Source organism: Rosistilla carotiformis (genome assembly GCF_007753095.1).
Lineage (GTDB): Bacteria > Planctomycetota > Planctomycetia > Pirellulales > Pirellulaceae > Rosistilla > Rosistilla carotiformis.
This window is the reverse complement of the sequence record NZ_CP036348.1, coordinates 6,818,923-6,934,265: the sequence shown is the minus strand read 5'-3', so window position 1 is coordinate 6,934,265 and position 115,343 is coordinate 6,818,923. Positions and strand designations below refer to the sequence as shown.

Below are 115,343 nucleotides of genomic sequence, written 5' to 3'. Positions count from 1 at the left end.
CGTTGGCGACCCACTTGGCTCGCGGAAGCGAACAATCCTCGAAACCCTCGCGGCCGAAATCGATCATCGTCCTGTGGCTCCGTGGCGCCCCAAGCCAATACGAAACCTTCGACCCTCACGCCGGCACAAAATACGGCGGCGAAGTGGCGGCGATCGACACGACCGCTCGCGACGTGCAGATCTCCGAGTTTCTGCCGCAGACGGCCGAACAAATGCACCGCGTCGCGTTGGTCCGCTCGGTGACCAGCAAAGAAGGGGACCATCAACGCGCGTTTTACAACATCCAAACCGGCTGGCGACCCGACCCAACCGTAGTCCATCCATCGATCGGATCGATCGTTTGCCATGAGCTTACCGGCGGCGCGGACATTCCTCGGCACATCTCGATCCTGCCCGATAACGTCGCCGGTCGCGGCGGCTATCTCGGCGCGAAGTACGATGCCTTCAAGGTCTACGATCCGGCCAACAAAGTTCCCGACATTCGGCCTTATGTCGATGAGAAGCGTTTCCAACGCCGCGTCGACGGCTTGATGGATGTGGTCGAATCGAATTTCCGCAAAGGCCGGTTGCGCGATCTCGATCGCGATCGCACGCTGCACGGGATCGCCACCAAGAGTGCGCTGACGATGATGGACAGCGATCAATTGGCGGCGTTTGAAGTCGACAAAGAATCCAAAGCGTTGCGAGCTCAGTTCGGCGAGACCGCCTTTGGCCGCGGCTGCCTTGCCGCAGCCCGGTTGATCGAAGTGGGAGTGCGATGTGTTGAAGTTGGCCTGTCGGGCTGGGACACCCACGCCGACAATCACAACGGCCAGCGGACGCAGTGCGAAATCCTCGACCCCGCCTACGCGACGCTGTTGCAGGTGCTGGCCGATCGCGATCTACTCGATTCGACCTTGGTCGTCTGCGGTGGCGAGTTTGGGCGGACGCCGAGGATCAATCCCGTCGGCGGCCGCGATCACTGGCCGCACGGATTCTCGATCGCATTGGCCGGTTGCGGCCTGCGGCAGGGAATCGTCCACGGCGCGACCTCCCCCGATCCCAAGCTCGATAAAGAAGATTTGCTGACCAACGTCGCCGATCCGGTGACGGTCCAAGATATCCACGCCACGATTTTGAAGGCGTTAGATGTCCGCTTCGAGCGCGAGCTGATCACGCCAATCGGTCGACCGCTGAAGCTCAGCGAAGGAACACCGATCGAATCGATCCTCTCCTAGCGCATCGCCCAAGTTCAATCTTTACGTGTCTGAGCGAAGCCGTCTGCCCGAACAGGTATCCCGACGGGATTACAGACGGTAGCCGTAGGTAAGCGCAGCGCCACCTACGGTTTCTGATTCCCAATCTTGGTCGCCTCGGAAGGTGGTCGCAGAACTTCGCGCGGAACACGGAGAGACGACGTCACGAGGAAAGGATTTACTCGACTCGCTTCAACAGGTTCGCTTCGGTATCGCGCCACCGCCGAATATAAACCACTCCCGCGATCGTGATCACCGCCAGCGACGCCCCTTCGTACCAGGCGAGGTTCCGCTGCGAATCGCTTTCGGCGGTTGGTTCGACCGGCGATGGAATCCGTGGTGGCGTCGCGACGGTGGGCAACAGCGCCGCCGACAGCGAATGCTGCGGCGCGGCCGGCAGCACGCTTTCGAACGCCTTAAAAACGCCAATGCCTACATTCCAGCCTGCATCGGCGTCGGCGATCGCTTCGCCCGACCGAGTCGGCTGCGGATCGGCGACCGTTCGCGAGCTGGAATCGTTCTCCAACAGCAGTCCGCTGGTCTCCAACAACCACTGCTGGCTATTGCTCTCCGATGGGACAGCTTCCGCTGCAGTATCGGGATGCAACTCGGTCCCTTCGGGCAATTCGAAAGCCTCGGGCTCCGCCGCCGGATCCTCTTCGGCCAGGTCTTCGATCGCCTGGTCCAATTGCTCGATTTGATCTCGGAACGCGTCGGATTGATTCAACCATTGATCGACCGCCTCGATCGCTTCGGCTGTGGACGGATTTGCGAACGTATCGCTCTCGGCTTCCAAGACTTGATCGAAGCTCTCCGGACTCAGCTCCCACAACTCTCCCCGCGGCGTGACCGATACCAACACGGTTTCGCCGGCGCCGTCGGCCGGAATGGAGCCAAGAACGTTTGGTTCGACCGAAATGCTTGGAACCGTAGGGTTCGAGTCGACGCTAGGCCCCGATGAAGAAACGACAGGCGTGCGAATTGGCGATGTCGAATCGCCAATCGACGTCGACGATGTTTCGTTGCGGATCGTCACGTTGACAGCGTCGGGGAGCGTCGTTGACGATTGATCGTTGTCCGTGATGGTTGGCGTGCCGTCGTTGCTGCCGCGATCGCGACGTGGTGGACGTTCTCCGTTGCGATCCTCGCCGCGGCGCTCTCCCCCGGGACGCTGGTCATCCAAACGGCCTAACCGTGATTCTTCGCGATCCCCCGAATCGCGTGACTCAGGGCCGCGGAGATCGTTGCCTTCTTGAGCGGCTGCGTCGCGTGGGCTTGCATCGCGCGATCCACCATCCACGATCTGCGTGTCGGAAAATCGATCGCCTTGATCCCCGCGATATCCCAGGTCATCGCTGGCCAATGTCAACGGATTGGCGCTCAGCATCCAGCGTCCCTCCAATTGCTCGAGCCTCAGTCGACGCGATGACGATCGTTTCAGTGGTGCTTTCATTGCGTCACCGCCAGTTCGTTGACGGCAGCCAAATCGCGATCGGCTTGTTTTTCGGCGGCTCCGTTTCCGGCAGCCGACGCGCGATAACGGACAGCCACCGCATCGATCGCTTGCCAGCGTTTGCCACGAGCAAAGCATCGCAGCAAGCTGGAATAATGCTTCGGCAAAAAACGTTTCGCTTCGGCGTGCTGCGGGTCGATAGCCAGTGCCTGCTGTTGTTGCTCGATCGCTCGCATCCACTGCGTTTCCGCGGCGGCCAAGTCACCGATCGCCAGCATCGAACTGCCGCGGTTGTGCAGCATCGCGCCGATGCGGCTGTGCCCCGCGGCGTCGTCGTCGCTGAGCTCCAGGCTCGCCTGTTGCAGCGAGATCGCTTCGTCCAACGCCTCGATCGCTTCAGCATGTTTGGCTTGTTTCTGAAACGCCATCGCGACGTTGTTCAAACTGGTCGCCAAATCGCGACGATGCTGATCGATCGCCGGAGCGATGCTCAACAGTTGACGCTGCAGTCCAGCCGCTCTCGTAAACGCTTGCTCCGCCGACGCCCATCGCCCCGCGTGCATGTTCGCGGAACCAAGGTTATTCAAAAGCGTCGCCAGTTCACCCGAAGCGCTCAACCGATTTGATGACTCGCCAACCGAAGCGGCTCGGATTTGAATCGCTCGCTGCAACAGTTCGATCTCGCTGCGTGGATCGTCGACCGTGACGGCGCTCCGGTTGGCCAGGGCGGAGGCGAGTCCGCGAGCCGCCAGTTCGTCATCCGGTTTCCGTTCGACAATTGTCGACAGCCGCGCAATCGCATCGTCCAACAGGGGCCTCGCCTGAGCGACATCGCCATTCTGAATGAACAACAACGCCAGATTGTTTGTCGTTAACGCAAACTCCGCCGCATAACGCTCGTTTTCCGGATCGCTCTGCACCAAGGCGCGCTGGATCGCCAAAGCCTGCCGATAGATTTGCAATGCCTCGTCGGGCTCGCCGATGTCGGCCAGCGCAAGCCCCAGATGATTCAGGTTTTGCGCGGCATGATACCGCGTTTCCTCAGCCGATGGTTCGACAGGAATCGACTCGGGACTTTCGATGATCGCCGCATAACCTTCGGCGGCGCGGCGAAAATGCCCGATCGCATCGCGCGGCGATTTCAACTCTTTGACAATCGTTCCGATCCGCGAATGCGTCCGCGCCACTTCCGCAGAGAGTTCGGGATCGCCCGTCGCTTGCGCGGCGAACTGTTCGTGATACCGCAGCGTCTGCAACAACAGCGCGTGTCGCACCTGTTCAGCTCCCGGCACGGAGGCCAATTGCTCAGCGACTTCGGTTCCCAGATGATCGACCGCCGATTGGGCGTGGCGGAAATATTGATCGCGTTGGACGGCGCTCCATTTGGCGTCGTTGCTCTTTTGCAAGATGATCAAACTGCTGGCGACCAGCCACAACATCGCCACCGCGCAGACCGAAGCGGCGACAGCGACCGAGCGACGATGCCGCGCCGTCCAGCGTCCCACGCGGGCGACGACCGTCGGCGGCTTGGCTAATGTTGGTCGACCATCGAGGACCGCTCGCAGATCAGCGGCCAATTGGTCGGCCGATTCGTAGCGATCATCCTTGCGGCGAGCCATCGCTTTTTGCAACACCACGCTCAAGTCGGCTGGCGCGTGGGGCAACAGACTGCGCAGCCGCGGCGGTTCGTCCTGCTGGATCGCTCGCAGCAAGGTCGGTCCGTCGTCACCGACAACGGCGGTTCGCAAGGTCAGCATCTCGAACAGCGTCGCGGCCAGCGAATAGATATCGGTCCGATGGTCGACCGCTTCGGCTTTGCCCGTCGCCTGTTCGGGGCTCATATAACGCATCGTTCCCAACAGATCGCCACTGACGGTCAGCGAGCGATCGTCTTGGCAGCGAGCCAAACCGAAGTCGGCGATCCAGATTTTGCCCGCGGAATCGAGCAGCAGGTTCGACGGTTTGACGTCGCGATGGACGACGCCCGACGTGTGGGCATAATGCAGAGCGTCGGCGATATCGATCGCCCAAGCGACGATCGATCGCCAATCGCGCGACGTCGACGCGGTCTCTCGCTGCTGCAAGATCCAAGCGTCGACGGGCAGCCCATCGATCAACTGCATCGCAAAATAGTGGATCCCGCGCTCCGAACCGACACTGTAGACCGGGACGATATGCGGATGTTGCAGCAGTCCCGCGGCACGGGCTTCGTTTTTGAAGCGGGCGATTTGGCGAGCGTCCAACAGCGACGCCATCGGCAACAGCTTTAAAGCGACCTGGCGGTTCAACGACTTCTGATTCGCTTCGTAAACGACGCCCATCCCACCGCGGCCGATCTCACGCTGGACCGTGAAATCGCCCAACGTCATCGGGCTGCCTGAGGTCGGCTGCAAGTCGCTGAATTGATCGCTCGGGTCTTGGAAGCCGACCGCGACGCCATACAGTGCGTCCAACTTACTTAGATAGCTGGCGAAGACCTCCGACAAATCAGGGTTCTCGCGATCGAGCGTCTCCAGATCCAACGGCTCGCCCGATTCGAGTGACTGGAGATAACGATCCAGTTGCTCGGTCAGGCGTTGCTTCTGATCGTCGTCCAACGCCCGCAGCAATTCCGGTTCGTCGCAGGAATCGAGCACCGAATCATTCACAGACATCGCGAGCTTCTCCCTGCGTCTTGAAGGCTTCCAGGGCTCTCAGCCAAAGCATCCGCACCGCACCGCCGGAGCGATCCATCCGCTTGGCGATCTCGTCGAACGACATTCCTTGCAACACGCGAAAGACGATCACATCGCGATAGGGCGGATGCAGCTCGCTCAATTGATCGGCCAACCAGACGGTCCGCTCACGCGCTTGCATCGGGGCGCTCGGCGATTCACCTCGGTTGGGCAGGATCGAAGCAAGGTTGATGGCGGAGTTTTCGAGTCCGTTGGCCACGGCGTCCAACGACACCTCGCGGCGGACGTCCCGCTTGGCAACTTTGACATTCGCGGCAAAAGCGCGATGCAGCGTGTGGATCAGAATCTGTCGCAGCCAGCACAACAGCTCTCCTTGGCTCTGGCCGCGAAAATCGCCGAAGTCGCGATGGGCGGCCAACATCGCTTCCTGAACGATGTCCGACGGATTCAACCGGCGTTGCAAGCGGCGATCCAATTGCGTGCTGGCCAACAACGTTAAGTAGTTGGCGTACCATTGCAGCAAACGGCCCAAGGCTTCCGAATCGCCACCGCGAGCCGCTTCGAGCAGCGATTGAAATTCCTGAGTTTGGCCCGACTGGCTGCTGGAATCGGAACGGTGGGTCGAATCGGTTGCGATCACGGTGCTTGCCTGCGCTGAAGGGTTTACCGGCTTCCAAAATTAGGGAACGGAAACGTCGCGGTTTGTTTCAACCGCGCGGCTGAGAAAATCAAATTTCCACAGCCGACCGATCCGCGTGCCAGTTCGCCCCAAGTTAAACGATTCATCGAAAGAATCCGCGTTGGCTCGCTGCACGCCCTAACAATGCGAAGGCGGCATCGACGCGGTGGTGGAAACCGCGATGGGCGTGATGCCCGCCGCGGCTACGAATCGAATTGCCGTCGTCCAGCCAAGTAGACAGTTCATCCAACGAAACCGCTTCGTCTGCATCGCTATCGGCATCGGAGACCTTTTCCCAAAACCGATCGCTCACTTCGTCGGCGGTCAACAAACCATCCTCGTTGGCGTCCAGGGCACTGAAAAAGTCTTCGCGAGCTGTCGCCAACGCCGCTTCGACTTCCGCCAACGTGATCACCGCGTCTCCATCGGCATCGATCTCCGCATCGACCAAACGATCCCACAACCGACTGGAAACATCCTCCTCGGTCAGCTCGCCATCTTCGTTGGTGTCCAACCGCGTCAGCAGATCTTCCGCCGTCGCACCGGTTAAACCAAGCCCTATGCCAAACCGAAATTGCGATCCGTCGAGGCAATGCTCGTCGGTCGCGTCAGTCTCGTCGGTCGCGTCAGTCTCGTCGGTCGCGTCAGTCTCGTCGGTTTCACCACCATCCAACACGCCCCCGTCATCAACCGGTTCTAGCGAGTCGTCATCTTCTGCGGTCGGATCGTCCACGCTTTCGGTGCCGTCGTCGACAGGATCAAGCGTCTCTTCATCCTCCGCATCGCCAGAATCGAGTGTATCGTCGACATCATCGACCGGATCGAGTTCAACATCGACCTCGTCGCTGATCTCTTCGTCTTCGGTCTCGCTGTCCAAGCTGTCATCCAGTTCGGCCTCTTCTTCACCTTCGATCGTCGCGACCTGGTTGGTGTCGACGGTTCCAAGATTCAGCGCGTTGATCACCGTCAACGCGTCGATCGCGGTGACGCTGCCATCGCCGTTGGTGTCGCACATCGCGTCGGAATCGCTTTCGCCCGTCGCGGCGCCACGATTGATTTGGTTCAAGATCATCAAAGCGTCGATCGCCGTGGTCGCGGAATCGCCGTTGACGTCGGTTGGGTTATAAAGATTGTGGTTCTCGGGCACATCCGCCTCGATCCGACCGCTATAGCGATGCCAGTTGCCGCCGCGACGCCAGCGGTTGCGATTAACCCGATTGTTGTCGGTATCGCCCGAGTCCGTCGGATCGGAATCGTCCGTCGTATCGTCGTCGGATGTGTCGACCGGATCGGAGGTGTCATCCGAATCGTCGGTTGGCAAGACGTTGTCGTCGGCCGCAGCGTAAAGGCTGGTGATCTCGGCAATATCTTCGCTCGATAATCCCGAAAAACTTTGGCTCGGCGAGACAAACGGTGCTAGCACCGCACTGGCGTCATCCAGGTGGTCCAGTCCCAGCGCGTGACCGATCTCATGGACCGCGACCCAGACGAGATCGAAGGCTTGATTGCCTAGCGAATTGCCAACCTCCCAAACCTCGGAGGAATCAAATTGGATGTCGCCGGCAATCCTCGCGGGATTCACATCGTCGGGGAAATAGGCTTGCGCCAACGTGCCGCCGTCACCATCGATGTTGGTAAACGAAATGTCGATCGAATCGCGCAACCCCGTTTGGTCGGTGGGTGTAAAGCTGACATCGACGACACTCGACCAAGCGTTCAACGCCGTTTCGATCGCCGCGGTGGTCTCGGCTTGCGACAGCGAACTCGGACTGCCGGAGATGTTGTAGGTCAGTTCGGCGCTTCCCAAGCCGGGGCCATCCCAGCCGACACTGGCAGCCAGCACGCGGCGCGATTCAAGTGTCTCGGTGACAAGGATTCGCGACTTGCGGCGCTGCAGTGGCTTGCGTTTTTGCGACATGATTGAACGACGAAACATGGGGACCTTCTTCCTGTCAAAGGGGATGACTGACGGTTTTCCAAAACCAAGCGACGCCACAGAGTGCGGCGCCGCACCGATCGACCTTTCGCTAACGCATGGCGACGACGGTCTCGGCCGACGCGTAAGATTCGCTCGCCGAGGCCTCCGCTTCGCGTTCAGCTTGGCGAGCTGCTTTGAGTTGAGCGATCCGTGCGTCGCGGGCTTCTCGCTTCAACATCGCTCGTTCCTTGCGTGCGGCCAATAAATCCTGTCGCTGCTGGTACTTCTGCGCCACCTGTTGTTGATATGTCTGCTGCCGCATCGCATACAACTGTTGGTTTTGCAGGTACCTCTGTTGCTGCAAGGCGTAGTCGCGTTGATAGGCCAGCGGATCGTAGCGTTGCCCCAAGGCATAACCGGGGCCCGCCGATCCTCCGCTCGCACCTCCGCGTCCTCCAGAACATTGGGCTTGGGCATCGTTGGCTGCCAACAAGATCGTTGCGGTCACCAACCCAGCCAACGTCAAGGCTCGTTTAAACGTCATCGAACACCCTCCTGCGAAAAGCGAGAAAAGAGAAGCAGTCGCCTCGCGCAGTCGACATCAACCGACAAGGCTCAGGCAATAGGGGCGTTTTCCCTTCAAGAAAGTCACACCCGCAGTCGAGCTTTTTCGGAAAACTTTGCACTAAGGCCGATCAGTGAACGTTAGCCCCGGCAACGTGGTCGTTAAGGGCTTGTTGTGAACCCGGAGATTTGTGTTTGAATCCCATCCAGGCCGGAGGCCGACACAATGTGAGTGCGAGTCTGTCGCCCTCCGGGCTTGGGGCGGTTGCCGCTCGGGGACCGGAAGCTGACGCTTCCGGCAGATCGTATGTCGCCCTTCGGGCTATCCAGTCCCCCCGGTTCTCAGGCCGGAGGCCGACACACGATCTGCCGGCGGTGTAAGCCGCCGGGTCGAGAATGGCGATCGATGCACAGCACGGACGGATACCGTCACGTCGTGCGAGTCCAGAAGCCGCCGGCAGGCCTGTTTCAATTCCGGGTGGCGGACGATTTCGTTTACCGGCCCCCAACGTCCGGCTTGCCTGCGATCGCTCGCTCGATCTCGACTGGAGTTGGTTCGGGGCCGCTCTGCGTTGTAGACATGAACTTCATGACTCGAGCACGCAACCGATCTCGATCGACACCATCGAACTTGTCCCCCATCATCGCCAGCGTTTCCGCTTGCGCGACGGTCGCCGCAAGCGTCGCATTGATGTAGCTGTTCAAAGAAACCCCCTGTTCGCTCGCCAACTGTTGAGCCTTTGCTTTCAGATCGTCTCGCATTCGCACGGAGAGGGTCGCCATGGTCAATTTCCTAAATCGTAAAGTGTCCAACATTCGATTGGTGTCATCACATCCCATCCATGCTTGACGAGATCGGCACAATCAAAATCGCGAACGTTATAGGTGATGATGATCGCCGTTGCGGCGATCGCAGCTTCGATGAACTTATTATCCGCTTCATCGCTCAGATTCGGACGCCAACTAAAACGCAGTTGCGTTTGGTGTGACAGCGAAATCAGCTCCAAGACCAAATCGGAATTCTGCTTAGCCGTCAGGCCAGTCAATTTCCGTACCGTCGGCCGCGACAAAACGTCTGTGTACTCCGCAATGATCCCTTCGGTAAGCATCAACGGAACACGACGGTTAAGCACCGCCATCAGCACACGATAGGCCATGCTTTGTTCCTGTCGACACGCTCCAGCGACCAATACATTCGTATCGAGAACGACAGGAGGGCAGACGATTTTCAATGGATGCCTCACATACAACCGGAAAAATCCTGATACCGTATTGTGCTACATCAAATTCATCGCGTCAACAAATATTGCCGAGCCACTCTCGCGATGACAATCGAGAGAGTGGTGGTAAAGAGCAATTCCCTGGCGTAGATCGGCAAGCACCTCTGAATAAATGAGAGTATGCCGCCCTCCGGGCTATCCAGTCCGCTAGGTTCTCAGGCCGGAGGCCGACACAAGAACTGCCGGCGGTGTAAGCCGCCGGATCGAGAATGACGCCCAAGCCAACTCCAGGCCGGAGGCCGGCACACGAACTGCCGGCGGTGTCAGCCGCCGGATCGAGAGTGACGCCCAAACCAACTCCAGGCCGGAGGCCGACACAATGTGAGTGCGAGTCTGTCGCCCTCCGGGCTTGGTATCGCTTGTCGCTTTGGGACCGGAGGCTGACGCCGAGCCCTTTCAAGCTAGCATGGGCATGCCGTGGCATCTGTTTTGCACTGATATCTAAGTAGCTTATTTATCGAAAGTTACGCGAAACGAGGTGGAATGATGACTGTTGATGAACTGCTTGATCGCTTCAAAAATGAGTGCCCTGTGGCGATGGGTACTCGACTGATGCTCAATCATCTGCTCAGCGACGAGCGAATGGACACTCTATTTGCCACTCACGCAGGCTCTCAAAGATGCGGTGAACTCCTGTTCTCATCGGTCGCTGACATCATGGCCTGTGTTGCCTTGAACATCAAACCTTCGGTCAACGCTGCTTACAAAAAGCACAAAGAAAAACTAAAAGTCTCTGTCACATCCGTTTATAACAAGCTGCAAGGTATCGAGACCCAAGTGAGCCGCGCCTTGGTAAGTGAAACGGCGGCCGAGCTTTCGCAGCTGTGGGACCATCTCGAAGGTCCCAAACCACCGCCTGTGTTGAGCGGTTACAAGACACGGATCATCGACGGCAACCATCTCGCTGGGACCGAGCATCGAATCAAAGAGCTTCGGAACCTCGGCGCAGCGGCCTTGCCTGGCACCACTATCCCCATCTTAGATCCCGACAAGAAGTTACTCGTCGATGTGATTCTTAGTCGCGATGGGCATGCCAACGAAGCCACGTTACATCCGGAGATTCTTGAGCTTGTTGAAAAGGGGGAGGTCTGGATCGGTGACCGTCATTTTGCTTCACAGAAGATGATGACCACGATTGCCTTGGACAAGAAAGCCTTCTTTGTTTTTCGTCATTCAAAGGCCTTGTTGCCAAATTGGGAACCGCAAGGAGAACGCCGGGAAATCGGGCGTTGTGACGGCGGAACACTGTACGAACAGAAGATCGCCTTTACCTATCAAGGCCTTGCGATTTGCCCGCGGCGGATCACGATCGAACTTGACACACCAACTCGCAAGGGCGACACCGCCGTTCATGTTTTGACCAATCTTCCCCAGCGGGTTAGTGCGAAACACGTGGCGAATGCTTATCGCAAGCGATGGAATATCGAAACCGCATTCCAGCATCTTGCCACGACACTGAACAGCGAGATAAACACGCTTGGATATCCTCAAGCGGCCCTGTTCAGTTTTTGCATGTCGATGATGATGTACAACCTAATAAGCGTGATGAAAACATCGATTGGCTGTGCAGCAGGTGACGCGGATTTTTTCCAGTTACTATGCAGCCAACGACGTCTCTGAATCGTGGAAGGGCTTCATGACGGCTGTGACTGAAAAGGAGTTTGATTCAGTTTATGGAAAACTAACCCTCAAGCAGCTCGCCAAGGAGTTGGTCGACGTCGCTCGGAAACTCGATTTCAGTCAATACCGAAAGAGTCACCGAGGCCCCAAGAGGCCACCACCGAAAAGGAAAAGCGGAAATCGTGGTAACCATGAATCGACAGCTAGAATCCTCGACCAAAGAGCCCCGGGATGCTAGCTTGAAAGGGCTCGGCTGACGCCTCCGGCAGTTCGTATGCCGCCCTCCGGGCTACCAAGCCGTTAGACGACAATCTCGAAATCGAGGCCTCGCAAGCGGGTGGCGCCGTTGGAGACGAGGAGGTCGAGTGTCTCGCCGGTCTCGGCGAGACGGATCTGATATTCGCCCGTGTGGACGAAGTTGCTGAAGCGGTAGCTCCCTTTGCGATCGGTGGTCGTGCTATCGATCACGTTCCCTTCGTCATCCAGCAACTCCAGTTCGACTCCTTCGACAGCGACATCGCGACTCGAATTGTTGTTCCGATTCGACGACGAGCTTCGCGACCGATTCGACGCGGAATTGTCGACAGCTTGTGTGACCGTTCCACTGACCGTGGCGTTCATGAAGAAGACGTTCTCCTGCAACCCTTCGACGTTGGTGTTTCGTTCGATGATGTCGGCCAACGTCGTCTGCTGCAACTCTTTCAGCTCGCGACCTTCAAAAACGTTCTCATACCAGAACCGATCTCCGTCGCGGATCCTTTCGAATTGATCGGAGATGATCGCTTGATGAGTTTCGCCAACCGACGCTCCGCGAACATGATCCTCCGCCAACAGACCGACCCACAGATCGATGTTGTTGACGTCGCCATACAGCGACTCCAGCTTGCCTTGCAGTTCGACATCGCTGGTGATGTCGGCGAAGCTCTCGACCGGATCGAGCCCATAGGCGACGCGGGTGCTGTTGTAATCAGCCAATCCGTGATCGCGGCCGCGTTGGATGTTCAGCGATACCAGATCAAAACCGCCGGCACCGGGAGGCCCGAACAGGAAGTTCCGCAGGCTATCGACGACCTCCAGATCGATCTGCATCGATTGCGACGACGCATCGTATTTCAGGATCGAATCGATTCCCGTCTCTTCCAACAGCGAGGGGTTGAAAAACGCTTCGGTCAACGAAATTTCGTCGCGGACCTCAAGCCCGTCGTTATCGAAGAATTCGATGTCGTCGTTGAGCGTACTGTGGCCAAACCGGAACGCGGCAGTCGAGAACTCGTTGGCGATCGAAGGATTGACCGAGGCGTCGTAGCCATCGTAGGAGTCGATCGCATTGTTACCCAACAGTGCCGGCAGGAACTCGTTGTAGGTGATCGATTGGATTTCAGCGATCACGATCGCGCGGGCTTGTTGGTAGATCTCCTCGTCGGTCAGATCGGGATCCGCCGCGGAGATCTCGTCGGCCAGGCGATTATGTTCGCGTGCGAACAGCGTTTGAATCGCGGTCAACGAAATGTTTTCGCTGGCACGAATATCGCCCGCGATCACCATTCCCGATTCATCCAACGGCAGCAGGCCGTCGTCGGTGATCACCAAGCGGCCTCCTTCGAACGAACGCAATCCGTCGGCGGTCTCTTGATCCGATCCATAGACCTGCGAACCATCGATGTAGGCGGTGATCGCGTTGACCTGTTCCCGCGGATTGTCGACCGAAGTGCCGGTGGTCAAATCGTACACCGAACGACTCAGCCCAATCGTCACGTCGCCCGTACCGCTGGGGTCGAAGTACGGATCGCCAGCGGGTACTGCGATGTCGAACGTTTCGCCATCCTCTTGAGACAGCGAGAGATCGATGTCGTGGTCGATGAACTGTCCCCAAACGTAGATGAACGCCGACAGGCCACGATCGTTCCCCTCGCTATCGACGCTGGCATCGCTCAACACATTGCTGATCTCCCGAGCGCTCGGCCGATCCTCGCCACCGGGCTCCGAGATCCCATCGGCATAGTCAGCATCGGCGACCCGCAATAGCGTCGTTCCGGCGGCTCCAAGGTTCTCATCTTCCAAATTGTTCCCTGTGCCGTCGATCGAACGGACCTCATCGGGCAGGTCAGGGACCGTGGTTTCCGTATCGGTAGGCGAGTCGTTGCGGTCCTTGTCGCCGCCGCGATTGATTCGGTTGAGCACGCGCAGGGCATCGATGGGGCTACGGCGGCCGTCGTTGTTGACGTCGGTGAACATCCCCCCTTCGTCGCTTTGGTTCCGCTGGATCGCGTTCAAGATCGCCAATGCGTCGACGGGCGAAACGATTCCGTCGTCGTTCACATCTTCGGAATCGAAAAAGTTGTGTTGGAATAGATTCAAATCCGCAGCCAACAGTTGACGCGATTCGAGTGTTTCGCTGCGCAGTCGGCGATGACGCCGCCGCGGACGCTTAGCGGCGCGATTCGATTTGGACCACAAAGAATTAAACAGCGTCCGGAATGTATCCGCAGGTTTCATCGCCGCACCTTTTACCCAATGCCTAGAGAAGAGAAGAGTCATGCTTCTCGTAAAAGGCACTTTCTGCACCGAGATTGTCACGCGCAGGGTGAAATTTTTACGGACTTACCGCGGGACGTTCACTATTTTGTGCTGGGTTTGTCCTTCGAATCGCAGTTTTGTAGACGGCATTCGAGCGTCGTGGTGAGCATCAGCATATGGAACAGCTGACCTAGCGAGTGCGTGTCGATTTCGTGCATTCGCAGCTGAGTCGTCGGGCATCCAGCTGTGTGCAGTGCCGCATCGGAGTCGGCGATCGCTTGGGTCATCAAGTCGGGCAGTTTGCGGTCGGATAACGCGTTCAGTCCGTCGTGGTCGCCATCGCTCTGCCCGACCTGCCACGGGTCGGCCCGATGCTGTTGGACGATTACGTGGTTGACGACTTTGCCCTGCAGGTTCGTTGGATCGAGGTGGTGCCCGTCGCGAGGGCTGACCGTCGTTAGCGGCAGCACCGGGGATCCCGAACCGGCGAGCAGTTGGTCGTGCCAGAGGCCAAACGTTTCGAGTGCCGATCCCCAGACATTCATCACGCGTCGATCGATCCCGCGATGCGTTTGCAGCAGATGATGGATGGCGACGTATTGCAGCACGAGGTTGGATTCGGGAGGAGCGGCCCTAAAGTGTTCATCCATCGCCGCGGCCCCTTCGAGCAGCTGGACGCAGTCCAACCCGAGCATCGCGGCGGGCAAGACGCCGGCGGCGGAGAGGACGTTGAACCGTTCGTCGAGTTCGTTGGAGACCGGGAAGATCTCCTTGCACCCGATCGCCTGGGCGAGGTCGCGCAGCTTGCTCGGTTGGTCGGTCACGGGAAGGAGCAATTCGGGCAGCCACTGTGCCGCGTCGTCGGCGAGCGATTCCTCCATCGCCGGCAGGAACTGACGCAGCGCCAACGCTCGCTCTCGCGTTTCCCCCGCCGGATCGATCACGACCATCGCCCAACGCCGAACCACCGGATCGATCGCTGTCAGATCGCGTCCCAGCCGATGCAACAGGGCACTCGACGCATCGTTGTCGAGATCGTTGCCGGTGAAATACATCCGCGGCTTGCTGCCACGGCCACCGCGAGACAATTCGTTGTGGTAGGGATCGCAGCAGGCATCGCGGAGCGCTTGGACACCGCGATAAGCTCCGCCGCCGGCGAGGACCACGACCGCATCGACTTCGTCGTGCAAGCGGTTGGCGACGCGAAAGATCTGCCCCAGCGGGCTGTCGTCGCGAAGCTCGTTGTAGCCGTCCAACAACTCGCGTGGAAGCGAAGCGAACGGCGGAGCAACAGCGACGAACTCCTGTTGCAACTCGAGCAACTTGGGGGCCAGTTCCGCAATTTGAGCTTCAGTCACGCCATAATTGGCATCGACCGCACCCGAATAATCAAATTGAATCCGACCCACAAATTGCCTTTGCAAGAGATGTCACGAACCCGCGGCGGGATCGTCCGCGGGGAGGCCCCGATCAATCGATGGCGATCAACGATTCACCGGTCATCTCTTCCGGCTTTTCCAAGCCCAATAGGGCCAGAGCGGTCGGTGCGATATCGGCCAATCGGCCGCCGCTGCGCAGTTGCTTGCCGTCCAGGCCCGGTTCGACGACGATCAACGGCACATCGTAGGTCGTGTGCGCGGTGTGCGGGCCGCCGGTTTCCGGATTGATCATCTGTTCGCAATTGCCGTGGTCGGCGGTCACGATCAGCGAACCGCCCGCGGCTAGCGTCGCTTCGACGATCTTGCCGACACATTCATCGACGACTTCGACCGCCTTGATCGCTGCGTTCAGGTTACCGGTGTGGCCGACCATGTCGCCGTTGGCGTAGTTCATGATGATCAGATCGGTCTTGCCCGCTGCGATCTCTTGCAGCACGCGGTCGGTAATCCCAGCGGCCGACATCTCCGGTTTCTGATCGTAGGTCGACACGTCGCGCGGCGACTGCAACATCCCACGCTCTTCGTTTTCGAAAGGATCGTCGCGGTAGTCGTTGAAGAAGAAGGTGACGTGAGGATACTTTTCGGTCTCCGCACAACGGAACTGCTTCAGGCCCAAGGTGCTGATGTACTGGCCCAGGATGTTTGGCATCTTCGCTGGTTTTTCGAAGATCACGTGGACGGGCAGGCCGGTTTCGTAGCCGGTCATCGTGGCGAAGTAGAGGTTGTCGATCTTTTCACCGCGATCGAATCCGCCGCCGTCGATGTTCGCCCACTCGGTGTCGTCGTAGGTGAAGGCTTTGGTCAGTTCGCGTGTTCGGTCGCCACGGTAGTTCAAGAAGATCACCGCGTCGCCCGCTTTGACAAGCTGCTTCGGATCGACGGTGTCGGCGTCCGATACGGTGATCGGAGTGATGAATTCGTCGCCGGTGCGATTCGATTCGGTTGGGTTGTCGTAATAGCTCTGGATCGCTTCGCTAGCTGTCGCCGCGGTTTGTTCGGCACCGCGAGTCATCATGTCGTAGGCGAGTTTGACGCGATCCCAACGCAGGTCGCGGTCCATCGCATAATAACGACCGATCACGCTGCCGACTTTGCCAACGCCTTCGGATGCAAGGTTCTCTTGCAGTTTTGCCACGTAGCCCAAGCCGCCGGTCGGCGCGGTGTCGCGGCCGTCGGTGATCGCATGGACGATGTAGCGGTCGCCCGCCAAGCCGCTTCGCTTGACCAATTCGGTGACGGCAAACGCGTGTTCCAGGTCGCTGTGCACGCGTCCGTCGGACATCAATCCGACCAGGTGCAGCGAGCCGCCGGAAGCTTTGACGTGCGCGATCGCTTCCTGCAGCACGGGGTTCTCGAAGAACTCTCCCTTGCGAATCGAACGGGTGATCCGCATCACTTCTTGATCGACGATCCGGCCGGCACCGATGTTCTGGTGGCCGACTTCGCTGTTCCCCATCACGCCCGCTGGCAGACCAACATCTTCGCCCGATGTCTTGATCAGCGTGTTGGGATAGCTTTGCATCAAAGCGTCGGAGACTGGAGTCTTGCCCATGAGGACCGCATTGGATTGATCCCATTTCGAAAAGGGATTTTGTCCCCAACCATCACGAACGATCACAACAACAGGTTTTCGGCGAACTTCAGTCACAGGTGACTCTCCAAATAATAAGTCAGGCAAACTCTGACAAACGACGGGCGTGGTCGCAGGATCCGACCAGCGGCCGGCATCCAGCGAGAGGATCCATCGTACCGAAAACGTCTTTTTTTCGATACCGGCCCGGCGACGTTGGCGACCCGCAAATCGAGTCGCCCGAAACGTTTACGCTGCAAAAATCAGGCTTTGGGCGGCCGTTGCCCAACCGTCTGCAAGATCGCTGCCGGAATGAAGATTGCGTTAGCGATGATCATCGTCACGCCAAAGGTGATCATGCCCAGGAACATCGCGATTCCGCCGTGGACCATCACCGCCGTCAACAGCACCCAGGGGCGAGTCAGCCGCGGCCAAACCAATGCACAGTAGAAGGTTTCCCAAAGGACCGTCGCGTGCGAAAGAGCGGCGAACAGAATCGGATAGTGAACGATCCAGGTCATGTTCATCGATTGGTATTCGTAATTGGAAACCGCAAACCAGGTCGCCGTTCCATCCCACCACATCTCGCCACGCATCTTGCTGACACCACCAAACAGATAGATCACACACAGATGCAGCTGCATCAGCCGTGTGCCGATGTTGGCAGCGATCGAAGGGGAGGCCGATGGCAACCACCATCGCGACGGCTGCCCCGTGGCTAGGCGACGACGACGCAGCCAAGCGTCGACCGACCAGACCGATCCGCAGGGTGTCAGCATCAGATACATCGTGATCATCGTCGTCATCTGGTCCAATCCAAACAACGCTCCGGTCAACCGATGCATGTACATCAATTGAAGAAACCACGCCGCCGGAGCGGTCAGCCGCGTGAGGAACCCGCAGGCAAAGCAGATCGTCACGGCGATCGTGACCAGATGGTGCGTCCACAGGATCGCTGGGCTATCGACGTACCAAAGATAAGACCAGGCGTAATCGTTTTCGTGCAACTGGCGCACCGTATCGGTCGTGACCCAGGCATCAGTGCCGACAAATGCAAGCAGCTGAGACGCCAGCACCAGGTGCGTGTACAGCAGCATCAACCCGATCGCGATCCGGATCGCGGCCAAGGTATGCGGCGCGGTGGGGGTGAACCAAAACCGATCCCACAGCGTGGTGAGTTCGGTGAAATAGTTGGCGATCCAGCGAGACGGTTTGTTCATGGTGCGATCCCATCGAAAGCCGGCAGGCCATCGGGCAACGTCAGATACAGCCGCTCGTGTTCCAGATCGATCTGTTCTTCGATGAACTCAGGAATCCCCGGCATTCGGTGTTCGACGCGATCGATCTGCACCGCGCTACCGCCATGGACGTGTTGCAGGTGATTGGCAAAACCGTCGCGGATCATTTCATAGCGGTCGCGGCCGGATCGCCATTCGCGAAAGATGACACTGTCACGTGGCACGTCGGGCGGAAGCGATTGAGGCTCGTGCAAGTTGTGTAAAAACTCGGTCAACATAAAGTGGCGGTGATACAGCAAGCGAGGCCACTGGTTGGTGCGATCGGGAAAGGTCTCGGTTTGCGGCTGGCCATCGGCATCGGTCCAGCTGGCCTCGACGAGATGGCTGGGGCCGGGATCGGGAGCAAAAAACGCGTACCCGTGGCTGAGGTAAAGGAAGTCGACGTAGCGGCCGACCGGGGCGCGAAAGATCGATGCGGCGGGTGAGGGACCGCCGGGACCACGCGTTGAAAAGCGGATCGGTTCGGCCACGACCGCCCACAAATGGACGACGACGGCGATGCTGATCGCTATCTTCAACCAACGCGGCGGCGCGAAAGGGGGCGAGAGTGTGTCGTCGTTCATGCGTCAGAAGATAACCGCACGCAGCGCACGAAAAAACCCGCGTTGGAAATTTCCAACGCGGGCTTCTGGGTCGTGTCATTGCGAACGCATTGCTTATCGCATTGCAACCGTTTCGTCAGCGAAATCGAAGGTCAGTTCTGGCGAGCTGCCAGCCGACAACGAAATCGTCTTCTCTTCGGTCAACGTCCGTCCGTTGCGTTGGATCGCAACCGAAACGGTGTAGTCGCTCCAAACTTGACCAGCCTGCAATTGCTTGGTGCGGAAGGTACGTGTGGTACCATCGGCATCGGTCGCGTTGCCAGCCAAAGTCACCTTGGCGTCCGCAGGCACATTAACGGTCAAAACGGTTTCGACAGCATCCGATTCGGTCTCTGGAGCGGCAACGTAAGCTGGCGCTTCAACCGCAGGTGCCGAGTAAACCAACGAACGGGTTTCGCCACCATGCAGGCGGACAACCTTCGATTCGCTGACCAATTGGCCGTTGACGGTGTGTTCGATGCGTACGTCGTACGAATACGAATAACCCGGTGTCAGGCCGCGCGAGACGAATTGGCGGTGTTCGCCAGTGCTGCTGGTCTTGCTGCCGTTGACGTAGACATTGGCATCGGCAGGAACTTGCATCGTCAGCAATGCTTCGCTGGACGAAGTGGTCGATTGCGTTTGATGATACGAAGCGCCTTCGACAGGTGTTTCGATGATCGATTCGCCCTGCGACGATTCGATCATGGGTTCGCTGTAAACCGGTGCCGATTCGTACATTGGTGTCGAATACGATTCGACAGGTGCCGAATAGTAGTTGGCACTGTACGATCCGCTGCTGCCGCCGCTGCTGGCACTGTATCCGCTCGATCCGCCGCTGCTGCCATAGCTGCTGTAGGCGCGATAGGAGCCGTAGCTGCCGCCGCTGCTCGCGTAGCTTCTGGACGAGTATCCGCTCGATCCGCTGCTGCTTGAATATCCGCTGACGTAGCCGCTCGATCCGCCACTGCTGGCGCGCGCTGCGTGCCATGCTTGGTGCCGGGCCTTGATTCGTTTCAGAATCCCAAAGTGTCCCGAGCTACCGCCGCTGGAACCCGAGCTGCCATAGCTGGCGCCCGAACTTCCGTAGCTGCTGTACGAAACGGAGTAACTGCCATAGCTACCGCTGCTTCCGCCCGAGCTGCCGTACGATCCGTAGCTGCCCGAAGAGCCCGAGCTGCCCGAAGAACCGTAACTGCCGAAGGAGCCCCACCCGGCGTGTGCGGTGTCCCCAACAAGTGTCATCGCCACGGCTGCTAGTGCAACCGGCATCCATTGAATTCGTCGCATGAGTCAGAACCTCCCGATCCTTTCCAACTTATCCCAAAATCTACATTAAGCGTGTTCGCGATTTCGCGCCCAGAATACCCAGAAAGGATAATCTTCCCCGGCTGCTATTCAAGCTTGCTAGTCCTAATTATTTCAATGAATAATTTGATTTAGGGTCAAGCTGCAGAGATAAAACGACTGCAACGGCTTGCCCGATTGCGATCGCACACCTGGTTTTCCAACGCCACGCATTACGTGTTAACCACTAGGCGTGGTGGGTGATTGTTCACCACCTCCAGGGTGGTGGTTCGCGTTGGTCGCACACCCGTTTGTGTTGTTGGTGATTCTGAAGGGGTGGTTTGTCGCCTTGGATTTCACGCTGATTGCGGAGTCATCCGATCGGCAGATGCTCCGCCGACGCGAGGGGACGCCATCGGCAATGGTCCCCCCCAATTGCGATGCCAACGGTTGCCCAGCGGCGAGTGACGGAAGCTCGCTACAGTTCGGGCGTCAGTGTCACGTCATCGAAATCAATGGTCCCGACGGCTCCAAAGAGGCCGATACGGACGATTGCTTCGCGGGTCGTCGGTGGGACGCGGAACGACCGCTGATGCTCGGTCCAGTCGTGGGTCCCGGTAAACGGGCCGATCCAAAACGTCCCCAGTTCGCGACGTTTTTCATCGTAAAAGCTGACCGCCACGACGGGCAGTTGGTCGGGGCGACCCCGGTTATCGATGTTCTGCGTGCGAACTTTACCAGCCAGTCGGACGCGCGGGATTGCTCGGCCGTCGAGTGCTAAGCCTTGCAGTAGGTGAGAATCGCGGCCTGCGGTTTCATTTTGGAAGCGGACAAAGTTACCGGCGCTGGCGGGATCGGGAGTCAATGCAAACTGTCGACCATAATACCAACCGGGCACTTGTTCCGGATCGTCCGACGCGGCATCAAAGCTGCCGTTGACCACTTCGGGATTCTCGCCATCGGGCTGCTTCAAGCGACCATCTTCGGCCGTGCCAGTCATGGGCACAAACAGCGTCGGTCGCAACGATTGCCGGACGATTTTTCCGTCCTTCTTTTCCATCAGATACAGCGTCTGTTGGTACCGTTCACCAACGGGTATCACCATCCGGCCCCCTTCCTTTAATTGATCAACCAAAGGTTGCGGGACCGATTCGGGCGAGCAGGTGACGATGATTTTGTCGAACGGTGCCGCTTCAGGCCAACCTAAAAAGCCGTCACCGACTTTTGCCGAGACATTTTTGTAACCGAGGCGTTTGAGTGTTGCCGCGGCTTTGATTCCTAGTGGTTCGACGATTTCAATCGTGTAGACATGTTTGACCAATGGGCTCAGCACGGCCGCTTGATAACCGCTGCCGGTGCCGATCTCCAGCACCACATCGTCCGGTTTGCACTGCAACACTTCGGTCATGTGCGCAACGATGAACGGGCTGCTGATCGTCTGCGAATCGCCGATCGGCAAGGCCATGTCGTAGTAGGCTTGGTCCCAAAGCGTACGCGGGATGAATTGATGTCGTGGCGTCGTTTCGATCGATCGCAGGACTCCCGGATCGGTCACGCCAGCAGTGGCCACGCGATCTTGAACCAGCTTTTTGCGTGCTTCTACGTAAGGGTCTTGACCGTTGGCAGCGGTCGCGGCGATGACCAGTAGCGAAAGCAAAAGCGAGAGGCGTAAAGACATGCCGGACGACTCCGAAGGGAAAAGTTAAGACGATCGATCGATTCATGACAGGGCAGGACCTGGTCAGATCGATGAGCCAACCCGGTTGCGGACCGCTCTGTTACAGCCTACCACAATCCAAATGGCCGCCGGGGAATTTTGCCCTACCGTTCGGCGGTCGCTGTCTCGCCTAAACGTGTTATTCGTTGCAACCGTTCCCAGTTACGGGGCATTCCACCGTGGCTACTGTTCGCCTCGCACCATCACGCGCAACCCAAACACTTCTTCAAACAGCGTGCTGTTTTGTCGGATTGCCAATTGTTCCAGCGTGACGTCTTCAAGACGTGCCACTTCGATCACCAACCGATCGCGCTGTTTGATGCATTTGAATTCTTGTACCCGGCCAGATCGGGAATCGTGCATCGCGATGGCCAATCGCAGCAACGCCGCCATCTTGGCAACCGCCACGCGTTCGCCGCGGCTGAGGCTGCCGTAACCCTCGTGGCTGGGTTGCGGGTGCGCCCGGCGATGGTATCGGGCAACCAATGCGACCAATAACACGTCCTGTCGGCTGAGGCCAAAGATTTCGCTGTTGCGGATCAAATACATCGCGTGCTTGTGATTGCTGCGAACATCGACAAACATCCCGATCTCGTGCAACAGAGCTGCCACGTGCAGCATGACTTCATATTTGGCATCCAGTTGATGCTCTTCCTTCAATTGCTCAAAGAATAGGCTGGCCGACGCTGCCACATGTTTTGCGTACGGGGCATCGAAGTCGCACTTCCGTCCCAAAGTAAACGCTGACCGGAGGATCTGGTTACGAAACTCCGCCGTCCAACGTCCATCCGAAGCCATCTCCAGCAGCAGCCCATCGCGGAGATTGGTGTCCGAGACCAGTACGGTATCGAGCTGAAAGCTTCTTGCCAGCATCAGATTGCTTAACAACGCAGGACCCAGCGTGGTCGCATCGGAGAAGTTGACGTTCAGCTTCTGTACGATTTCGTCCTCGTTGTACTGCAACACCACATGGACCAGCGCTTCCAATGCATCGACCGACACGCGTGCCAGCGAACCGCCGTCCCAGTCGCCCAAAATGTGTCCGGCGGCGAACCGCATGTCGCCCCCCAGGGCGATCAGTTCGATTTTTCCATCCTCGGCAAATACCTGCTCGCGGATCCTGGCCACCGTCTGCCGGATCTGCGTCTCCATGATGCTTCGCCGTCGCATGCCGGGAGCGCCTAGCGTTTCCAGTCGCTCAGCGAGTCGCAACGATCCAAGCCGGTGGGTCTCGGAGAACAAGACGTTTCCGCTGCGGACGACCAAGACCTCGGTCGATCCCCCCCCCACTTCCACCACCACCGACTTGGCCACCGCCAACTTGGGATCGCTGTCCAGGTGGGGCTGGATGCCCATGTAAGTGATCCGATTAACCTCCGCCTCTTCGATCGATTCCACCTCCAACCCCGTGGCGATGTAGACCCGATCCAGAAACGCGAGGCGATTGGCCGCTTCGCGGACCGCGCTGGTGGCGACCACACGAATGTCGACCGCCGCCGTGATCCCATACTCGAGCAGCACCTTTTGATATGATCGCAGAATGCGTACACACTCTTCGATCGATGATCGCGAGATCTGCCGCGATTTAAAGACGTCTTCCCCCAACGTGATCTTGCGAGTCAATGAATCGATCGTACGGACCAGCCCTAGATCGCTAATCTCGGCCACGGCCATGCGAATGCTGGTGGCGCCGATATCGATGACCGCGACGGTTCGCGGAGGTAATAAGCCAGCGGAGGAAGAACGTTCAGTTGTATCAGACACAGGAAAGACTCAGCCCCGAATCGGTTGGAAGAGGTTGGTGGCAATTGGCAACACTGCGTTCCCCGATTGTAGCGAAACTCAAACGAAACAGCGGTACCCCATCGCGCGAAGATCTCGCACGAGCGTTGGTGTGTCGACGTAGTGAATCGCTCGCCATCCGCAATCGGTCGCCCCTTGAACGTTTTCAATTCGATCGTCGATGAACAGGATCTGATCCGCTGCGAAACCGGCGATTTCGGCCGCCGCGCTGTAAATCTGCGGATCGGGTTTCATGCAGCCGATTTTGTAGCTCAAAGCTGCCCGCGGGCCGATCAGCCGTAGCAGCCCGTAATTCTGCCGCTGGATCCAATCCCAGTGCGGGCCGCAGGTGTTCGATAGGATTCCCATCGGAATTCCTTCGTTCACCAATCGCGAAACGACGGGCAGCATCGATGTGTTTAAACGGAACATCGCGCTCATCGCTTCTAAGACGTCGTCGGCCGCAGCGCTGCGGCCGACATGGGTGAACAATCGATCGAGGAACTCCGCTTCGTGGATCTTTCCCGATTCCAGCAGTTCTTCGATGCCACTGTCGTACATCGCCGCGCGAATCGTCGGCGAATCGCATCCCAGCAGTTGCCCTACCTGGCGGCACGCGATCTCCGGATCGAATGTCACCAAGACTTTACCCAGATCAAAGTAAACGAAAGTTGATGTCAGCACGTAAGTATCTTTATGATGTGGCAAAAGAGGGAAACGTCTCGCGGTCCGGTGTGTAGAAGCGGCACGCTTGCTTGGGAAAATGGGTCGACGGATGCGACGTCCAGTATGGGGCCGCTGGCTCGGCATCGCCCAGCGTTCGGTAGCCACTTGCGCCAACGGCTGAACTCGACTCAACATATCGCGGCAACTCTCAAAGGCCAAGCCGCAGGCGTGTTCGACGGTTGGGGCGGCTTGCATTCTCGCTGGCGCTGGGACACGCTGGGGGAACCATGATTGAAAACCCAACATCCCACCGAGAAGAAACGTCCGACGCGGGAAGCGTTCCCGACATCGCTGCCTGCCTGCAACGTGTTCGCCAGCAATTGATCAGCGCCCGCGGCGACCAAAAACACTGGACCGGACGCTTGGCCGCTTCCTCGCTGTCGACGGCGACGGCGATCAGTGCGCTGTCGGTCTTCAGCCGCGTCGGCGACGATGAACATGCAGTGTCGGCACGCGAAGCGGTTAAGAAGGGGCTCGTCTGGCTCGATGCCGCGCAAAACGAAGACGGCGGATTTGGGGATACCGATCGCAGTCCGTCGAACATCGCGTCGAGCTTTCTGGCGATGGCAGCCTGGCATCTTGGCGACGATCCGGCGAACCGGACCGAAGCGATCGCGCGACTGCAGAAATACATTGACGGCGAAGGCGGCTGGGCGGGACTGAAGCGACGTTATGGCCGCGACAAGACCTTTGTCGTTCCAATCCTCTCGAACTGTGCGATCGCTGGACTGGTCCCTTGGTCGCGCGTTCCAGCGCTTCCGTTTGAATTGGCGGCGTTTCCGCAAAGCATGTATCGATTTGTGCAGATGCCGGTCGTCAGTTACGCCATTCCCGCATTGGTCGCGATCGGGCAAGCCCGTTACCAGCACGCCGGCACCTGGAATCCGATCACTTGGTTGGCGCGAGCCGCCACCCGCGGCAAGACGCTGGACGTGTTGCAGAAGATGCAGCCCGAAAGCGGCGGCTATTTGGAAGCGACGCCGCTGACCAGTTTCGTTTTGATGAGCCTGTCGTCGATCGGGCACGCTCAACATCCGGTCAGCCGCGACGCTGTGAAGTTCCTGTTGGGCAGCCAGTTGCCCGACGGCAGTTGGCCGATCGACGAAAATCTGGCGACTTGGATCACTTCGCTTTCGTTGGGTGCGTTGGGAAAATCGCAGCCGGACGAACTGGCGCAATTTGTCGACGACGGGACGCTCGACTGGCTGCTCAGTTGCCAGTACCACGAGCGGCATCCGTTCACTGGCGCCGATCCGGGCGGTTGGGGATGGACCGATCTCAGCGGAGCGGTTCCCGATGCCGACGACACGCCGGCGGCGATTTTGGCACTCTCCAAGATTCGAGCTTCGGTCGATCTCGATTCCTCGCGGCGGCAGCAATTAGCTGAAGCTTCGCTTGCGGGAGTCCGTTGGCTGTTGGGGCTGCAGAATCGCAACGGCGGCTGGCCGACCTTCTGCCGCGGCTGGGGCAAGTTGCCGTTCGATCGCAGCGGAAGCGACCTGACGGCGCATGCGATGCGGGCGCTAAACGCTTGGCGAACATCGCTCGAACAAGAGGCCGAGGCTGGCGTTGAGCCAACTGTCGACCCCGCAGAATTGCAAAAAATGAAGCGAGATGTCGCAGCGGCGATCGAACGGGGGTTCGCCTACCTCCAAAAGACGCAGCGAGACGATGGCAGCTGGCTGCCGCTGTGGTTTGGAAACCACGATCTTCCCGACGACGAAAACCCCTACTATGGAACCGCTCGCGTCCTGTTGGCCTATCAAGAACTGGGCCGCGACGAAACTTCGGCCTGCCGTCGGGGTTGGGATTTCCTGGTGAAGACCCAGAACACCGATGGGGGTTGGGGCGGCGGCGCTTCGGTCGGCGACTGGTTGCGACGCCACGGATTGCCCGATCGAAACGCCGAAACGGGACAATTGATCAGCAGTAGCGTTGAGGAAACGGCGGTTGTCGTGGAAGCTCTGTCCGGGAGTGGCTATCCGCCCCACCGAGCAACTATAATCGAAGGCGTCCGATTCCTGTGCGATGCGGTCGACGCCGGTCGATGCGAGCATCCTTGGCCGATCGGATTTTATTTTGCGAAGCTTTGGTATCACGAACAATTGTATCCGCTGGTCTTTACGACCGCCGCGTTGGGACAGGCCCAGCACGCACTGGAACCACGCCAAGCGTAGTGGATCTTGTTCAAAGATCCTGTTGCGCGAGGGATCTTTAACAAGATCCACTACGACGTGAAATGTTGAGAGCCTGTTGCCGCCTACCGTTAGCAAACCGAATATCGTCCCGCCTGCTTGCCCGATCTGCACCGAAGAAGAACTGACGAGGAAAGCCTTTGTCCACTGTTACGCCCCCCGCCACGGTCGCTTCCGATGCTGAAAACCTCACGTCTAAAGAAGGTCGCCGAAAACGGCGCCGCAGCACCGGGCACTTAAAGATTGTTCCCGAGACGCCCGAACTGCGGCAACGGCTGCGCGATCGTTGTCGCGAGGTCGCGTCGAAGTTCGACAAGTCGACGCCGATGACCAAAGACGAGATGGAAACCGTCTCGCGTCGGTTGTTGGCCGACATGGATATGCCCGAGGGTTATCTGGGCTGGATCATGGTCGTGTTGAGCAGCGAGTACTGGCGCGATCAGGTCGCGGGGGTGCCGCACAGCCGCCGGTTGTTCCTGCTGCCCCACTGCCTCAAGCACGCCGAGGGCTGCCCCGCCGACTACGACGAATTTGGCATGAACTGCAAGACCTGCGGTGCCTGTTCGATCGCCGACTTCCGAACCCGCGCCGAAGAACTGGGGCATCGCGTGCTGGTCGCCGAGGGATCGCCGATCGTGATGAAGATCATCGTCAGCGGATATGTCGACGCGGTCGTTGGTGTCGCCTGTTTGAATGTGTTAGAGAAAGCGATCGACAAGATCTTGCTGGCGGGCATTCCCTGCATGGCAGTTCCTCTGTTGTCCAGCGATTGCCGCAACACAAGCGTCGACGAGGATTGGGTTCGCGAGATGGTGATGTTGGAACATCGCGAACCGCAGCAGAAGACGCGGTCTTACGTTCACCTGCTGCGTGGTGCGGCCGATATCTTTGAACCCGAACAGCTGCAGAATTTGGTCCCCAAGCTGCGCGGGGAACTCTCGCTGCGGGAGATCAAAGAAAAGCTGCACGACGGCAGCGACGCACTGGTCGGAATCGATCCGATCGCCGCGACCGAAGCCCTTGGGTTGGACTTCGTCTCGCGCGGTGGAAAGTACGCGCGGCCCTTCATCACGCTGGCCGCTTACGATGCGTTGACGGGCGACAAGGGAACCGAATCGGGTGGCGCTGATGTCGTCGCCAAGATCCCAGACGGCGTCAAACGAGCGGCTCTTTGTATCGAGACGTTCCACAAGGCGAGCTTGGTTCACGACGACATCGAAGACGACGATACGTTCCGTTACGGCGAGCAATCGGTTCACAAATCGCACGGCATCCCAACGGCGATCAACGTTGGCGATTACCTGATCGGACTCGGATACCGCTTGGTTGCCGGAGAAACCAAAACGCTGGGCCCCGCCGCGGTTGCCGACGTCCTACACTGTCTGTCGAACGCTCATACCCGATTGTCCGAAGGTCAGGGAGCGGAATTGGTGTGGCGCGATAATCGCGACAAACGACTGAAACCGATCGATGCTCTGAAGGTCTACGCACTCAAGACCGCGCCAGCTTTCGAAGCGGCGCTCTACAGCGGCGTGCGACTGGCGGGCGAAGCGGAAGCCTATGAAGAACCGATTCGTGGCTTCTCGCGAAACCTCGGCGTCGCCTTCCAGATCCTCAACGACCTGAAGGATTGGCAAGGGGATGCGGACAACAAACTGGAAGCCGGCGGCGACGTTTTGGGCGGACGCCCGACGCTGTTGTGGGCTCTGGCATTGGCTTCGTTAGATGCCGACGACCAAGCGAAACTGCTCTCGATGGCTTCGGCCGATTGTGGGCTGTCCGATACGCAGCGAATCGCCACGGTCCGGACGCTGTACAACAAAGCGAAGGTTTTTGATCAGGCGAGTCGCTTGGTCGACAAGCATCAGCAGCGGGCCGAAGAGATCGCCGACGCGATCCAGCCCGAACCGCTGCGTCGGTTGTTGTATCATTTGGTCGATACCGTTTTGGAACGCCCCAGCGAATCGGCGGTGCCGCTGGTTTCGATCAGCAGCTCGCTGCCGATCACTGCTCCAACAAAAGCGTAAGCGATCGATGCGGAGGGTCGCCGTGGAGGGCGGCTCTCGATTCGACCGATGGCCCCATTCCTGCTTCACTCACTGGAAAACCTGTGACATCAGAAATTGCCAACCTGCCGCCGTCGGTCGACTTACACGCTCTGATCGCCCTCTTTTATGACCGCAGCGAAGAACTCGGCGAGTTCACTCAGCAGCCCGCCGAAGCGTTGCCGCCGGCCTATCAGCAATTGTTGGCGCATCATGCCCACATGACGGTGACGGTCGAACGGTTTCACAACTCGTTGGTCGATGTCCACGTCCATCGGACCGACACCGACGAAAACCGTTACGCCCGCGAGATCACGTTGGTGCGGCAGAGCGATGGGCAAGTCGTCCAGTACGGAATCGTGCGATTGAACCACGAATATCTGGAGCCACAGGTTTGGAAGGAAATCGCCAGCGAAGAGATCCCGCTGGGCCGCGTCTTGATCCAACACAACGTGTTGCGCGAAGTGGTGCTCGAAAAATTGTGGCGAGTAAAGTGTGCTCCGCCGCTGGCTCGGTTCTTAAACGTCTCGCCCGGTGACATCGTCTACGGTCGCACTGCGATGATCTTCTGCAACAAAGAACCCGCAATTGAGCTTCTGGAAATCGTCGTTGCGTAAGTGGCGTCGTGGCCCACTCTCAAGCTGCTTCCCAACAAGAAGTCCAGCCGCGTCTGGGCATCGTTTAGGTTGCCTTATCGTTTCGAGAAACGAATCGTGTGCCACGGGCTTTGCCCGTGCTCCCCAAGTAACACTGGCAGAGCCAGTGGCACTCCGAACCATCCCAGCCACAAAGCCGATCGAGCTAGCAAGCTCGGACTCGGCAGGCATCGTTTCACGTTCTCTTATCGTTTCCAGAAACGAGTCGTGTGCCACGGGCTTTGCCCGTGCTCTCCGGCAGCACTGGCAGAGCCAGTGGCACTCCCAATCATCTCAGCAACAATGCCGATAGAGCCGGAAGCTCGGACGGGCTGGGCATCGTTTGATGTTGCCTTATCGTTTCGAGAAACGAATCGTGTGCCACTGGCTTTGCCCGTGCTTCCGGAGAGCACGGGCAGAGCCAGTGGCACCCTCAGCCATCTCAGCAACAGAGAGCCGATCGGGCCGGCAAGCTCGGACGGGACGGGGCATCGTTTCATGATGTCTTATCGTTTTGGGAAACGAATCGTGTGCCAAAGTTCCCATTTGCCAAGACTCCCGTGTGCCACGGGCTTTGCCCGTGCTCTCCGGCAGCACTGGCAGAGCCAGTGGCACGCCCAACCATCCCAGCAACCATGCTGATAGTGCTCGAAAGCCCCGTCGGGCGAACAGTCCACTCGATTCGGTTTCGTGCTAACATGGAAAAGGTGAGGTCGGCATGATGAAATCGAGGATAAAAACAGTTCTCGGTTGGGTCCATGAACAGCAACGCCTCTCAAATCACCGCGAATAACCGCCACTCTAGAGAAGACGATTGCCAACCGAAAAACACCATCGTGTTCTGATCTGCGGAGCGACCGGATATGTCGGCGGACGCTTGGTGCCCGAACTGTTGAACGCGGGCTACTCGGTTCGATGCCTGGTCCGCAGCCCCGAGAAACTGCGGAGATTTCCGTGGTCCCAGCACGAGCGGTTGGAGGTGATCCAGGGCGATCTGGAGGAGACGGGGACGGTGCGTCGCGCGGCGGATCAAACCGATGCGGCGTATTATCTTGTCCATTCGATGATCAGCGCCGGGAATGAATATGCCGAGCGTGATCGCGAACTCGCCACCCAGTTCACTCAAGGAATCCAAGGCTCGGGCTGCCAGCGGATTATCTATCTGGGCGGGCTTGGGGAGATGGGAGCGGACCTCAGCAAACACCTGCACAGTCGCCGCGAGGTGGCGGAGATCTTGCAGAAATGTGAGGTCCCGGCCACAGTCTTTCGGGCGGCGATGATCATCGGTTCGGGCTCGGCATCGTTCGAGATCTTGCGGTATCTCGTCGAACGGCTGCCGATCATGATCACGCCCAAGTGGGTCAAGATGGAGACGCAGCCGATTGCGATCCGCGATGTCCTCCGCTACTTGGTGCAGTGCTTGGAGGTTCCCGAAACCGCCGGACGCGTGATCGATATCGGCGGGCAGGATGTCTATTCGTATCAGCGGTTGATGCAGATCATGGCCGCGTCGTTGGAGTTGCCGCGGCGGGTGATCCTGCCGGTTCCCGTCCTGACGCCACGGCTCAGTTCCGCTTGGATCTCGTTGGTCACCCCCGTCAACGCTCGGATCGCGAGACCGTTGGCCGAAGGGTTGCGGAATCGAACCGTATGCCGCGACGACGATGCGCAATCGTTGATGCCGGGGCCGCTGTTTAGTGTTCGCGAAGCAATCGATGCCGCTGTTGGCAAGCTGCGGTCGGGCGAGATCGAGACCTGGTGGTCGGCGGCGGGCGAGATGCCAGGCGATCCCGAGTGGTCGGGAGGAACTGTATTTGAGGACCAGCGAACCGCAACCGTCGCCGCTTCAGCCGACGCAACCTTCGCAGCGCTCAGCCGAATCGGTGGACAGACCGGGTATTGGGGTGCCGATTGGTTGTGGTGGCTGCGTGGCTTGATGGACAAAGCGATCGGCGGCCCAGGACTGCGCCGCGGTCGGCGCCATCCGGATCAGCTGAACTATGGCGAAGCTGTCGATTTCTGGCGCGTCGATGGCTATGAGCTGCCGACCTGGTTGCGGCTGCGGGCGGAGATGAAGTTGCCGGGGGAAGCGGAGTTGGAGTTCCGCGTCGAGCCGATCGACGACAACGCGTGCAAATTGATTCAGACCGCTCGCTTTCGACCACGCGGCCTGCTCGGACTGGCCTACTGGTACGCAGTCCTGCCGCTGCATGCGTTTGTCTTTCCTCGCATGCTCCGTGGCATTCGTCACGATGCCGAAGCCAGGCCGCCAACCGTCGACAATTCGGCGAAGGTTAGACCTTAAAGCTCGCGTTTCTTAAGAGCCTCGTTTTCGCAGCCTAAGCGGCTTGGCGTGACGGAGAGGTGTTGGCCGGGCGGGGGGATTCTCGCAGTGGTGTCCAGGTGGGAACGGCAAACGCTTTCATGCAGTGATGGCAACGAGCGAACTTGCATAACAACAGGCGTGAAGTCCAAGAGTCACGACTTCGGCTCCGGTAGATGCTTGAGGTAGAACCGCAGTGTTTACATGAGGTGGGATATTTTGGCATGGTTGTGAGGGCTCCAACCTGCTTTGAGGGATCGAGCGAGCTATTCCGATTCAGCCCTGCCCCCTTCATCGTCCTCATTGTGTCGCGGGGGCAATCGAAGTCAAAGATTTTTTGCGTCACTCACGCGGACGTCGACATGTCTTCCCGGTCGGCAAAGTTATGCATGCAGACCGTGTTTGCCTTGGTGTTTGTGCCGGTGCATCGTGCTGTTGTACCGTGCGGGCGTTGTCCGAATGAACAAGTTTGCCCGTCTCGAAGGAAGTGTTTGTCTAGCAAATCTAGCCTTTCTGCTTGCGGTCGCCCACGGCAGCTGGGGCGGCCAATTGTTGGACGCGTTGTAGGTTGAGAGCCGCCTCGCGACTGTCGGGTTGCAGTCGCACTGCCTCGCGGAAATGGAACTCCGCTTCCCGCGGCGAGCCCCCTTGGCTCATGATCATGCTTCCCAGATTCGTATGCGCCTCGCCATGTTCGGGGTTCAGCAGAAGCGCCTGCCGCAGATAGCCTTCCGCATCGGCGAACAGGCCACGCGAACCCAACGCGACGGCGACATCGTTATGAATCGTGGCGTTCCCTGGATCCTGGGCGATCGCCTTTTCAAAGTGCTCCACCGCCGCGGGCCAATCGTCCAATTGCTCCAACGCGACGGCGTAGTGGTGGTTGGCCTGGGAATAATCGGGGTTCAATTCGACAGCTCGCTTCAGCATCGCCGCCGCTTGGTCGAGCTTGCCCAATTCCTTCAACGCGCAACCGACGCAGGTCCAGGTTCGCGCATCTTCAGGCTTGATCTTGGTCGTCACTTGGAACAGGGGCAATGCACTCGCCGGGTCGTCGACTTCCAGGTAATAGTCGCCCAGATTCATGTAGGCGAAGATGTTTTCAGGCGCCTTGGCGACGTTGTCTTGAAACATTGCCAAGCGACTGTAGTAGACAGTGTTTCGGAGATGCGTTGTGACGATCAGCGAGAGTAGGACAATCGTCGAGAGTCCGATCGCCACACGTCGCTGCTGCGTGGGATCGTCGATAGAGCGGCGAATCGCCCACCCAGCGGCTAGCACTGTCAACAGCGACACGCCCGCCAACGAAAGATACATCCGGTGCTCAAAGGCCAGTCGCAGCGGGATGATTGTCGACGTGGGTGCCAAGACGAGGAACGAGGCCAAGCCGACGAAGCCCAACCGTGGCCAGCGCCACAGCGCGACAAACGATGCGGTTAATAGGACGATGATCACCAGTCCGGGCAGCACGATTTCGGGCCAACTATCGGCGACCGGCCACATGTAATCGAGGCACTGGCCGCGCGGCCAGAAGGTCAACTGCAGGTAATGCAGCAGCACACCCGGCTGCGACAGCAGGTAATTCCACGGATCGGTATAGTCGCTGAAAGGACTGGGGATCGAAGGCCGCGACGCGGGGCGTGGCAACAGCGGCAACCGCCGGGCGGCCCAGACGAGATAGATCGACGACGGCAGCGTCATCGCGTGAACCCAGCCGCGTCGCCGCAATACGGTAAGCCACGATCGGCTTAAGAAAATCCGGTCGTATAACAATGCGACCACCGGCGCGGTAACCATCACCTCTTTGGTAAAAGCACCGAGCCAGCAACTGGCCACTGCTGCAGCATACCACCACCAGTGTCGGCGAGATCGAGCGCCTCGCAACAGGCAATAGATCGTCGCTAGATAAAACATGCCCATCAACGATTCGAGTCGCTGGACGATATAGGTGACGCTTTCGGTCTGCAGCGGATGGACGGCCCAGACAAGCGTCACGACCAGCGCGATCGGATTGGCATGCTCGCGGATCCAAAGGGGCGTGCCACGCAGATGCATCGTCCGTCGCAGCAGATCCAACAGGATCAGCGAGGCGACCAGATGGATCGCAAGATTGACAGCATGGTAGCTCCACGGCTCCAGTCCGCTGATCCAATAATTGACCGCCAGCGACCATCGCCCGACGGGACGATTCCAAAGCCCGGATGGGACGTCGGTTCCGCTGGCCTCCCACGTCGCCTGCAGCGATCGCAGCGACATGTTCTCGTGGATGTTCGGTTGATCGTCAAAAAGGAAGACGCCATAAAAACTGTTGGCAAACGCAAGCACCACCGCCGCGGCGGTCAGGGCGATACATGTTCTCATCGAAAACGAAACACCGCGGGGTGGATCGCTTTTCGAGGCGCGGACCTTCCTCGTTTCCGAGGCTGGCTGCTTGCCAGAACTTGCGGTCAACGCGCTGCGGCGATGTGATGTGGTTCGTTTCATGAGGAGGGCTCGAGTGATTGCAGTTGCTGCAAGATTTGGCGTGCCTGTTGAAGATTCGGATCCAAGCTGAGGGCCCAGCGCAGGTGAGCCCGCGCATCGTCGTTTGCCCCTTGTCGGCGGAGGATCAGCATCGCCAGATTGAAATGGGATTTTGGACGATTCGGGTCGTAATCGATGCAGCGGCGCAACATCGCTTCACCCGCCACCGGATCACCGTTGGCGGCCAATCCGATGGCGTAGTCGTTTAAGGTTTGCGGATCGGACGCGTTGATTTCCAGTGCCCGTTCAAAATGTTCGCGGGCGGCTGGCCATTGCTGTTTGCGTTGCAATAGGACGGCAAGCTCTCGATGCGGTCGAAGGTAGCCGGGTTTGATCTGGATCGCGCGGCGCAAGGCCTCGATCGCGCGATCGGGCTCTCCTTCGGTCTGCAATGAATACCCCAGGTTTGCCCAGGGGCGAGCGTCTTCCGGTTCCAGTTCCGTGGCGCGTTGGAACATTTGCAGTGCCGCTTGGTGTTCGCCTTGCTCAAAATAAGCGGTGCCAAGATTCAGGTAGGCCAAGTGGTTCCAGGGTGCCTTGGCCACATTGTCGGTGTAGATGGCGATCATGCTGTGGTAGACGCGATTGCGATTGATTGTTGTGATCAACAGGCTTAGACAGACGACCGCGCACAAGATACCGCCCCCGCGACGCATGGCGGAATCGGAAAGCTTCAGCCGCAACATCAGCCAGTAACAGGCCAGGACGCTCAAAAACGCAACCCCGGCTAGAGGCAAATACATCCGGTGTTCAAAGGCCAATCGCAGCGGGATGATTGTCGATGTGGGGGCGAGGACCAAAAAAGAGGCCAAACCGACGAAGCCTATTCGCGGCCGATACCACAGTGCCACGAAGGTTGCCGCCAGTAGCCCCACGATCACTAGGCCTGGCAGGACGATTTTCGAACAACTGTCGGCAACCGGCCACATGTAATCGAGGCATTGCCCGGCGGGCCAATAGCAAAGCTTCAGGTAATGCACCAGCACGCCGGGCTGGGACAGCAGGTAGTTCCAGCGATCGGGACGGTCTTCGCGAAACGGGTCGGGGAGCGACGGTAAAGCGGGTGGCTGCGGGGCGATCGGCAGGTAGCCCGACCGCCAGACGAGAAAGATCGCCGCCGCAATCAGTATCGCATGCAGCGCACCCCGTTGTCGAAGCGTTTGTTTCCACGAGCCGGTGAGAAAGATCCGGTCGTAGAGCAACGCGACCACGGGGGCCGTGACCATGACTTCTTTCGTGGCGACGCCCAGCCAACATGCGATCGCCGCGACGCTATACCAGCCCAAAGGGTGCCGCGATTGGCAACCCCGCAACAGGCAATAGATCGTCGCCAGGTAAAACATCCCAACAATCGATTCAAGACGTTGGATGATGTAGGTAACGCTTTCGGTCTGCAGCGGATGAACCGTCCAGATCAGGGCTGTTGCCAAGGCCAACATCGATGCAGCTTGTTGCAGTTGCGGCGGTATCTGGGGTAGCAGCAACGTCCGGCGAATCAAGTCGAATAGCAGCAGCGCGGCGATCAGATGGACGGCCAGGTTCAGCGCGTGGTAGCCCCATGGATTCAGACCGCCGGCGGCATAGTTCAGTGCGACCGTCCAGCGGCCAACCGGTCGTCGCCACAACCCCATCGGAATATCTTGCGGTTGAGCGCTCCAGGTTGTGTCCAGTGAACGAATCGCTCTGTTTTCAACAATCGTTGGCAGATCGTCGTAGACGAAGACGCCCGCAAAGCTATTGGCGTACGCCAAGCAGCCTGCTGCGACGATCAACCAGCAGGCAAGCAGAGGTCTCCGCGTTGACACAGCACCATCGAATGGTTGCTGCAAGTCTGTCGTTTGCGATGGTTTCACGGATCGATTCGATGGTGCTCTACGACGTGCTGGTGGCATTCCCATCGACCTTGGATCGCGTGGTTGTTTTGTTTGGTATCCGCTGGCAGTACCAATACCCTCCGGCGACTAACAGTACGGCAAAGGCAATGCTCACATGCCACAGCATCACATCGCCGATCAGCGGATTGTTGAACAATGAACCGGCGATCGCGATGATCGCTGCCGGGTAGGCGAATAAGCTGATTCGCCAGCCGGCCAGAAAGGAGCTGCCCAGCAAGATGAGCCCGCCGGGCAGCAACGCCATCGCCAGGGCTACAGGTGGCAGCCACGTCGGTTCCGATTTTGCAAACGTTTCGCCCACGGAGTGGATTGAATTACCAAAATCGCTGGCACCCGAACGCAGCTGGGCAACAAGTTCCGATAGTTGACCAAAGCTCTCTTGATGATGTGCCAGATAGATGCCGACCCAACCTGCCGCCAACAGCAGCAGCGCGCCTGCGGTCAGCAAACGCGAACACGATCCAAGCCAGATCGACTTGCGATCCGCGAGGCGACCATCGTCTGTCGACGCGTCCCCAAGGAAGCGTCGCACTTGTTCTTCTCCGCCACCGTTGCGAGCTTCGGCCAGCATCGATTTGATCTTCGTACGTTTCTCTTGCCGTTTGGCTTTGTCAGCTCTCTCGACCAGATCGGGCAACGCATCCATCAGCTCGCGAGAATCCAGTTGCAACATCACTTGGCTCGCGTTCAACGATCCGATCGACAGCTTGTCCGATTGGATCGTGACATTCATTTTGATGTCCTTTCCCTCGGCACTCGCCTCGCACAACGCCGCAGTCTGGTCGCGTGTAGCCAACTCATGCGAGCTCCCCTTCGCTCGGCTGGACGCCACCGCAATCTCGCCCGATCGTTTTCCACCAGAATGCAAGTGTGAAGCCGCAGCAGTTTGCTGTGCGTCCGGCGCGGAGCCTGAAGTTTGGGTGGTCGCCGCTTTCCGGAGAGAGCGCAGCCAAGTGATGGGCCCCTGTCGCTGAAGCGTTTGGGCCAGCAGTAATTCCAACGCATGATCGCGTGGCGACCAAGTCGTTCGAGGTGGCAAGCCGTTATCCGCATTGGTCTGCATGCGAGCATTGGACAATTCGTCGTATCCAAACAACGCTTCGTACAACGGCATCCAGTGGTCGCCCATCAGTCGCGGCAACCCGGCGCGGATCGCCCAGGGATCGATTCCCGCCCGCGCGATCCCATCGACAACCTGTTGGGCGCGACGTTCGATCCGCTGCAGCTCTTGGCGAGCTGGCAAGACGACGCCCAGGAAATAAATCGCGGCGGTCCCGCTACCGACGATCGTCCCCAATAAAACGCTCCAGAAAATCGGAGTCGCCACCACCAGTCCCAACAACAATAAGGCGATCAGAGCTCCCGCGGCCAACTCATACCACCGCCAGACATGCATCCACTTCCACAATTTGGCAACCAACACGCGGCGGCGAGCGACACCGCCAAGCGCCGCGCCGGTAGCAAAAGTTGCAAAGACAATCGCTGGGCCAATTGCACCCCAAGACCAAACGCCCAAAGAAGCCAAGCCGAGCGACAAAAGAGCGCTGACGATCACCAAGGCATTCACACCGATGCGATAGCTGAACGGTCGCAACTGCCCCAAATACGCATCGCTCAACTCGCGCAACAACTTCTGCAACGCCGCCCCCGCAGCCTGCTGCGGATCGTCGTGCCAAGCCTTGCGCATCGGTGTTCGCTCAATGGACGTCGCCTGCTCCACAGAATTTCTTCGAGCCATATGTTGCGGCCGTTCGCCAGTACTCTAGCCACGGTTAGAGTGGCGATGTGAAAATTGGGGGACAAACAACAAAATCCGATCATCCGTGATTTTAATGATTCAAGCCCACTAATCTCCTGCAGGCTCCATGAAGAATTCACGAAGATTTGGTGAGCCCAAGCAGTACACGGTGTAGGTCGACGGTGTTGCTCCTGCAATCGTGCCGCCCTCGTTGCGATTTGTGACCAGATTGATCGTTGGGCAATTCAACGGTTGGCCACGAAACGGAAGCCTGGTTGACTGAGGGGGTGTCGCAACATCGATCGTATGAACGATTCGATCTTCGATCGTGGTCGTCTTGAAATCGCGATGGAAGGCTGTTGTTCTGAGTATCGTGATTTGCTTTGGCGCCTCCTGACAATTCCAGACCGCCTGGGAAAACCCAGATTGCGGGAATGTCGAGATATGCTGAGGAGGATCGGGGATCCAATCAAAAACATTCCTGGGCACGCCGTGATTCCAGTTGTTCACATAACGTCGAAGCAACTGCTCCACATTGGTTGCCTGCATTTTGTCAAACCGCTTAACACCAAATTTATCGCGTGCTTTTGCAAGCCGCACGGCGCTATCGATGTCTCGGCAAGCATAAAGCGTCGGTCTCGAGGTGCAAGACCCTAGGCAGTCCACAAGCAACGGTTGTTTCTCCAGAAACGCTAGGCGGCCTTGAGCAAACTGAAGATCGAAGGGAGCTAGTGACGACGGTGGAATTTGATACGTTTGCCCCGACGCACCTGTAACTTGCAAGTGATAATGGAAGGCTAGCGGCGCGTCATACCAAGCCAGCACCGGTGCCGAAACGTACAAAACGAATCCCACGCACAGCGATATCCCGAATCCGATAGCCGAGTTACGGTTGAATAGTCGATCTGCTGTGGTTTTCGATAATGTGCCAAAAGTAACAGCAATCGAAAAATCTAAGACGATCCATTTCCAAAATAGAATTCCACTGGATAGGTAGATGCCGAAATGCAGGCCAACAGCAAGAACAAGCCCAACAATCAATACCTTTCGATGTAGCAAAAACAGCAGCGGCAGCAGCTCGACCAAAAGCGTCATCGCTTTCAGCAGGTAATCTGCGGATGCAATCCGCTTAGCGAGCAAGCTAACTTCCGCAGTCCCGCATCCTGGCAACCACTCATTCTGATAGACCGCGTTCAGAAACAGGTTGGACAAATGCCCGTCCGAAAACCATCCAATTGCCAGCTTACCAACACCAGGTCGGAAGTAGTGAATGGCAACGATGTAGACCACAACAATTAGGAAGTGCTCAGACCGCCAAATTCTGAATCGCCATCCCAGCAAGAAGACGTTGGCAACGACAAGAATGTCGATCAGAGGAGATTTGTCAGTCCAGGAGAACGGTAGCGGATGCCCAAGGTGGGCAAGTATGGTTCCCAACTGAAACAAAAAAGCTCCAAGGAATGCTGGGCGCCAGATCGACGCCAGTCCCAGCAAGACCAAAGAACTTCGGTCAATGAGATGCTGCTGTTGCAAAAAGAAGTTGAAGTCGTACGTCGAGTAACACCATGTAAATATTGCTATCGTTGGGATGACAACCCAGCGAAGACTATGCCATTGCTCGACACTTGACCATCGTCGCGACAAGAGCATGCAAAGTGAGGCGACTGCAATCGTAAACATGCCCATCCCCCAGAACTGGCCAAGTGTCCCTGCCAGCATCCAGGGTTCTTCAAAGACGGAGGACTCGATCTTTCGAACTAGCCGAAATGCGTTGGTTGCGAACGTGCCAACGACAAGTAGCGCGACCAACCTTATCGCAAATTGAACCTCGGCGTTTCGCGAACCAAACTTCTCTGCAATGCCGTCAGTGTCATTATTCGGCTGCATTGACAAGCTGCCGGTCATCCGGTTTACTCCGCAACAGTGTGATGCCCTTGGAACGCTTCAATTCGAAGGAGGATGATAGTACTTCGTCTGCAATTCGTGACATCTCTCTGGCGCTCAGCGGACTGTCGAAGCGAGGACTTAATGCGTCAAATGTGTCATGCACGGCGTACTCAATTAGCGCCGCATCGTCCAGTGAAGAAAACTGCGGTATAAATCGATAGTTGCGAATTGGAACTGCATGATGTGCAAGGTAAAACAAGAGCTTGCCAACAATTTCTTGAGGCGGAGTTTTCCTGAGTGCACACGTGAAACGGAACAGGTGGGGTGTCCAGGCTTCAATGCGATTGTAAAGCACTTCCTGGTCCATCCGGCAGGTGAATGGACGGAGAGCGTATTTCCAACTTAACATTTGATAGAGAGTTCGCGCATAGGAATGTACGAACACAGCCCCATCGGGTTTAACGAACCGTAAAATATGCTCTAGTGTTCTTTTCGGCGTAGGAGTGTGTTGGAGCACGCGATGGCAGAATACAATATCAAAGTGCCGTCGCCGAAAAGGCAAATCATCAACGCTTGCCTGGACGAACACGGCATTTGCTGGGTCGTTTAAGTTTTCGCGTGCGATATCGACACCCGCGATATCGACGGCCACAACCTTTGCCCCCAGATCGAGCAACACTTCCGTATCTGGACCGGCACCACATCCGCACTCAAGCACTAGTTTGTTGCGGAAAAATTCTGGCTGCCACCCGGTACGCTCTAGGATTGTACGCCTCCGATCACTTGTCTTGTTGAAACTGTCCAGTTGTAGTTTGGGGTGGAGTTCGCGCAAGCGTAAGAAATTTCCTTTCGAATACGATTCTTCGTCCGTGAATCGCGGGATTCTATTTTGAATCGGAAGCTCGCGTTCTCTCCATAAAATTGAATCATCATTGATTGTAACGTCACTCGCCATGAGCGATTCAAGTTTAAGGCGAGGGTCATCAATCTTGTTCATACATGTGCCCAGTAAAAATCCTAAAGTAGATCGTCAGGAGTTTGATACATTCACAAAAAACTTGAAATTAAACGTCCGTCTGATTTGTCTTGCATTGCATCGACCATTTTGCTAGGGATTCGGTGTCAATCACACTGGTCGCAATTTGAAAGAGTGCATGAGTTCACGCTCGATACATAACGACTCGCGACTGCTCTTTTTTGTATTATGTGCCGCTTCATTGTTGCGTTCGTTCAATGTCGTGAGGGCTTGCCGATTGCGGTGCCAAGCACACAACGACTTGATTGGTTTGATGGGTCCGACCCCCAATCCACTGCCCGACGACCCATCGCCATGCGGAAAGGCTTGCCCCCGGTCGCAATTGTGGTTGGAGCCTATGCTCCACGACTTCTAGCCCACAACCACTCAAAAACTTCATGAATTCCGCACCATTCCACTCGCGAACGTGTTCTGGGTTGGTAGGCATCCGGTTGAGCGGACCTCGCAGTTTATCTCGCTCTGGAGTGCTGATGATTATCGTTCCGGATTCTCCGGCCAATGCAGCCAACGCGGTCACTAACTGGTCTGGGCGCTGTAAGTGCTCGATCACGTCGGCGCAAATGACGATGTCCGCTGGAGGGATGTCGAGAGTGTTTCGGCTGAAGACGTGTTCCAGGTCAGCCTCTAGGAACGTTCCTCTTCGATAGGTCTTTCGGCAGAAGGCGACGGCTTCGGGCCGGTCGAAACCGATTACGGTGTATTGGTCTCCGAAGAATCGCATCAACTTCGTCGCTGGACCACATCCAACGTCATAGATGACCCGCGCTGATTGACGGTCCGCCAATTCGCGAGCAAGTCGGTACACATCGAACTGGTAACGGCTTGAGAGGCGTATGCGCTTCGGCGTCCAGTAATTCTCAAGTCGCATTCCTTTCGCCTTCATCTGTGGGCATGGCCTGGTTTGATAATCTTTTGGAAGGCAGTAATCAGTCACGTCTCTTGCCGTCATTTGTTTAGCTCCCGAGCCATCGTAAGTGGCATTTCGCAATGCGACGAGGAATCGATTGGGCGTACATGGCCAAGGCCGCTAAGTACGAAATAGGCCATCATCATCCATGTCACCACTCTACCGGTCGTTGCAATCGCGGCTCCGAAACCTCCCAACACGGGTGTCAGGACGGCGAGCAAGAAAAAATAGATCATTGCGTCGCAGACCACCAATAGGGTTTGCGTGCGTGCCATTCCTAATGCAAGTAGGTAACCTGGAAACCAGACCATGCAGATTGCCAATAGCTGCCATACCATAATCTGAAGCAGCGGCGCGGCATTCCGAAATTCGCTACCGAAAACTGGAGGAATTATTATCGGCACGAGGATCGTCGCGAGAATGCAAAATGGAATTACCGACCCGATGACGAGCTTCGTGATTTCTCGCTGCAGCTTGCGAGTCTTTGAAAAACTCTCGGCTGCGACCTGTGCGGATATCTCGGGGAAAACGGACATGTAGAACGGGTTGGAAAGACTCAACAGCCCTTCCGTAACCTTCTTGGCCAAATCGTATACGGCAATCGCCGCAGGCGACGCGAACAGTCCCAACAGCAATATGTCCGCCTTTGTCGTGACCATCCGTGTGTTGCCTGCGACACTGCTGTAGAACATGAAGGAAGCAATCTCTCGGAGGTCGTCACGCAAACATTTCAGCCGCGAGAAACTCCAGCACGATAATTTTAACGCAGGAACCGCCGTGCTCCCCATCGTTAGCAGAATCAACGAGCCGATGAAATGGCTGACGATTTCCGCGATCAAGATGCTATCGATGCTCGGTGAAACAAAGCAGGCGATTGCAGTTGTCAGCATTCGCAGACATGCCAAAGAAGATCGATAATAGCCCTGCCAGTGAAAGCGATTCTCGATTCTGAGCAGCGCCGTGATCGGTTCATGCGGGAATTTCACAATAGCCAAGACCGCTAACAATCGAATTGAATCAGCAACTGTCTCGTCTTGCAACAGTATCGTACTAGAAAAATCAGCGAGCGCAACGATCGCAAACCATGCCACCGTACCGCTGACCAGTTCCACCATCAGACACAACTGTACCATCGCAATCGATTTATCGAGATTTCCGAGAGATCGGTAACGAGGCACATACGTGATTAGGGCTTCCCAAACCCGACAATCGCAGATTTGAATGACCGACATTACAAAGGTTGTTAGGAGTGCGAATGTTCCATAAGATACGACTCCCAAGCTATGCGTCATTACGACGATTTGTGTAAACATCATTACCCCAGCGACGACTTGTGCGGCCAGCAGCCAGCTGGAGTTGCGCAAGACGCGCCGAAGGGCGGAGTCCATCTTTAAACCGTTGCTGTCGATCATACAGCCGTTTTCCTCGCAGCCAGCTGTTTGACGATTGGACAATGCCGTGACGCGTCGACCGATAGGTCAGCAAACGCCGTGTGCAAGATGGACTCAGGAAGTGTCTCAACTTGGCTGGGGTGATAGCCCAGTGGGATGGAAAAGCCTCGCTTTTTACGGTCGAGAACCGCGTCGGGGAGGATGCCGCGGTAGGCGTTGCGAAGTAAGCCTTTTGGCCTTCCGTTGTGGAAGCGGACCAGCTCTGGTAGCGAAAAAGCGAATTCGATTAGCCTGCGACTGAGCAATGGCACACGCACTTCTAGCGAATTTGCCATGCTGACTCGATCGACTTTTGTCAAGATGTCGTCGGGAAGATAAGTGTGAAAATCGAGATACTGGAGGCGCGTTAGTATCGGCAGCTCGGGTCTCCAGTGTTGGCGGAAGTACCAGTAGTCGTCATAGTCGTCGGGGATCTCGAATCGCCGAGCATATGACCTCTTTTCTTCACGCGTCAGGCCTCCCATCAGCATTGTATAAAGAGCGACCGGGGAACTTGTTAAAACGTGACCTAAGGTCATCAGTTTTCGCGAGAAAGTTCGTCGCAGCAACAGCTGTTTTCGTCGGGCAAAAAAGGTAGCCCACGTTTCCGGTCCGCGTTTGCATAAACGTTGTAGTCGCTGAAACTGTCGATACCTGGTGTAGCCTCCGAACAGCTCATCGCCTCCATCTCCGGAGAGTGCAACAGTTACCGTCTCGCGGGCAACTTGACAAACAAGGAAAGTTGGGAACGCTGACGAGTCCGCAAACGGTTCGTCATACCAATCTCTCATCCGTTCAAGCGAACCGTCAACCGCAGTCCTAGCAAGCGTCCTCTCGTGATGATGTGTACTGAGTTTCCCTGCTAATTCTCTCGCGAATTGTGTTTCGCTGTGGTGGTCATCTTCGAATCCAATCGAAAAGGTCAAGACCCTCTCGCATTGCTTGGCAGCAGACGCGACTAGGATGCTAGAGTCGATTCCACCGCTGAGAAAACATCCAATCGGAACATCCGCAATCATTTGTTCCATCACGGATCGGTCAACCAGTTCGCGAATCGTTTGGGCCGCTTCTTCCGTAGAGATATTTCGTTGACGCTCCGGCGAGACAACGAGCCCCCAATAGGCGACAGGACCATGAAGTCGTGGCGTCGAAAGATCCAGCGTTAGCCAGCTCGCCGGAGGAAGCTTGTAAACGTTCCGGTATAAAGACTTGGGTGTCGGCACATAACCGTAGGTAAGAAAGTCGTAAGCGGCAGTCGAATCGATGTCCAAGGTTGAATTTCCCAAGACCTCCACCAGAGCCTTCAGTTCCGACGCAAACGCGAATTCGGCACCGTTCCAGAAGTAATAGAGCGGTTTGATGCCGGGCCGATCACGATACAGCTTGATTTTTCTTTCCGACTTGTCGTAGATAGCGATAGCAAACATGCCATCAATATGATCCACAAAAGAGTCTCCCCAATGTCGATAGGCTGCAAGGAGTACTTCGGTGTCGCTTTCAGTACGGAATTTGGCACCGTAAAATTCGAGTTTCTTGCGTAGCATTTGGTGACCATAAACTTCTCCATTGAAGACGATCCAGTGCTCTCCGCCCGGGCTGGCCATCGGCTGATTAGCAACGTCGCGCACGTCGATTACCGCGAGCCGCGCAAACCCCAACGTGACCGTATCGACAGTCTTGATCGCTTGCGAATCGGGGCCTCGATGTCCTATCGCCTGCACCGCGCGTGCGTAGTTCCAATGCGGATTGGTTCCACCGACTAAACCACACATTCTTGAGCCCCCTTAGCCTGCACAAGGGGCCGTAGAACCGTTTCCGCTCGTTTGTCCCAAGTATGCTCTCGTTCAAATTGCTTCTGAGCAGCCGCCCCCAGTCGCATGCGTAGTTCCGCATTCTTAAGTCTCTCGATAGCTGCACTCCAGGCTTCGATGTTATCGGGCTCAACCAGCAAGCAGTTGTGGTCGTGCTCAAGCACCTCCCGGAGAACAGGAAGATCCGAAGCAATGATCGCCTTACCAGCAGACATATACTCAAAAATCTTTAGCGGTGACATCCAACGGCTCGTTTCCGTTTTTCCACCACTGACAAATACATTTCTCTGGTAGGGAGCCAGGACTACATCAAAGCTCGTGAGGTATTTGTCGCACTGTGAGGGGGGGGCGAATCCATGGAAGTATATATTCTGTATCGAACCCGTGCTGGCGATCCATCGCAATATGTCTTTCCGGTCACCCCCTACAACATGAAAGTCGGAATCTGGAAACCGTTTGGCAAGCTGGATAATCACTTCGATGCCACGCCCTCGATACAGGTGCCCAACGTAGCCGACTTGGATACAGCCATCACGCTGTCCCGAAATCACTGGTGTATCGTTGGAACCGGCACGACGATAAGGCTGCGCGGCATCGTGAGCGACGGTGATCGCCTTCGCAGGAAGCCACGGGTACAATCGTACGTACTCGCGACGAAGCGATTCCGATATTACGATCAGTCGGCGAAAACAGTGGCTACGAAAAATTCGATTCTCTATCCACTTCCTCGGACCAACGGGGGGGGAGTGCGCTTCGTAAAGAAATGGGATTCCCAGGTGACACAACCCGGCGAGCGCATAGGGTTCGCGTGCGTAAAAGAGATCTGGGTATCGGCTAGACGACACGGCACGCCACACATCCACTGCATAAATCAAGCTTTTTGCAATAGGAATCCCCGGTCGCAACCGCTTAATAATCGTAAAATTTGACTCTACGCCATAGCCTGCAAAATCAGTTTCACCATCTGTCGCGTTTCCGCTTCCTGAAAACAGGGTGACGTCATGTCCAATTTGCGAGAATGCCTCACACATTCGCATTACTTGGATACTGTTAGCCTTCCGACTGGGGATTACAGCCCCTGATATATAGAAAATTTTCATATTCAATTTTAAATAGAAAGGCTGGTTCTGACGGTTTCTAAATGAACAAACATTGGCTACACGGGTCGCGTCGTGTACTCATGGAGTTTCAGGTTGGACTGTACGTGTTTATCCGCCGCACGCTTCGATGCGACCGCCGCAACTATTGGGCGTCTGTTGGTCCTTGTAACTTGCGTTTTCCGCATTGAAACAAATGTTAATTCGCGAGCCCGCAACACATACGTACTACTGCCAGGCGTTGGCGAGGTTGTAGAGCTTGTCACGAAGCAAGACACTATGGCGATTGGGCCTGTAAAACCGCAGGATCCTCTACAGGTGTTGATAAAGTCGCTGTCACTGTCTGGCAAATCAAGTCTTCCCATTGGCGTACCCGTTGATTCGCATCGAACCGCTGTCGCACTTGCTCATAGGCTGATGTGCATGTAAGCAAGTCCTTCGCTTGAAGTGCGTCAAGTACTGCATCAGCGAAAGTCCCCGCTTCTCCAACGGGTGAAAGGAGTCCCGTTTTTCCTTCGACAATGATTTCTTCTGGACCATAGGGGCATCTCGTTGCAACTGCGGGAATGCCAAGCACCTGAGCTTCGATCAAGGCATTGGGTGAACCTTCGTGGTCGCTGGTCATCAAGAACAGATCAGCTTGGGCCATTAGTGAATGTGGGTTTCTGCAGAACCCCAGCATCCGAACACTGTTTGTCAGATTCAGTTTTCGAATTCGCTGGCTAAGTTGCCCATGCAGGGGGCCATCACCGCAAATCCAAAGTTCAGCCAAAACCTGCTGACGAACTTGTGCAAACGCGTTCAACATCAGGTCATATCGTTTTTGTTGACACAGCCGGCCAACTGCAATCAGCAGCGGTCCGTTACAGCGACGCGGATGTGGTTGGGGGCGAGTTGACTGTTGAGCCAGCTCTTGAAGGTCTGTCGGGTTGGCGATTGTGGTAATACGGCCAGAAAGGCGACAGTACCGATCTCGCAGTTCGTCTGTCAATCCAACGGAGTTTGCCACGATTTTGTCAGCACGCGGATAGACGAATGTGGCTCCCCATGATTTAAGCAAGGAGTCGTGCAACCTTGGGCTGTTCCCGACGCGAGCGATCCAACGCGGCCGGTCAAGGGTTTGCCGTATCGCCATTCCAGTGACGATGTTCGTCGCCGTGATATTGCTGAGGACCACGTCGGGCTTTCGTTTGTTCAAGAGCTTTCGGAGGCGAAAAACGGTTCGCGCCGTATCCCAATCTCGTTGATGGCCCAACTGGTGCACGCCAACGTCATCCGGCAGCGGATATCCGAGCTTGTCGCGTAATACAACTAATTCTGGCTGCACCTTTTTGCGGTCGATATTGGCCAGCAATGTGCTTGCAAAACGCTCCGCGCCACCAGAATCGAGCGTTGTGCTGACGATCAGCAGCGAGATTGGCCGATTCATCGTCGAAACACCTCGGGCCGAAGTTGTGAGACGAAAGGATTTGCCAGCGCGGTGTCGAGGATCCCATCGCACCCCATTAGATAGCCTCCGGCATTGGGCGTATGTCGGCCTGTTGAATTCGCTGCATGTAGTTGCCCGCGACTTGTTGCCAGTCGTAGTTCTGGGCGGTTGCTTCCGCCGCGATGCGCATTTTGGGGCGATCACAGGCGAGGGCGAGTTGTAGCTTTTCGGCTAGGTCGGCTGGGTCTTTTTCGTTGCACAACCAGCCGTTTTCGGTGTGGCGGATCACGTCGGGGATGCCGTTGACGCGACTGCCGACAACGGGGACTCCTGCGGCTAGCGACTCGACAACCACCGTCGGCATTCCTTCGGTCTCGCCTCGACTGTCGATGATCGATGGGACTGCAGCAACGCGGCAACCGTGCAGCAGATCGACAATTTGATCGTGCGATTGCCGCCCTAGGAAGGTTACCAATTCGGTGAGCTCGAGCTCTTCGGTCAGCTGACGCAGGGCTGCCTCGTCGGGACCGAAACCGGCGATCACGAGCGCGATTCCTGGATGCGTCTCCTGTAGTCGTTTCAGGGCTCGGATCAGGTAGATCGTCCCCTTCTTTTCGACTAATCGCCCCACGAACAGGATGTATTGTGCGGGGAGTTTCTTGTCGATCGTGTCTTCCGCTCCAGCGTTCGTGTTGGTGGCAAACCGGGCACCGTCAACGCCCATCGGCTGCAAGACCGTCCCGCAGTCGTTGCCGATCAAATCGTGCAGGGCATCGCGAACGTGGCTGCCGTCGGCGAAAACTGCATCGCAACGTTTGACGACATATCGGGCGATCGCTCGGCCGATGCGTAAACGTTGCAGCATGTAGACATCCCCCGCGTGGACATGCAATACAAACTTGACTTGTCGCATGCGTTTCAGCGCCCAGGCTGTCGTCAAACCTTGCGGGACTAACCAGTGGGCGTTGACGACGTCGATCCGATGGCGACGCACCTCGCGGCGCACCACTATCGCCTGGCGAATCAAGAAGCAGGGAACTTGCAATTTGGCTAGCAACGAACCTCGCAAATTGTCGCGCATGCCGCGTTGGTTGGTGATCGCCAATCGCTGGCGCGAGCGAGGCCAGAAGTAGCGGAATCGATGGACGTGCACATCGCCGATCTGTTCGTCCGTCGCAGCACCTGGCGCATCGGGCGCCAGAACTCGCACGTCTCCGTGAGCGGACAACGCCTGCGCAAGATCGAGGACAAATCGTGGGATTCCGTCGTTGGGGTGGATCGGGAAGGTGCTGGTTGTGATCAGCAGCCGCATCGGCGTTGCGTTTGGCTTCATATTGTTGTCGCCTGGAACGCGGGTTCGATGAGGTTTTCTCGAAGGGGCGGTGCCCGATCAAGCTCCGAACCGCTGCGCGCATAAGCTTGTTGCCGCTGCATGTACAACAATTGCTCTTGGATTTTGCGGCTGCGGCCGATTTGATCGGCGATCAGCGCGAGTACGGCAAACGCGACTCCCATCACCGCAAAGACGCCACCGACGGTGATCAGCGATGTCCAGGGCCTTGTTTGTTGGAATGTGAACCACCACCATCCGACAAACGCCAGCATGGCGACGCCAAGTCCTGAAAAGGTGACGGCGATGCTGCCGAAGAAGAGCAGCGGACGCCAGTCGCGGAGGGCGCGGAGGATGATCGATGAGGTGCGGAAGGCGTAGTGCCACAGGTTCGATGCCACGCGGCTCTTGCCATGCTCGCGTTCGCCACGAACGACCAACGGCACTTCGGTCATCGAGACTCGCTTTGCTGCCAGGTCGATGAAGGTTTCTTGGGTGTAGGTGAAGCTGCCAAACAGATTCATTCGCAAGGCGGTGTCGCGCGAGTAGGCGCGGAATCCACAAGAGACATCGGTAAAGCGATTGCCGCCGATGATCGCGTTGACAAGCCGACACATCATCCGGTTACCCCAAAGTTTAATTCGCGGCATCTCGGGCAACTTTTCAACGTCTGCAAATCGAGTGCAGGTAACAAACCCGTAGCGCCGCGTCAGGATCGGGGCGATCAGATCGGGAATGTCTTCGGGGCGAAATTGGCCATCGCCATCCATGTTCACGATCACGTCGGCACCGCTGCGGAGCGCGTATTCGAGGCCAGCGGCAAAGGCAGCGCCGACGCCAAGATTACGTGGATGTTGTACGACCGTTGCACCATGTTGAGTTGCGATCTCGGCGGTTGCATCGCGTGAACCATCGTCGATCACAATCACTCGAATCGAATCGATTCCATCGATTTCGCGAGGGATCCGGTCGATCACATCGCCGATCGTCCGCGCTTCGTTAAGCGCTGGAATGATTACGGCCAATCGCTGGCCGCTGACGGGTTCCACGTCGATCAAGTTGTCGTAGCGATCGTTCATCCCCCTTTTCTACTAGAGGGTCGTGAAGGATCGGTGAAGGAGGCTTAAAGATCCAGCTTTTGAGGCGGATACTCGACCTCACCAGTAGTGGCACTTTCGTGCCTGCGGTCACTATTTTTCTGTATAGAAGTCGACGGTTGGCGCATTGCTTCCCGCCACGCGCATGATCGATTCGACAAGACTACCATCGAGCGATTCGGAGTAACCTTTCAATCTTCCTGTGACCCGTAAGCGATCGAGAGTCTCGCCCAGTTGCGGCAGCGCCTGACGATACCAGTGCAAGGCGCGGCCACGACCAAAATACTCCAACAGGGGATCTTTGGCGTGTTCGCTCGCCGCCCACCATGCATCGCCTGCATGGACCATCGCGGTAGGCGTTTCGTTTGCGGTGGCGGTGCTGTCGGTGATTGCTGCTTTCGAGAGCTTTTCGTCCGAGGCGAGTCGCAGCAATCGAATCCCTTCGTCCCAGTTGCCGCGGACAAAGCAGAAGTACATTCCCACCACGGCAGCGGCTTCCGGGTCGGCTGGATTGGCTTGGAGAACCTCCATCGACAGCACTGAACTTTTGTACTTGTTGTGGGCAATCTTCAGGTACTTTTCTAATTGTTCCGATGCTTGCGGGGTCAGGGAGTGATCTCCCAGTCGGACCATGCGTCCGATCAGGTTGGAACAGAGCGACGCAACTTTATAGTCGTCCTTTTCGATTGCGGCCGTCAGGACGCTGGTCGCCATCGTTCCAAATCCATTCACATCGACATAGCGATGGGGCGTGTAGGCAGTACCGGCAAAACGTCGAATCATGTCAAGTTGCATTTGTTCTGGATCGACAGCAAACACCTGTCGGATCTTCACATCGGCTTCTTGAGCCAGCGGTAGGTTTCCCGAGGAGCAGCCGATGGTTCGCGCAGCTTGCAAGGTCGCGTAGAGTGCAGCCGGATCGTTACTCAGCGAGTCGGCTTGTACTATCAGTAGTCGCCCCAGAGCAACGTGATCGGCAGCCGTTTTGGCAGCAGCCATTTGTTCGCTGAACAGCTCGCGCAGCTTATCGCTGGCATCTTTCACATCGGCGGTTGGCGGAATGGGCGTGTCACCCGTTCGGGCTGGCGATTCCGGCGCGAAGGAAGGTGTGGTCGACGATACAACTCCATCGTTCCCAAAGTCCATCGCCGGAAAGTCGTCGGCGGAACCGGGGGCTGCATTTGCGGGCATGAGTCCGGGAATCGGCGGTATCGCGACCCCCGCCGGCGTGCCTGCGGACAGCGAAACGGTTTCGGACGCAGCGACCATCGTCACGCTGGGTGCGTCCTGCGATGGAGTTGGTGCAGCAGCGGGCTGGGGAGTGGCAGCGGCGGCAACGGGTGGAGCGGGTTTCGCAATTTGTGGCTTCACCGGATCGGGTTTTTTAATAGCCGGTTTCGGCGGCGCTGTCGGCGGTGTCGCTTTGGCGACCTTGACTTCCGCCTTTGCGAGTTCGGCATCTGCAGTCTCTTTTTCCGCTGCTTCCTTCTTTTGTTGTTCCGCTTCGGCCGCTTCCTTTTCACGGTCGGCGCGACGCGCTTCGGCAAGCGCCTTGGCGCGGACCATCATGTCGTCTTGCATGCTGCCGCCACAGCCCATCACCAGGAGGAGCATCGCGGTCAAAAAAATGTTAACTATAGATTTAATATTCATTGTTCATCCGAAAAGATGCGTTCCATGAAGCCGTGGATCTGGCAGCCACCGCCAGTACACCACAGTCCCTTGAGGACAAATTCGCCGAGATTCGACCGGCAGGCAGCAAACATCTGCTTCAATCGCATGTTGTAGCGGCCGAATGGCTCGTCCAGTGATTCAAATAGCGGGGCAAGTTGAGGCTGGTCGACGATCGCTGCCTTCAGTTGATCGGCCTTGTCCATCGTCGCCTTTTGTTGACGCGCCAGCGCACCGCTCCATAGATCGCCTCCCATATCAAACGTGCGATAGCTGAAGGCGTTTTCGGTGCAGACCATTAAAATGCTCGTCTCCACACCCACGTCCAGGATCGCGATCGCGGGGGGCGTGATCGTGAACTCTTCCGTCTTTAGAACGTCGGCAAATTCAAAGGTTGCCAGGTTGGCTAGCGCCACCGGTTCAACTTGCATCCCCGCTGGTTCGATCTCCACTTCACCGAAGAGTCGCATCTGTTGATCGACGACAAAGTCGCGGACCCCAATGATCGCGGCGTAACGCGGCGCGGCACCTTCGGTCGATGGATCGGCCAGCCAGTGTCGCCAGACAAGCTGTGATGGCGGGACGGGAAACTGATGCTCCACCTCCGCTTCGATCAGCCCGTTGAGCTTCTTGTCGTCCGACGGCGGCATTTCGAGAAAACGCCCGAGTGCTTGTCGCCCAGGCGACAGGATCCAAACCGGTTCCTCTTTGAGTGGGAACTTTTCGGCTAGCAAGTCGAGCTTCTCGCGGATCGCTACCGAAGCTGTCATCTCTTTGCCGGGACGCGATAGCGGTGCAGCAAATTCGAGGTATTCCGCTTCGGTTATTTTAGGCTTCGCCGCACCGTCTCCCAGTTCCATCCGGACCAGCCGAATCGATGAGGGGCCGATATCCAAGCCCCACGCTGCTGCCGTTTGCTGTTTCTTCCGCTGCAGCAGCTTCTTGATCCCCGACGCTTGTGGCTTTCCGGCAAATCGCATGTCGTAGCGGGCCTTGCCGATCCCCTGCAATGCAGCACCGATTGCGGTGGCGAATCGCAGCGGGCGTTCCTGGATTGCCGCCGCGGCATCGCAATCGATCGATTGAAGCTTTGCCAATTGATTCACTTCGCAGCGGTAGAACTCGGGATTATCCAAATTCCATCTTGCATGCGCTGCCCGCTCGTCACGTTCTCCCGATTCGACTCGCTGCACCAATTGCTCGTGCATCTTGATCGCGTTGGGGTCGCCCGGCGTCAGCTTGGTCAGCTTCTTGCTGATCTTGGCAAGCGCGGGAGTCGCGTAGGGGTAGCGGATCAAGTGATTGCGAACCCAAAACAGCTCGTCCAACATCGTCCGCATCTTGCGGTAGTTTTCATTTTTGGCGACGTCGGGGACACAAGCGAGTCGTTTGTCGGCGGCGGGGTACTGGCCCGATTCGCACAATTTTAGAGCCGCCTTCATCAGTTCGTTGCCCACCTGGCCGGCCAGTTTAACGAACTTGGGTTGATCGGGATTCAGGTGCAACATCCGGTCCAACAAACTGCCAGCATCTTGATAGTCGCGGCGAGCCACCGCATCGCGGATCTCTTGCGTGAGATCCCCCTTCTCGTTCAGCGACGCTTTGGCCCGTTCGGCAAGCGCCCAGACATCATCCGACAGCAGCGCGCGGGGGACCGATGAAAGGAGTTGGATCACATCGTCCAGGCGCCCTTTCTCCGAAGCGACCTTGGCCGCAGGAACGACCTGGGCAACTTTGGCAGCATATTTGTCGCGACGCTGCTTTAATCGCTCGACAAGTTCCTTGGCTTTGTCGGCCAAGTCTTGAAATCGAAAGTCGGGGGGAACCGAAGCGGCTTGAGCAAAGTAGATCGCATCCTCGTAGTTATGCTCTTTGCCCAGTTCCATCGCCCGCCGCAGCGACTCCTTCAGTTCCCCTCGCGCTTTTTCAAAAGCTTCCTTCGCGTTAAATCCACAGTCGCCACAAAAGGTGATCCCTAGTCGGATTGAGGTGCCACACTTTCGGCATTTCTCAAACAAAGAAGTCCCGCAACTAACACAGAACTTTGAAGTTTCAGGGTTTCCTGCACCACATTTTGCGCAAGCATCGGCCTTGCTACTGACCGAAGTGTTTGAGTTGGTTTGGACGAGCGAGTCTCCAGTCATATCGATTGAGCGTCGTAGGAGGCTGCCCGGCATCGTCGGGCTAGCCAATGACACCGTGCTTGGGATTTGTAATATTGGACATCCGCAACTGTGAGGTCGGGCACCCGCTTACTCAACAATGGCGCCGGAAAGTGGTAGCACCATTTTGCCACTCGGTAGCAAATCGCATTCGATTTCAATGCGACCGACCGATTCTGAGGTGTTGAAGATTGTCATTGGTGCATCTTCGGGGATCACAACGGTTAACGAGTACCACCCCTCTCGATCTTTTGGAGTGATGGTCGCTTGGATGAATTCTGGCTCAACCTTCGCGACTCGTAACACTTTGGGAAGTGTGGTTCCACGGGTCCGAGCCACAAGTCGATTTTCATAACGCTTGCCAGTCGGCAGGATCCCCAGGCTCAGGCCAGCGCTGCCATTGAGATCTTTGCCATAGAGTGCCAAGCGGCGAGGAACACGTCCACGCACCGATAGCTCTCTCAAGATTGTCGCGCCGGTTGGGTCATCGATTTCTTCCTCTTCTTCAATCTCTGGACTCGGCGATTCTTCCGAGGAGTCAGAGGTTGCCAAGTCGTTGCTTGCCGCTGCTGCTATCGCCTCTTCGGGCCGATTAATCCACATTCGAAAAACGCCGTTGAACAGGGAATCCACGTTGCGAAGTGGCATTGTCAACGCGATCCGGTATCCGCAGCGGGCGTCGTATTGAGTGAGCGCATCGGACGGCAGTGGTTCGATCTTCCATGTAAGGTCATCTAACGTAGTTTCGATGCGATCGATATCAAACTCGTAGAACAATTGGGAGTAGACATCGAATTCGGTTTGCCCGTCACCATCGGGTTGTAGGTTCGCAAAGTTAGCCTCAGCGACAGAAACGCCGATTTCAAACCGAACCTTGCCGCGAACCACCAGCTTGATTTCTGGCAACAGCGGATCGTTGGTGCGGAGGATCGCTTGTTGTTCGTAATAATCGCGTTTTCGTCCTGTGTTCCAGAACAATGCAACGGTCGAGCTTGTGCCGGGCTCAATCGTCTGCGTTCCCCCTTTGATCAGCGTGCACTTGCACGTTGTGCCTCCCCCTGTGAGGACCAGCAATTTGTCGCCGTCGTTGCGGATTACAAATTCATGGGTGCCTTCTTGCAGAGGGTCCATCATGCCGAAATCGTAGATGGTTTGTTCGATCACAGCGCGCGGCGCGGTTGAATTATCGCGGGTCTGCAGCGCTTCGTTACGCGCCTTGATGTCTGCGACTTTCTGTTCGTATTCGGCGCGTTGAATGTCGGGAACACCCCAGGGCTTGTAGGTGACTGTAACCGCCAGCGCCAAAACGCTGGTGGCAATGGTACCGAACACAACCAAGGCAATAACGATGCGCCGCAAAAATGCATCTCGGATCATGTGACTTCAATCGAAGGGGGTAGGAGGGGGTGGACTGTATGCGTGTTGCGAGAGGCTGCTTCCGCTGGTGCGGAGTTAACACGATCAGGTGAGGTCGAGCTGAACTCAACCTCACCTGGCGTTTATTGGAAGTTATGCAAAGGGATGGTTTTGCATCACATCATATGAATGATGTTCCAGATTTACTAATCTTCGAAGGTGCCCTTCAGGATGGTGTCGTCGATGAAGACACCGCTGAAGAAACGGTCCTTTGGCATTTCGATTTCCGAACCACGGTATCCAACTTGTAGATACTCAGCGTCGGACAGTCCGGTTGGGACTTGGAAACCTGGGTTCAAGTACTTGTCGTTGTTGTTGTCGAAGAATACCTTCACCGAAGCGTCAGCCATTAGGACGTTGCACGAATCGGCGTGGACGGCAAACCAGTCACGAGTGTCTTGCATGAAGGTACCCGAGGTGGTGGTTGCGGCTGCACAGGCAGTGTTTGAACCTGGAGTTTCCAGTTCGCAAGAACGTTGGGTATCCATCAACACGTTGAAGTTTGCAACCGTCGTCGGTGCTTGAGTGCCAAGGAGTGTCGAATTCTTGATCAAGCGAACAGCGTTGCTTGCGCTCTGGAAGAATGCAGGACCATCGTTGAACGATTCGGTCAACAGTTCGCCGGCATTGATGAAAACTCGGTCGCTTTGGTTATCGCCGGCACCGTACGTTACAGCGGTCAAGCCAGGGCCGTAACCGATGGTGATGTCGAGGATGGCTTCGTCAACGTCGCCAGGACCCGCATCGCCCAAGATGCCGATGTTCGAGGTTGGGACCGAGCTGCGGTCTAGAACGTTCTGACGCAAAGGTCCGGTCGATCCAGCAAGTCCCTTCGATGCCTGAGCTTCAAGGGTAACCAGCTCGACGCTTCCCTTGGTTTGCTTTGCCATCTTCAGGCCGCTGCGCACCAAGTGCCAGCCAGCAGCGTAGTTCGAGTTGTAACCTCGCTCGAAGAATGCACGAGCGAGAATTTCAGCGCGATCAACGCTGTTTGCAGCCGAGCCACCGAAGGTAGCTGCACCAGGAGCGGCACCTGCAAAGTTGTCTTCGCCACAAAGCCCGTCGATGAGACGAGAGGCTGGAGCACCTTCAGCTGCTTCAGCGCTTCCTCCGGTACCTGACAGCGAATCGTTCATCTTTTCCGAACCCTTCAGAGGGTTCGATGGGCACAACATGTCGTTGACGTTGCCCGAGCCGCTGTTAACAACGTCGGCGACCCATCCCCAAGTGTCCATGCATCCGTCACGGAAGTAATCCGAAGCACCGCTGCACAAGCGGCTTTGAGGATCGCGGACCGAAAATTCGTTCATCGCGATGCCGAATTGACGCAAGTTGTTCTTGCACTGGGCGTTGCGGGCTGCTTCGCGAGCCTTGTTCAAAGCTGGCAACAACAGGCCGGCCAAGATCGCGATGATTGTAATGACGACCAACAATTCGATGATCGTGAAAGCCTTACGGCTCATTCGAGATTGCATCTCTTCAATTCTCCAAATTTGTGTTAAACTGTGTTAACGCTTTTCTTTTAATTTTCGTTTTCTAGTCGGTTTCGGCGCGGGGCGGCGACTTGTTTCATTGAGCAGAAGCTGTCGTCGTCTCGTGCCTCTTTGCCAGTTGCCCTAACGTCAGGCCGCTAGCGGTGAATTCTCTTTTGCCGGATGCTCCTCCTCGGGAACGGCGCTTTCGCGATTGATCCCCGGTTGCCTGGGTGTTGAAGTGGGTCAGTCGATGGTTATTCGCCGGGGCGTTTGGCTGCCGACGATGAAGTTGTCTTGAAAAGTGAACTCGCGTCTTGCCCGGTTCGTATCGTGGTGTAGCCAACTCTCTGTCGCTGTGTCTGCCGGACTATTGAAGTTTGCCCGTGTGAAGCGAGTGACGTTTGTTCGAACTGTTTTTGGTTAAGAAAGTCGCTTTTGTGTTGCTGTCGCTACCGGCATCGCGGTGACTGCGAAGAAGGTTACAAAGGGGGTAGCCGCCGGGCAAGGTTTGCACATCGACTTCTCTTGGATCCTTCACGTAACCTTCACGCACGGGCCAGCAATTTGAGCTAAGCCCCAAACGGTGATGTTGGTGCGTGCAGCTTGTTGTGACGCACAGTCGCAGAATTTTACCGGTAGTCAAGTTTGCATATTGCGGCAACCGAAGGACCCGTGGCGGCGCGGCTTCAATAAACCCATTCAAGAGCTGCACAGCTGTCAGGATGGATCTCAAACGGCGACGTTGCATCCGACAAGTCACGTTTCAATCTGCAGCGGACGAGATGCCAGGGATTCATGCCGGCTGTTCGAAATAGGGTGTCCGGTCGAAGTCTGTTGCCAGGATCGATCGGTGACCGAAATTAGGCTTCATCGAAAATTAACTGCCGCCTGGGTACGGTCGACGCGCAAGATCCGATACAACGCGCTGTTTCGGTTGATCGACGGCGTGACGTTGTCGACGCGTTTGATCCTTCGGCTACCCAAGTGGATCCGAGCCTATGTCTCCACGGTTTCTTGAGTTCAAGCTACACGCGACCTTGTCGTTGCTGCCCGTGCTCTTTACTAGCTTGCTTGTCGGTTGTGGTGGTGAGACGGATCTGTTGGCCGAGGCCAAAGAGAAAGCTGCCGCTGCGGTGACCGATATCGCCGACGCAGCCAAAGAGGTGGCGCATCAAACCGCAACGGATATCACCGGTGCAAAACCAACGGCCACGGTGACGATCGGCCAAGTTTACGAAGAGCTGGAATGCCGTGTGCTATTCCATCCGCTAAGCGATGGCCGGGGTGGAATCTTGCAAGTGATGAACTACCAGGACGAAGAGGGTGCTGAGGGGAAGGTGGCCTATCTGATCCATGCACCGGTCTCGGAAACGTCTTTCGATGAACTGGCGGGACGGCAGATCTCCGGCCGCTTCTTTTTCCAATCGGGCGATCAAGTCTGGTACTCTCCCGATGATCACCCGGTGCAGTTGACAGTCCAAAAAGGTGTCTTGCAACAGACGATCTCGCTCGAAGGCACGCTCACCCTTGCAAACGAGAACACGACGCTGGCTGCCAGTGGAACATTTACAGGGCCTTTAGAATGACGAAGCCTCTTTTCTACACAAACCACTTCTCGCGAGTTCTCGCCATGGCAGGACGCATGTTTGCGCGTCGCGTGCCGATCGGCGTGGTTTCGATGCTTGTCTGCTGTTCTGTTGCGTCGGCAGACCCGACCGAAAAAGATGTTGTTGCATCGCTGGATGTTCATCAAGCGTGCCAACACAGCGGCCATCTAGCAGCGGCCTGTGCGGGAATCGACAAACTGTTGACGCCACGCGGGCCGATGTATCAGCAGACACTTGCAACGCCCGAAAAGTTGCCGATCAATGAACTGGGCGTTGTCTACGCGAAAGCGATGCAGTTGCAGCGGTATGCAGCGTTGTTGGTCATCCATGCCGAACCCGCAGGTGTCGATTACCAGATGCGCGCACAGAGCCACCTGAAGACCGTGCGTGCAGCATTCGAAGCCGCTCGCACCACCGAGCGCGGAAAGCGTCAAAGCGATCTGGCCCGACAGCGTTTAGATCAACAACTCCCCGCGATCCAAAAGCTTGGAAAAGAGCTGGAGGCGTTGGTGGCGAAGTCTCAGTGGTCGGCGGCGGAAGCGAAATATTTGAAAGGCATCGATTCGCTCAACCCGCTACTCGGTTGGATGCCAGCCAATGCGACGCGCAAATATCTGGCGCCGTTAGCGATCGCATCGAAGATCGACGCGGCGCTGCGACCGGTGCGAATCGAAGCTGCCAAGCAGCAACTGACCGCAGCAATTCAAGCTATCGCGCCCGATGTGGGATCTTTGGCGACGGACATGGAAACCGCAGTCCGTGAAGTCGGTGCCTCCGGAACCTGTACGATTGACGGCAAGCCAATGTCCGGACCCGAGGCGATCCTGGTGCTCGTCAATCGCTGGCACGCGATGAGCGTCGCATGTGCGCGCTGCCGAGCCATCGAATGGGCGGCGATGACAGTTGGCTTGCGCTTTCCGGTTCCCGCTGGCTATGGAGATGAGCGTGGCGAAACGGAGGATCCCGGAGGACGTTGGTTGGTCGCGATCGATGAGACGCGAGCCTATATGCACGCCTCATTGGCTCAGTTGATCGAAGCGGATGCACAGCGAGTTTCCGCCGACGAAGCGTTGGCGCTCTACCGCAATTATATCGATGCGATCGCTCAGGCCTCCCTGCAGCTGCCGCCGGACGATCGCTATCTCATCTTTAACACTGCGTTGGATTCGCTAGTTGCCAAAACGGGGGACGCCGCCGCGACGATTTCCGGCGAGCGAGCCGCTTCGCGCGAGCTGTTGCGATGGCGACGCCGCGTCGCCGATGCGGAAGCTGTTCGTCGGCAAAACGAATACGTCCCGCTGAGCCGCGCATTCCGCAAGCAAACCGCCGAAGAAGGAAGCTATCATGGCTTCGTCCCTCCGCTCGGCACCCCTCAGAATTCGCCACGACTGCGCGGCCCGCTAACTGAAACGATGCCGGAGTCGGTGTCGCGACTGATCGGGCAAAACGTCTCCACCGTTTCGGCCCGGCCATTGTCGGCCGAAGGCGTTCAGTTTGTCAGCCGCTACGACAACGAGACGTTTGCCACAGTGAGAGCAAGCGTCGATCTGGAACCCTTCGCTGAATCGCTGCGACAGGACCTGAGGCTCTCGCCCGATCAGGTCCCTTGGTCGTGGGACGCGATCGCCGCACTGAATTCAACCCACCGACGCGATGGCGGGTACGGGCAGCACTTCGTCGCCATGGGCGGACCGATCCGAGCGATTCGAATTCGGTCGATGATCACTGGGATCGCAGCCAACCCAGCGATCGGCAATCATCTGGATTGTGGAGAGGTACCGGTTCGAGGACCGATGGACGACTTCGAACTAGGACGCGTGATGCTCGATTGCGAGATCGATGCCCGTTGGGTTCAGCACGAATATTTTGTCGCGGACGTTCCGGAGGAATAAACTCGCCAGCCTTACATCGCGTGACGCCTGTCGCTTAGGCGATGATCTCTTGGACGATGCGGCCGTGGACGTCGGTTAGGCGGTAGTCGCGGCCGGCGTAGCGGTAGGTCAGGCGTTCGTGATCGAGCCCTAGCAGGTGCAGGACGGTGGCGTGCATGTCGTGGACGTGCATCTTGTCCTGGACCGCTTTGAATCCAAAGTCGTCGGTCTCGCCGTAGGTCATCCCACCGCGGACGCCGCCGCCGGCCATCCACATCGTGAAGCCGTGGTGATTGTGGTCGCGGCCGTTGCCGTTTTCGGACGTCGGCGTGCGGCCAAACTCGCCGCCCCAAATCACCAGCGTATCCTCCAACAAGCCGCGTTGCTTCAGATCGCCCAACAGCGCAGCTGTCGGTTGGTCGATATCGGTCGCCAACTTTTTAACACTCTCGTCGTGGTTGGAGTGCGTGTCCCAGGGCTGTCCGTTGCCGTAATACAGTTGCACAAAACGGACGCCTCGTTCGACCAAGCGCCGCGCCAATAGGCAGCCGTTGGCAAAGTGACCGGAGCCATAGTTTTCGCGGGTCGTTTTTGATTCCTGGTTCAGATCGAAGGCGTCGTTGGCTTGAGTCTGCATCCGATACGCAGTCTCCATCGATTGCATCCTCGCATCCAAAGCCGGGTCACTGCCACGCATCTCGCGATGGGCGGTGTTGAGCTTTTGCATCAGGTCCAGTTGCCGCCGCTGCGCCTGCCGATCCCATTGTTCGTTCCGCAAATAGGGAACCATCTTGCCGGGATCGAGGTCGGAATGGTTGATATAAGTGCCCTGATGAGCCGATGGCAGGAAGGCGCTGTTCCAAAGGATCGAGAACCTCACCGGACGGCCAGGGCACAAAACGACGTACCCGGGCAAGTTCTGGTTCTCCGTCCCCAGGCCGTACAGGAACCAAGCTCCCATGCTGGGGCGGGTTGGCAGAATCGTGCCGTTGTTCATCTGCAGCAGCGCCGGGCCGTGGTTCGGATTGTCGGCGTGCATCGATCGCAACACACAGATGTCGTCGACATGCTTGCTCAAGTGGGGCAGCAGATCGCTGACCGGAACGCCACTCTTTCCCGCCGGTTTGAATTTCGCCGGCGAAGGCAACAGGTTGCCCGTCTTGCGTTCGGTGACCAGATCGGCACCTGAGGGTCGCTGCCCGGCAAACTTAACCAACATCGGTTTTGGATCAAACAGATCGCATTGAAATGGACCGCCGTTCATGAACAGATGGATTACCCGTTTTGCTTTGGGCGGATTGTGCAGCACGCGTCCCGCAGCCGAAGCTGCGGTGGCGGGCTGAGCCAGCATCGACGCAGCGCCCAGCATGCCCATGCCGCCACCAAGCGTCTGCAACAGGTTGCGGCGATCGATCGGTGTGGCATCGGAGTTCGATTCAGGAAACATATGGATCAGTCCACAAAGAGGAATTCGTTGCAACCCAAAACCGCATGAGCGTACTGTCGCCATACGTCGCTTGTCGGATCGTCCGATTGATCGGCGAGAAATTCAGTCGCCAGTTCGATTTCATCCGCTGTCGCCGGCCGGCCGAACAGCAACCGATGCGTCAGGTCGATCTGCGCCGTCAGGTCGCCCGGCGCTTCGCGGACGATCCGCGCTGCCAGCGCGTCGGCTTGCCCCGCGACAAACGAACTGTTCAATAGATAGAGCCCTTGCAGCGCCGTTGTCGTGGCGATCCGCTGAGGGCTGTGCCCGTTCGGATCGGGGAAGTCGTGCAGCTGCAACCCCTTGGACATATCGCGGCGATGGATCGTCGAATACATGGTTCGGTAGTGGTTCTTGTTGTCGTCGAACGAAACCGATTCGCCGGGAGTTGTCACATCCAACTGGCCGCTGGCGGTCAGCATCGCATCTCGCCATGCCTCGATATCCAACCGACGGCGGTTCATGCGACCGAGCCAGCGATTGTCGGGATCGATCTGTTCCTGTTCGTCCGATCGACGGCTCGATTGGCGATACGTTGCCGACATCACGATCTCGCGATGCAGCCACTTCAGCGACCAACCGTTGGCGACGAACCGAGCCGCCAGATCGTCCAGCAATTCGGGGTGCGTCGGTCGCTCGCCCAGCTGGCCAAAATTGCTTGGGGTGGAGACGAGTCCGCTGCCGAAATGAGCCAGCCAGATTCGGTTGACGATCACGCGAGCGGTCAGCGGCGCGGCCTGCCGCGTGATCGAATCGGCCAGTTCCAAGCGGCCGCTTCCCTGCTGGAACGGCGTCGGTTCGTCCGACGACAGCACGCTCAAGAAGCGACGCGGCACGATCGGCCCCAAGCGATTTGGATTGCCGCGGATGAACAGATTCAGATCTTGCGAGCCCGGTTTGTAATCCAATCGCGTGCCATCGTGATTCGTCGGGCCCGCCGGAACGACATACAGCGACTCCTCGCTGACCGCCGTGGCCAGCGGGTCGCTGTAGCCAGGGGTCGCTGTGGCCAGATGGTTCCGTTCCGCGGTCAGTTTGTCGATTTCCTCTTTCGGCAACGGCTTCTTTTTCTTGAGCGCTTTGATTTCTGTTCCCAGCCGAGCGACCTCTTCTTTGGCAAGCCGAATCGGTTCGTATTCCTCTTCGGAAACGAGGGGTCGGGCTGTCAGTCGGCTGCTGGCAATGACCCCGGCCAAGGCGTAATAGTCCTCGGTCGTGATCGGGTCGAACTTGTGATCGTGGCAGCGGGCGCAGGCGACTGTCAGCCCCAAGAAGGTTCGCGAGATCGCATCGATTCGCTCCTCCCACTCATCGGCGACGATCACCTTAATGATCTCGCACGGCAATTGCAGCTCTTTCCAGTAGGTCGGGCTGAGTCCCAGGAAGCCCAGCGCGGCGATATCGTCGGGCCCGGTCTCGGGGATCATGTCGGTCGCCAATTGGCGCCGCACGAATTCGTCGTAGGGCATATCGTCGTTCATCGCCCGGACGACCCAGTCGCGATAAAGATGCGCTTTCCCCTCTTGGTTCAACCACGACGCGGTCGCATCGGTGTACCGCGCCAGGTCCAACCAAACGCGGCCCCATCGCTCGCCATAGGCGGGCGACTGCATCAGATCGGTGACAAGGCGATGGTAAGCTTCGGGATCGTTATCGCTAACAAATTGTTCTTGCTGGGCGAGTGTCGGGGGCAAGCCGGTCAGATCGAAGGCCAGGCGACGCAGCAGCGTCCGCCGATCGGCTTCGTCCGCCGGTTGCAGGCCGGCGGCTTCTTGAGCGGCCAGCACAAACCAGTCGATCCGCTGTTGCGGCCACTCGGCGTTGGCGACCTCCGGCAACGGCGATTCTTTCAGCGGTTGGAATGACCAGAACTCGCGGCCTTGCTGGATATCGATTCCCGCGGCGGGAGCGGGATCGTCGCTGGCGGCGGCTGGAAACGGAGCGCCGCGAGAGACCCAGTTTGTCAATTCGGCGATGTCACGATCGGACAACTTGCCTTTGGGAGGCATTTCGTAGTCGTTGTAGTGGATCGATGAGATCAACAGACTCTCGTCCGGCTTGCCCGGCACAACGCTCGGGCCGCTGTCGCCTCCCTGCAGCATTCCCGATCGGCTGTCGAGTCGCAGGCCTGCGTGCAGCGTCTTCGAATCGGCTGCGTGGCACTCGAAACAATGCTCGTGCAGCAACGGTCGGATCTTCCGCTCAAAGTACTCGACGTCGGCTGGAGACGGGGCACCGGTCGGCGGATTGGATTCGGCGGCGATCGCCATCCCGGCGTCGGTTGCAGAGATCAACAGCAGCGCAATTTTGAAAATTGAACGCGGTGATACGCACATCAGCGAAGCCCTCTGGGAAAGGTGAGGCATGGGGCGGGCGAGTGTTGCAAGCGTGAAGACGCTCGATGGGTGGGAGGGGGGAGGCTTATTGTAACACTAATACTCGGCTGTTGCTTTATGAAGAATCGATTTTTCCAGGGCTATTCAGTGTTTCAGTTTGAGGTATCAGCCGCATGGCTAGCGGCTTGTCGGTTTAATTAGCCGTTTGGGCGTTAGCCCCGGTTCCGACGCCACAAGGGGCGAAAGGGGACAGGCACATTCCTGGCACGCCTGTCGCGGGCCGAAGGTCCAGCAATTTGCATAGCCCAGCCGGCAGGGCTGGGTACAGCCGACGGCGCCCGGTTTCATTTCACAACGGGCGAAGGTGCAACGCCCCGGGGGGAGGTGGTGACAGTCCGCCGGGCCTATAGCCCAACCATGTCAATCATCGCCGCTATAACCCAGGCCGATGGCCTGGGCTATGCAAATGGTCGAGCCTGCGGCCCTGAATAGGATGAATGCGATGTGGAACGGTCTGCGACGAACGAAAGACTTCTAACTGGCCTGGCAAGCTTTCGGTCGCGACAATTCACCGTGACTTACGTACAACTGCCAAGCTGGCGCGTGCCATCTGATTCTCCTTGGTACATCCGCTTCACAGCGCTTTCGATTTTTCCTTACATCGGGTGCAGAGGACCGTATACTTAGTTGGCTCAATAGCTGAACCGTTCTTGCTGGCCAACTTGAACCCCAATTTGGACTCCGTCGCGTCGTGGCGCTGTCCGCTCATCCGACTTCTGAAGAGACCCTAAAATGAGATCGATGCATTGTTTCGCTTGGCTCCTATCCTCTGTATTGGCAATTCCAAGCGGCGTCGCGGTGGGAAGCGAAGAGGAGGTTCGCACCGCGATCCAGGACTATGTCGTTGCTTTTAATGCCAAGGATTTCGATGCAGTTTCCCAGGCTTGGTCCGAGAATGCGACGCATCTGGATCATAATCTGGCGCAACGCACCGATGGCCGCGATCAAATCGTGGGCGACATCAAGACGCTGTTCGAAGAAGGTGCACCGATCAAGATCTCCGGCACCGTTGAGCATGTGCGAATGATCACCGAGAGCGTTGCGAGTGTTGACGGCCAAGTCGCTGTCACCAACGGAGCCGACGCTCCCGTCTTCAACCATTTTTCCGCGATCCTGAAGAAGCAGGGGGAGCAATGGTTGATCGATTCGATGGAGGAGATGCCGGTTCCAACCCCCGCGTCGGCAGCCGATGCGATCTCGCAGCTGGAGTGGTTGGTCGGATCGTGGCAGGACGCTGACAGCGAATCACCCGTCCGCGCGACGGTTCGCCGATCGATCGGCGGATCGTTTCTGATCCGATCCTTCCAGGCGACTGCCGACGATGGCAGCATCGCGCAGAGCACTCAAATCATCGGCTGGGATCCGATCCAAAAGCAATTGCGATCGTGGACGTTCGACGCGGATGGATCGTTTGGCGAAGGGATGTGGAGCCGAAACGGCGACGATTGGCTGATCAAAGCGACTCAAACGCTGGCCGATGGCCGGACCGCGTCGGGAACTTACATCCTGACCCCAGAATCGAACGATGCGTTTGCTGTCCAATTGGTTGGTCGCGAGATCGAAGGCGAACTGCAGCCTTCTACCCCATCGGTCATGGTCACACGCGTCGAAACAAGTGGCGCGTCGGAAGCCACTGTCACAACCACGCAACAATAAAACAACGAAAGTTTGAATCCATGAAAAAGCGAATCATCCTTGTTTGCGCGTTGCTGGTGATGCCCGTCTCCGATGGGAACATCACACTGGCAGGCGGATTCCGTGGCGGCGGTGGTGGTCACGGTGGCGGCGGTGGACGAGCCGGCGGTGGCGGACGTGTTGGTGGCGGCGGCGGACGCCCTGCTAGCATGCCACATCTCGGCGGCGGCGGTGGCGGAGGTCGGCCCTCGATGCCGTCGCGCCCCTCCATGCCATCGACTCGGCCTTCGATGCCATCACGCCCCTCGATGCCCTCGACTCGACCTTCGACTCCATCACGTCCTTCGATGCCGTCGACGCGACCTTCCACGCCATCTCGGCCATCGACAAGCAACCGCCCCAGTTTCCCGTCGTCACGCCCGGGGGATTCGGGATTCGGCGGCGGCTTTAGCGGTGGGTTGAAGCCTTCGAAGCCGAATCTGCCAGGAAATCTCGGCGGTGGCGGCGATCGTCCTGGATCGAATCGCCCCTCCACACTCCCTGGCAATCTCGGTGGTAGCGGTGATCGTCCCGGATCAAATCGCCCCTCCAAATTGCCTGGCAATTTGGACGACCGCCCCAGCTTCCCAAGCCTTGGCGGCCACGGACGCCCCTCGACGCTGCCCGGTCAAATCGACCGGCCCGGTTCCGGAAATCGCCCCGGCGGCAACGACCGCCCCGGCGCTGGCAACCGTCCTGGTTCCGGTAACCGACCTGGCGACAACGATCGACCCGGCTTCGGCAACCGACCCGGCGGCAACGATCGACCTGGCTTCGGCAACCGACCCGGCCACGGCGATCACCCTTCTGCTGGCGATTTGGGAGACTTCTTAGGTCTCGACGGAGGCGTGCGGCCTGGAAATAAACCCGGGCAGAAACCTGGGAACAAGCCAGGACCTAAGCCTGGCGATTTGGGCGATCGCAATCCTAATCGACCCGGCAACCGTCCTGGTGGCCCCGATCGGCCGGGCGATCACCGCCCCGGTCGACCTGGAGACCATCATCCCGATCGACGGCCTGGGCATATTCCGCCTGGAACCGCTGGCCGCCCCGGCTGGAACGATCGCCCGATCAACATCGGCAACATCGGGATCGGTAACACGGTCATCAACAACCGTCCGTCGTGGGTGAATATCGACAGGAACAACATCGTCTCGATCGAGAAGCGTTGGGACCGGCAGATGGGCGGCCTGCATGGCTGGGCCGGCAGTCGGCCTGGCCGCGTCAATTATTGGCACGGCTGGGGCAACAACGTGCGAACGCGTTGGACGGGGTATCATCATCACAACAACTGGTTCCACGGCGACTGGTGGTACCGGCATCCCGGTGGCGTCTGTCGTTGGCACTACTACCATCGCTTCAACGATTATCCGTGGGGCTATTGGTGGCAGCGGCCGACCTGGAACGTCGCGTCGTCGTGGTTCAGTTGGACCGCACCGGCTACGGTTTGGTCCGAGCCGATCTATTATGATTACGGCAGCGGCGGCAACGTGACCTACGAAGACAACCGCGTCTACATCGATGGTGAAGACGTCGCGTCGGCGGATGAATTCGCGCAGAGCGCCGCCGTTTTGGCGACCGTTCAGCCTCCGGAGTCCGAAGAAGCGGCCGACGAAGCGGAATGGTTGCCGTTAGGAACCTTTGCGCTTTCGACGAGCAAAGAGGATGTCGAACCGACGCGGATCGTCCAATTGGCGGTCGACAAATCGGGGATCATCGCCGGTACGCTGTACAACAGCGAAACCGACGAATCGGCGGCGATTCAAGGTCGCGTCGATAAGAACACCCAACGCGTCGCAATGCGAATCGGGGAGAGCGACAAAGTGGTCGCCGAAACCGGACTCTACAACCTGACCCAAGACGAAGTCCCACTGTTGGTTCACTTCGAAGGGGAACGCGTGGAGAACTACATCCTGGTTCGCTTGGACGAACCCGAAGATGACCAGGATGGCGACGATGCCGATGCGGACGACGCGGGCTCCGACGACGACGATTCGCTCGACCGAGGCATCTTCTAAGCCGCAAGTCGGCGAGAGTTCTCGTCGAAGGATCTCGAGATTCCTTCACCCGATCGCTCCGGTCTGCCGGAGCGATCGGAGCGTGGATCGCGAATTTGATAGCAAGCGACTGTGGCGCCCGCTCGCTGCAGTCCAACCGGAACCGGCGGGATTCCCACCGCACCGTAGCCCTGCAAATGGCTGCGCGACCGGTTGTTGGGGCGGATGAATCGGCGACAATCAAGCTTGTCGTCTTTCACACCCATTAATCCAGTGAGCCGGTTGCGATTTCTGCGACGGGCCTCCCATCGACGGAAATTCAAGGTTGAATATCTACGCGCGGCTGTCCACGGTCCTGTTGATTTTTGTTGGTCTGCCTGTGGCACTTTCGAGTGCGGAGGAATTGTCGCAGCAGCGAATGCAATCGCTCCAGGGGAGCGATCTCGAAGCGGCTGAGCGGATCGATCGCGACATCCGCTATTTCGCCAGCGAAGAACTCAAAGGACGAGGCGTCGGGACTCCCGAAATCGCCCAAGCGGCGGAGTTCATCGCCAAGCGATTTGCTAGCCTCGGCCTGCGAACCGAATTGATCGACAGCCAGCCGTTTCAGTCGCTAGCGGTCGATTCGACGATCACCGTGGGCGATCCCGCAAAAAACCACGTGCAGATCGACCGTCAGGGCGCCGGCCCGCTGAACCTTCAACTGGGCAAGACCTTCAACCCGCTAGCCCTCGGCAGTTCGGGACAGGTTCAAGCTCCGTTGGCCTTCGTCGGTTATGGGATCACCGCACCACAAGCCAATTACGACGACTACGCCGGTCTCGATGTGCAGGGCAAGATCGTGATCGTGCTCCGCAAAGAACCGCGTTTGGGCGAACCGAACAATCCGCTCGGCAAAACCAGCCCTACACCGGCAGCCTACTTTTCGACGAAGATGAGCGGCGCGATCGCGCACGGTGCCGTCGGGGTGATCGTCGTCAACGACCACGCTTCGGCGATCGAATTGGGCAAGCAAGATGATAGCAATACCGAGGACGCGCTCCTGGAGGTCACCGATGCGGGCAACGGCAGCGCGGACAAGAAACTGCCGACCGTCTGCGTCTCTCGGGCCGTGATCGATGGCTTGTTGCAGCAGTCGATGGGCCGATCGCTGCTGGATATCGAACAGTCGATCGACCGCGACTTCCGTCCGATCAGCGGCTTGTTGCCGGGCGTGACCGCGTCGATCCAAACCGATTTACAAACCGACAAGGTGATGGCTCGCAATGTGATTGCGGAACTGCCCGGCAGTGGATCTCTGGCCGAGGAGACGGTGATCGTTGGTGCTCACTACGATCACGTCGGGATGGGAGGTATCGGTTCGCTGGCTCCCGGAACGATCGCGGTTCACAACGGCGCTGACGACAATGCTAGCGGGACCGCCGCGCTGTTGGAGATCGCTCGCCAGTTGAGCCAATCGCAGGAGCCACAGCGTCGGCGGATCGTCTTCATCGCCTTCACCGGCGAGGAGCGGGGGCTGTTGGGGAGTGCTCATTATGTCCGCAATCCGCGGTTTGGATTGGAGCAGACGGTGGCGATGTTGAACCTCGACATGGTCGGCCGGCTGAAAGGGAACGTGCTCTCGGTTTACGGAACTGGAACCGCCGAAAATTTTGATGCACTGATCCGGCAGCTGAATGAAAAGTCTCAATTTTCTTTAGACATCGATCCCAGCGGCTACGGCCCCAGCGATCACCAATCTTTTTACGAAAAGGACATTCCCGTACTGCATTTCTTTACCGGGCTGCACAACGACTATCACCGACCAAGTGATGATTTCGACAAAATCAATTTGATCGGACTGACCCGGATAACCGATATGGTTACCGAGGCGACACGTGAAATTGCGACTGAGTCGCAGCGACCCGTTTTCCAAACCACACGGCGAGGAAAGGGGATTCGCAAGCAAAAAACCGCATTTTTAGGTGTTCAACTTCGCATGTCGGACGATCGGGTGACGATTGTCCAAGTGGTTCCCGACGGGCCTGCGGCACAGGCTGGTTTGATGGTGGGCGACGCTCTGATTCAGGCAGGGGACCAGAATTTAACATCGATTCAAACGGTGTTGGACTATTTGGCGGGGCATGTAGGAGGCGAGACGCTTGAATTTCAAGTGCTTCGCCAAGGGCAACCTCGCAGCGTGAAGGCGATTTTGGGCGAAAAGAAATGACCGTTTGGGTCATCTTTTGGTCAAATTAATCTTTACGCGAACTGGACAGGTCGGCAGAATAGCCGCCCCGTAGGTCGACTCATGGAATGTGTCGATCGCCGCAGGTTGAGACGCTCGGCCCGTGGCAAAACTACAACGCACCAGACAAGGAGAGCAGACGTGCGGATTACCAAGGCAACGACCATCATTCTCGGTACCCTGTTGAGCATCGCGATGGTGCCAGCGCTGGCATCGGCCCAACAAGCTGCCGGCGGCAAGATCGCAGTGATCGACGTCGCGTACATCTTCAAGAATTCCGACGCCATCAAGTCCGAAGTCGCTCAAATCGAAAACTCGATGAAGGCGTACGAGCAAGAGATGGCGAACGTTCGCAAGTCGATGCAGAAAGAAGCTGAGCTGCTGAAGACTTACAAGCCCGGTTCGCCCGAATACGCCGGCCAAGAAGAGAAGCTGGCTGGAATGGAATCCAAGGTCAAACTGGAAACCATCCGCAAGCGTAAAGAATTGGCAGACGCCGAAGCACGCATTTACTTCGACAACTACCAAAAGATCCGCGCCGTCGTGAAGCAGGTTTCCGAATACAACGGAATCGACCTGGTTCTGCGTTACAACAGCGAAGAGATGGAACTGGAAAAGCAAGATTCGGTTTTGCGTGGCGTGATGAAGGGTGTGGTCTACCACAGCCCTAAGTTGGACCTGACCCAAATGGTCATGCAAGCCATGGGCACTAAAGTTGCCACTCGCTAGTTTTGTTTTCGGTCGATATCGGAGTTCGTTCCTATGACTTGTCAGCGAGTCGAGCACACGATTGAAGCAGCCTGCCAAGTGACCGGTCGCGGTTACTGGTCGGGCCAGCAGGTCACGGTGCGTTTCCTGCCGGCTGACCCAGGCTCGGGGATCCGATTTGTCCGCACCGATCTGCCTGGGAACCCAAGTGTCCCGGGCTTGGTTGGGTTTCGCCAAAGCATGTCGCTGCGAACGGTGTTAAGCAGCGATGGCGGGGCCGTGGTCTCGATGGTCGAGCATTTGATGGCGGCGCTTGCGGCGCTGCAGATCGACAACTGCGAGATCCAGGTCGACGCCGAAGAGATGCCCGGAATGGATGGATCGGCAGCGGCGTTTGTCGATGCCCTCAACTCCACAGCTCGGGTTGAACAATCGACGACGATTCGCCCCTATCGGGTCGACCGTTTGTTGCGAATTGGTTCGGCGTCGAATTGGATCGAGGCGTCACCAAGCGATTCGGATCGCTTCGAGGTTGAATACCGGTTGGACTATGGCGACGATTGCCCGATCCGTCCGCAGACCGCAGCTTTCCAGGTGACTCCTGAATCGTTCGCCAAGGAACTGGCTCCTGCGAGAACTTTTGTGACAGCGGACCAGGCCAAACAGTTGCGAGCCAGCGGCGTTGCTGGACACGTAACGAATCAAGATTTGCTGATTTTCGACGACCATGGGTTAGTCGAAAACAGCTTGCACTTTGAGAATGAGTGCGCACGCCACAAAGCGATGGACTTGGTGGGAGACCTGGCACTGGCCGGATTCCCGCTGATCGGACGTTTTGTTTCCCATCGCGGTGGACACGAACTGAACGCATCGATGGCAACGCAATTGCAACAATTGAGCTGTCGGTCGATGCACGGTTCTCGTAAAACGGCCTAAGGCAGTTGCCAAAAGTCGGAATTGCCGTCGTTGGGTAAATGTTGATAGGATCAAACGACGCAATGAATGCGTCACTAATTAACTAAACGGACCACCGTGGCCCAAGGAAGGGCTTCCTCTATGAGCGTCACCATCGCGCACACCGCCGTCGTCGACCCTCGCGCTCAATTGGGCGACGATGTCCGCGTCGGCCACTTCTGCCTTATCGGACCGCATGCTCGCATCGGAGCCGGAACGCACATCGAGAATCACGTCACGATCATGGGGCACACCACGATCGGCGAAAACAATCACATCTTTCCCAACGTGGTGATCGGTGGCGAACCGCAGGACCTCAGCTACCAAGGTTCGCCAACGCAGGTCATCATCGGCGATGGGAACGTGATCCGCGAAGGATGCACGATCAATCGCGCGACCGAAAAAGAAGACGGGATCACGTCGATCGGCGACCATTGCTATTTGATGGCTTACGCCCACGTCGCCCACGATTGCCGTTTGAGCGACCGGATCGTGATGGCCAATAACTGCATGCTGGGTGGACACGTTCACATCGATCACGATGCGATCCTTTCGGGCGGTGTGGCCGTCCACCACTACGCTTCGATCGGCGCGTATTGTTTCATCAGTGGACTTTCACGCGTCAAGCAAGATGTGCCACCCTACATGCTCGCCGAAGGCTCGCCCGCCCGTCCGCGAACCGTCAACGTGGTCGGCCTCAAACGCAACGACTTCAGCAACGACGAAATCCGCGTGATCACCGAGGCGTTTAAGTTGTACTATCGCCGCTCGGTTGGCGTTACCGAAACACGACAACGTCTGCTTGAAAGCGGGCCGATTCAGCCGTCGCTGCTGCGACTGCTCGATTTCCTGGATCATCAAACCGGCGGCAAAAATGGCCGCGGACGCGATCGCCGCAAGGCTGCTTGATCGGGCGTCCACCGACGAATCTGCCACTTGGCCCAACGATAACGGAGTAGAGAGAAGATGACTCGATTGAAGCTTGGCGTGATCGGAGCGGGCCACTTGGGCAAGATCCACGCAAAACTGCTCAGCACGATCGACGACGTCCAACTGGTCGCCGTCAGCGATCCCTTCGCCGCCGCTCGGCAAGCGATCGAGGATCAGTTCAGCGTGCCAACTTTCGCCGACTATCGCGATCTGCTGGGACTTGTCGACGGCGTGATCCTCGCCGCCCCGACCGATCTGCACGCGGAGATCGGCAGCGACGTGCTTCGCGCGAAAAAGCATCTGTTCATCGAAAAACCGATCACCACGACCAGCGAAGATGCCGATCGTTTGGTCGCCTTGGCCAAACAGAACGGTTGCACGCTGCAAGTCGGCCACGTCGAGCGGTTTAATCCTGCTTGGTCGGCTGCCGAATCGATGCTCGAGCATCCTAAATACATCGAAGCGGTTCGAGCCAGCAGCTTTCCCGGCCGCTGCTTGGACGTCGGCGTCGTCATGGACTTGATGATCCACGACATCGACCTGGTCCTCTCGCTCACCTCCGCCGCGGTCCAACGGATCGACGCCAGCGGATTGTCGGTGATCAGCGATCACGAAGACGTTGCCGAAGCTCGGATCACGTTTGAATGCGGTCTGGTCGCCAATCTGAAGGCATCGCGAATCAGCCCCGCGGCGGCTCGAACGATGCAGGTCTACGGCCCGCGAGGCTACGCCAATATCGACTTCTCCGGCCCCTCGGCGACCTTGATTCAGCCCGAGGCTTCGATCGCCGAACGCTCGTTCGAATTGACAGCCGCCGGACCGTTGGCCGACTTCCGCGAGCAATTGTTCAGCCATTGGTTGGCATCGCAGTCGCCGGAGATTCAGCCGAGAAACGCGATCTTGGACGAACAGCACGACTTTGTGATCAGCATCCAAAGCGGCAGCCAGCCGACGGTCAGCGGTGCCGATGGCGCTCGCGCTGTCGCCGTGGCCGAACAGGTTTTGGAAGCGATCGACTGCCGCCAATGGCTCGGCGACGCAAGCGGACCGGAACAAGTGGGCGCGTTTGCGACGCCGCCTGAATCGGTCGAAGCGGCCAGCCAACGGATCCATCAACAGCGTAAAGCCGCCTAGCATCTTGCGGCCAACCGCCGGCAAGTCGCATCATTCCGTGCTGCCACCGCTCGGCAGCACGTCGCGGCGGGTAACGATCGCGTTCAAAAACAGACGCCGAATGGCGTCGTAACCGCGATCGTTGGGGTCTTCGATATTGCTGAAGAACCAATAGTGCGGATCGCTGCGGTCGTAGGTCGACCGCCAAAACTGGCGACAATGCGATCCGTGCCCCAAAAACGCTTCGTACATCGGGACCAGCGTTACGTTTGACCGACGTTCTGCCGCGGCCTGGATGATCGTGTTATAGCGGGCATGGATTGCCAGCCCATCGGGCCACGGCGGCAGGAAGATACTTGGCGCGTCGCCAACGCCGTCGGTCGGATCGTAGATGTCTGCCAAGAATATCTCGCAGCCGCCAGGAAAGCTTTCATCGATTCGGTCGAGCATCCGATCCAATCGGGCCGCAAAGTTATCGCTCCACGGTTGGGCCTGCTCCAGAGTGGCACCGTACATGGCCCCTTCGCGCGCTGGCGAACGGCCGTAGCTGTGGATCAGATCGTTCCCACCGGTCGTCATCACAACAATTCCAAAGGTCTCCACCGCGTGCGTTGACAGTCGTTGAACGACCTCCCAGTGCATTGGCGATGTCGATCCGGAGACCGCCAAGTTTTCAGCTTCGATGTTCGGCAGCACGCGCGACAGACAAATCCCCTGCATCCCCGCAAACTCATCCTCCGGATTCTTCAGCAGACGCTGAAAGTAAGAATGTGCAGGGCTCTTGGCTCCTAAGCCCGCCGTCACGCTGTCGCCAATCCCTAGCAACTTGAATTGTCGCGACGACCACGGTTCGCTAAAAGCTGCTGGCGCGACCTCGGGGCCTGCTGGCCCACTACCGATCGGTCGCCGCAGCGTCAGCTCGATGTAGGCCAACGCGACAATCGTCAAAACACCGCCGGCCAACAGCAGTCGCCGCAACCACTGGCTCTTCACCTTCGTCGTCTCTTCGGTGTCGGTTGCCGCCTGTGGAGCTCCCGGATCCGTGGAATCAGCCTCTTGCATCGGACTCTCCGTTGGAGGTGTGTGACAGGCAACGATGCCGTGGATCGGCGACGGTTGCTATTGCGTTTCCGGCGCCGTGGCAGCCGAACGAGCTCAAGTGTGAGCGAGCTCTTGGAGGCCGATGCTTCGATGTTTGACGCCCTCTAACGATCGGCATCCAGCATTATAGGCAGCTCTTGAGGCCGGTTGTTCAGGCAATCGCGGCCTGAAGTAGAAGTCCGCGGCGGGGCGGCTGGGGGAGGCAGATCGCCGTTGGTCGCGCAAACGTTACGGCTTCCTGCACGCCGCAGCTTTGGCGGTGTCAGACGCTTGGGGAACCAGAAACAAAAACGGCCGCGGCTTGTTGGCCACGGCCGTTCGTGAAATCGTTCAGGCTTAGGTGCCCGACAATTCGGTTCCCATCGTCGTCCCTGGCGCTGGCAGAACGCTGCTGCCTTGCAGGTAGATGTCGATCGCACGAGCGGCTCCGCGGCCTTCGTTGATCGCCCAGACGACAAGGCTTTGTCCGCGACGGCAGTCACCGGCGGCGAAGACGCCTTCGATGCTGGTCGTGAACTTGCCATGCTCGGCTTTGTAGTTCGATCGGCCATCGGTTTCGAAGCCCATCGATTCAACCAAATACTGCTCTGGCCCCAGGAAGCCCATCGCCAGGTAGACGCGTTGTGCGGGCCAAACCTTCTCGGAGCCTTCGAGCTCGCTCATCGCCCAGCCGCCATCGGGCTTCTTGGTCCATTCGACACCCACGGTGCGAATGCCCGACAAATTGCCCTGGCCGTCGTCGATGAATTCCTTCGACAGGATGCAGTACGTTCGCGGATCCTTGCCGAACTTAGCCGCCGCTTCCTCGTGACCGTAATCGGTACGGAAGACACGTGGCCATTCGGGCCAAGGATTGTCGGCAGCGCGCTCTTCGGGCGGCTGAGGCAGCAGCTCAAAGTTGACCATGCTCTTGCAGCCGTGGCGGATCGAGGTGCCGATGCAGTCGGTGCCGGTATCGCCACCACCGATCACGATCACATCTTTCCCTTCGGAGTTGATGAATTCGGCCGTGTCGGTCTTGTCGAGAACCCGCTTGGTGTTGCCAGTCAGGTAGTCCATCGCAAAGTGGACCCCTTTGAGGTCGCGACCGGGGATTGGTAGGTCGCGGGGCTTGGTCGCACCGGTCGCCAGCAGAACCGCATCAAAATCCTTCTGCAAGTCCTTGGGGTCGACATCGATGCCGACGTTGGCGTTGGTTTTGAAGGTGACCCCCTCGGCGGTCATCTTGTCGACGCGACGCGCGACTTGGTTCTTGTCCAGCTTCATATTGGGGATGCCGTACATCAGCAACCCGCCGATGCGGCTGGCTCGTTCGAAGACGGTGACCAGGTGGCCGGCGCGGTTCAGTTGATCCGCGGCGGCAAGACCCGCGGGGCCCGAACCGATGATCGCTACCTTTTTGCCGGTCCGCGAGTTGGGCGGTTCGGGCTTGATCCAGCCTTCCTGCCACGCGCGGTCGACGATCGCGTTCTCGATGTTCTTGATGGTCACGGGCGGATTGGTGATCCCCAAAACGCACGAACCCTCGCACGGCGCGGGGCAGACCCGACCGGTGAACTCAGGGAAGTTGTTCGTCTTGTGCAACCGCTGGATCGCGTCTTCCCAGCGACCGTTGTAGACCAGGTCGTTCCATTCGGGGATCAGGTTGTCGATCGGGCAACCGCTGGACGATTGGCAGAACGGCACACCGCAATCCATACACCGGGCACCCTGCTCGCGGAGCAGTTCTTCTTTCGGTTCGGTATAGATTTCCTGGTAGTCGTTGATGCGGACAACTGGCAGTCGCCAAGGCACTTTTTTGCGGTCAAACTCTTTGAATCCAGTTGGCTTACCCATCGTGATACTCTCAATTTAAAAAGGCGAATTGTGTGAGGCGTCGTCGGCCCCGTTGTGCGGGCCTGGGCAGGTCGACTGCCCAGGCTGCGTCCACGTGTGTTGCGGTGCGGAGACTAAGCGTTGACCGTCTGGTTTGCTTCCGCCAGTTCTTGCAAAACACGCTTGTAATCGGTTGGCATAACTTTGACACACTGTTTCACGAAGGTGTCCCAATCGTCCAGGGCTTCCTGCCCGACCGTGCTGCCCGTGTAGCGAACATGCTTTTCGATCAATTCCTTGACCTCGTCATGTTCGGCTTCGGTTTCGATCCGTTCGAGTTCGACGGTTCCCAGGTTGCAGTTCAGACTGAAATCGCCCGCCTTGTCCCAGATGTAGGCGATACCGCCCGACATGCCGGCAGCAAAGTTGCGTCCCGTCGAACCAAGGATCACCACACGTCCACCGGTCATGTATTCACAACCGTGATCCCCGACACCTTCGATGACGGTGTTGGCACCACTGTTGCGAACCGAGAAGCGTTCGGCAGCCCGGCCGCGGAAGAAGGCTTCACCCATCGTGGCACCATACAGGCAGACGTTGCCGACCAGGATGTTCTCTTCGGCGGTGAACGAACTAACCTTCGGTGGGTAGATCACGATCCGACCGCCCGAGAGGCCTTTGCCGACGAAATCGTTGGCATCGCCGTCGAGTTCGATCGTGATTCCTCGAGCCAACCACGCTCCCAAGCTCTGTCCGGCCGAACCGGTCAGCTTGATGTGGATCGTGTCTTCGGGCAGTCCCGTTTGGCCGTATCGCTTCGCGACCTCGTGGCTCAGGATCGTGCCGACGGTCCGGTTGATGTTCACGATCGGCGATTCGATGACGACAGGTTCTTTGGTCTCCAGCGTCTTCATTGCCCGTGGCAAGATGACGGTGTTGTCCAAAGCGTGCTCGAGTCCATGGTCTTGAGCGATGGTGCAACGCGTTTCAACGTCGGCGTGCATCTTGGTCGCTGGGCGTAGGATCGGAGTCAGGTCGAGGCCGTCGGACTTCCAGTGGCGGATCGCATCGTCGGTCTTCAGGACGTCGCTGCGACCGACCATTTCGTCGATCGATCGGAAGCCCAGTTTGGCCATCAATTGACGTGCGTCTTCGGCGACCATGAACAGGTAATTGACCACGTGTTCCGGCTTGCCAGCGAACTTCTTTCGCAGTTCGGGGTCCTGCGTCGCGATTCCGACTGGGCAGGTGTTCAAGTGACACTTACGCATCATGATGCAGCCCAACGCGATCAGCGGTGCGGTCGAGAAACCGAACTCTTCAGCTCCCAACAACGCGGCGATGACCACATCGCGGCCCGTCTTCAGACCACCATCGGTTTGCAAAACCACGCGGCTGCGAAGGTTGTTCAAAACCAGGACCTGATGGGTTTCGGCAATGCCCAATTCCCATGGCAGACCGGCATGCTTGATGCTGGTCAGCGGCGAAGCCCCCGTACCGCCCGAATCGCCCGAGATCAGGATGTGATCGGCGTGTGCTTTCGCCACACCCGAAGCGACAACGCCCACGCCAACTTCGCTGACCAGCTTCACGCTGATCCGCGCCGCGGGGTTGCTGTTCTTCAGGTCGTGGATCAATTGCGACAGATCCTCGATCGAATAGATATCGTGGTGCGGCGGTGGGCTGATCAACTGAACGCCCGGCGTGCTGTAACGAATTCGAGCGATGTTCTTGTCGACCTTCTTACCCGGCAGCTCGCCACCTTCGCCCGGCTTGGCACCTTGGCTGATCTTGATCTGGATTTCATCCGCGTTGGCAAGGTATTCGATCGTCACGCCAAAGCGTCCGCTGGCGACCTGCTTGATCGCTGAACGCTTGCTGTCGCCATTGGCCATCGGTAGGAATCGCGACGGATCTTCGCCACCTTCGCCGGTGTTGCTCTTTCCGCCCAGGCGATTCATCGCGACGGCAAGGGTCTCATGCGATTCGGCACTGATCGAACCAAAGCTCATCGCCCCGGTGCAGAATCGCTTGACGATCTCCGAAGCGGATTGGACTTCTTCCAATGGCACCTGGGGACCCGTCCCGCCTTCTTTGAAGTCGAGCAGGCCACGCAGCGTCCAGCGGGTCTTGTTGTCGTGGTTGATGAAGTTAGCGAACTTCCAGTACGCATCCTTGTTGCCGGTCCGAGCGGCAGCTTGCAGCGACGCGATCGATTCGGGAGCCCAAGCGTGCTTTTCGCCTTCGGCACGCCAGTGGAATTCACCGACGTTGGGCAGCTGTGGCAGCTGAGCCGATTTGACGTCGGGATATCCCAGGTGGTGACGACGCAGCGTCTCTTCGGCAACCAGTTTGAAGTTGACCCCTTCGATGCGGCTGGCGGTGTTCGTGAAGCAGAGGTCGATCACATCGTGATTCAAACCGATCGCTTCGAAGATCTGAGCACCCTTGTAACTTTGCAGCGTGCTGATGCCCATCTTGGCCATCACCTTGAGCATGCCCTTGGCGACCCCCTTGCGGTAGGCGGCAACGATCTTGTCGTCGTCGTCCAGTTTGCCGGTCAACAGGCCGTCGCGACGCGATTGCCACAGCGATTCAAACGCCAGGTAAGGGTTGATCGCGTCGGCACCGTAACCGATCAGCAAGCAGTGGTGGTGGACTTCGCGCGCTTCGCCCGATTCGACGACGACACCGATCTGCGTTCGCTTGGCCTTGCGAACCAAATGTTGGTGCACCGCACCAGCGGCCAGCAGCGAGCTGACCGGAACGCGATCGTGGCTGATCCCGCGGTCCGACAGTACGATGATCGAGAAACCCGCGTCGACGGCCGCTTCCGCTTCGGCTGCGATTCGCAGTAAAGCGTTTCGCAGGCCATCGGTTCCTTCGGATCGGTCGAAGGTGATGTCAATCGTCTGCGACTTCCAGCCGCGGTGGTCCAGGTGCTTCAACGCCGCCAATTCTTCATTGGTCAGGATCGGGTGAGGCACTAGCAGGCGGTGACAGTGCTCCTCGGTCGCTTCGAGCAGGTTCAGCTCGGGACCGATGTAACACTCCAACGACATGATGATCTCTTCACGGATCGAATCGATCGCCGGGTTGGTCACCTGAGCGAACAACTGCTTGAAGTAGTCGTAGATCATCCGTGGCTTGTCGCTAAGACAGGCCAGGGCCGAATCGTTCCCCATCGATCCGACGGGATCGCGGAGCTCGGTGACCAACGGACGCAGCATGAACTGCATCGTTTCGATGGTGTAACCAAACGCTTGCATCCGTTGTAGCAAGGTGTCGGAATCGAAGCCGTGCGGTTCCTCTTCGGGATGCAGGTCCGAAAGTTGAATGCGTTGGTTCTTGAGCCATTTGCCGTACGGGGCCCGCTTGGCGAATTCGGTCTTCAATTCTTCGTCGGCGATTACGCGGCCGTCTTCGAAATCGACAAGGAACATCTTGCCTGGTTGCAGACGACCCTTCTCTTTGACAATCGCCGGATCGACCGGCAATACGCCGACTTCGCTGGCCATGATCACACGATCATCGGTCGTGATGTAATAACGGCTGGGACGCAGGCCGTTGCGATCGAGAACCGCACCGATGTAATGACCGTCGGTGAAAGCGATCGAAGCGGGGCCGTCCCACGGTTCCATCATGCAGCTGAAGTATTCGTAGAAGGCTCGCTTCTCTTCGGGCATCGTGTCGTGCTTCTGCCACGCTTCAGGGACCATCATCATGATCGCTTCTTGCAGCGTTCGGCCGTTCATTAGCAGGAACTCTAACACGTTGTCAAACGTGCCCGAATCGCTGCACTCAGGCTCGACGACGGGGAACAGGCTTTGCAGTTCGTCGCCAAAGGATTCGCTGCGGGCGGTTCCTTCGCGCGCGGCCATCCAGTTCTTGTTTCCGCGGACCGTGTTGATCTCGCCGTTGTGGCTCATGAAGCGCAGCGGTTGAGCGCGATCCCAGCTGGGGAACGTGTTCGTCGAGAACCGGCTGTGAACCATCGCCAGATGGGTTTCGAAATCGGGATCGGTGAGGTCGGGGTAATACGGCAGCAATTGAGCCGGCGTCAACATTCCCTTGTAGATGATGACCTTGGTCGATAGCGAACAGATATAGAACACCTTCGCTTGGACAAGCGTTTTGCTGCCCCGCAGCATATGGCTGGCACGCTTGCGAATGCTGTATAGCTTGCGTTCGAACGCTTCGCCCTCGATCCCCTCAGCCGCTGCAACGAACAGTTGTTCGATGTTCGGTTCGCTCTTCCGCGCGGTCGGGCCAACGTCCGCCGCATCGGTGGCTTGGGGAACGTTGCGCCAACCAACGAGGGTCTGGCCTGCTTCGGCGATCAGCTTTTCGATCTCCTGCTTGCAGTAGGCGCGCTCGGCGTCGTCTTGAGGCAGGAAGACCAAGCCGGCAGCGAAGCGGCCCGGTTCGGGAAGGGTGACGCCGAATTCGGATTGGGCCACGCGCGCCAGGAAGCGGTGGGGCAAACCCATCATGATTCCCGATCCGTCGCCAGTATTGGTTTCGCAACCACAGGCGCCGCGGTGATCCATGTTCTTCAAAATCGTGTCGGCGTCCAACACGATCTGGTGGCTGGGCTTGCCTTTGATGTGCGCCACAAAGCCAACACCACAGCTATCTTTCTCATGTGCCGGGTCGTAGAGTCCCTGCTTTGGCGGCAAGTGGAAGTCGGTATTCATAGGGCTAACTTTCATGTTTACGTGTAACGGTTACGTTCGGTGCAGCCGTCCGTGGAGCAACGATCTGCAGCGATCCATCGTGCAGAGGCGGTGGCGAGAACCAGAGGTTCTCGCGCTGGCCTAGGTCGCGGCCGAGGCGGCCAGCTGTTTCAATTCAGCGTCGGCACGGCGGCGAAGTTCAGAACTCGATTCGTCCGGTTTTAACGGACGTCCCAACAGCAATGCACCAAATTCCAACGCCGCCGGCCCAAGACGGGCTCCACGACGCCAGATGATGCCAAGTGGACGAGTGATTTCGAGGTCGGGGCATTGAATCACACGTAGTGAATCGTTGGCGACCTCGCGTCGGATCGCGGGCTCGGGAAGGATGCCGATACCGCTGTTGAGTTGAATGGCGCGAATCAAGGAATCGATGTTATCGAAACCGGTATCGAACTTGGGGCGGATGCCGTTTCGCGTCAAGTAAGCGACGATTTCGCGTTGGACCTTCAGCGACGAATCGAACCCCAGCATCAGCTGGCCGTTGAGGTCTGCCAAGCAGACCTCGCGACGACTGGCAAAGGGATGGTCCGGCGCACAGATAAGCTTCATCGGTTCGCGCTGCCAGGTCACGCAATTTAATGTTCGCGTGCTCTTGGGATAGGAGATCAACCCGAGGTCGGCCGTCCCTTCCATCACCGATTCGTGAACCCGTTCGGGAATCACAAATTCGACATGCAAATCGACATCGGGATGCCGTTTGGCAAATTCCGACTTGGCCGAGGGCATGTAGCTGAGCCCGACGGAGTAGATCGAAGCGACCTCGACGTGTCCGGCTAGCCGTTTCCCAAACGAACGAACTTCCTGTTCGAGTGTTTGGAAATCGTAGAGGATGCGTTGCAAACCTTCGAAATAGAGCTGCCCGGCGGGAGTGAGAACCAGCGGACGCTTGGATCGATCGATCAATTGAACAGACAGGTCCTGTTCCAGATGGTGGACGATCTGACTGGCAGCGCTTTGAGTCATGCCGTGAGCCGCAGCCGCACGCGAAAAGCTGCGTTGGCTGGCGATGTCACAAAATACTCGGAGTGCTCGGATCTGCATGAACGGAAGGTTTGCTCGTAATATTAGCTTGTCTAATGGAGTGGTGGTTTAGCTTGAATTCCTTTGATGCAAGGTAATCGACACAATCCAGGTTCGTCAACGGTTCAAAATCAGAACCGCAAAGAAAAACACGCAAGCTCCATCAATAATTCACATCTCTGCCGAGCAACGCTTCAAAATGAAGCGGCAGCGACGTGATTCGGGGAGATTTGAGACGGCGGTGCAGCCTAGGATCGATCGCCACCGGCAGGTGCATCGCGATTCGCCGCCGTATCGGACGGCTCTTTCGCGGGGGGCTGCGATCGCTCTGAAGACGGAGTACCGCTTCCCTTGAGCAGCTTGAGGCCGCTGAGTCCCCAGTAGATGGCCAGCAGCACACAGGCGGCGGAGGCCAATGCGTAGGGCATCAGTTGGCGTTGGGCAAGCACGGCGAAGGTGCCGCTGCCCATGATGAATGCTCCCGAAAGGAACAATTTCAGCATCGATTGACTGCGTTGCCGATTCCGAACGCTTTTAGCGATCGCTTGCCGAGCCGAACTGTTGGCCAGTTCACGCATCGCCGTAAGGTTGGCGGTATGTTCCGGCGCGGCACTGCGTGGAACGTATTCCGATTCGTGCATCACGTCTTGCTTGGCTTCTTCCACGACGGTCGCTTCCACCAAGGATTCAACGGTGGGTTGCGATACGACGGGGGCCGCCGTCGGCTCGGGGCGCGACGGCGCCGCAGGCTCGGGCTCGTCGTTCTTTCCATGCATGCGATTGAGCAAGCGATTCATATAGGCTTCGATCGAATCCTCTTCGTCCTCGCTAGGCGTTTCGGCTACCGATCCGCTCGCGGCACTCTCACTGGGCGGTTCGTATAGCGGAACTTCGCGGCGTGGCAGATCCGATTTTTGAACGGGTTCTTCCGCGGGAGCCTCGTCGTAGGGTTCGTCGATCGCTTGCGAACCATAATAGGACGCTTCTTCTTCCGCCGGCTCGGGCGGCGGGGCGAGCTCCGCGGCGGAATCGACCATCACGTCGTCAGGTTCGACGGGGGCTTCGCTGTGCGGCGGGTCGTAGGTCTCGCGCTCCGCATCGACCGCGTCTTGAGCAAGATGATCTTCTGGCGGAGAAACGACATAGCCCCCTGCGGGCATCATTTGAGTGTGCCCGGCAAAATCGTCGGCATCGATGCCGCTGTCGGCCTTGTCGATCTCACGGGCTTCGGGAATGCTGGGGAACGCTTGGGAGATGACCGGGCCGGGACCGTGTTCATCAGCGTCGCTTGATTCGGGAGCGTCGGAAGAGTTCGGGAATGAGACACCCATCGACATCGACATGTTCAGGTCCATGGCGGTGGGATCGTAGGTGCTCGATTCGGATAGATTGGCAAACGAGCCCGCTTGGGGAGCATCTTGGTTGAATTCGCCAATCATCTCCGCTGCCAAGCCGCTGAGTGCATCGTCGTCGTCGTCGCCCCATGGAGAGACTTCGTCGTCGGTCGACGAATCGATGACCAGTTCCCCCGCGTCGTCCTCCCAGCCCGCTTCGTCGTAACTGCCGAACGAGCCTTCGCCTTCCGTCGCATTGGCCACCGACGATGCGTCTTCGCCGAAGGGCGCATCGTCATCGGGCTGCGCCGCGGCTTGAGGAGGAAAGCCAAAGGCCTCGCCAAAGGCAGGCAGCCCGCTGGCGGGTATGTCCAGTTGTTGTGGGTTCTCGATCACGTAGGTGTTAGCGATCGGCTCGTCATCGTCATCGTCGGCGTTCTCGTTCTCCGCCCCGGTTCCCCATGCCATCTCCTGATCCTCGACTTGCAGTGCCGATGGATCGTCGGGGTTCGTGTTGGGATCGGTTAGGTTGTGATACACGCTGTGCTGAGGCGGCGCCTCGAGGGGCTCGGCTGGAGTTTCCTCAATCGATACCTCGGCGTCGGTCGCGGCATGCTCTTCCTGGGGAAAAGCGAATACGGACGATGGTTCTTCGTCGTCAACGTGAGCATCGGCGCTAGCGATGGTTTGGACTTCGGCGTCGTCAGCCGATATGGCTTCGGAATCGAAGCTTTCCGCAGCGGGTTCGTCCTCGAGCGATGCAGCGTCGGCAGCGTCGGGTTCCTGTTTCGAGGGGGTTGAAAACGTTTCGGCAGCTTGTTGCGTCGAGGGCGCTGCGTCATCGAGGCCTTGCGGCAGGGAGTCCTCGGCCGTCAACGCTTCGCCATCGGCGAGGAGGGCGAACGCTTCCGATCCGTTGCCTTCTTGATCGTTTGTGAATTCGGCAAACGGCAGTTTGGCGTCCGGCGTTTCCAGAGGTGCGTCTTGGTGCAGCCGATTGACTTCGGCCTGCAGGCGTGCGGCGAGTCGGTTCGCGACCGTCGCTTCGTCTTGGGGATTGACCGCCGAACGCTGGGCTGAGAGTTGCGAAAGTTCGGCCGCTTGATGGGAAATCTTGTATTCGAGTTCTTCGCGTTCAAGCTGCCACGAGCTTTGCCGAGCCGTTTGTTCGATCCGCAGCGCCGCCAACCGATCTTGTGCGTTCTGCAATTCCTGAAGCAATTCGGCGGTTTGATCGACGACTTCCCCTTCAGCAACGGCGTTGGCCGATTCGATATCGGTCAGTTGATTTTGCAATTGGTCGGCCAGCTCTCGCTGTTCATTGTATTTCGTTTCTGAAATCGCCATCTGCCGACTGATCTGTTCGATCGTTGCGTTGAGCTCTTTGGCTTCGGCCTCCCAGACCTGTTGGTGGTTCTTGTATTTCGTCACCGCTTCGGCAAGTTCGTTTTCGAGATGCGCGATCTTCGCTGCTGCCGCTGCGTTTTGTTCGGCGTGGACCGCAAGCCCCTGTTGGTGCTCGGCTTGCTCCCGCTCCAACGCCTGTTCATGATCGGCGAGCTCTTGGGCGAGCTGCGATTTGAGTTGCTCTTGCTCCGCCAAAAGGTCCTCGATCGAACGGGCGTGCGCTGCCGCCAACGCTTCATTCTGTTCGGCATGCTGCAACGCGAGTTCTTCGACGACGCGGGCATGTTCGGCGGTCAATTCGTCTTGGCGTTTCAGATGCGCTGCGATGGCCGTGGCATGTTCGGCCGCGGATTTGTCGGCGCCCGCGATGGCATCGTCCAATTCTTTGCGCCATTGGAGCGATTCTTTTTGCTGCTCCGATAGATGCTGTTGCGCCGAAGAGAGCTGATCGTTCAGATCGTCGATCGATTTGCGTAGTCCCTCGGTCTCCTGTTCCCAACTGGCTTGCCGCGCGCTGTGCGTGGCGATTGCTTCGCTCAACTGCGTTTCCAATTGCTGGATCCGTAGCAGGGCTTGTTCGTGCTTCTCGCGGTGTTGGCGAGCCTCTTTGTTGGCACGGTCCACGGCGGTTTCCAGCACGCTGACGCGATCGGTCAGCAGCATGAAGGCTTCTAGCTGGTTCGCGTGTTTCGCGTTGGCGGATTCAAGTTCTTGTTGCAACGCGTCGGAACGCTGCCGTTCGGTATTGACGGCCAATTGTTCGAACAGCGAATCGAGTTTGTCGGCCAGCGTTTCCACCGCGTGGGTCGATGCCGCGCTCGAAGCGATCGCGGCTTCGGCGTGTTGCGATGACTGCGCTTGCATTTCTTCCAAGCGCTGCAGCCGTGCCGCTTCCCTGGGGTCCAGGGCTGGCGGTTTGTCCGAAGAGGGTTGACGCGCTGGGGCGAGCGGAGTTAGACGCGAGAAATAATCTTCGGCGTCGAAATGGACAGGCGATTTGGATACCAAACGCATCCCGTCGGCAAAAGACAGGCGGCTGGAGGTCGCGGCGCCATCTTTCCTTGGGTTACGCGCAAGCGGCTGCGCGTCGCTGGTTTGCCGTGGCGAGGTGATGAAGTGACGGGCCGATTCTGCAAATGGCGAATGGGCGGCTTCGGCGATTGGTAACGGGGGCCGGGACGGTTGCGTCGTTGGAGAGCCTGGGTTACGAACCCCCTGCAGCAACGTCAGCGTGTAGTCGCCCAGCTGGATGTTGTCCTGCGGTTCAAGCCACGCTTCGGTGACGCGAATCCCATTGACCAAGATCGCGATGCCGTATCCGCGAACCAGTAGCCGGTCCTGTTGGCGGATGAGGATGGCGTGCGTCTTGCGCAACGACGGATCCTCCAGACGGACCGAACATCCTTCGCCCGATCCGAATGTGTAGCTTTGGCCGCTCAGTCGTAACCGGCGGCGGGGGTGCCCGACGCGGTCGACTTGAAACTCTACGTAGTCATTCGTACTGGGGCCATCGGAGCCCGAGTTTTGCGTTGGCTTGTGGGTGTTAGCTGGTGCGGACACGTCGTTGCCTTCCGATTGATTCCTTCCATGGGGACTATCCCGTCATCTCTTCTATCGGAACGATAACGTTCGTACATTCCTCCAAACCAGACTGATCCGACTTTCCTTGGATTTCTCAAGCTCTATTTATCCCAAAAATGCGGGTTGGTTCAGCTAGCAATTGCCCGATCGGCGATTTTCTTGAACCGAAGCCTCGTCGCTGGGGTAGAAGTCGGTAGGTTGAGGGCGTGATAGCAAGGAATTCAAACTGTCCGACAAAAAAAGCGTTCGGAAGGGAACCTGGATCGACCTCGGCTAGCATGCGCAAGTCATTTTCATTGAACGACTTGCGAGTTGTCGGTGACAACTCAAATCAGCGAATTTGAGCTACGCGCCGCTTCAGATTGGGAATGCGTACTATAGTTTAGATTGCCTGCGAGGAATTCACCGGACCAAGTAGAGGAACCTGAGCCCGTGGAATGCCGTCTGAGTTACGTCAGGCGGGCTGTTGAAAGTCGCATCAGACTGCGATGGTTCGACTGCAAAGATCGAGACGGCTGTGGGCAATCCGAAGATTAACCATCATTGAATTGAGGCTGTTAGAGATATGGCACGTACACAAGCTATCTTGAAGTTGCGACAATTGCTCGTTCGACGGCGGGATGCATTGCGTCGAGTTCTGGCGGGCGATCTGAGTTCGCTGAATGAACTTCGCGAGCAGAGCCATGGCGATGTCCTCGACGCTGCGTCGGACACGGCGCGCGACGAACTGAGTAGCCAATTGGCGGAAGTCGAGAGCCGCGAGTTGGGGCAAATCGACGACGCGCTAGCCCGGATGCGCGATGGATCTTACGGTAGCTGTGATGGGTGTGGCAAAGTAATTCCGGTCGCCCGACTGCAGATCGTTCCCTACGCGACCGAATGCATCGAATGTAAACGCAAAAGCGAAGGGACCGATACCGGAGGGGGATGGTCCTGGAGCCGCCCACAAAACGGTAGCGAAGTCGATAGCGTGTAGGCTGCCTTTGCGGTCGCCACCACCCCGTTGCGATCGTTGGATTCGCGAGGGCTGGCTTCGCTGCAGGGATGTTGGCCCTGACTGGCGATTCTAAATATCATTGATAGCGAAGCGATTTCAATTTGGAAAACGCTTCGCTTTTTTCGTGTTATGTCGATGCTGTGCATCATCCATGTTGAATCGACGTCAGCGAAGTCGAACCGCAACAATACCGATGTTCAGTACGGCAGGCGATATTTTTCGACGGTGGCGTATTTGCGTTTCGGGACTCACAGAACTATGAACTATTCAAGATCGATCCTGACTATCGCGATCCTTTGCGGACTGATGGGGCCAGCTTTTGCTCAGCTGACTCCCGCCAGTCTTGTAAACGATCGTGCCGCTCCCCGTCCGGAGATCGATATCCCAGGCGAAATCGCTGTTCTGCAAAGTATGAGTCGTGTGGTGAAGCATGTCGCTCGGGTCGCCAAGCCGAGCGTGGTTCATCTGGAAGCCCGTAAGACCGAAACCAAACGTGGCCGCAGCGAGGAGTTCGACGAAGCCGGTTCGGGGGCGATCGTCGAGATCGATGGAAGTTTTTACGTGCTGACCAATCGGCACGTGGTCTTTGGAGCCAAGGAGTCGCAGGTTACGGTTCGGTTAAGCGATGGTCGCGAACTGCATCCGATACGAATCATTAGTGATTCGAGCACCGATGTGGCGATCATGGAGGTGCGTGGGGAGGACTTGGAAATCGCCCAACTGGGCGATAGTGACCGTGTCGACATCGGTGACTTTGTTCTGGCGATTGGCAGCCCTTTCGGCCTCAGCCACTCGGTGACCTTTGGGATCATCAGTGCAAAGGGGCGTCGTGATCTGACATTGGGCGAAGAGCGAATCGAATTGCAGGACTTCTTTCAAACCGACGCGGCCATCAATCCCGGCAACAGCGGTGGCCCGTTGTTGAATCTTCAGGGAGAAGTGATTGGGCTCAACACCGCGATCGCCAGCAGCAGCGGCGGCAGCGAAGGGATCGGATTTGCGATTCCAATCAATATGGTGATGCTTGTGGCGCGTCAGCTCGCCACTGTGGGCAGGCTGCAGCGATCTTATCTGGGGGTTTCGCTGGATCCTGACTTCGGTCCAGAGACTGCTATTCGATTGGGGGTTCGTCGGCCGCGTGGCGCGTTGGTCAAAAAGGTGACGCCTAATTCGCCAGCGGCTCAGGGACACCTGCAACACGACGACCTTATCCAGCGGTTCAATGGCGTTGAGATCGAGGATGATGACCACCTGGTCAATCAAGTCGGCCTGACTCCTATCGGCCAAGAGGTGGCTGTGGTTCTCCTGCGCGAGGGGAAGCAGTATCAAACAACATTGACCGTCACCGCGCGACCCTAAGTCGCGCCGGAGATAACTTTCCCTACGTTCCGGTTCTTCTGGGCAGCGGCGCTCAGTAACAGGGGCGGATGCCGGGCTGGGATCGCTTTCCTGGTAGGAAAAAAAGTTGAAAAGTTTTCCGGTGTGATTCCGCCTTAGTGTTCCGTAAGCCTACTCAAATGATGCTGAATGCGCTCAGATTTACCACTGTTCTAGCGCGGTCCGAATGGGAAAGCCGGTTAATGCGTTCTTCATCTAAACGCAACCGTTCCTGAATAATCTTCTTCTAGCCTGCTCCCGTCGAAAGAAGTCACGCGCAACGACTTGTTGCGTTCTCTGCGCTATCGGTTTTCTCGGCGCTGACTTTGTTTTCATTCGAACTCATTTGAGGAGCATTTCTACAGTGACCTGTCTTCAACAGAAAAACGGGGACTCAAGACGTCCCAACCGTATGGGGTTCACCCTCGTGGAACTGCTGGTCGTGATCGCGATCATCGGCATCCTTGTCGGGTTGTTGCTGCCTGCAGTCCAAGCGGCTCGCGAAGCGGCTCGGCGGATGCAGTGCCAAAACAACATGAAGCAACTTGGGTTGGCGTTGCACAACCACATGGATACCTTCGGCACGCTGCCACCAGGTTGGGTTAACTACGACGAATCGGCCAATCGCTATAAAACCGGCGGCTGGCAGCACGGCCAAAACGAGATGGGCTGGCACTGGCTGGCGCTCCTTCTGCCATATGTCGAACAACCTGGTCTGTGGGATCTGGTCGAGGACTGTGAAGCCGACCGCCCTACGGGAACCCAGAACCCTTGCGACCACTGCGAATCGATCGATCCGACCTTCTTCGGTCGCGAGCAGCTACCCGCCTTCTCTCGCTGCCCTTCGGCCGTGACACTCTCCAAGCAATTCAGCGACGGCGGCTACGGCCTCGAAGCCCTGGGCAAAGGGAGCAACTATGCGGCCAGCTGGGGCTCGGGCAACATGCTCTCTTGGGAAAGCAGTGCCACTCGCGGTGCATTTGGCACCTACTACACCACGCAGGAAAAGTTCAATACTCCCGCAGTTACCAGAGCTGATCGCTATCAGCACTCCAAGGGGATGGGTAGCCAGGACTTGACCGATGGATTGAGCAATACCGTGGCGTTGAGCGAGATCATTGGCACCGACGGGCTTACGGGAACCTCCAGCACCGACATCCGCGGCGTTTGGATGTCGCCAGCGATGGGAGCTACGATTTTCAGCGCCTTCCTGAATCCTAACTCACGCGAACGGGACGTGATCGCCGCTTGTGATGAAGCGATCCCAGACGACCGCTTTCCTCTGCTGGCATGCACCGAAGAACGCGACACCGAAAACGTCTATGCCGCCGCGAGAAGCTTTCATCCCGGAGGCGTGAATACCGCGATGGCCGATGGATCGGTTCGGTTCTTCTCCGAGACGGTCGATAACGTTGCCGTCTGGCGTCCGTTGAACACCGCCCAAAACGGCGAAGTCGTCTCGGAATAAGCCGCGACGAAACGATAGCGACAACACCGGTCGGGCTGTTGGCATTCCAGCAGCTGACCTCCGGCGCGAGGCAAAGATCGCCCGCGCCGCCAGTGCTTGATGTCGCCAAACGAAATCCCCCAAACTCAAACCCCCTTCAACACTTTTAGATCCATGAAAAACGTTAGCAAGTTGTTTATCGTTGCTCTCTTGGCAGCCCCCGCCCTGGTTGGCTGCGGTTCAACCGATCCGGTCCAAGTGACCGATGCTCAAAACCTGAATGCTCAAGTCGAAGGCTTGGGCGACGCCGCTGGCGATGAAGAGAGCTTTTCCAAAGCGTTTGTCACCGGGGCAGCTCCCGAAAATCGCAAGGACTACGGGGCGCGTGGCTTCCAGGTTGTCGGAGAAGCAACCGTCGATGGTGACAGCGCAACCGTGCCAGTCAAAATCTTTGGCGGTGTCTACAGCACATCCGGAAAAGATGGTGGCCGCAAAAAGCCTTCCGATGCAACGGAGACCGAACAGGTCTGGACCCTGCAACGAAATGGCGATGTCTGGAAGATCAAAGACGCACCGTTGGGCTAGTCGTTGAGAAGAGATAAAGCCATCCCAAAGAAGCAGCGCGTTGTTGCGGCAGAGGAAAATACTTCGCCGCAGCTTCGTCTGACAACCAAGATTCCGGCCGCTGCGGCGATCGGAATCTTGTTGGCGTTTGGCGTTGTCGCCCTCTTGGTCGCCGATACGATCTGGCCTGTTCCGCCAGTCCCATCGGCCGACGCGTCGGCGCTTGGGGCGACATCGGATTCATTGGCGGAGCCTCCGCAAGTCAAGGCGTGGAAGGGAATGATCGACCAGCACTTCGCTGGCGATGCCGCGTGCGCCAGTTGCCATCCCAAGCAAGCGGCTGCGCAGCTTCGCTCGGGACACTCTCGCACCGCAGTGGCCATGCTCGATTCGGACTTCGCATCCGAACTGCTTGCGGGGCCGCCCTACCAGGACTCGCGGCGTTCCCAGACCTTTGAATTCACTTCACACCGCGACCGCTTCATGGTTCGCGACGCCGACGATCCCGATCTGCCATCGCTTCCGGTCACCTGGCTGCTCGGTTCGGGGACGCATGCTCAGACACCGATCTTCGTCGACCAGCGGGCTCAGCGCGGTGTGGAAATGCGTTGGTCGTTCCTCGCCAATCGAGGCGGGATTGGGCTGACACCCGAACATGAGAAGTTCGATCAATACGAAGCCAAATCGCTGCAGTGTTACGGCCGGCCGATGGATGCCGGCGATGTTCGCAGCTGCCTTGGTTGTCACACCACCGTCGGGCCGCCCGCTCAGCTGTCGATCCAAAACGATCTGTATGTCGCCAATGTCGGTTGCGAACGCTGTCACGGGCCGCGGAAGCAGCACGCCCAGCTCGCGCAGCAGGGACGCGGTGAGGAATCCAAGCCGCTGGTCCAGTACGCGTCTGCCGAAGACTATATCGATGCCTGCGCCCAGTGCCACCGCGACGAGAGTTCGGTCTCGCCGACGGCACAGCCGCACGAACTGGTTCGCTTTCAGCCGTATGGTTTGAAGCGCAGTCGGTGTTATCTCGAATCACCCGACAAGCTAACCTGTTCGACCTGTCACGATCCCCACGACACCGTCTCGCACGACCGCACCGTCTACATCCAGCAATGCCAACAGTGCCATCAATCGGGACACGATTCATTGTGCACCGCCAGTCCTCAAGGCGATTGCATCGATTGCCATATGCCGGCCACCGAGTGGACGGCGGGGATCGCGTTCCATGATCACGAGATCCGAATCCACGAGGCTCTCGCACCAAAACACTCCACGCCACAGGTGAAGCCTTGAGCGCCCAAGTTTCCCCGATGCCGGTGCGATCGCGCGTCGCAGCCGTTCCCGCGGCGCGGGATCAGGCCAGCGGTTTCCTGTTTTCACCGCTGATCGATCTGCTGTTTATCGCCAACATCTTCTGGCCGTTGATCCTGTTTGTTGACGGTTTCGGCGGCGCGACGATGCATCAGAGCCTCACGTTTTGGCAGATCTACTTTATCACCACGCCGCATCGTTGGATCACGTTGGTTCTCGTCGGATTGGACAAAAAGAAGACCGCCGATCGGCGTGGGCTCTTTATCGGGCTGGCGTTAGCGATCGTTGCGGGTTGTCTGTGCCTGCGGTTTGGAACCGGCACGCTGTTATGCCTGGGGGTGATCGATTACGTCTGGAACGCCTGGCACTTTTCGTCTCAACATCACGGCATCTATCGGATCTATCAGCGTCGGCAACCGGAGCATCGGGACAGCGGAGCGTCTTCGGTAGAGAAGGCGTTGTTTCGCGGGTTTGTTTTGTATGTGATCGCTCGCGTGGCCGGTTGGGGATGGACCGAGGGGCCTTTTCCCGGATCGGACGCCTTCGCGCCGCTGGATCTGATCGTCGCTGGCATCCCGCTGTACTTCGTGCTGCGACAGTTGTTCCAGATGCGTTCGTTAGCCGCTTCAGGCATCGCCAGCTTTGCCTATCTGGCCAGCATGATGGGGCTGTTCACCGCGATGTTGTACGCCAGCCATCTGCAAGACAGTCAATTGGTTCTCCGCCTCGCCTTGGCGTCGGCAATCTTCCATTCGCTGGAATACCTGGCGATCGTCACCTGGAGCGTGCAGCAATCGCGCGGCAAGCCCCCGAACCCCGGCGATGCCCAGCCGGGCGTGTTCGCTTATCTGGCGGGGATGTGGATGCTTTTCTTAGTCGCGTTTGTCATGCTGATCGGCGCGGGCAATTACCTGTTGTCGCGTGGCTACTTTGAGGTTTGGTTGTTGGTCAACATGATCGTCGCCTTTTGGCACTATTGTTTCGACGGCCTGATCTGGAAATCGCCCAAGCGAACCCGAGCCGACCTGGCGGTGGAGAGCGCATGATGTCGCCGGTTCAACCTAACGCAAAACCGCTGCTCTCCCACGCGATCGCGCTGCTAACGCTCGCTTCGTGGGTCGGGCTGCTGTTGCAATGGCGAACACCTGCCGGGGATGCGATCCTCGTTTTTGCACGGGTCGACGTCTTGGTTTGCTCGCTATTTTTAAGTCTCCCGTTGGCGTTGGAATGGCTGCGCCGCGGGCGTTCCGCTTCGCCGGGGATCAGCGCCGCGGCGATGTTCTGCGGCTGGGGGAGCACCGCCGCACTGATGGTTTGGGCCGCCAGTACCCTGCCCCGCGGCGAGTTCAGCGAGTGGAGTCTCGTTGCGATTCGAGGAGCGATCGGTCTTTGTGTGGCCAGCGGTTCGGTTGGTTTTGCGAATCTGGTCGCTCGCCTTGCTGGCGACCGTCGCGACCGCGATCCGTCGATGTCGCCCGACGGCGATATCGAACGCGTCCTATCGGCGTGGCCACGCCGGACGATCTTTGCGGGGCTGTGGATCTTGGTTCCCGCAGTTTACGCACACGCGGTCGCCGCCGACTTACAGAAAGCGTTGACCGAATCGCTGCAGAACCAGCGGATCGCGTTGGCCGCGCGGCAAGCGGATCAATTGAGTCAGCTGGTACCAACACAAACAATCGACGGGACTCCGCTTGTCACTCTGCTGCCGCAACTGCAACAGCGGCGAACGCAATTAATCGATCAACTGGCAGACGCTGCCGAACCGACTTCGCTTGGCGAGATTGCCCAGCAGATCACCACGCTAGTCCAGTTGGAACGCCACGGCGAAGCGCTGCGGCGGATCGAACCGCTGACCCACGGAGCCAACTTCCATCCGGTGGCGCTCGATTATCAGGGGCTCTGTTTCCAGCGGATGGAGCGGCCCGAAGAGAGCATGGCAGCCTATCGGCGGTCTCTGGAGTTCTGGATGTCACAGCCCGATAGCGACGCTAAGACGGCGGGACTGGTCAGCGGATACAAAGGCATTGGATTCGCTGCGCGGCGGCTGCAGATGCGATTGCTGGAAGAGCAGGCGTATCAGCAGCTTGTCGAAATCGCACCGACTGGCGAGCATCACTTTTTGTTGGCCCAGTGTTATCGCGAACATCAAAAGACGCGACTGGCGTCCGAACAATTTCAGGCGGCGATGCAGCGGGATCCAAGCATGCAAAGCCAGATCGAAGCGATTTTGGCGACGCTGTCGATGGATCACTTTAGTTGTTTAAGCGTCCCGCGGTGATGCGGCGGTACGCTGCGAACGGTCGGCGATGCACGGCAGCGAGCGGGTCGGGCGTGCAAGCTGTCTAGCAATGGCACAGATTCTCGGTAGGATGACTTGATCGGCGGTTTGCAATTTTGCCAGCCGTTCAGAGCTGGGGCGACGCGAATCAGCCGCTAGCGAAACGCAATCCCTACGCGACGCGAGAAGTCATCCATGAGCAAGTTGGTTGTCGAACAGGTTAGTAAGCAATATGAAACGCGGACCGATCCCTTGGTCGTGTTGCGGGATGTTTCGCTGCAATTGGAAGCGGGGCAAAACGCGGCGATCATCGGTCCCAGCGGTTCGGGGAAAAGTACGCTGTTGCACATCCTCGGTTCGCTCGACCGACCGACTTCGGGGAGCGTGAAACTCGACGATGTCGACCCCTACGCGTTGGATGAAGAAGCGATCGCGCTGTTTCGCAACCAACGGATCGGCTTCATTTTTCAAGAGCATCATCTGCTGCCGCAGTTGTCGGTGATCGAAAACGTGCTGGTCCCGTCGCTGGCTCACGGCAAGCCGTCGGCGGCGAGGATCCAGCGAGCACAAGAGCTCTTGGAACGCGTGGGGCTAAGCGGTCGGTTGGAGCATTTGCCGAGCGAGCTTTCCGGAGGCGAGCGCGAACGCGTCGCGGTCGCTCGCGCATTGTTGTGCGAACCGACACTGGTGCTGGCTGACGAACCGACGGGGAACTTGGATCGCAACACCGCCGAGACTGTGGGACGATTGTTGGTCGATCTGCAGAAGCAGGAAAACGCGATGTTGATCGTCGTGACCCACAGTATGGCCTTGGCCGATCTGATGCAGCAGCGCTACGAATTGATCGACGGCGGGCTGCAAGTGGTGGACGGCGTCGCCGGTTAATCGAGGGCGATGCGAAATGCTGGCGTCGCCCAGCGGATGGCTAGTTGGCTTCCGCTTCGGCGCTTGCTTTGCTCGGCATCGGTTCGCCCTTTTCAACGGCGATCAGGTCGCGTTGCAGCGAGTTGATCAGGGCGTCGGAGATGTGTTCTTTCAGCAGTTCGCGGGTGCGTCCGAACATCTTGCGGATCGACGCGTTCTGCGATTTGCTTTCGGTTTGGATGATCGTCGATTGAAAGTCCATGTCATCGGCGATGAACGTATAGCTGGGCTGTTCCTTCAAAGATCGGAACAATTCCTGCGCGGATTTCAGATCCCCTTTCTCAAGCTTGATCCGGATCCGGGCCGCCAAGAGCGTGCGAATCGCGACGAGATCGACGATCTGATTCTCGACACCTTTGAGATACGCTTCGGCTCGTAGACGTGTATCGTCGCCGGGAATGTCGGCAATTTCCATCTCCGATTGTCCAGGAACCACAGGAAGTTTTGCCAGCACCGACCGGCCGTTCTTGACATACAGCAGCAACAAGGGTTGTTCGGACTTCTTGATCCAGATCCGGCCATCCCAATCGGTTCGGCCAACAAGTTCCATCTCGATCGAATCGAGTTCCTTGCTGTAGATGTCGTAACCGATCAAAGGAACGTCGGGCTCTCGTTGTGCGTGCAATCGGATGATCGTTTCATCCAGGAATGGACGGACCTTCATCGCGGTTCGCGTGGTCCGGCGATCGGATCGTCCTTGCAGTGTGCCGACGCGGCCGGCGTAGGCATCCATCTCGATCTTCGCCTTATCCAATTGGGTCGCCTTGAGGTAAGCAAAGTCGACGATTTCCAAGAGGCTTGGATTGTTGAAGCGATCGATTCGGCGGATCATCGGTTGCAGGAGGTCCCCCGGTTTGATTGCTGCGGGGGACGATTCATCCAGGACCAGTTCGCCTTCGGCATTTTCGATCATCAGCAGACCGCCGGCGCGGACGCGTCCCGTCGCGTTCTTTTTGCCGACATTGTCGAGTCGCACGATCGGCGCGAAGGATTTCACGGTCGCTCGCGCGACAGCGTCGGCCAGGTCGCGTTGATCCGTCGCGGTAGCTTTCACGATCGGTCCCATCAATCGCATCGGGCAATCGAGTTCGCGAACTGAGATCGCCATCGGTGAGACTTCGGTACGGATGCGGACGACAAACACCTTGTCCGGATCCTCGATCCTGGGCGCCACCGCGCCGGGAATCTTGGGGTCGATGATTTTCGCTTCGGGGTCCAAGTTCAGCGCGATCCCACGCGGTAGGATCATCGCGTCCATCAGGTCGTTGTTGACGATCTTTTTCTTCGCCTTGCGGGCCGCCTCGTAGACTTCCTCTTCTTCACCCACCGACCACTGCGATTCGAGGAACAGCACGCCTTCGGGGCGAGCCACCAGACGCGTTCCAAACTTGGTCCAACCGTTTCCTTCAACGATCATTTCGCGCAATTGATCGATCAGAACTTGTTGGTTGATGAATTCGTCCTGTTTGTCGATCCCCACCGCACCGTCGGGCGTCTTGATCCCATCGGGACGGGCTGTCTTCAGATAGAAATCTTTAAAGACGCGGTTGGGCAACGGTAGAAACGTCTGCGTGCCGGGCAGCAGCATGTGCAGATTATCGTCTTCATCGATCTTCCACAGCTTCACAAATTCGGCCCACGGTTGCCGCTGTTCGAGCGCCGCGCGGATCGGTTGCAGGATGATGTCGGTGGGGATCGGGAGTTCCTGCGTCTCGCTGAGCTTCAGGATCAGTTGTTGATCCTCAGTCAGCGTCGTCATGTCACTGATCGCTCCCCAGGCTTCGCTCTCGGCGATGATCTTCTGGATCCGTACCGCTTCGGCGGGAGTCGCTGTCGGCAGTGTTTCCTTGTACTTTTCAACGGCCGCGCGAAGTCGTGGGGCCCCTTCGTCTAAGGCGTTTTTCAATCGCGCGATGAAGGTTTCATCAAAGTAGATCTCAACATCGGATCCGTCTTGCGCGGCCCCTGCCATTCGCAAGCGATCGGGGGTTTCGAAGGTGAGCGAATCGAGGAATCGATTCCAGTTCGCCTTAGGGATTTCATCGGCGGCTTGGGCCATCGTTTCGATCGCTACCGGATCGCCGGGGATTTGTTCCAGCTTGTCACCGGCGGTTGCAATCGAACGGACCGACGACGCAAATTGATGGTTCCGCTTCATCGCCAGCACGTAATCGCGAGCGGCAATGTCGTCGTACTGCAGCGATTCAAAGTTGCGATACAGGATCGATTGAATTTCCTGTGGCGGTTCTTCGACGACGGGACTCCACGCGGCACCGGGCGACTTGTAGAACGATTCGTCGAGACTGTGGATCAGGTCGGGGATGTCGAGCGCGGTGCGGTCGTCGGCAACGATCCAGACGACCACGTTGTAGGGCTTGAAGTCCCACGGAACGGGATTTTCCCCGCGTGCGGCGCAGGCTAGCAGCGCCAGCCAAGGCAGACAGGAGATTCGGACGATACCGTTGACGAAAGATCGCATGCGTTATTTTGTGCTCGAGGAGAGTCGCCAGTTGTCCAACGATTGATACAGCGTGACATTGCTGCGGCCGACGCCGCGGATGTCCTTGCGGAAAGCGTACGAATCGACAAGTTGCCACAACGGCAAGACGGGCAGTTCGTGGTGCGAGATGCGATGCAATTCGCGGAGCCCGTCGCGGACATCTTTCCAGTTTTTGGACATCTCCAGCATCCGCAATCCCATCCCGACCAATTGGCTATCGGATTTTGCGAGCCCATCGGGGCCCACGATCCGCCGCGCATCGGCGACCGGTTCCCAGACGCTTGCCATGACATAGACCAAGTCGCATTGGCCCGGTTCGGGCCAGGTTTGTCCGGGGGGCAGCTTGATCGTTTCAACTTTCAATTCACCCAACAGCGAAAGCTGTGTCTTGATCGCTTCAACCGCCACGTTGGCGATGTCGGTGGCGGGGTAACCGATGCGAATCGGCTTCAGCTCCGGCGGCTTTTCTTTGTTTCGTTTCGCCAACGCATCGGCTTGCTGTTTCGCCATCGTGATCAAAAGATTGCCCAGACGCGGTTCATAGGGTCGCGGTTGGATCGTTTCATCGTAGGCGTAGGCTAACGGGTCGTTTAATTCGATCCCCGCGGGGAACGGCCCCGAAAGCACTTGGCAGCCCTGCACCGATTTGTTGGCCAGCAGTTCGCCGCTGAGAATCGTTTCGCGGTCGATGGCATAAAGCAGCGCCCGGCGGAAGGTTCGATCGGCAAGAAAGTGGTGGTCCGAACAGGGAACCAGCATGTGAACCGATGGCAAGGGATAGTTGATCACACTGACGCGCGGATCTTGCCGCAGCCGATCGGCGTCGGCGGGGAACAATTGATCGACAACGTCCAATTCTCCACGCAGCAGGCCCGAGACGGCATCGCCCGAATCGGCCAATTCGATTTCCACGACCTCTCGCGGTTGATGGGGCTGCAAATCCGTTCCCGTATAAACGTATCGTGTGACTCCGTCTTCTTGCAGGTCGAAGCGATACGATCCGGTCGGCGAATCGGGTTCGCCTTCGAAGACACCGCCATCGATCTTGCGTTGAAGCAAGGCGGTAGGGACCACGTGCGGACGATTCAAATAGGCGGTGATCTTTGTGAGTGTTGGGATTTCGATACGGTTTAACAACGCTGCCCAGGGGGCCGAATAGTCGGGATGGTCGGGACGGGCGCGGTTCATCAGCAATTCGGAGACGTTAAAGGAATTTGCGGTCGCCAGCGCCGGGGGGAGGTTGTTCAGGTCGATGTCAAAATACAGTTCCTTGCGGTCATCGCTGACCTCCAAGTCACCAAACAGAAAATCGTATTCGCCCCCTTCGGGGCCAGCGCCACTGATTTCGAACAGTGTTCGATACAGCAAGCGTCCGGCACGACGAGCCGACCAATTGTCGATCCGTGTCGGGTCGAAGACCGTCGCGGTCTGCAGCACGCCGACATTGACGAGCGGGTATTCGGCGTCGATCTTGGCGATCAATGCTTTGCCCCCTTCGATCCGCGGCCAGATCGCGTAGCTCTCTCGCGACAAAGCGCGCGCCGATCGCATGTCGCCCCGCTCACGGGCCGCCAATGCGGCGTCTCGCTTTTCGGCGGCCATCTTCAAAAATATCTCGGCCCACTTGGGAATCGACGAGATCTCGGCATTGCGATAATCGTTCTCCAGTCGGGCGTGCAGCTTTTGCGCGTATTCGAGTTGTCCGCCATCGACCAGTTCTTGAATCAGTTTATCGGTCACTGCGCCGATGACTCGCAAAACGATCTCCGTATTAAACGAAGGGTCGTGCTGGCGGAGCGATTCGAGCATCGCCAGCGTGTGTTTGTACGCACCTCGTTTCAACGAATCGGCGGCGTTGCGATACATGTAGTCGGTCCGCAATTGGTCGAGTCCTTCGACTTGCGGGTAATCGCGCAGCAGAATCGCCAGCAACGGATAGGCGTCGTCGAATCGTTTCTCCGCGATCATCTTTTGCACTTCGACCTGCAGGCGTTTTTCCCACAGTTCGATCGTTTCAATATCTTTCCAATCCGCTTCGTATTTGTTTCCCTCCAAGCCGACCAGGCTCATGACCAATTTGCCTTTGGGATTGACCGGCAGCTTGCGATTGGGGAAGTCGAAGAGGATGGTGCGGACAGCACCACCCCCCGCTTTTTCCGTGAACCGCACAATATCAAAAGGTTCGACATCCAGCAGTTCCATGCCACTGGGAACGGGACCTTGGGCGTCGTTTTGGCCGAGCGCGGTGCGGTGGGTGCCGAGTAACGTAAGGACGCACAGACACAGCGTCCGCGCTATGGCGAGACGATTTCGTGGGTCGAGCGAACTTGCGATAGGCATCGTATTAAATTTCAATTCCATGAGGTTCAGCGGACTCGTTGGCCGGCGCGGTCAACTCAATTTGCATTGGCGGGGGGATCGATGGCAAACACGATTCCCTCGGCACCGGGGGCGACGACCACGCTGCCAAACACGATCGGGGTCCCCGACAGCGGTTGACCAATATCGGTGGTGCCCTGCAATTCGCCACTGCTGGGATCGATTCGTAGCACCCAACCTTGTTCCCCCGCGATCAGCAGCGAACCATCGGCCAGCACCGGATCACCGACCGGGTTGCCCGCGGGCAGGTCGATCTGCCAAGCGGCTTTGCCTGTTGAATCATAAGCCGTCAACTTCTGATTGTCCGTCGCAACGACCGCTACCGAATCGATCGCTTTTGGGCCCCAGGTGACACGTCCGGCCAGCAGTAGTTCGGTGCCGGCTTTGAGGCTGTTGGCGTCAAAGGTCAGCAACATGTCGGCCGATGGGCCGGCTGCGATCGCCAGCACCTGATCGCCAACGATTGTCAAAGGACCCAGCAAAGGCCGTTCGACATCGCTGTCGGAAAGTTGGCGGATCTGGTCGCCTGCCCGAACGCGATACAGTTTCTTGCGATTGTCGCCAAAAATCACCTGCTCGGGATCGCTTGGCAACGACGCAAGCGAGGTCCAGGTGACCTTTTCGTTTGGCTTCAACGAGGGCTGGAACGGGTTGGACAGCATCCGGCCGCTCTGCCAATCCATCATCGCGATCCGGCCGCTATCCTGCGGCATCAACAGCCCCTTGCCGACCACCAGTGGATCGGCAGTAGGACGGCCGTCGGGTAGCGCCAGTTTGACGAGCCGCAGCTTTTGTTTTTCGCGCGACGGGTCGTAGACAGCGATCTGGTCGGGTTTGGTCTGATTGACCATGATCTTGGTGTTCTCACCAAATGAAATCGGCGAAACAAATTGGATGCCGTGCCCCTGACCGCCCGGATTTTCGACCGGTTTTTTGGTCGCTCCCGAAGCGATCGACGCGGCGTCGATTTCGTACAGTGCCCCCTGCGATGTCGCCGCGTGCAAGGCCGATCCGTGCTTGGCAACAAATGCCGTCGGCACACCTAGATCGGTTTGCCAGAAGACCTCCATCGTCTTTGGTTCCACGGCCGAAACGCGGATCCCCTTGGTGCCGCTGACCACGCGAGCGTGGATCAACGCATTGCCAACCAGTTTTGGTTGAGCGCTAAAAATATCCCCCGCATATTTGACTTCTCCCGGGATGACGCGTCCGGTGTTGATCTGCAAATCGAACCGCATGATCTGGCTGCCCGTGACCCACATCTGCGACCGATCGATCGTCATCTGCGTCAGCGTTGGTTCGCTGTAGGAGGGGACCTGTTCCGCGACTTTACTGACCTTGTTCGTCTCCGCCGTGGGTTCTACTTCGAATACCGAGATCTGTCCCAAGTTGGTGACGACGATCAATCGGCGGCCTTCGATTTGCGGATCGACCAAGACATTCCCTGTCAATCGGAAGCTGGTCTGCGATTGCTTCAGTTCATGGCCCCGTTTGTCGGTTTGCAAAACATGCATCAAGCAATAATCGCTGGACCGGTTTTCGAAGACAAACACATGGTTCAATAGGTACATCGGGGGCACCCGAATCGATTTCTCTTGGTGCCCGACATAATAGGATTCGATGCAGTTGCCGGTGCGATGGTCCAGCACATACAGGTTGCTGTGATCGCCGGGGACGTAGGAGACCGCCAGTCCTTTCTTGTTCTCGGTTCCGGGGCTGACTTCCAGCGCCTGCGGAATCTGCGAGACCCATAGCGTTTTGCCTGTTTCGGCGTCCAGCGAAGCGACCTTGCCCGAGTGGGTGCTGAAGTTGATCGTGTCATCGGCGACGACCGGCTGGGTAAACGTTTCGCCGATCGCGGCTCGCCATTGCAGCTTGCCATCGGATCCCGAAAGTCGTTGGACTTCCAATTGCGAACCGTCGGACAGCAGCACGCCATCTTCAGGCGTTTCGCCTAACGCGGTGGGTGGGTGTTCGTCGCGGTAGCCGACAAAGCGCCGCCACAGCAGCGAGCCATCGGAAGCTTTTAGCGCCTGCACCGATCCGCCCACTCGCACGAAGTAGACCAGGTCGCCGAGTTCGTTGAGCGTTCGTCCCGATTGGTTGGCCAGAACGATCGATTTTCGGATTTTGGTCTCCAGTTCATCGTTGGAAACCTTTAGTTCGGCAACGCCCGTTTTGACTAGCTCCTGTTGCAGTTTGCTGGCTTCCACAACCAAGGCGTTCATTTGCGCTTCATCGTGCAGTCGAGGGTACTCGCGGATGATCTGTTTCCGCGCCGCGTAAGCCGTCTTGGTATCCTTCGCCTCCAACGCCTGTTTCATCGTCGCGATCGTGTCGGCCAGTTTGCGGTCCCGACTGATGTCGCGATTGACCCGCAAGCGATCCTCTTCAATGATCGCCAAGCGTTTGCCCAAACTTTCGCGAAGCTCGGTCGAAACGTAGCTTGGTTCGGCGATCAATTCCATCTGTTGATCCAGGTGGCCGATGATCTTTTCCTTCTCGTCGGCATCGACGGTTTTGTCGGCCTGCGAGACAAATTTTTCCGCCACCTCGACCAGCAGTCCTGCTAGGTCGGCGCGGTTCTCGCCAAGGGCTTGCTCGTTGATTACGGTGGGCAACAGTGTGGACGCCGTCGTCAGAAATTTTTCGGGATCGGTTGAGTTCTGCATCGTTTGATACAGTTGGGCCATTGCGATCCGAACGCGCGCCTTGGAGGAATCCTCGGTCTCTTCGCCAAAGCTATCCAAGTAATCTAGGTACGTTTGTTTCGCGCCGGTGTAGTTTTCTTGAGCGTAGAAGTTGTTGGCACGCTCCATGTACTCGGCGGCGTTACCCTTGTTGATGTAGTTCCAGAAGAACCATCCCAGCGGCAGGCAGGCCAAAATCGCGCCGGCAACGCCATAGATCTTGAAGGAGTCCCAGACGCTCTTTTCGGGTTCCTTTTTAGACGTCTTGCGTTTTGTGGTTCGTCGCGAACCACTTGTCGATCGCTTCGGTTTGTCCGCCAGGCCCTGATCATCGATCGCTTCCACTTCGACCGCTTCGGCGTCGACCATTTCGGCATCGACGACGTCAGCTTCGATTGGTTCGACCTCCACCGCTTCCACCTCGATCGCTTCGATCTCTAGCGGATGTTCGCCTTCGTCCAACAGCAGTTCGGGTTCTTCGGCCACTTCGACCGGTTCGGGTTCGTCCTCTTGATATTGATCCGAACGTAATTCGCCAATCAATTTGGTCGCTTGGTATCGAGTCAGATGGCCGTTATCGACCAGCAGCTTTGCGACCGCTTCGGGAGTCACCCGCGCACCGCCCTCTTCCATCTGTTGGTTCAGAGCATCGACGATCTCTTGATCCAACAGACCACGGCGTTCAATCAGGGCGATTAGTTCGCGAGCGAGCACAGACTGTGACATCAACTATCCTTTTACCTCAGATTTCTGGATCTCGGAGAATCCGACTTCCGCTCCAGCGTCCATCGCATCGACGACCGCTTCGATCACGGCGTCTTCGTGAACCTCGATTTTTAATCGAGCTTCGGATTCGGGTTTCGCCTCTTTCAGTGCCCGAATCAAATTCTGTTTACCCGGTACCTCGCGTTCCCAATCGGCCGCCAATACGGTGAACGAATTGAATTCGTCGATCTGGACGGTCACCAGATCGATTTCCTCTTCAGGTTCGTCCTGTTGGTTGGTGCTGGGAGCATCGCTTTGGTCGCGCGGCATGGTGATCGATTTTTGCAGGCTGAACGACGCCGTAACCATAAAGAAGATCAACAGCAGGAAGGTCACGTCGACCATCGGCGTCATGTCCAATTCCGAATCGTCGCGGATCTTGCCACGCATCTCCAGGTCGTCGGGGGCGACCTCTTCTTCGATGCCAAAGTTAGTCGCGTTGACAGCTTCGGCCATCGCGTGCCCGTGATGGTGGGCGGTGGCGGTTGTCTCGACACTCGATGCGGTTTCGGTCGCGGGAGTGTCGGCTTCTGCCGCTTCGATCCCCTCGGCATCGATGCTATCGACGGTCGCTTCGATTTCAATCGGTTCGGCTGCGAGGGGCGCTGCGTCGACGGGGATCGCGTCGGCGTTGGGCAGATCGGCACCACAGTTTTCACAGCGGACGCCATGCGTTTGAAAGCCGCACTGCGGACAGGTCATGCTCATCCAATCAGCTCCCTATTCCTCTTTGACCGCGATATATGTCTGCTCGACCTCGGGGAAAGCGTCACCGAGCATCTTCTGCACTCGGGTCACCTCCCCACTGCGAACGTCCTTTTCGCACATCAGCATGATCTTGGCTTTACCCGATTCACGTTCGCGGGTGATGTAGCGGGTGATCGCTTCGAGTTGTGCTGCTGGATCGTTGGAGAAGGTGACGCCATCGTTGGATTGCAATTCGGCGGTCTCACCGGTTCCCCGTTTCATCTTAACCACTGCCGAATCTTTTGCCGAAATCGCGAGGCCATTATCCGCCAATGGGAGGTTGGTCGTCTGCGATGGATCCATTTTCGAGCAGACGACAAAGAAGATCAGCAGCAGGAAGGTGATGTCGATCATCGGCGTGATGTCCAGTTCATCGTCATCGCTCCGAGTGGGAGAGGTGATCGGTGGATCGTCATCGATTTCGTCGATCGGGGCCGCTGTGGACATAGTCGGTTACTCGAGCAGGGACAGGAAGGAAAAGATTTGCTGGCCACGGCGATTAGCGAGGTCGCGAGAGCCCGGATCGGAATGCTTCAAAAAAGCGATTCAGTCCCGCCCCGACAAGGTCTTCCATCTTGCTGATCCGAATGTTCACGCTGGCGGTGGCGATGATCAAAGGAACCGCAATCGCCAGTCCGCAAGCTGTCGTTCGCAGCGCGACGTTAATGTCGGCCGCAAGCATCGTGGGGTCGACCGATTCGGCGGTCGCCAGCGTTTTAAACGCTCCCATCATGCCGAATACCGTTCCGAACAGTCCGATCATCGGCGCGCTTTTGATTACCGTCGAGATCCAGCTGAGCCGGTGTTCGAGGTCGGCGATCACATCGCGTTGGAAGCGTTCGACGACCAACGCTTTGGCTTTTTGATAACCCAGTTCGCGATTCTCCACCGCCAATTCGACCATCTGCGGGATCGCCCGGGCGTCCCCTTCGACAAGTTCCAACACGGCGTCAAAGTTGCCCGACTCCAGCGGCTCGGCGACTTCGTCTAAGTAGTCGTTTTGTTCGTCTTCGGATTTGAATCGCTTGGCTGCGACGCGTGTCCAGACGATCACCACGCAGTAGATACCCCACAAGGCGACAGCCGCCAATGCAAAGTAAATGGAATCGGCGATCATTGAGTAAACGTCGGCTTTGGCCAGCAGCATCGCAGACATAGAGTCGTGGTCTCGAATCGAGGAAAGGTTCTTTTTGAGCGTTTGCTAATTTCGACGGGAGTTTCCGGATTCAAACGAGCCGGCTGAGCCAGGTCGTCGAATCGGGGGAGACGTTCCAAGGAGGAAGAGTAGGTGGAGGCTGGAGGTCTCAGGGAAACCGTATGCTTACGAGCATATTCGCCCGCGAACGTGTGGCAAGCCGACGTGCTCGCGGGGGCATTCAATTCCTTGAATTATAACCGGTCGGTTGCCGATTGCAGCTGCGTCACTTCGGTTTCCGATACCGCTGCTCCACGACGACGAATTGATGCCCATTCCCCCCCGGTTGCGATTCGAAGATCGTTTTGGCGATCTGAGTCACGCTGGGATAGCCTTTCTCTTTGGCATATTCCAATTCGGTGTGCGCCAGAATGTTCTCGAGATTCGGCGGGATGAACTTCAACACATGCCGTCCGGCACCCACTCCCACACCCGCTTTGCCCAGCAGGGTCTTGTCCCAGCGTTCCAGCGGGCCGGCTTGGGTGAAGCGAAAATAAAGACGTTTTTCAGTCGAAGTGTCCGGATTGTGCTTCTTCTTGGGGGCTTTGGCGAGGTTCGATGCGTAATCGACCCCTTCGGACGAACCGCCGATCGCCCCGAGTTCGATTTCGTAGAAGTCGAGCTGTTCGGCATACGAAGCCATCGATTTCGCCTGGAATTTCAGATTCCAACGTTCGAATCGCGGGATGATATCTTCCCCTTCCCCCTCGGGGCCCGGAGGTCGGCTGTCGCCTTGGCCCGATCCCGTTGTCGACGCCGACGCGTCGGTGTTCATCGAATCCAGCGAAGCGGCGACCGAACTGACAGCATCGGTAACCGCCTGCAGGGTGTCGGTCAGCGTCGGTTCGGTCAGTTCCGAAACCTCTTCTTGTCCTGGAGGTTCAAAATCGCGTTCAAAACCTTCGGCGTTTTCACCTCGGCCGGCCGCTTCTTCGACGATCGCCACGACCACTTCGCCCGATTTGAAGTTCAGCCGATCCAGCAGCCAGATCATGAACATAAAGAAGACGAAGAAGCCGACGAACACCAGCACCGCCATCAGCAGCGAACTGACCTGGTCGAACTGTGAAATCCGCAGCGATCGCGGCGTATGTTCCTGAGAATGTGTCGAAGGGTCTGCGACCGACATGGAAATGACTGGGGATAGATTGGGTGACGAAACTGGCGACGGTCGCCAGGGGCGTAGGGTGGATCGCAATCCTCCCGGTGGAGGGTCGGGCACGCTGCTGCGTCTGCAAAAGATGCAGTCGCTAGGCGAAGCCACCCGTTCTAATTTGGAAAACCTTTGAAATGCTTTGCGCTCGCGGATCCGCAGTCGGCTGTCGATCCGCGCTCTCGGGAGGTTGCAGTATAAAACATGGCAGCATTCGACGCGAACTTCCATCCCACCGCAGAGCAAGAAAATTGCCCCACCAAACCATCCTGTCGGAAAAACTGTCTATTTCTTCGACTTTCAAGAACGTTTGGCCCCTGGCTACCGATTGACACAATGTGCAGTTGGAATCAAAATCCCTGTTCGCCTTGCAACAAGGTCGGGTAGCTCAGTTGGTAGAGCAATGGATTGAAAATCCATGTGTCGGCGGTTCGATCCCGCCCCCGACCACTTTCTTTTTCGCTTTGTTGCGACATTTCGGTGTCGCCAGCGTCCACACTCCGAGCATCAGCTAAGCGAGCTCGCACGTCTATCTTCGGTCCCTTTGGGATCATCTTGCCCGGAAAAAGCACGCCCCGCGACGTTAACGAATCCCGTAGGGCCCCATGCGGTAGCCGGTGATTTGAGTGCAGGGAGCACCGCAGGAAGCCCCAGCGGCAATCGAATCGCCTCCCTCGACGAGAGGCATTCCATCTGCAATCCCTGCGGGGGCATCGCGCGTTGGGGCGTCGTGTTCCGGAGGTGCGCCGCTGTGCGACGACCTCCGGCTAACAACTGCAATCCCCCTCGGGATCCAGGGTGTCTCGCACGACATCATCGCGTAACGTCGTGTATCCGCGAGATTACGCCAGCCACTGGCGGGCTTCTTGTTCCTGGTCGGCTTCAAAATATTTGATCGTCGACATGGTGAAGGGTTTGCAGATCGCCGACATCCATTTTTCCCACTGGGCCTCGCCGACCATCGCAACCTTTTCGATGTCGCGGCAGTGTTTGGTGGCAAATTTGATGTCTTCCCAGACCGCGCCCATCTCCCAGCCGTGGAAGTCGTGCATCACAAACAGGATCTTGATTTTGCCAGCGGATTCGATCAATCGTTCGACGGCGGGTTCGAAGTGTGTGTAGTCTTCTTTGGTTAGCTTGTCGCTGACTTTGACTTCCAGTCGTCCTGCATCGAAGTCTTCATGGATTACGATCGCCATCGGTTCAGTTCCTTGATTGAAATGGATTCGGAGTTTTAGGTTGGTTCTGCGGTTGTGATTTGGCGGCAGCCGCGGCAAGAAGCTTCGGGTGATCCTTGGCGTGGCTGTCTCGTCGTATCATAAGGGGCTCGCTGGGGTGGGGCTACAGCCGACCGCGAGACGGTTGCTGTTGCAGGACGATGCTGCCCAGCGTGTTGATGGCTTGGTCGCCGTCGCTGCCGGAAGGGATCGATCCGTTTGGGGGCGGTGGGGGAGTCGGGTTTTCCGTTGGCGGTCGAATCGGCGCGGTGCGGCGACGGAGTGTTATTGAGGCCGGCGGCAGGCTATAGTTGATTCTGGCGGTCGCGCCCCTGCCCGACGCCCACTCACTTGCCCAATCCCCCCTGAATTCGGATCTGCTGATATGTATCTGCGAATGGCCAAGCGGCTCGCTTTGGAAACCGATAAGCGTTTGCTGTGGAAGCTGTTTTGGTTGATGGGCATCAAGGGATTTCGCAGCGTTCACAAGCACAAACGGCGGCTGAAGCGAGGCGAGTTTTTTCCGCCGTTCTTATATATGTCGGTGATCAACAGCTGCAATCTTCGCTGCCAAGGCTGTTGGGTCGACGTCGGGGCGAAGCAGAGCCGGATCGAGGTTGAGGCGGCTAACAAGACGATCACGCAAGCCAAGGCGATGGGGAATTCGTTTTTCGGAATCCTCGGTGGCGAGCCGTTTATGCACAAAGATCTGATGGAGATCTTCCGGTCGCATCCGGACGCCTATTTCCAGGTCTTCACCAACGGCCACTTCATCACCGACGAGGTTGCGGCGGAGCTGCATCGGCTGGGGAACGTCACGCCGCTGATCAGTGTCGAGGGGAGCGAGATCATCAGCGATCAACGCCGCGGCCGCGAGGGCGTTCTGAATCAGACGATGGAAGGAATCAAGACCGCGCTGCGACACAACCTGATGGTGGGTGTCTGTACCAGCGTTTGTCAGACGAATATCGACGACCTTGTCAACGACGCCTGGGTCGATCGGTTGATCGAGATGGGAGTCATGTACTGTTGGTTCCACGTCTATCGTCCCTGCGGTCCCGATGCCAATCCCGATCTCTCGCTCTCCAGCGACCAACAGCGCCGCGTGCGGCAGTTTGTTGTCGACACGCGAGCCACCAAACCGATCATCGTTGTCGATGCCTATCACGACGGCGCGGGGAATGCCCTCTGCCCGGCGGTGACTGGCTTCACGCACCACATCGGTCCTTGGGGCGATATCGAGCCCTGCCCGATCATTCAATTGGCTGCCGAAACAATCCACGACGATCGGCCGTTGAAGGACAAGTTTAACGAGTCGGAGTTTTTGCGCGACTTCCGCCACATGACGGCGCAGAACACTCGCGGCTGTGTCGTGATGGAGCGGCCCGACATCTTGGTCCAGATCGCCGAGAAGCATGGTGCCCGCGATACGACCGCTCGTGGAACCGCGATCGAGGAGCTGAAGGCGATGCAGCCGCGCCGCAGCCAATACGTTCCGGGCAATGAGATTCCCGAGCGCAACCTCGCTTATCGGTTAGCCAAGAAGTTCTGCTTCAGCGACTTCGGCGCCTACGATCAGCAAGCCTTCACGCAGGCCAAATGGACCGATCCAGGTGAATCACCGGCGGCGGAACGCTCCCCATCGCAGTTGCCCGTGATCTCGTCGAAGTAACGACGCGGCGTCCAGACGCCAATCGCATTGCCGCCGTTCGACCCAACGGTAAGCCCTCCCCGGAAAACTTGCTAAACGCACGTTTTCCGACCCTCCCTGCTTCGCCCGGCGGGTGTGTTATTGAATGGACATGAAACGTCACAGCGTTGCCGGTGGTCGTAACGCGCTTAGGCGATGACGTCGTACAGTGGTCGGCCGCCGATGATCAGCGGTCGGTTGTCGCGATCGTAGATCTCGGTGTTGGGATCGATCCCCAGCAATTGATACATCGTCGCGGCGAGGTCTTCCGGTTTGACAGCCTTTTCTAGCGGGAACTTCGCCCGTTCGTCCGACTTGCCATGGACGTAGCCTCCCTTTACGCCGCCGCCTGCTAACAGCGCGGTGTAGCACTGGGGCCAGTGGTCGCGGCTGACGTTCTTGTTGATCTCCGGCGTGCGGCCAAATTCTCCCATCCAGACGACAAGCGTCTCGTCCAACAGGCCGCGTTGGTGCAGGTCGTCGATCAGGGTGGGAAGCGTCTGGTCGGTCAGCGGCATTTGGTACTTGTCGACGATCTTGTACATCCGCGTGTTGTCGAAGCCGTGGGTATCCCAGCCTCCCTGTCCAACGCGGCGACCGCCGATGCTGTTGGAGAAGTAGACGGTGACAAACTTCACGCCCGATTCAACCAACCGCCGAGCCAGCAGGCAGCTCTGTCCATAACTGGTCCGCCCGTACGCCTCGCGAACCGCTGTCGGTTCTGCTGACAAGTCGAACGCTTTGCGGACGTTGTCCGATGTGAGCATCGAGATCGCCCGCTCGTAATATTGGTCGAAGCCGCGAGCTTCGCCCGAGTGCTCCATCAACCGCATCTGCCTGTCGACAAGCTGTTGCATCTCGCGACGGCGATGCAGTCGATCGATCGATAGTCCGTCGGGGAGGCTGAGTTCGGGGAGCTGGAAATTTTTGTCGTTGGGATCTTCCAGGAACAGTAGCGGATCGTGCCCCTTGCCGAGGAAGCTGGCGTGTTGGCCGGGAACGATCGAACCGTCGCGGATCACGTGAGGGTACGACACAAACGACGGCATCCCCGAATCGCTTGGCAACAGATGGTCGACGACGCTGCCGTAGGCCGGGAAGAGATCCAGCGAATCTCGCAGGCGTTGGTCGTCGCTAGGCGGTTCGTGACCGCTGAGCGCGTAATAGCCGGCCGAAGCGTGGTTCTTCATCTTGTGAGTCATCGTGCGAATCAAGCTCACATGATGCATCTGCTTGGCCATGTTGGGCAACAGTTCGCAGACCTCGATCCCATCGGCGCTGCTGGCGATCGGCCGATAGGGACTCCGCACCGCGGCCGGCGCGTTCGGCTTCATGTCGAACGTGTCCAACTGGCTCGGCCCGCCCCACTGGAACAAGAAGATCACCGACTTCGCCTTCGGCTTGATCTGCCGCGTTTGTTCAGCGGCTCGGATCAACTTGGGCATCGACATCCCCAGCATCCCCGCGCCTCCAACGCGCAACATCGCTCGTCGATTTAACATCGGATTGGGCTCCAGGAATGGTGGGATTGTGGGGAAGGTGAACGCGTTGCAGTGGCTCCAGTATACAATACGGCCACGCGAAAATCGATCGCCAACGCTCCTGGCAACGCTGGAGTCGAAGGACGCCGCCGCCCTCGTTCCGCTTTGCGGTCGCAGCATCCGCTCGAAGAGGGGCCGCTGGCGTCTGGGCACAGTGGTGGGTCAGGCGGCGGAGTTGGCTTCGGTTGTTGGGGTGGAAAGTTGGCAGCGAAGGGTGTGCTATTCGGTCGGAGTGGGTTCAATGCGGCGGGCTAGGGGTGTATAAGCTGCTGTCGTGCAGCAGTGCCTTGCCGGCGTTCTTGCGGTTGGCCCGTCGCTTAGCTGGCGAGATCTTAACCGCTTCTTAACGGTTGGTGGCTACACTGCTGCAGCACGATAGCCTTCAAGTCGAAACTAACGAAACAATATTCCCAAGGTATCCACCTATGACGCTCTGCCGAACTCTTTTGCTGGCCTGCTTCGCCATCCTCTCGGTTCCCCACTTGGGGATCGCACACGAGGGGGAGCATGGCCATTCGCACGCTCCGATCGCGGTCAAGCCCGATGAAATGTACGAACCGACGGCGATGCCCGATCGGATCATTCTGTCTTGGGACGGCGACCCGCGCACGACCCAGGCGGTCACTTGGCGAACCTCAACCGCGGTCAATATCGGGCTTGCCGAGATCGCCGTCGCCGAAGCTGGCCCAGGATTTCCCGCGAAGGCGGAGCAGTTAGCGGCGGTCTCCGAAGCGCTGAAGACGGATCTGAACACCGCACATTTTCATAGCGTCAGCTTTCGCGACCTGAAGCCAGGGACGCGCTATGCCTATCGCGTTGGCGACGGAGTGAACTGGAGCGAGTGGTTTCATTTCTCGACCGCGTCGGCCGAGGCCGAGCCGTTTTCGTTCGTCTACTTTGGCGATGCGCAAAACAATCTGCGTTCGATGTGGTCGCGAGTGATTCGTGAAGCCTACCGCGACGCGCCCAAAGCGGCGTTCCTGTTGCACGCCGGCGATCTCGTGAATCGCGGGTCATCGGACGCTGAGTGGGGCGAATGGTTTGGTGCCGGCGCGTGGCTCAACGCGATGACGCCCAGCATCGCAGTCCCTGGCAACCACGAGCAATCCAAAGCCGCCGATGGCAAGAGTCGGCATTTGACCACTCATTGGCGACCATCGTTCACGTTCCCGCAAAACGGCCCCAAGGGGCTTGAGGAAAGTTGCTTCACGTTGGTCTATCAGAATCTGCGTGTGATCGCTCTCAACAGCAACGAAATGCAAGCTGAGCAGGCTGTCTGGCTGGAAGAGGTCTTGGCGAGCAATACATCGCAATGGGTCGTCTGCACGTTCCATCATCCGATTTTCTCGACCGGAAAGGGACGCGACAATCGCGAGCTGCGAACGCTTTGGAAACCGATTCTGGACAAGTACAAAGTCGATCTCGTGCTGCAGGGGCACGATCACACCTATGGGCGAACCGGTTTTGATGTCCCGGGAGTCGAGGTTTCGGAAAAAGAATTCCCCGCATTTGGTACCGATAAGGAGGTTCCTGTCGGCACGGTCAACGTTCCCACCGGGGTGCAGAACGTCGATGCCGATCACGGCACGGTCTACGTCGTTTCGGTCAGCGGACCCAAGATGTACGACAATACGCGATGGCCGTTTATGAAACGTCTGGGCGAAGACACGCAGCTGTATCAGGTGATCCACATCGATGGCAAACAGCTTCGCTTTGAAGCGCGCACCGCGATCGGCCAGCTGTACGACGCGTTCGAGTTGCACAAGCAAGCCGATGGTGAGCTCAATAAACTGGTGGAGATCGAAGTCGAGTTGCCGCAGAATCTACGCCCGCGGGACAAGTAATCCCTCGCGTTGGCAAGCGGCAATCAATGTCTGTGAAAGCGCTGGTTTGTTCATAAGTCAGTGCTTTTGAGGGGCTGGCGTCTTGGTCTTCCAGCCCACCTCGGAATTAGCCCGATGGTCAAAGGCTTTGATTCCCACTACAACTTACGGTACAAAATTTCCTGCAAACAACGTCAGCACTGGATAGGCCGGTGCCTTCGTCGCGCGAACGCGTCTCCATTCTCAGTCAAAACATGGAATCAACCTCTTCGGAGCCATCGCTGTCCTTCAGCGATCTCGATCTTTCGCCCATCATGCTTCGGGCGTTAAAGATATGCCAGTTCGAGAACCCGTCACCAATCCAAGCGGGGCTGATCCCGCTTGCGTTGGAAGGGGAGGATGTGATCGGCCAAGCGCGGACCGGTACCGGCAAGACCGCCGCGTTCGGCATTCCGATCCTGGAACAACTCGATCCGTTAGAGGATCGCTGCCTGCCGCAAGCCCTGATTCTGGTGCCGACGCGCGAACTGGCCGATCAGGTCGGGCAGGAACTGACCCGCTTGGCGAAGGGGGTGCCTACCAGCATCGCCGTATTGGCAGGCGGTAAGAACCTTCGCAAGCAGACCCAGCAGTTAAGCGATGGCGTGCAGGTCGTTGTCGGGACGCCCGGCCGCGTGCACGACCATCTGCAGCGCGGGACCTTCAAAACCCATGACATCTGGTGCGTGGTGCTGGATGAGGCCGACCGGATGCTCGATATCGGGTTCCGTCCGCAGATCGAACGGATCCTGCGAAAATGTCCTAAAGACCGGCAAACGTTGCTGCTTTCGGCAACGATGGCGCCGCAGGTTCGCATCTTGGCCGAACGCTATATGTTCGAACCCAAGACGGTCGACTGCAGTTCGAAGGACATGTCGGTCGAAACGATCGAACAGCATTACTTTACCGTCGACGCGGATAAACGGCTGGAGTTGTTGATGCGTCTGCTGGATCGTGAGACGCCCGAGCAGGTGATCATCTTCTGTCGGACGAAGCGTGGTACCGACAAGTTGCATCGCAAGCTGAGCGAAAAGTATGACGGTGTCGGGTGTATGCATGGCGATATGCAGCAGCGCGAACGCGATCGCGTGATCAAGCAACTGCGTAGCAAGGATTTGAAAGTCCTGGTTGCCACCGATGTTGTCGGTCGTGGTATCGATATCACAACGATCTCGCACATCATCAACTTCGATGTGCCGCAGGACTGCGACGATTATGTGCACCGCGTTGGCCGTACTGGGCGAATGGGCCGCGATGGCGTGGCGTATACGTTTATCGTTCCCGGCGAAGGGGATGTGCTGACGTCGATCGAACAGCGGATCAATAAGCAATTGATCAAGGACGTGATGGATGGGTTTGACCATCCCGTGCCGGTCAATCGCGTCGCGCAAGCTCAGGAGGCTGAAAAGCCGAAGGAGCCGGGCCGGCCAAAGTTGAACCGGATCGTCCGTCACACGCGGAAGCGATTCTAGAGTTCCCGGGGGTGCGTGCCGTTAGCCCCTTTTCTATTTCGGCCGTTCAATCCCGGCGACGTGAAATGCGTCGGCCATCGGGCGAAAAGATTCCTTGGCTGCGGCGATTGCGTCGTAGCCTGGTTGCTTCCAGATCTGCGAACTGACTTCGACGCAGAAGTCTCCTGCGTAGCCGTTTTCGATGAGCCGTTTCAGTAGTTGCGGGTAATCGATCTTCCCCGAGGAACCGGGCAGCGCGAACCGTGTTTGGCCGCCATCGGCAATCGCGTCTTTTGCGTGAACAAAGAGTGTGTACGCGGCGAGGTCGCGAACCGATTGGTTCATGTCGATCCCTTGCGCGGCAAAATGGCTGTAGTCGTACGCGAGGCCAATCCGTTCGTTACCGACTTGCCGCATCAGCCAACGCGCTTTTTCTGGCGTGTCGACAGCATGATGCACGTGCGGCTTGATCGCGATCTGCACGTCTTCCCGCTCCGCCAACGCAGCCCATTTCCGCAGTGTTTCTGCGAACCGGTCGCGGACCTCCAGCCAGTTTCCGCCGCCAAGTACCGTTTCAATCAATGGGGAATCACCCGCTTCCAGGTCATGGCCAAGGGCTGCGGCACGCTTTAAGCGTTCGATGGCTTGTTGGTTTATCGCCTGGTCCGTCGACAGCGGCAGATGCTCCATCAGCGCGCGAAGGCACATGTTGTATTTAGCCAGCGTGGCGCGGAGGTCGCGACGTCGGACACGATCGAGCCGGGCCGGATCGGTGTCAAAGCCTTCCAGTAGGCAGAACTCTACCGAATCGTAGCCGATCTCTCGCAGTGTCTGGATCGCAACTTCTGT

The 115,343-nt window shown here is 57.8% G+C and carries 75 protein-coding genes, 1 tRNA gene and 1 pseudogene (2 of these 77 only partly in view); 27 read left to right on the top strand and 50 right to left on the bottom strand.

What is annotated here, in order from left to right:
* A protein-coding gene (locus tag Poly24_RS24945) for a DUF1501 domain-containing protein (protein WP_145101992.1) crosses the window boundary here: on the top strand, window positions 1-1,217 show its 3' portion. The gene continues 79 nt to the left of window position 1, outside the view; only the last 1,217 of its 1,296 coding nucleotides appear in the window; its start codon lies off the left edge, out of view; its stop codon occupies window positions 1,215-1,217.
* Between the two features lie 196 nt (window positions 1,218-1,413).
* Here Poly24_RS24945 and Poly24_RS24940 read toward each other — a convergent pair whose 3' ends face one another.
* The 7 genes from Poly24_RS24940 to Poly24_RS24910 form a co-directional block, all read right to left on the bottom strand.
* On the bottom strand, window positions 1,414-2,688 hold the full coding sequence (locus Poly24_RS24940; RefSeq protein WP_145101990.1) for a hypothetical protein: 1,275 nt from the start codon (window positions 2,686-2,688) through the stop codon (window positions 1,414-1,416).
* On the bottom strand, window positions 2,685-5,342 hold the full coding sequence (locus Poly24_RS24935) for a serine/threonine-protein kinase (RefSeq protein WP_145101988.1): 2,658 nt from the start codon (window positions 5,340-5,342) through the stop codon (window positions 2,685-2,687). Before Poly24_RS24935 ends, Poly24_RS24940 begins: the two co-directional genes overlap by 4 nt.
* Window positions 5,329-6,003 carry a sigma-70 family RNA polymerase sigma factor gene (locus Poly24_RS24930; protein ID WP_145101986.1) on the bottom strand — a complete coding sequence of 225 codons (675 nt, stop codon included), beginning with the start codon at window positions 6,001-6,003 and terminating at the stop codon, window positions 5,329-5,331. The genes Poly24_RS24935 and Poly24_RS24930 overlap by 14 nt, the downstream gene beginning before the upstream one ends.
* Before the next feature lie 142 nt (window positions 6,004-6,145).
* Window positions 6,146-7,978, bottom strand: coding sequence for a matrixin family metalloprotease (locus tag Poly24_RS24925; RefSeq protein WP_231753340.1), 1,833 nt, complete (start codon window positions 7,976-7,978; stop codon window positions 6,146-6,148).
* 91 nt (window positions 7,979-8,069) lie between these two features.
* Window positions 8,070-8,504, bottom strand: coding sequence for a hypothetical protein (locus Poly24_RS24920; RefSeq protein ID WP_145101983.1), 435 nt, complete (start codon window positions 8,502-8,504; stop codon window positions 8,070-8,072).
* A gap of 515 nt (window positions 8,505-9,019) precedes the next feature.
* Entirely contained in the window at window positions 9,020-9,307 is a 288-nt protein-coding gene (locus tag Poly24_RS24915) for a toxin-antitoxin system HicB family antitoxin (RefSeq protein WP_197452159.1), read from the bottom strand.
* 2 nt (window positions 9,308-9,309) lie between these two features.
* Window positions 9,310-9,756, bottom strand: a complete 447-nt coding sequence (locus Poly24_RS24910; RefSeq protein ID WP_197452158.1) for a putative toxin-antitoxin system toxin component, PIN family — start codon at window positions 9,754-9,756, stop codon at window positions 9,310-9,312.
* Between the two features lie 531 nt (window positions 9,757-10,287).
* Here Poly24_RS24910 and Poly24_RS24905 point away from each other — a divergent pair.
* Window positions 10,288-11,424, top strand: coding sequence for a transposase (locus Poly24_RS24905; RefSeq protein ID WP_145101977.1), 1,137 nt, complete (start codon window positions 10,288-10,290; stop codon window positions 11,422-11,424).
* 300 nt (window positions 11,425-11,724) lie between these two features.
* Here Poly24_RS24905 and Poly24_RS24900 read toward each other — a convergent pair whose 3' ends face one another.
* The 9 genes from Poly24_RS24900 to Poly24_RS24860 form a co-directional block, all read right to left on the bottom strand.
* Window positions 11,725-13,920, bottom strand: a complete 2,196-nt coding sequence (locus Poly24_RS24900) for a peroxidase family protein (RefSeq protein WP_145101975.1) — start codon at window positions 13,918-13,920, stop codon at window positions 11,725-11,727.
* Window positions 13,921-14,042: 122 nt separating this feature from the next.
* On the bottom strand, window positions 14,043-15,350 hold the full coding sequence (locus Poly24_RS24895; RefSeq protein WP_145101973.1) for a glucose-6-phosphate isomerase: 1,308 nt from the start codon (window positions 15,348-15,350) through the stop codon (window positions 14,043-14,045).
* A 61-nt stretch (window positions 15,351-15,411) separates the two neighbouring features.
* Window positions 15,412-17,028 carry a 2,3-bisphosphoglycerate-independent phosphoglycerate mutase gene (gpmI, locus tag Poly24_RS24890; protein WP_145101971.1) on the bottom strand — a complete coding sequence of 539 codons (1,617 nt, stop codon included), beginning with the start codon at window positions 17,026-17,028 and terminating at the stop codon, window positions 15,412-15,414.
* Window positions 17,029-17,213: 185 nt separating this feature from the next.
* Complete coding sequence (locus Poly24_RS24885) at window positions 17,214-18,170, bottom strand: HTTM domain-containing protein (RefSeq protein ID WP_145101969.1); 957 nt, start codon at window positions 18,168-18,170, stop codon at window positions 17,214-17,216.
* Complete coding sequence (locus Poly24_RS24880) at window positions 18,167-18,811, bottom strand: hypothetical protein (RefSeq protein ID WP_145101967.1); 645 nt, start codon at window positions 18,809-18,811, stop codon at window positions 18,167-18,169. The genes Poly24_RS24885 and Poly24_RS24880 overlap by 4 nt, the downstream gene beginning before the upstream one ends.
* Before the next feature lie 93 nt (window positions 18,812-18,904).
* The gene (locus tag Poly24_RS24875; protein ID WP_231753339.1) at window positions 18,905-20,119 is read right to left on the bottom strand and encodes a TIGR03000 domain-containing protein; all 1,215 of its coding nucleotides are present in this window, start codon (window positions 20,117-20,119) and stop codon (window positions 18,905-18,907) included.
* A gap of 475 nt (window positions 20,120-20,594) precedes the next feature.
* Window positions 20,595-21,794 (bottom strand): protein-L-isoaspartate(D-aspartate) O-methyltransferase, encoded by a 1,200-nt coding sequence (locus Poly24_RS24870; RefSeq protein ID WP_145101965.1) that lies wholly within the window; start codon window positions 21,792-21,794, stop codon window positions 20,595-20,597.
* A 222-nt stretch (window positions 21,795-22,016) separates the two neighbouring features.
* Complete coding sequence (locus Poly24_RS24865; RefSeq protein WP_231753338.1) at window positions 22,017-23,597, bottom strand: Ppx/GppA phosphatase family protein; 1,581 nt, start codon at window positions 23,595-23,597, stop codon at window positions 22,017-22,019.
* Window positions 23,598-23,675: 78 nt separating this feature from the next.
* Window positions 23,676-24,299, bottom strand: coding sequence for an HAD family hydrolase (locus tag Poly24_RS24860; RefSeq protein WP_197452157.1), 624 nt, complete (start codon window positions 24,297-24,299; stop codon window positions 23,676-23,678).
* A 269-nt stretch (window positions 24,300-24,568) separates the two neighbouring features.
* On the opposite strand from Poly24_RS24860, the gene Poly24_RS24855 reads away from it, so the two are divergent.
* The 4 genes from Poly24_RS24855 (at window position 24,569) to Poly24_RS24840 (ending at window position 31,521) form a co-directional block, all read left to right on the top strand.
* Window positions 24,569-26,518, top strand: coding sequence for a prenyltransferase/squalene oxidase repeat-containing protein (locus Poly24_RS24855; RefSeq protein WP_145101961.1), 1,950 nt, complete (start codon window positions 24,569-24,571; stop codon window positions 26,516-26,518).
* A gap of 158 nt (window positions 26,519-26,676) precedes the next feature.
* Window positions 26,677-28,563 (top strand): polyprenyl synthetase family protein, encoded by a 1,887-nt coding sequence (locus tag Poly24_RS24850; protein WP_145101959.1) that lies wholly within the window; start codon window positions 26,677-26,679, stop codon window positions 28,561-28,563.
* 83 nt (window positions 28,564-28,646) lie between these two features.
* A complete protein-coding gene (locus Poly24_RS24845; protein WP_231753337.1) occupies window positions 28,647-29,198 on the top strand; it encodes a hypothetical protein in 552 nt (183 codons plus the stop codon).
* An 832-nt stretch (window positions 29,199-30,030) separates the two neighbouring features.
* Window positions 30,031-31,521 (top strand): SDR family oxidoreductase, encoded by a 1,491-nt coding sequence (locus Poly24_RS24840; protein ID WP_231753336.1) that lies wholly within the window; start codon window positions 30,031-30,033, stop codon window positions 31,519-31,521.
* Between the two features lie 522 nt (window positions 31,522-32,043).
* Here the strand turns inward: Poly24_RS24840 and Poly24_RS24835 are convergent.
* The 17 genes and pseudogenes from Poly24_RS24835 to Poly24_RS27905 all read right to left on the bottom strand — a co-directional run.
* Complete coding sequence (locus Poly24_RS24835; RefSeq protein ID WP_145101957.1) at window positions 32,044-34,023, bottom strand: tetratricopeptide repeat protein; 1,980 nt, start codon at window positions 34,021-34,023, stop codon at window positions 32,044-32,046.
* A complete protein-coding gene (locus tag Poly24_RS24830) occupies window positions 34,020-35,867 on the bottom strand; it encodes a tetratricopeptide repeat protein (protein ID WP_197452156.1) in 1,848 nt (615 codons plus the stop codon). The genes Poly24_RS24835 and Poly24_RS24830 overlap by 4 nt, the downstream gene beginning before the upstream one ends.
* Window positions 35,868-35,934: 67 nt before the next feature.
* Window positions 35,935-37,644 carry a hypothetical protein gene (locus Poly24_RS24825; protein WP_145101953.1) on the bottom strand — a complete coding sequence of 570 codons (1,710 nt, stop codon included), beginning with the start codon at window positions 37,642-37,644 and terminating at the stop codon, window positions 35,935-35,937.
* A gap of 159 nt (window positions 37,645-37,803) precedes the next feature.
* Entirely contained in the window at window positions 37,804-39,600 is a 1,797-nt protein-coding gene (locus Poly24_RS24820; protein WP_145101951.1) for a hypothetical protein, read from the bottom strand.
* Entirely contained in the window at window positions 39,569-40,579 is a 1,011-nt protein-coding gene (locus tag Poly24_RS24815) for a class I SAM-dependent methyltransferase (RefSeq protein WP_145101949.1), read from the bottom strand. The genes Poly24_RS24820 and Poly24_RS24815 overlap by 32 nt, the downstream gene beginning before the upstream one ends.
* A 217-nt stretch (window positions 40,580-40,796) precedes the next feature.
* Window positions 40,797-41,486, bottom strand: a complete 690-nt coding sequence (locus Poly24_RS27910; RefSeq protein WP_391556927.1) for a class I SAM-dependent methyltransferase — start codon at window positions 41,484-41,486, stop codon at window positions 40,797-40,799.
* A gap of 77 nt (window positions 41,487-41,563) precedes the next feature.
* Window positions 41,564-42,937, bottom strand: coding sequence for a lipopolysaccharide biosynthesis protein (locus tag Poly24_RS24805; protein WP_145101945.1), 1,374 nt, complete (start codon window positions 42,935-42,937; stop codon window positions 41,564-41,566).
* A complete protein-coding gene (asnB, locus tag Poly24_RS24800; protein WP_145101943.1) occupies window positions 42,934-44,727 on the bottom strand; it encodes an asparagine synthase (glutamine-hydrolyzing) in 1,794 nt (597 codons plus the stop codon). Before asnB ends, Poly24_RS24805 begins: the two co-directional genes overlap by 4 nt.
* The gene (locus Poly24_RS24795; RefSeq protein ID WP_145101941.1) at window positions 44,715-45,866 is read right to left on the bottom strand and encodes a glycosyltransferase family 4 protein; all 1,152 of its coding nucleotides are present in this window, start codon (window positions 45,864-45,866) and stop codon (window positions 44,715-44,717) included. Before Poly24_RS24795 ends, asnB begins: the two co-directional genes overlap by 13 nt.
* A gap of 274 nt (window positions 45,867-46,140) precedes the next feature.
* Window positions 46,141-47,292, bottom strand: a complete 1,152-nt coding sequence (locus Poly24_RS24790) for a glycosyltransferase (RefSeq protein ID WP_145101938.1) — start codon at window positions 47,290-47,292, stop codon at window positions 46,141-46,143.
* 76 nt (window positions 47,293-47,368) lie between these two features.
* Complete coding sequence (locus Poly24_RS24785; RefSeq protein ID WP_145101936.1) at window positions 47,369-48,625, bottom strand: glycosyltransferase; 1,257 nt, start codon at window positions 48,623-48,625, stop codon at window positions 47,369-47,371.
* Complete coding sequence (locus tag Poly24_RS24780) at window positions 48,622-49,701, bottom strand: glycosyltransferase family 2 protein (protein ID WP_145101933.1); 1,080 nt, start codon at window positions 49,699-49,701, stop codon at window positions 48,622-48,624. Before Poly24_RS24780 ends, Poly24_RS24785 begins: the two co-directional genes overlap by 4 nt.
* A gap of 111 nt (window positions 49,702-49,812) precedes the next feature.
* Entirely contained in the window at window positions 49,813-51,372 is a 1,560-nt protein-coding gene (locus tag Poly24_RS24775) for a hypothetical protein (protein WP_231753335.1), read from the bottom strand.
* Window positions 51,369-53,534 carry a double zinc ribbon domain-containing protein gene (locus Poly24_RS24770; RefSeq protein ID WP_197452155.1) on the bottom strand — a complete coding sequence of 722 codons (2,166 nt, stop codon included), beginning with the start codon at window positions 53,532-53,534 and terminating at the stop codon, window positions 51,369-51,371. Before Poly24_RS24770 ends, Poly24_RS24775 begins: the two co-directional genes overlap by 4 nt.
* A 108-nt stretch (window positions 53,535-53,642) precedes the next feature.
* Window positions 53,643-54,929, bottom strand: a complete 1,287-nt coding sequence (locus Poly24_RS24765) for a DUF1573 domain-containing protein (protein WP_145101927.1) — start codon at window positions 54,927-54,929, stop codon at window positions 53,643-53,645.
* A gap of 185 nt (window positions 54,930-55,114) precedes the next feature.
* Window positions 55,115-56,104: a prepilin-type cleavage/methylation domain-containing protein gene (locus tag Poly24_RS24760; protein ID WP_391556935.1), complete on the bottom strand. Its 990-nt coding sequence runs from the start codon at window positions 56,102-56,104 to the stop codon at window positions 55,115-55,117.
* A gap of 45 nt (window positions 56,105-56,149) precedes the next feature.
* Window positions 56,150-56,431: pseudogene (locus Poly24_RS27905) on the bottom strand (type II secretion system protein); the annotation flags it as partial.
* A 1,010-nt stretch (window positions 56,432-57,441) separates the two neighbouring features.
* On the opposite strand from Poly24_RS27905, the gene Poly24_RS24755 reads away from it, so the two are divergent.
* Together Poly24_RS24755 and Poly24_RS24750 are read left to right on the top strand one after the other, a co-directional pair.
* A complete protein-coding gene (locus Poly24_RS24755) occupies window positions 57,442-58,029 on the top strand; it encodes a hypothetical protein (protein ID WP_145101923.1) in 588 nt (195 codons plus the stop codon).
* Complete coding sequence (locus Poly24_RS24750) at window positions 58,026-59,942, top strand: hypothetical protein (protein ID WP_145101921.1); 1,917 nt, start codon at window positions 58,026-58,028, stop codon at window positions 59,940-59,942. The genes Poly24_RS24755 and Poly24_RS24750 overlap by 4 nt, the downstream gene beginning before the upstream one ends.
* A gap of 34 nt (window positions 59,943-59,976) precedes the next feature.
* Here the strand turns inward: Poly24_RS24750 and Poly24_RS24745 are convergent, their stop codons facing one another.
* Together Poly24_RS24745 and Poly24_RS24740 are read right to left on the bottom strand one after the other, a co-directional pair.
* On the bottom strand, window positions 59,977-61,368 hold the full coding sequence (locus Poly24_RS24745; RefSeq protein ID WP_145101919.1) for a DUF1501 domain-containing protein: 1,392 nt from the start codon (window positions 61,366-61,368) through the stop codon (window positions 59,977-59,979).
* Window positions 61,369-61,373: 5 nt separating this feature from the next.
* Window positions 61,374-63,743 (bottom strand): PSD1 and planctomycete cytochrome C domain-containing protein, encoded by a 2,370-nt coding sequence (locus tag Poly24_RS24740; RefSeq protein ID WP_197452154.1) that lies wholly within the window; start codon window positions 63,741-63,743, stop codon window positions 61,374-61,376.
* A 792-nt stretch (window positions 63,744-64,535) separates the two neighbouring features.
* On the opposite strand from Poly24_RS24740, the gene Poly24_RS24735 reads away from it, so the two are divergent.
* The 7 genes from Poly24_RS24735 to Poly24_RS24705 all read left to right on the top strand — a co-directional run bounded on the left by Poly24_RS24735 (window position 64,536) and on the right by Poly24_RS24705 (window position 73,427).
* A complete protein-coding gene (locus tag Poly24_RS24735) occupies window positions 64,536-65,459 on the top strand; it encodes a YybH family protein (RefSeq protein WP_231753334.1) in 924 nt (307 codons plus the stop codon).
* Window positions 65,460-65,479: 20 nt separating this feature from the next.
* Window positions 65,480-67,495 carry a mu-protocadherin- cell-suface protein gene (locus Poly24_RS24730; protein ID WP_145101915.1) on the top strand — a complete coding sequence of 672 codons (2,016 nt, stop codon included), beginning with the start codon at window positions 65,480-65,482 and terminating at the stop codon, window positions 67,493-67,495.
* 304 nt (window positions 67,496-67,799) lie between these two features.
* On the top strand, window positions 67,800-69,683 hold the full coding sequence (locus Poly24_RS24725; RefSeq protein ID WP_145101913.1) for a M20/M25/M40 family metallo-hydrolase: 1,884 nt from the start codon (window positions 67,800-67,802) through the stop codon (window positions 69,681-69,683).
* Between the two features lie 159 nt (window positions 69,684-69,842).
* Window positions 69,843-70,430 (top strand): OmpH family outer membrane protein, encoded by a 588-nt coding sequence (locus Poly24_RS24720; RefSeq protein ID WP_231745851.1) that lies wholly within the window; start codon window positions 69,843-69,845, stop codon window positions 70,428-70,430.
* 33 nt (window positions 70,431-70,463) lie between these two features.
* A complete protein-coding gene (gene lpxC, locus Poly24_RS24715) occupies window positions 70,464-71,345 on the top strand; it encodes a UDP-3-O-acyl-N-acetylglucosamine deacetylase (RefSeq protein WP_145101911.1) in 882 nt (293 codons plus the stop codon).
* Between the two features lie 120 nt (window positions 71,346-71,465).
* A complete protein-coding gene (gene lpxA, locus Poly24_RS24710) occupies window positions 71,466-72,272 on the top strand; it encodes an acyl-ACP--UDP-N-acetylglucosamine O-acyltransferase (protein ID WP_145101909.1) in 807 nt (268 codons plus the stop codon).
* Window positions 72,273-72,329: 57 nt separating this feature from the next.
* A complete protein-coding gene (locus Poly24_RS24705; protein WP_145101907.1) occupies window positions 72,330-73,427 on the top strand; it encodes a Gfo/Idh/MocA family protein in 1,098 nt (365 codons plus the stop codon).
* A 30-nt stretch (window positions 73,428-73,457) separates the two neighbouring features.
* On the opposite strand, the gene Poly24_RS24700 is transcribed toward Poly24_RS24705, so the two are convergent.
* The 5 genes from Poly24_RS24700 to Poly24_RS24680 form a co-directional block, all read right to left on the bottom strand.
* Window positions 73,458-74,468, bottom strand: a complete 1,011-nt coding sequence (locus tag Poly24_RS24700) for an SGNH/GDSL hydrolase family protein (RefSeq protein ID WP_145101905.1) — start codon at window positions 74,466-74,468, stop codon at window positions 73,458-73,460.
* Between the two features lie 375 nt (window positions 74,469-74,843).
* Window positions 74,844-76,343 (bottom strand): glutamate synthase subunit beta, encoded by a 1,500-nt coding sequence (locus Poly24_RS24695; RefSeq protein WP_145101903.1) that lies wholly within the window; start codon window positions 76,341-76,343, stop codon window positions 74,844-74,846.
* A 113-nt stretch (window positions 76,344-76,456) separates the two neighbouring features.
* On the bottom strand, window positions 76,457-81,019 hold the full coding sequence (gene gltB / locus Poly24_RS24690; protein ID WP_145101901.1) for a glutamate synthase large subunit: 4,563 nt from the start codon (window positions 81,017-81,019) through the stop codon (window positions 76,457-76,459).
* A 120-nt stretch (window positions 81,020-81,139) separates the two neighbouring features.
* Window positions 81,140-82,102, bottom strand: a complete 963-nt coding sequence (locus Poly24_RS24685) for a LysR family transcriptional regulator (RefSeq protein ID WP_145101899.1) — start codon at window positions 82,100-82,102, stop codon at window positions 81,140-81,142.
* Between the two features lie 227 nt (window positions 82,103-82,329).
* On the bottom strand, window positions 82,330-86,382 hold the full coding sequence (locus tag Poly24_RS24680; RefSeq protein WP_145101897.1) for an FHA domain-containing protein: 4,053 nt from the start codon (window positions 86,380-86,382) through the stop codon (window positions 82,330-82,332).
* 586 nt (window positions 86,383-86,968) lie between these two features.
* On the opposite strand from Poly24_RS24680, the gene Poly24_RS24675 reads away from it, so the two are divergent.
* From Poly24_RS24675 to Poly24_RS24640, 8 genes are all read left to right on the top strand, one after another.
* A complete protein-coding gene (locus tag Poly24_RS24675; RefSeq protein WP_145101895.1) occupies window positions 86,969-87,379 on the top strand; it encodes a TraR/DksA family transcriptional regulator in 411 nt (136 codons plus the stop codon).
* 279 nt (window positions 87,380-87,658) lie between these two features.
* Window positions 87,659-88,759 (top strand): S1C family serine protease, encoded by a 1,101-nt coding sequence (locus Poly24_RS24670; RefSeq protein WP_145101893.1) that lies wholly within the window; start codon window positions 87,659-87,661, stop codon window positions 88,757-88,759.
* Between the two features lie 430 nt (window positions 88,760-89,189).
* A complete protein-coding gene (locus Poly24_RS24665; protein ID WP_145101891.1) occupies window positions 89,190-90,245 on the top strand; it encodes a DUF1559 family PulG-like putative transporter in 1,056 nt (351 codons plus the stop codon).
* Window positions 90,246-90,398: 153 nt separating this feature from the next.
* Complete coding sequence (locus Poly24_RS24660) at window positions 90,399-90,809, top strand: hypothetical protein (RefSeq protein WP_145101889.1); 411 nt, start codon at window positions 90,399-90,401, stop codon at window positions 90,807-90,809.
* Window positions 90,810-90,812: 3 nt separating this feature from the next.
* The gene (locus tag Poly24_RS24655) at window positions 90,813-92,081 is read left to right on the top strand and encodes a multiheme c-type cytochrome (protein WP_231753333.1); all 1,269 of its coding nucleotides are present in this window, start codon (window positions 90,813-90,815) and stop codon (window positions 92,079-92,081) included.
* A gap of 17 nt (window positions 92,082-92,098) precedes the next feature.
* On the top strand, window positions 92,099-93,145 hold the full coding sequence (locus Poly24_RS24650) for a hypothetical protein (RefSeq protein ID WP_145101887.1): 1,047 nt from the start codon (window positions 92,099-92,101) through the stop codon (window positions 93,143-93,145).
* Window positions 93,142-94,380 carry a tetratricopeptide repeat protein gene (locus Poly24_RS24645; RefSeq protein WP_145101885.1) on the top strand — a complete coding sequence of 413 codons (1,239 nt, stop codon included), beginning with the start codon at window positions 93,142-93,144 and terminating at the stop codon, window positions 94,378-94,380. Before Poly24_RS24650 ends, Poly24_RS24645 begins: the two co-directional genes overlap by 4 nt.
* 195 nt (window positions 94,381-94,575) lie before the next feature.
* Window positions 94,576-95,265 (top strand): ABC transporter ATP-binding protein, encoded by a 690-nt coding sequence (locus Poly24_RS24640; RefSeq protein ID WP_145101883.1) that lies wholly within the window; start codon window positions 94,576-94,578, stop codon window positions 95,263-95,265.
* A 40-nt stretch (window positions 95,266-95,305) separates the two neighbouring features.
* Here the strand turns inward: Poly24_RS24640 and Poly24_RS24635 are convergent, their stop codons facing one another.
* The 7 genes from Poly24_RS24635 to Poly24_RS24605 form a co-directional block, all read right to left on the bottom strand.
* Window positions 95,306-97,783 carry a hypothetical protein gene (locus Poly24_RS24635; RefSeq protein WP_145101881.1) on the bottom strand — a complete coding sequence of 826 codons (2,478 nt, stop codon included), beginning with the start codon at window positions 97,781-97,783 and terminating at the stop codon, window positions 95,306-95,308.
* Between the two features lie 3 nt (window positions 97,784-97,786).
* On the bottom strand, window positions 97,787-100,144 hold the full coding sequence (locus Poly24_RS24630) for an ABC transporter substrate-binding protein (RefSeq protein ID WP_197452153.1): 2,358 nt from the start codon (window positions 100,142-100,144) through the stop codon (window positions 97,787-97,789).
* Window positions 100,145-100,200: 56 nt separating this feature from the next.
* Entirely contained in the window at window positions 100,201-103,599 is a 3,399-nt protein-coding gene (locus tag Poly24_RS24625) for an outer membrane protein assembly factor BamB family protein (RefSeq protein ID WP_145101877.1), read from the bottom strand.
* Window positions 103,600-103,602: 3 nt separating this feature from the next.
* On the bottom strand, window positions 103,603-104,346 hold the full coding sequence (locus Poly24_RS24620; RefSeq protein WP_145101875.1) for an ExbD/TolR family protein: 744 nt from the start codon (window positions 104,344-104,346) through the stop codon (window positions 103,603-103,605).
* A 12-nt stretch (window positions 104,347-104,358) separates the two neighbouring features.
* Window positions 104,359-104,832, bottom strand: coding sequence for an ExbD/TolR family protein (locus Poly24_RS24615; RefSeq protein ID WP_145101873.1), 474 nt, complete (start codon window positions 104,830-104,832; stop codon window positions 104,359-104,361).
* A 52-nt stretch (window positions 104,833-104,884) separates the two neighbouring features.
* Complete coding sequence (locus Poly24_RS24610) at window positions 104,885-105,541, bottom strand: MotA/TolQ/ExbB proton channel family protein (protein ID WP_231753332.1); 657 nt, start codon at window positions 105,539-105,541, stop codon at window positions 104,885-104,887.
* 265 nt (window positions 105,542-105,806) lie between these two features.
* Window positions 105,807-106,709, bottom strand: a complete 903-nt coding sequence (locus Poly24_RS24605) for a hypothetical protein (RefSeq protein ID WP_145101871.1) — start codon at window positions 106,707-106,709, stop codon at window positions 105,807-105,809.
* Window positions 106,710-107,110: 401 nt separating this feature from the next.
* Between Poly24_RS24605 and Poly24_RS24600 the strand changes: the two genes are divergently transcribed.
* Window positions 107,111-107,183 (top strand) — tRNA-Phe (locus Poly24_RS24600).
* 392 nt (window positions 107,184-107,575) lie between these two features.
* Here Poly24_RS24600 and Poly24_RS24595 read toward each other — a convergent pair.
* On the bottom strand, window positions 107,576-107,932 hold the full coding sequence (locus tag Poly24_RS24595; RefSeq protein ID WP_145101869.1) for a SpoIIAA family protein: 357 nt from the start codon (window positions 107,930-107,932) through the stop codon (window positions 107,576-107,578).
* 415 nt (window positions 107,933-108,347) lie between these two features.
* On the opposite strand from Poly24_RS24595, the gene Poly24_RS24590 reads away from it, so the two are divergent.
* Window positions 108,348-109,622 carry a radical SAM protein gene (locus Poly24_RS24590; RefSeq protein ID WP_145103470.1) on the top strand — a complete coding sequence of 425 codons (1,275 nt, stop codon included), beginning with the start codon at window positions 108,348-108,350 and terminating at the stop codon, window positions 109,620-109,622.
* 167 nt (window positions 109,623-109,789) lie between these two features.
* Here the strand turns inward: Poly24_RS24590 and Poly24_RS24585 are convergent, their stop codons facing one another.
* Entirely contained in the window at window positions 109,790-111,142 is a 1,353-nt protein-coding gene (locus Poly24_RS24585; RefSeq protein ID WP_145101867.1) for a DUF1501 domain-containing protein, read from the bottom strand.
* Window positions 111,143-111,606: 464 nt separating this feature from the next.
* Here Poly24_RS24585 and Poly24_RS24580 point away from each other — a divergent pair, with 464 nt between their 5' ends.
* Window positions 111,607-113,025 (top strand): purple acid phosphatase family protein, encoded by a 1,419-nt coding sequence (locus Poly24_RS24580; protein ID WP_145101864.1) that lies wholly within the window; start codon window positions 111,607-111,609, stop codon window positions 113,023-113,025.
* Between the two features lie 233 nt (window positions 113,026-113,258).
* Window positions 113,259-114,515: a DEAD/DEAH box helicase gene (locus Poly24_RS24575; RefSeq protein WP_145101862.1), complete on the top strand. Its 1,257-nt coding sequence runs from the start codon at window positions 113,259-113,261 to the stop codon at window positions 114,513-114,515.
* Between the two features lie 33 nt (window positions 114,516-114,548).
* On the opposite strand, the gene Poly24_RS24570 is transcribed toward Poly24_RS24575, so the two are convergent.
* Window positions 114,549-115,343 carry the 3' portion of a sugar phosphate isomerase/epimerase family protein gene (locus tag Poly24_RS24570; RefSeq protein ID WP_145101860.1) on the bottom strand. The gene runs 177 nt beyond the window's last position, so only the last 795 of its 972 coding nucleotides appear in the window; its start codon lies off the right edge, out of view — the gene reads right to left on this strand; it ends in the stop codon at window positions 114,549-114,551.

Coding starts and splice junctions, on each gene's coding strand:
- Poly24_RS24580 (WP_145101864.1), top strand. CDS start 111,607: ATGACGCTCTGCCGAACTCTTTTGCTGGCCTGCTTCGCCATCCTCTCG.
- Poly24_RS24705 (WP_145101907.1), top strand. CDS start 72,330: ATGACTCGATTGAAGCTTGGCGTGATCGGAGCGGGCCACTTGGGCAAG.
- Poly24_RS24900 (WP_145101975.1), bottom strand. CDS start 13,920: ATGAAACCTGCGGATACATTCCGGACGCTGTTTAATTCTTTGTGGTCC.
- Poly24_RS24645 (WP_145101885.1), top strand. CDS start 93,142: ATGATGTCGCCGGTTCAACCTAACGCAAAACCGCTGCTCTCCCACGCG.
- Poly24_RS24700 (WP_145101905.1), bottom strand. CDS start 74,468: ATGCAAGAGGCTGATTCCACGGATCCGGGAGCTCCACAGGCGGCAACC.
- Poly24_RS24795 (WP_145101941.1), bottom strand. CDS start 45,866: ATGAAAATTTTCTATATATCAGGGGCTGTAATCCCCAGTCGGAAGGCT.
- Poly24_RS24660 (WP_145101889.1), top strand. CDS start 90,399: ATGAAAAACGTTAGCAAGTTGTTTATCGTTGCTCTCTTGGCAGCCCCC.
- lpxC (WP_145101911.1), top strand. CDS start 70,464: ATGACTTGTCAGCGAGTCGAGCACACGATTGAAGCAGCCTGCCAAGTG.
- Poly24_RS24905 (WP_145101977.1), top strand. CDS start 10,288: ATGATGACTGTTGATGAACTGCTTGATCGCTTCAAAAATGAGTGCCCT.
- Poly24_RS24785 (WP_145101936.1), bottom strand. CDS start 48,625: ATGAAGCCAAACGCAACGCCGATGCGGCTGCTGATCACAACCAGCACC.
- Poly24_RS24670 (WP_145101893.1), top strand. CDS start 87,659: ATGAACTATTCAAGATCGATCCTGACTATCGCGATCCTTTGCGGACTG.
- lpxA (WP_145101909.1), top strand. CDS start 71,466: ATGAGCGTCACCATCGCGCACACCGCCGTCGTCGACCCTCGCGCTCAA.
- Poly24_RS24585 (WP_145101867.1), bottom strand. CDS start 111,142: ATGTTAAATCGACGAGCGATGTTGCGCGTTGGAGGCGCGGGGATGCTG.
- Poly24_RS24805 (WP_145101945.1), bottom strand. CDS start 42,937: ATGATCGACAGCAACGGTTTAAAGATGGACTCCGCCCTTCGGCGCGTC.
- Poly24_RS24925 (WP_231753340.1), bottom strand. CDS start 7,978: ATGTTTCGTCGTTCAATCATGTCGCAAAAACGCAAGCCACTGCAGCGC.
- Poly24_RS24740 (WP_197452154.1), bottom strand. CDS start 63,743: ATGTGCGTATCACCGCGTTCAATTTTCAAAATTGCGCTGCTGTTGATC.
- Poly24_RS24620 (WP_145101875.1), bottom strand. CDS start 104,346: ATGAGCATGACCTGTCCGCAGTGCGGCTTTCAAACGCATGGCGTCCGC.
- Poly24_RS24885 (WP_145101969.1), bottom strand. CDS start 18,170: ATGAACAAACCGTCTCGCTGGATCGCCAACTATTTCACCGAACTCACC.
- Poly24_RS24780 (WP_145101933.1), bottom strand. CDS start 49,701: ATGAACGATCGCTACGACAACTTGATCGACGTGGAACCCGTCAGCGGC.
- Poly24_RS24940 (WP_145101990.1), bottom strand. CDS start 2,688: ATGAAAGCACCACTGAAACGATCGTCATCGCGTCGACTGAGGCTCGAG.
- Poly24_RS24750 (WP_145101921.1), top strand. CDS start 58,026: ATGACGAAGCCTCTTTTCTACACAAACCACTTCTCGCGAGTTCTCGCC.
- Poly24_RS24615 (WP_145101873.1), bottom strand. CDS start 104,832: ATGTCCACAGCGGCCCCGATCGACGAAATCGATGACGATCCACCGATC.
- Poly24_RS24880 (WP_145101967.1), bottom strand. CDS start 18,811: ATGAACGACGACACACTCTCGCCCCCTTTCGCGCCGCCGCGTTGGTTG.
- Poly24_RS24765 (WP_145101927.1), bottom strand. CDS start 54,929: ATGATCCGAGATGCATTTTTGCGGCGCATCGTTATTGCCTTGGTTGTG.
- Poly24_RS24745 (WP_145101919.1), bottom strand. CDS start 61,368: ATGTTTCCTGAATCGAACTCCGATGCCACACCGATCGATCGCCGCAAC.
- Poly24_RS24775 (WP_231753335.1), bottom strand. CDS start 51,372: ATGAATATTAAATCTATAGTTAACATTTTTTTGACCGCGATGCTCCTC.
- Poly24_RS24735 (WP_231753334.1), top strand. CDS start 64,536: ATGAGATCGATGCATTGTTTCGCTTGGCTCCTATCCTCTGTATTGGCA.
- Poly24_RS24630 (WP_197452153.1), bottom strand. CDS start 100,144: ATGCCTATCGCAAGTTCGCTCGACCCACGAAATCGTCTCGCCATAGCG.
- Poly24_RS24575 (WP_145101862.1), top strand. CDS start 113,259: ATGGAATCAACCTCTTCGGAGCCATCGCTGTCCTTCAGCGATCTCGAT.
- Poly24_RS24595 (WP_145101869.1), bottom strand. CDS start 107,932: ATGGCGATCGTAATCCATGAAGACTTCGATGCAGGACGACTGGAAGTC.
- Poly24_RS24685 (WP_145101899.1), bottom strand. CDS start 82,102: ATGCAGATCCGAGCACTCCGAGTATTTTGTGACATCGCCAGCCAACGC.
- Poly24_RS24695 (WP_145101903.1), bottom strand. CDS start 76,343: ATGGGTAAGCCAACTGGATTCAAAGAGTTTGACCGCAAAAAAGTGCCT.
- Poly24_RS24625 (WP_145101877.1), bottom strand. CDS start 103,599: ATGTCACAGTCTGTGCTCGCTCGCGAACTAATCGCCCTGATTGAACGC.
- Poly24_RS24590 (WP_145103470.1), top strand. CDS start 108,348: ATGGCCAAGCGGCTCGCTTTGGAAACCGATAAGCGTTTGCTGTGGAAG.
- Poly24_RS24820 (WP_145101951.1), bottom strand. CDS start 39,600: ATGACCGGCAGCTTGTCAATGCAGCCGAATAATGACACTGACGGCATT.
- Poly24_RS24650 (WP_145101887.1), top strand. CDS start 92,099: ATGCCGGTGCGATCGCGCGTCGCAGCCGTTCCCGCGGCGCGGGATCAG.
- Poly24_RS24915 (WP_197452159.1), bottom strand. CDS start 9,307: ATGGCGACCCTCTCCGTGCGAATGCGAGACGATCTGAAAGCAAAGGCT.
- Poly24_RS24610 (WP_231753332.1), bottom strand. CDS start 105,541: ATGTCTGCGATGCTGCTGGCCAAAGCCGACGTTTACTCAATGATCGCC.
- Poly24_RS24835 (WP_145101957.1), bottom strand. CDS start 34,023: ATGAAACGAACCACATCACATCGCCGCAGCGCGTTGACCGCAAGTTCT.
- Poly24_RS24755 (WP_145101923.1), top strand. CDS start 57,442: ATGTCTCCACGGTTTCTTGAGTTCAAGCTACACGCGACCTTGTCGTTG.
- Poly24_RS24855 (WP_145101961.1), top strand. CDS start 24,569: ATGATTGAAAACCCAACATCCCACCGAGAAGAAACGTCCGACGCGGGA.
- Poly24_RS24825 (WP_145101953.1), bottom strand. CDS start 37,644: ATGCGCAAGGCTTGGCACGACGATCCGCAGCAGGCTGCGGGGGCGGCG.
- Poly24_RS24605 (WP_145101871.1), bottom strand. CDS start 106,709: ATGTCGGTCGCAGACCCTTCGACACATTCTCAGGAACATACGCCGCGA.
- Poly24_RS24675 (WP_145101895.1), top strand. CDS start 86,969: ATGGCACGTACACAAGCTATCTTGAAGTTGCGACAATTGCTCGTTCGA.
- Poly24_RS24790 (WP_145101938.1), bottom strand. CDS start 47,292: ATGAATCGGCCAATCTCGCTGCTGATCGTCAGCACAACGCTCGATTCT.
- Poly24_RS24665 (WP_145101891.1), top strand. CDS start 89,190: ATGGGGTTCACCCTCGTGGAACTGCTGGTCGTGATCGCGATCATCGGC.
- Poly24_RS27910 (WP_391556927.1), bottom strand. CDS start 41,486: ATGCGACTTGAGAATTACTGGACGCCGAAGCGCATACGCCTCTCAAGC.
- Poly24_RS24935 (WP_145101988.1), bottom strand. CDS start 5,342: ATGTCTGTGAATGATTCGGTGCTCGATTCCTGCGACGAACCGGAATTG.
- Poly24_RS24815 (WP_145101949.1), bottom strand. CDS start 40,579: ATGAACAAGATTGATGACCCTCGCCTTAAACTTGAATCGCTCATGGCG.
- Poly24_RS24920 (WP_145101983.1), bottom strand. CDS start 8,504: ATGACGTTTAAACGAGCCTTGACGTTGGCTGGGTTGGTGACCGCAACG.
- asnB (WP_145101943.1), bottom strand. CDS start 44,727: ATGTGTGGTTTAGTCGGTGGAACCAATCCGCATTGGAACTACGCACGC.
- Poly24_RS24635 (WP_145101881.1), bottom strand. CDS start 97,783: ATGCGATCTTTCGTCAACGGTATCGTCCGAATCTCCTGTCTGCCTTGG.
- Poly24_RS24640 (WP_145101883.1), top strand. CDS start 94,576: ATGAGCAAGTTGGTTGTCGAACAGGTTAGTAAGCAATATGAAACGCGG.
- Poly24_RS24870 (WP_145101965.1), bottom strand. CDS start 21,794: ATGTCTTTACGCCTCTCGCTTTTGCTTTCGCTACTGGTCATCGCCGCG.
- gltB (WP_145101901.1), bottom strand. CDS start 81,019: ATGAATACCGACTTCCACTTGCCGCCAAAGCAGGGACTCTACGACCCG.
- Poly24_RS24770 (WP_197452155.1), bottom strand. CDS start 53,534: ATGACTGGAGACTCGCTCGTCCAAACCAACTCAAACACTTCGGTCAGT.
- Poly24_RS24730 (WP_145101915.1), top strand. CDS start 65,480: ATGAAAAAGCGAATCATCCTTGTTTGCGCGTTGCTGGTGATGCCCGTC.
- Poly24_RS24875 (WP_231753339.1), bottom strand. CDS start 20,119: ATGCGACGAATTCAATGGATGCCGGTTGCACTAGCAGCCGTGGCGATG.
- Poly24_RS24760 (WP_391556935.1), bottom strand. CDS start 56,104: ATGAACGATTCGCTGTCAGGTACCGGAGGAAGCGCTGAAGCAGCTGAA.